Raw genomic sequence first — 88,388 nt, 5'->3', positions numbered from 1 at the left:
TGGTACACGTACGAGGGCGACCAGCTCGGCCAGGGCAAGGAGAACGCCCGCAACTTCCTCAAGGACAACCCCGATCTCGCCAACGAGATCGAGAACAAGATCCTGGAGAAGCTGGGCATCGGAGCCCACTTCGAGGAGCCGGCTGCGCCGGTCCGCCAGGGCACGGCTGCCCTGCCACCCAGCACCGGAGTCGCGGCGGAGCAGCAACCGTACAGCGCGGCGCAGCACGCCGAGGGACTCGAATAGCTCGGAATTCTCACCCATTCCTTCCCTGCTCAGACATTCCGTGCGAGGTCAAGAGTCACCCACGCTTTATTTCGCCGCTCTTCGCACCGGCCCGGATTCTCTTTGCGCATGCGGTGAACTTCTCTGTCAAGGGAGATATTTGCCACGCAGATACGGCTCTGAATGACGAGCCCGGCACGCGGTGGCACGGCGATACGGTATGGCTCGGCTGGTTGTCAACATCACCTGAGGTTCACGAAGTGAGAAATCTACTCGTCGTCAAGGGCGCCCGGCAGCACAATCTCCGTGACGTGTCCGTCGAACTACCCCGGGATGCGCTTATCGTGTTCTCGGGTGTGTCGGGATCCGGAAAGTCAAGCCTGGCATTCGACACCATATTTGCCGAGGGTCAGCGGCGCTACATTGAATCCCTTTCCTCCTATGCGCGGCAGTTCATCGGGCAGCTCGACAAGCCCGACGTCGATGCCGTTGAAGGACTGTCCCCAGCGGTCGCCATTGATCAGAGGACGTCGAGTCGCAACCCGCGTTCCACGGTGGGCACCATCACCGAGGTCTACGACCACCTGCGCCTGCTGTACGCCCGGATCGGCCGCCCCCACTGCCCCGAGTGCGGCGAACCGGTCAGCCGGCAGACACCGCAGCGCATCGTCGACCTGCTGCTGGACGAGGACGAGGGAACCCGGTTCCAGGTCCTGGCCCCCGTCGTCCGCGACCGCAAGGGCGAACATGTCGAGGTCTTCCGGCAGTTGTCCGCCGACGGATTCAGCCGGGTCCGGGTCGACGGGACGGTCCTCGCGCTGACGACGCCACCCGCACTGGACAAGCGCAAGAAGCACTCGATCGACGCGGTCGTCGACCGGCTGACCGTCAAGCCCGGTATCCGGCAGCGGCTGACGGAATCAGTGGAAACCGCGCTGGGGATCGGATGCGGCGTCCTCCGAGTCGAGTTCGTGGATCAGAGACCCGGCTCGGCCGGCCGAGAGTTGGTGCTCTCCGAGGAGATGGCCTGTCCGCGCTCGCACGACATCGACCTGGAGTCGCTGGAGCCCCGGCTGTTCTCCTTCAATGCGCCCTGGGGTGCCTGCCCCGCCTGTGCTGGACTCGGTTCGCACGGAGAGGTCGACCCAGCTCTTGTCGTGCCGGACGACACCAGGTCACTGGCGGAGGGTGCCATCGCCCCCTGGACCAACACCGGCGGCGCCGATTATTTCAACCGCCTGCTCGAAGCACTGGGCGCGGACGTCGGCTTCAGTGTCACCACCCCCTGGCGTGAACTTTCCTCCGGTATACGTCAGATGGTGTTGCACGGTACGGAGCGGCGGCTGCACCTGACGTACCGGAACCGCTTCGGACGTGATCGCTCGCACGTGGCCCGCTTCGAGGGAGTCATCCCGCATATCAAGCGCCGCCACGCCGAGGGCGCCGAGTCCGCAGCCGGCCAGAACCGGTTCGCCGGGTACATGCGCGCCAAGCCGTGTGCGGCTTGCGGGGGCGCGCGGCTCGCCCCGGGAGTTCTCGCGGTCACGGTCGGCGGGCGCAGCATCGCTCAGACTGCCGCCCTGCCACTAGGTGAACTAGCCTCATTCGTCGATGGGTTGGAGCTCAGTGCTCGTGAGCAGCGGATCTCCGAGGCGCTGCTCTCGGAGATCGGCGAACGGCTGCGGTTCCTGCTCGATGTGGGCCTGGACTACCTCTCGCTCGACCGGCCCGCCGCTTCCCTCTCGGGCGGAGAGGCGCAGCGGATCCGGCTTGCGACCCAGATCGGCGCGGGGCTGACCGGCGTGCTGTACGTGCTGGACGAGCCGTCCATCGGGCTGCACCAGCGCGACAACCAGCGGCTCATCGCGACCCTGAAGCGGCTGCGCGACCGCGGTAACACGGTGTTCGTCGTCGAGCACGACGAGGAGACGCTGCGGAACGCCGACTGGGTGGTGGACGTCGGCCCCGGCGCGGGCACACACGGCGGCCGGATCGTCTGCTCGGGCACCGTGCGGGAGCTGGCCGTCCATCCTGAGTCCGTCACCGGCGCCTACCTCTCCGGACGTCGCACGATCCCGCTGCCCACCCGGCGCAGAGAGGCTGAACCGGGCCGCGCCCTCACTGTGCACGGAGCTTTTGAGCACAACCTGCGCGACGTGACGGTGTCGTTTCCTCTCGGTCTGTTCACCGTGGTCACCGGCGTCTCGGGCTCCGGCAAGTCGACCCTGGTCAATGACATTCTGCACACCGCGCTCGCCCGGCACGTCCACCGTGCGCACAGGGTGCCGGGCCGGCACCGGACCATCACGGGCATCGAGCACATCGACAAGGTGGTCCAGGTCGACCAGTCGCCGATCGGCCGCAGCCCACGCTCCAACCCGGCGACGTACACGGGTGTCTTCGACCATCTGCGCAAGCTGTTCGCCCGGACCCCGGAGGCGAAGGTGCGCGGCTACCAGCCCGGCCGGTTCTCCTTCAACGTCAAAGGCGGCCGCTGCGAACACTGCTACGGCGACGGCACCATCAGGGTCGAGATGAACTTCCTCCCGGACGTCTACGTCCCGTGCGAGGTATGCCGGGGCGCCCAGTACAACCGGGAGACCCTCGACGTGCGTTACAGGGAGAGGTCCATCGCGGACGTGCTGGCCATGACCGTGGCGGAGAGCCTGGACTTCTTCGACGGCCACCAGATCCTCTCCCGGCATCTGCGGGCCTTGGACGACGTCGGGCTCGGCTATGTGAAGCTCGGCCAGGCAGCCACCACGCTGTCCGGCGGTGAGGCGCAGCGCGTCAAGCTCGCCGCCGAGCTCCAGCGCCGTACTCGTGGGCGCACCCTCTACGTGCTGGACGAACCCACCACCGGTCTTCACACGGCTGATGTCGCCCGTCTGCTGACGGTGCTTCAACGACTGGCCGACGGCGGCAACACGGTCGTCGTGATCGAGCACAACCTCGACGTGATCAAGTCCGCCGACCACTTGATCGACATGGGACCGGAAGGCGGACACCGGGGAGGCGAGGTCGTCGCCGAAGGCACCCCGGAACAGGTCGCGGCCAACGCCCGATCGCACACCGGGCGTTATCTGAAAGCCCTGTTGGAGCCCAGGTGAACGCCACAGAGACAGAGCGCCCGGAGAAGATCCTGCCCCCGGAGCACGACGGGACCGCCGCCCCGGGCCCTTCAGGAGACGGCACCGTCGGCCAGGTCAAGGACCTTCTCCAGCACAGGGAAGACTGGAGCAGGCGCTCCCAGATCCCGTCGGCCGACCGGTCCTTCGGTGATGCTTCGGGTGGCTGAAAGTGCTCGTCAGCGTCCCGGCTCCCCACCGGCAGCGCGGACGTCGGACAGGGACCGCTTCTGGCGGCCTTCCGCCTCGAAGTTGTCGGGTGAGAGCCACTGCCGCAGCGCCGTGCCGACGCGCGGCCACTCGGCGTCGATGACGGAGTACCAGGCGGTGTCGCGGCTGCGGCCCTTGTAGACCACGGCCTGGCGGAAGATCCCTTCGAAGGTGAAGCCCAGCCGCAGGGCCGCCTTGCGCGAGGGAGCGTTGAGGCTGTCGCATTTCCACTCGTAGCGGCGGTGGCCGAGGTCGTCGAAGACGTAGGACATGAGCAGGAACTGGGCCTCGGTGGACACCGGGGTCCGCTTCAGCAGGGGCGAGAAGGCCACGCTGCCGACCTCGACGACGCCGTTGGACGGGTCCTGGCGCATCAGGGCGAGGCTGCCCACGGCCTTGCCGGTGCGCAGGTCGACGACCGCGTACTGCAGGGTGTCGTCCGCCTGCGTCGCCGCCGTCAGGTGGGAGCGGTAGTCGGCCCGGCCGTCGAAGGGGCCGGCCGGCATGTAGGTCCAGTCGCTGCCGTCCGTCGCGAGGGCGAAGGCCGCGTACAGGTCGTCGGCGTGGCGGTCCGCGTCCAGCGGCTCCAGCCGGCAGAAGCTGCCCTTGAGGGTGTCCCTGGCGGGCGCGGGAACAGCCGTCCAGCCGGGCAGAGGGTGGCCGACGGGTTGGCCGTATTCGTTGGGACGTGCGGACATGCTGGTCTCCTCGTGTTTTCCGGCGCTTCCAGGCTAGGCATCGCATGGACCCTCGAAAAGGGCCACAGTAGGGTCATTCCATGGAGCCACGACGGAGCATGCGCACCGGGAGGACGCGGTGGGAGAAGACCGAACGGCGCAGGCCGGCAACGAAGCCCTGGGGCCGCAGCTCGACTTCCTGCTCCAGGAGCCGCTGTCCCGGGGGCGCGGCGGGGAGTCCCTCCAGAAGCAGCTCCTGCACCGCATTCGGGTCGCTGTCCTCGACGGCCGACTGCCGGCGGGCAGTCGTCTGCCGGGCTCGCGCGCCCTGGCAGAGAGCCTCGGGGTGTCGCGCAACACCGTGACGCTCGTGTACGAGGTGCTGAGCGCGGAGGGCTACATCGACCCCAGCAGGCAGGGCACTCGTGTCGCCGCACTGGCCCGCCCCGAGCCGGGGGACGGCGCGCACTCGGCCCCGGCCACCCTGGCACGGCGTGTCGAGCGGATCCGCAAGTGCGACCGGTCAGGTGCCGACTCCCTCACCTTCGCACCAGGCGTCCCCGCCCTGGCCCAGTTCCCCCTGGCGGCCTGGCGGCGCTCTCTGGACCGGGTGGTCCAGCGCGGCGGGACACAGCTGCTGGGCTACGGCCCACCGCATGGCGAACCGGCACTGAGGACCGCCATCCTGCGTCACCTCGCCGTCGCCCGCGGCCTGCACTGTCTCCCGGAACAGGTCGTCATCACCGAAGGAGCGCAGGAGGCGCTCACCCTGTGCGTCCGGCTGGTCACCGACCCGGGTGACACTGCCTGGGTCGAGGACCCGGGCTACCGCGGCGCGCAGACCGCGCTGACCGGCGGCGACCTGACCGTGGTGCCCGTCCCGGTCGATGCGGAGGGCCTGCGGACCTCCGCATCCGACTGGGAGGACCGCCCGCCCCGGCTCGTGTCCACCACTCCCGCGCACCAGTACCCGACGGGAGCGGTCCTCACCGCGTCCAGACGCCTCGACCTGATCGAGAAGTGCCGCCTGCACGGCGCCTGGATCATCGAGGACGACTACGACAGCGAGTTCCGCCACAGCGGGGAGCCCCTCACATGCATGCAGGGCCTGGCACCCGGCGCGCCAGTCCTCTACGTCGGCACCTTCAGCAAGACCCTCTTCCCCTCCCTGCGCCTGGGGTTCCTCGTCCTGCCCGAACCGCTGGTCGACCGAGCGGCACCGGTCGTGGACGAGCTGCTGCGCGGCGGGCACCGCCACGAACAACTCGCCCTCGCGCACTTCATGGAGAGCGGCCAGTACAGCAGACACCTCGCCCGCATGCGCCGCCTCTACCGCCGCAGACGCGACGCGCTCAGGGTGGCACTGGCCGAACACCTCGATGTACCCCACACCGTGACCGGCGGCGACAGCGGAATGCACCTGACCGTGCAGCTCCCGCCGGACACCCCCGACCAGCCCCTCGCCCGCGCTGCCCGCTGCCACCGGATGGCCCCCCGGCCCCTGTCCCAACACTCCCTGCTGCCCGACTCCGCCCACAACGGACTCGTCCTGGGCTACGGCAACACCCCCGAATCGGCCTTCGCCCCCGGCCTGCGCCAACTCTCGCACCTGATCGGGGACCTGGCCCGACCACCCACGCCCAGCGGCTCCCGGCCCCACCTCTACGGCGCGCCCAGATCCGACGCGCCGCACCCAATCTCGTCGGTCACTCTCCGGTGATCGCTCCACCGCCCGCCCTGACGACCGGACTTCGGTGAATGGTGAATACGGTGGAAGTCGCGTCGCCGTTCGCCTGAACGAGGGCCCGGAGGCCAGCCGGTTTCATGATCCACGGGACAGGCCATGGCCGAAGAACCGGGCCCGGACATGCATGTGCACCGGCAGTCGGCCCTCCTCGCCGAGGACGGCCGCCGCGCGAAGAGCCATTTCACCGAGGAGTCACACGACCGTGAAGCGGCCTGCTGCCAGTCTGCCGGAGCGGCGGTGGGGCCGGGCCGGATCCGGCCTTCCGGAGCGTGTGCCGCGGTGGGTGACGGTGGTCGGGTGCCGACCACCGTCACAGGGGTCCTCGCGTCGGTGAGTACGACAACCTCGGCATCGGCCTGCCGACACCGATCCCCGACCTCCCGCCCGACGGCTTCCAGGTCGTGCCGGAGTCGGAGAACGGCGTCCTGGGCACCGGTCGATTCCCGTACGAGGACGAGGTGGACTCCGATCCGATCAACTCGGGCAGGTAGCCGGTCACCGTGCTGCCCGGCGCCTTCTCCTTCGAATCCGTCCTGTCTTTGGGCATGGCCCGCGGCTGCCCCATCGACGCCGCCGTGCCCGGCGCCCGACGGGTCGTCGTCACCATGTCCCGCACCGCCAGGGGATGACACCAACTACCCGCCCGCGGGCCTCCGGTCGGTGACGGCCGGGCGGTCGGCGGCGGCGACGAGGTCGGCAAAGCTCAGGGGGGTGCACGGCGCCGGGGCTGCCACGGATCCGGTCGGTGCTGCCGTGTCGAGGCCGTCGAGGGCCAGGTCGAGGTGGCGGTGGAGGAGGTCGCCGTCGGCGTCGAGGCGGTCCAGGCCGCCGGGGAGGGGACGGGAGAGACGGATCGAGAGCAGTACGAGGTCGCCCATGCCCACGTCGCGGCGGAGCCGGCCGGACCGGTGCGCGGCGTCGATCAGGGCTTCGACGGCACTCGCGGTGCTGGTGCGGATGCCCACGAGCTCCTCGTCGACGACGAGGCCTTCGAGCAGGACGAGAACGGCCGCGCCCATCCGCAGGTCCGCCGCCGCGTGGACGAAGCGGCGCAAGGCCGCGAAGGCGTCGTCGTCCACCGCGGCGGCCGCCTCGGCCACGCCCTCCAGGCGGACGAGCAGGTCGCCGGTCAGGTCCCGGACGAGCGCCTCCCGATCGGGGTAGCGCCGGTAGAGCGTGCCGGGCCCGACTCCGGCCCGGCGCACGATCAGATCCAGCGGCGCGTCGAGGCCGTGCATCAAGAAGACATCACGGGCCGCGTCGAGAATCCGTCGCCTGCTGCGTGCCGCATCTGCCCGCACGGTGTACCGCCTTCCATTGACCACTGAACCGGAGAGTTCCTCTCCGCTATGCTACCGTCCTAGAGACGGAGAAAATCTCTCCGCTTAATGGTTTTCATACTGAAGGGACACGCCATGAACGGCGCACTGACTGTCCGGACCGTGATCGACGGCACCGATTACACGCCGGACGACATCCGCCGATGGGAACTGGACCGCGCCCGCGCCGCGCTCGCCCTGCTCAAGGACCGGATCGGGGACGAGGCGATGCGGGAACTGCTCACCGAGGACCTCCGGGCGGCGGACCGGGCGATGGCACCGCTGCCGGACGCCTCGGGCGGCGCGTGGCGGTCCGCCGTGACCGAGATGGAGATCGGCGGGATCACCGCCGAGGAGTTCCTGACCTGGTGGCAGGGCCGGCTCGCGAGCGCCGACCGGACGGCGCTGCTCTCGGCCAATCCGGAGCACTACCTCGCCGACTCCGCCGACGGGGTGGTCGAGATCATCGAGACCATCGGCTCCGGACCGCTGCGTTTCTTCCTCACCTTCCACGACGGCGTCGCAATCGAGGACGAGGGCCACGGGACCTATCCCGTGCGGATCGGCGGCACCGGCCGGCTCACGGACGGCACCGAGATCTGCCGCGTCATGCACGAGTTCGGTGACGGTCCGCACGGCCTGCGCATCCGCCTGACGATCCAGTTCCCCGCGAGCGCCCCCGAGCACGTCTTCACCGGCCACCAGTGGCACTTCGCCTGCGAGTTCCTCAACTGGCTGGAAGCCGCGCACACGGCTCGGTGAGGATGGCCGAACGGCGGTGGGGAACCCCTTGCGTCGCCGGGTTTCCCACCCCGCGGTCCTGCCGTCGCGCACCACACACCGTCGATGCCATCCCTCGCGCCGGCCGGAGAATCGCCACCCGACCCGGACACGCCCGTCCGCGCGACGCCTCTCCCGAGGCCCTCCCCGGCCTCTCCCCCACTACGGCCCGCCCTCACCGGCCGAGCACCCGCAACCGACCCGCCCCGGCACACCCCGCGTTGCACCGCACACGAATTCGACCTCACCGGATTGCCGCTCTCCCTTGCCGTCACGGCTCCCCCTTGTCGTCACGGCTCCCCCTTGTCGTCACGGCGATCTTGTCGTCACGGCGATCTTGTCGTCACGGCGATGCGATGGCTGCTCGCGCCCGACTCGCCCGCGCCCATCGGGAACCCAGACATCGGCCCCGGCGGCCGTACTCGACGTGCTCATCGGAGTGCTGCCGACCTCGCTCGCCCTGTCGCCTCCCGGGTGGTACGCCGGCGGGCACCCGAACCCCGTCGTCACCGTGGCCCTGCGGCTTCTCGCGGCCCTTGCCGGGCGGGCCGTCGTCCCGTACGTCGCCGTCCGGGCAGCCGGATCGCCGGGCCGGTACAACGCGCGGTGACCTCATCCCCGTCGCCTCGTCCTGGTGGGCAAGCCCGCCGCCCGCGAGGTATCCGCAACACCGCCGCGGCATCGGTCAGCAGTCGACAGATCACGGCGTTGGGCCTGCATCCGTAACATCTGTGCGCGGCGACAGAGGTAGCCGCGGATGCGAATCGTCGAGTACTCTCTTGATAGATGATCGATCATTGCTCAAACGATGAGTCGAGGAGAGCCGAGTTGTCACTCCCCACGAACCCCGCAATCCCCCGGTCCTCCGGAGTGACCAGGCCGGGCTTCTCGCTGGAGCGGGTCCCTCTGCGTGAACGCGTACGTACATTCGTCCTCGAAGGCCTGGTGGCCGGCCGCTGGGAGCCCGGAGACCGCATCGTCGAGCGCCGGATCGCGATCGAGCTGGGCATCAGCCAGGCGCCGGTGCGCGAGGCACTGCGTGAGCTGGAGACCATGGAACTCGTGACCTCCACGCCCAACAAGGGCGTCCGGGTCCGAGAGCTCACCCTGGATCAGCTCCGGGATGTGTACCTTGTACGCGCCTCCCTGGAGCGCCGCGCGGTCACACTGGCCGCCCCCCGGCTGGCCGGGAACGCCGCCGCACTGGAGCAACACATGCTCGCGATGCGCCGCGCGGCCGTCGAGGGGGACGTTGACGGCCAGGCCCTGCACGGCGTGGCCTTCCACCGCGCCATCGTCCACGCATGCGGAAACCCCGTACTCATCCGGCACTGGGACTGGCTGGGCGTGGAGGCCTGGACCCGCCTCTCCCTGCGATGGTTGCGCACGGAACTGCACGACAATGTGGAGGACCACGAGGAGATCGCCGAGGGCCTGCTCCGCGGCGACCCGCACCTGGGGCGTCTCATGGAACTCCACGTCATGGACTACGCACACGAATCAGGAACCGCCTGACGCCGAGGTGCCCTGGTTCCCTGGTCCCCTGGCGCGCCCGATACTGCGCATCACAGTCGAACAATTTGATCGATCATTGAACATTACTGCGTCTGACGCCGCTGCCACTACGGCCTGACAAGGACCCGCCGCTGCCAAGACGGCCTGACAGAGAAGAGATGAGCTGCCGTGTCCGTGACGGAGCCCTGCCACCCGATCCTGAACGCCGAACCGGCCGGCGACGCCCGTCGGACCGCCGGTGGTCCGGGAGCGCCGAGCGAGGAGAACCACGTGGCGCTGCTGACCAGCATTCGAGGACCGCGCGATCTCGACCGGCTCGCATCCGGACAGCTGGCCGCACTGGCCCGGGAGATCCGGTCCTTCCTCGTGACCGAGGTCTGCAGGACGGGCGGCCATCTCGGGCCCAACCTCGGGGTGGTGGAACTCACCATCGCGCTGCACCGGGTCTTCGACTCGCCACGCGACCGCATCCTCTTCGATACCGGCCACCAGAGCTACGTCCACAAGCTGCTCACCGGCCGCCAGGACTTCTCCCGGCTGCGGATGAAGGGCGGCCTGTCCGGCTACCCGTCGCGCGCCGAGTCCGAGCACGACGTGATCGAGAACTCGCACGCCTCCACCGTGCTCTCGTACGCCGACGGCCTGGCCAAGGCCAACCAGCTGCTGGGCAGGAACGACCCGGTCGTAGCGGTGATCGGCGACGGCGCCCTCACCGGTGGCATGGCCTGGGAGGCGCTCAACAACATCGCCGAGGCCAAGGACCGCCCGCTCGTCATCGTCGTGAACGACAACGAGCGCTCCTACTCGCCCACCATCGGCGGCCTGGCCAACCACCTCGCCACCCTGCGCACCACAAAGGGTTACGAGCGTTTCCTGTCCTGGGGCAAGGACGCGCTCCAGCGCACCCCGGTGGTCGGCCGGCAGCTGTTCGAGACGCTGCACGGCGCCAAGAAGGGCCTCAAGGACCTCGTCGTCCCCCAGGGCATGTTCGAGGACCTCGGCCTCAAGTACATCGGCCCGATCGACGGCCACGACCTCAGCGCCCTCGAATCCGCGCTCACCGGGGCGCGCGGCTTCGGCGGCCCGGTGATCGTGCACTGCCTGACCGAGAAGGGCCGCGGCTACCACGCCGCCGAGAACAACGACGAGGACCGCTTCCACGCGGTCGGCGTGATCAGATCGGAGACCGGCCTGCCGATCAAGAGCGGCAGCGGACAGAGCTGGACCTCGGTCTTCGCCGAGGAGATGGTGGCGCTCGGCCGCGAGCGCGACGACATCGTCGGCATCTCCGCCGCGATGCTCCATCCGGTCGGCCTGGCCCCGTTCGCCGAGGACTTCCCGAACCGCGTCTTCGATGTCGGCATCGCCGAGCAGCACGCCGTCACCAGCGCCGCCGGCCTGGCCACCGGCGGCCTGCACCCGGTGGTCGCGGTGTACGCGACCTTCCTCAACCGTGCCTTCGACCAGGTGCTGATGGATGTCGCCCTGCACAGGCTGGGCGTCACCTTCGTACTCGACCGGGCCGGCGTCACCGGCAGCGACGGCGCCTCGCACAACGGCATGTGGGACATGTCGATCCTGCAGGTCGTCCCCGGCCTGCGGCTCGCCGCGCCGCGCGACGCCGAGCAGGTCCGGGCCCAGCTGCGCGAGGCCGTCGAGGTCGAGGACGCCCCGACCGTGGTGCGCTACCCCAAGGGCACGGTCGGCCCGGCCGTCCCCGCGGTCGGCAGGGTCGGCGGCATGGACGTCCTGCGCGCGGCGGGGACCGACGGTCTCGGGGAGGTCGGGGACGGCCGCCTGACCGACGTGCTGATCGTCTCGGTCGGCGCGCTCGCCCCGATGTGCCTGGAGGTGGCCGACCTGCTGTCCGCCCAGGGGATCAGCTCGACCGTGGTGGACCCGCGCTGGGTCCGGCCGGTCGACCCGGCGCTGCCCGACCTGGCCGCCGAGCACCGGGTGGTGGTCACGATCGAGGACAACGGCCGGGTCGGCGGCGTCGGCGCGGCGCTGGCCCAGGCGCTGCGCGACGCGGACATGGACCTGCCACTGCGGAACTTCGGCATCCCGCAGGAGTTCCTGGACCACGCCTCGCGACCCGAGATCCTCGCCGAGATCGGCCTCACCGCCCCTGACCTCGCCCGAAAGGCGGCTGCCCTGGTCTCCCGCCTCGACGTCGCCACCGAGGCCGCCCCTGGCCGGGATCCCGTACGGCTCTGCGACGGTGAACCTCGTTTCCCTGTCGAGTCAGGCGCGTTGATTTCTGTTCGGGAACGGAGTGAGCCCTGTTGAGGGCCGGCGTCGGGCCAGCCCGGATCCTGTGGGGCTGCCGGCGGCCTGCGCTTCGAGGTCGGGAAGAGACGACGGAGCCGTGGGCTGCGGCGGAGCCGACCCGGGAGCGGGTACGGGAACAGGCCGACGGGACCGAATTCCTGCACCGACAGATGATCGATCATTGCTCAACAGTCGCGAGCCGAGGAGAGTTGACTTGCCGCTTCCCACGAACCCGACGGCCCCCGCGGCTTGCCTGCCTCCTGGAGCCACCGGATCGGGCGCTCCCCCGGGGCGGGTGCCCCTGCATGAGCGCGTGCGGGCCTTCGTCCTCGAAGGCCTGGCGGCCGGCCGCTGGGAACCGGGAGATCGCATCGTCGAGCGCCGGATCGCGCTCGAACTGGGCGTGAGCCAGGCGCCGGTACGCGAGGCGCTGCGCGAACTGGAAACCATGGAACTCGTGACGTCCACACCCAACAAAGGGGTGAGGGTGCGGGAGTTGACACTGGACCAGCTTCGCGACGTATACCTTGCGCGCGCGCCACTTGAGCGCCGCGCCGTCATGCTGGCGGCCCCCCGCCTGGCCGGGAACGTCTCCACGCTCGAACGGCACCTGCTCGCCATGCGTCGGGCCGCCGCCGAAGGAAACATCGACGACCAGGCCCTGCACGGCGTGGCCTTCCACCGCGCGATCGTCCACGCATGCGGAAACCCCGTACTGATCCGGCACTGGAACTGGCTCGGTGTGGAGGCCTGGACCCGTCTCTCTCTTCGGTGGCTGCGCACCGAGCCGCACGGCAACGCGGAGGATCACGAGGAGATCGTCGAAGGCCTACGCCGGGGCGGCCCGCACCTGGGACGCCTGATGGAGCTGCACATCATGGACTATGCACATGAATCGAGGAGTGCCTGATGCCTACGACCGACACCCAGAACCTCGCAGACGACGTACCGCCGCACCATGTCACGCGGCTCGCCGACCCGCGCACCACCACACCCCCCGGCACTCTGACGATCTTCTCGGACATCTGGTGCTCCTTCGCGCACGTCGCCCTGCATCGCCTGCACAGCACACGGGAACGGCTCGGCCTGACCGAGCGGATCCGGATCAACCACCGCGCTTTCCCTCTGGAACTGTTCAACGACGGGCCAAGTCCACGCCGTGGCACCGACTCCGAGGTCGGAGGGATCGCTCATATCGAACCGGACGCCGGATGGCAGATGTGGCGCTCACCCGACTGGAAGTTCCCGTCCACCTCGCTGTTCGCCCTGGAGGCAGTGCAGTTGGCCAAGGAGCAGGGGCCTGCCGCGGCCGAAGCGCTCGATCTGGCCATACGCCGGGCGTTCTGGGCCCACAGCAGGCCCATCGGTGCCCGCTCGGAGATCATCGCCCTTGCTCGCGAAACCCCGGAGGTGCGCGAGGATCTGGTCGCGGCAGGCCTGGACGACGGTCGGGCCCGTCGCCTCGTGACACTGGACTTCGAATGCGCCCGTCGCCACCAAGTCCGGTGCAGTCCGCACGTCTTCGCGTCCGACGGTCGCGAGTGGGCCAATCCCGGCGTCGAGGCGACCTGGCACGGAGCCTACGGAACCGGCTTTCCGACGATCACCAGAGACGATCCGAACGCATGGGAGACGATCCTGCGCACCGCCGACGAGCTGGCCGAATGACGGTGATGCCCGCGCACATTTGATCGATCATTGAACATTAGTAGTCAGTAGCGGTTGACCGCACGCAACCTGACGGCAGATTTTTCCGTAGTAAGAAATCGATCTTCCATAAAATGAAAGATCGATTGCAAGGGTTCGACGACCGCAGTCGGCCGGTTCCACCACACAACCGGCCGGCAAAAGGCGTATCCGGTTCCGGTCGGCCCGCGTCACAGAAGGGTGATCCCATGTCCTTGAACCACCAGCTGGACCAGCTGCCCGAACCCGATCCCCAGGAAGTGGCCGAATGGCTCGCTTCCGTGGACGGTGCGGTCGGCGCCGTCGGTCCGCAGCGCACAGGGCGGCTGCTGCAGCGAGTCGTCGACCACGCGCGCCAGGCAGGAGTACCCCTGCCGCCGCAGTCCGTGACTCCGTACGTCAACACGATCCCGACCTCCGCCGAGCCGGCCTATCCCGGCGACGAAGCGATGGAGGCACGGATCACGGCGTGGAACCGGTGGAACGCCGCTGTCATGGTCACCCGTGGCAATGAACGCGGCGGCCTGGGCGGGCACATGGCCACCTACGCGTCGGCCGCGTGGCTCTACGAGGTCGGCTTCCAGCACTTCTTCAAGGGCAAGGATGCCGACGGCAGCGGCGATCAGCTCTACATCCAGGGCCACGCCTCCCCCGGCGTCTATGCCCGCGCCTTCCTCGAAGGACGCCTGAACGAAGCCGAGTTGGACCGCTTCCGGATGGAAGCGGGTGGTGGCGGTCTGCCGTCCTACCCGCACCCGCGGCGGCTGCCCTGGCTGTGGGAGTTCCCCACCGTGTCCATGGGGCTCGGCCCGCTCTCGGCGATCTACCAGGCGCGCTTCAACCGCTACCTGCATCACCGCGGGATCAAGGACACCAGCCACAGCCACGTCTGGGCGTTCCTCGGCGACGGCGAGATGGACGAGCCCGAGTCCACTGCTGCCCTCGCGCTCGCCGCCCGCGAGGAACTCGACAACCTCACCTTCGTCATCAACTGCAACCTGCAGCGCCTCGACGGCCCGGTGCGCGGCAACTTCAAGATCATGCAGGAGCTGGAGGCCCAGTTCCGCGCGGCCGGCTGGAACGTCGTCAAGGTGCCCTGGGGCGTGGAGTGGGACGGCCTGCTCGCCACCGACTCCGAGGGGCTGCTCCTCAACGCTCTCGACACGCTGCCCGACGGCCAGTTGCAAACCTTCGCCGCCCGCGACGGAGCGTACATCCGCGAGCGTCTGTTCACCGGCGCACTCGCCGGGCTCGCCCGCCCCTACAGCGACGAGGACCTCGCCCGGATCGTCGGCACCTCGCGCGGCGGACACGAACCGCGCAAGATCCACGCCGCCTACCGGGCCGCGCTCACGCATCGTGGGGCTCCCACCGTTGTCATGGTCCAGACGGTCAAGGGCTGGACGCTGGGTCCCGGCTTCGAATCGCGCAACGCCAACCACCAGATGAAGAAGCTGTCCGGCAAGGAGTTCCGTGTCATGCGTGACCTCCTCGGCCTTCCCATCCCCGACTCCCAGCTGGGTGAGGGTCTGGTGCCCTATGCGCACCCGGGAACCGACTCCGAGGAGGTCGCCTACCTTCAGGAACGCCGCCGCACACTCGGCGGCCCCGCCCCGGCCCGCCGGGTCGTACCCCGGCCACTCCCCGCTCCCGCCGACAAGCCGTTCGCCGCGCTCGCGAAGGGGTCGGGCAACCAGGCGATCGCCACCACCATGGCCTTCGTCCGCCTGGTCAAAGACCTGATGCGGGAGAAGGAGACCGGCGCCCGCTGGGTGCCCGTCGTCCCCGACGAAGCCCGCACCTTCGGCATGGAGTCGCTGTTCCCGTCCGCCGGTATCTACTCCCCCAAGGGCCAGACGTACGAGCCCGTAGACCGGGACCAGCTCCTTTACTACAAGGAGTCCACCAGCGGTCAGATCCTCAACGAGGGCATCACGGAGGCCGGTTCACTCGCCTCCTTCACAGCCGCCGCGACGTCGTACGCGACGCACGGTGAGCCGATGATCCCCTTCTACATCTTCTACTCGATGTTCGGCTGGCAGCGCACAGCCGACCAGTTCTGGGCGCTCGCTGATCAGCTGGGCCGCGGCTTCGTCGTCGGCGCCACCGCAGGACGCACCACCATGACCGGCGAGGGCCTCCAGCACGCCGACGGCCACTCGCACCTCATCGCCTCCACCAACCCCGCATGTGTTCCGTACGACCCGGCCTTCGCCTACGAGGTCGGCGTGATCGTCCGCGAGGGACTGCGGCGCATGCACGGCGAGAGTCCCGAGGACGTCTTCTACTACCTCACCGTCTACAACGAGACCAAGATCCAGCCGCCGATGCCGCAGACCGAGGGCATCGAGGCGGGCATCCTGCGCGGCCTGTACCGCTACCGGCCCGCCGCTGCGGCCACCGCAGACGTCCCGCGGGTACAGCTGCTCGCCTCCGGCACCGCCATCCACTGGATCCTGAGAGCCCAGGAACTGCTCGCCACCGACTGGAACGTCGCCGCCGACGTGTGGTCGGCCCCCTCCTGGACGCTGCTGCGCCGCGACGCCATGGAAGCCGAGGCCCAGGGCCTCACCCCGTACGTCACCGAAGCACTCGCCGGCGCTCCGGGACCCGTCGTCGCCGTGTCCGACTGGATGCGCGCCGTCCCGGACCAGATCGCTCCCTGGGTGCCACAGCAGTGGACCTCCATGGGCACCGACGGCTTCGGCCTCTCCGACAGCCGAGCCAACGCCCGCCGCCACTTCGGTGTCGACGCCGAGTCCATCGTCGTACGCGCCCTGCGCACGCTCGCCGCCCGTGGCGACGTGAAGCCGGACGTTCCCGACGCCGCTGCCCGGCGCTACGGCCTGACCGGGAAGGAGTGAACCACCATGTCAATCTCTGTATCCCTGCCCGCGCTGGGCGAGTCGGTCACCGAAGGCACCGTCACGCGCTGGCTGAAGGCCGTCGGTGACGAGGTCGCCGAGGGCGAGCCGCTGCTCGAAGTCTCCACCGACAAGGTCGACACCGAGATCCCCTCGCCCGTCGCCGGCGTTCTCCTCAAGATCGCCGTCGCCGAGGACGAGACCGCCGAGGTCGGTGCCGAGCTCGCCGTCATCGGTGCCGCCGACACCTCTCCGGCTGCCGCGCCGGCGGCGCCCGCCGCCCCGGATCCGGCCCCGGCCCTCGCGCTGGTCACCCCGGCCGCGCCGGCCGTCGTATCCCCCGCGGACGACGGCGCCTACGTGACCCCGCTGGTACGCAAGCTCGCGTCGGAGAACGGCGTGAACCTGTCCACCGTCAAGGGCACCGGCGTCGGGGGCCGCATCCGCAAACAGGACGTCATCACCACCGCCGAGGCCGCGAAGACGGCCGCGCCCGCCGCTGCCGCCCCGGCCGCCGCGCCGGAGGCCCCCGCCCCGGAGTCACCCCCGCTGCGTGGCCGGACGGTCGGGCTGCCACGCATCCGCAAGGCCATCGCGGACAACATGCACAAGGCCCTGCACGAGCAGGCCCAGCTGTCCTCGGTCATCGAGGTCGACATCACGAAGCTGATGAAGCTCCGGGACCAGGCCAGGGACGGCTTCGCCGCCCGCGAGGGCGTCAGGCTCTCCCCGATGCCGTTCTTCGTCAAGGCCGCCGTCCAGGCGCTGAAGGCCCACCCGGTCATCAACGCCCGGCTGCACTACGACGAGGGCACGATCACCTACTTCGACTGCGAGAACGTCGGCATCGCCGTGGACTCGGAGAAGGGCCTGATGACCCCGGTCATCAAGGGCGCGGGTGACCTCACCATCGCGGGCATCACCAAGCGGACCGCCGAGCTGGCCGACAAGGTCCGTACGAACAGGATCGCGCCGGACGACCTGGCCGGCGCCACCTTCACGATCTCCAACACCGGGTCGCGCGGTGCGCTGTTCGACACGGTCATCGTCCCGCCGAACCAGGTCGCCATCCTGGGCGTCGGCGCCACGGTCAAGCGTCCGGTCGTCGTCTCCGGCCCGGAGCTCGGTGACACGATCACCGTGCGCGACATGACCTACGTGACGCTCTCCTACGACCACCGCCTGGTGGACGGCGCCGATGCGGCCCGCTACCTGACGACGGTCAAGCAGATCCTTGAGGCGGGCGAATTCACCGCCGAGCTGGGCCTGTAAACACCCCAGGAGCACCTCGGATGCCGAGGCCATGGGCGTCTCCGGCCTGAGGGACGAACGGATCGGCGCGCCGGCGGGCCATGAGCGACTGCGCCTGGTCGTCGATGCCCGGACCGCTGTCGTATACGTTCATGCCGGCACGGCAGCGGGCGGCCCATCGCCGCCCGCGGTGCCGGGCCGCCCGCCACCGTTGTTGAGGCCGGCCGATCCGGTCCGCGTGCGGCGATGGACCGACCATCGCCGCACGCTGGAGGCCATCCCATGGAAGTACCGCAGCTACTCGCCCCGCTCGCGACCTTCCGAACGAGCTGGGCTCGTTCGGAAGGTCCCGAGCGGACCGGTTGCTTCCGGTGCTTGTGATCGGCGGGGGCTTGTTCGACAGTGACGCTGTCCGCTCCGGCCGGCCCCCTGCCCGGACTCGTCATACAGCCATGGAACTTGCGGACGCCCCGGCCCGCGCCGGTGACACCGCGGTCGGATCCGTCATCGACGGCATCAGCACGTCCAGAACCCTCATTCTCTGCGACCGGTCGTGCACCAAGCGGACGAGCGCCTACTCCGCGCCGGTGACGCGTACCACGCCCGACGTCGGGGCCGAGCGCGAGCACGAGAGCGCCATGGCCGACGCAGTTTTTACGGGTGAACGCACCCGGCTGTTCACGCAGACGACTCGCCCACCGGTCGAAGGTGCGGCGCGGTCACATCCCGATCGCTGCCGCGTATTCACCCGATGGGGTGATCAACGATGCGGGCAAGGCAGCCCCCAGGTCTTCATCCGCGGCGCGTTCCGCCCCGGTACGGCGCGGCTTTTCGCCGACGCGCCGCCATACGGAAGGCCGGGGGCCGCTCAGCACTGACATGAACTTTATGAAGTCAGGAACTTACTCTTTGTGCTCATGCGGGCTGGAGTCCTTTTCGGGAACAGCCGCTCCTTGGCACGGGCCGGAGCGGTACTCCTGGTGTTGCTTGCCGCGCTCGTGCACACCCTGGACTGCGCGCACGGCCCTACCGCGCCCTTCGCGATGCGGGCCGACACGCTGCTGCTGATGTCCCCGGCGCACTGCGGCCAGACAGCGCAGCCGGGACAGGAGACAACAGCCCGGCCGACGGCTCCCGAGCCCGACAGCGGTGTCCGGTGCAGTGGGCTGGACGAGCCGACGGCTCAGCCCCCTCGCGATGTCTCGTCGGCTGTGCCGTCGTTCCACACCACTCCGGTCGCCGAAGCGTTCGGCACATCCCCCGCCCTGACACCGCCGGCCCCGCAGGAGTCGCCGGCCGCGTCGTGCGTGCCATCCACCGGGCAGACGCGGGCCCGCCTCGGCGTGTGGCGGACCTGACCGACCAGGCCGCAGCGCCGCTCGGCGCGACAGCGGATCAGCTCCCCCACTTTCCCCCTACGCGACCGTCGCCCACTGCTGTGGCGCCGGCCGTTGGAGAAGCACGCCATGAACCGGATCACCCGTACCCCTGCCCCCATGCCCGCAGCCCAGCTGTCGGCCGACGCCAAGCACCCGCCGCACACCCCGGCCGAACTGGTCGGCGACACCCCGGTGCTGTGGATCGGCGAGCCGTTCACCGCCGCCGGCCGCGGCTTCTGGGCCAAGCTCGAAGGCCACAACCCCGGAGGCATCAAGGACCGCACCGCCCTGCACATGGTGCACGCCGCCCGCGAACGCGGCCGGCTGCTGCCCGGCGCCCGCATCATCGAGTCCACCTCCGGCACCCTGGGGCTCGGTCTCACCCTGGCCGGGGTGTCCTACGGCCACCCGGTCACCGTCGTCTCCGACCCCGGCATGGAACCGCTGATGACCGGGCTGCTCACGGCGTACGGGGCAGAGGTCGACCTCGTCACCAGCCCACACCCGCAAGGCGGCTGGCAGGAGGCCCGTCGGCAGCGTGTCGAGACTCTGCTCGCAGCGCACCCGGCCGCCTGGTGCCCGGACCAGTACAACAACCCCGACAACGTGGCCGCCTATGCCCCGCTCGCCCGCGAACTGGTCACGCAGCTGGGCTGTGTCGACACTCTGGTCGTCTCGGTCGGCACCGGCGGGCACTCCGCCGGCATCGCCTCCGTGCTGCGCGGCGTCTTCCCCCGGTTGCGGGTCGTCGGCGTGGACACCACCGGCTCGACGATCTTCGGCCAGCCCGCCGGCCCCCGCCTCATGCGCGGCCTGGGCTCCAGCATCTACCCCCGCAACGTCGCCTATGGCCTCTTCGACGAGGTGCACTGGGTCGCCGCCCCCGAGGCGGTGTGGGCGGCCCGTCGCCTGGCCCGCGACCACTACGCCACCGGCGGCTGGAGCGTCGGCGCCGTTGCACTCGTCGCCCGCTGGCTGGCCCGCACCCTGCCTCCGGAGGACCGGATCGTCGCCGTCTTCCCCGACGGGCCACAACGCTACGTCGGCACCGTCTTCGACGACGCCTACTGCCGTCGGCACCAACTGCTCGGCCATCTGCCCGCCGACCACCCCGACAGGATCGCCCACTGCGGCGAGCGCACGGTGAGCCGCTGGACCCGCTGCACCCGCATCACCGACCCGCTCGCCCCCGGCGCGCACGAGCTCACCGAGGCCGCCCGATGAAGAACCTGTGGCAGCAGACCCGCTCCTTCCCGCCCGTCGTACGGCTGCTGATGGCCAACCAGTTCGCCATCAACCTCGCCTTCTACATGCTCATGCCCTACCTCGCCGCCCATCTCGCGGACGGACTGGGGCTGGCCGCCTGGGCCGTCGGCCTGGTCCTGGGCGTGCGCAACTTCTCCCAGCAGGGCATGTTCCTCATCGGCGGCACGATCGCCGACCGCCTCGGCTACAAAATCCCGATCATGACCGGGTGCCTGCTGCGCACCGTCGGCTTCGGCCTTCTCGGCTGGGTCGACAACCTGCCCGCCCTGATCGCCGCCTCGGCCGCCACCGGGTTCGCCGGGGCCCTGTTCAACCCGGCCGTCCGTGCTTACCTCGCCGTCGAAGCCGACGAGCGCCGCGTGGACGCCTTCGCCGCGTTCAACGTCTTCTACCAGGCCGGCATGCTGCTCGGCCCGTTGCTCGGGCTCACCCTGTTGACGGTGGACTTCCGCCTGGTGTGCACCATCTCGGCCGCGCTGTTCGCCGGGCTCACCCTGCTGCAGTGGCGGGCCCTGCCCGTACGGCACGCCGAGACGACTGACGACAGCCGGGAAAGCGTCCGGGCCCAGTGGCGCACGGTGGTGGCCAACCGGCCCTTCGTCCTCTTCTCCGCCGCGATGATCGGCTCGTACGTGCTGACCTTCCAGGTCTACCTCGCCGTGCCGCTCGCCGCGACGGACGCACTCGGGGCCGAGGGCACAACAGCCACCAGCGTCCTGTTCGTCGTCTCCGCTGCCGTCGCCGTCTCCGGCCAGCTGCGCCTGACCGGCTGGGCCAAGCAGCGGTGGAGCCCTCAGCAGGCGCTGGTACGCGGGCTGGCCGCGATGGGCCTGGCCTTCCTGCCCCTCGTCCTCGCCCCGCGCAGCTCCTCCAGCGCGGTGCTCGCCGGCCTGGTGGTGGCGGTCGTGCTGCTGGCGGCCGGTGCCGCGGTCGTCTACCCCTTCGAGATGGACACGGTGGTCACCCTGTCCGGCAACCGCCTCGTCGCCACCCACTACGGCCTCTACAACACCGTCTCCGGCCTGGGCATCACCGTTGGCAACCTGGTCACCGGCGCCCTGTGGGACTTCGCCCGGCGGCACGACGCGCTCTGGCTGCCCTGGACGGCCCTGACCCTCACCGGGCTGGCGTGCGCGGCGTCGGTCGCGGTCCTGGCCCGCGCCGGGCAACTCACTGCCCCCGCCTCACCACCCGTACCGGCTTAGCCTCCGGTCTACAGCACGCCGCCGGCGCGGGTGCGGGTGCGGACGCGGGCGGCCGCAGTCACCGGACGGCGGGCCGGGGCCGGCCTTCCGTTCGGTGCTGGGCCTGATCCCGACCGACGGGCCCGGGCCGACGGGCCCGGGCCGGCGTGCGCGGGGTCGGTCGCCGCGTCCTGGGGCGTCGGAGTTCACGTCAGAGGCGTGTGCGCAGGGGATCAGTCGGTCGATGCCCCGCACTTCTCGATCCTCGCAGACGGCTGATCGACGTTGCGGCCGACGGCGCCTCGTTGCGGCAGTTGGTGACGGGGCGCCGTAGGTGCTCTCCGTTCGATGGCACACGCTCAAAGCGCGATGGCGCAGGACAGCGGGAGCACGCGGCCCCTTGCGCCTCCCAGGTTTCTCATCTCAGCCGCAGGTCGGCTGCGGGGCCGCGGGCGGCGTTGTCACTGGTGATTGCGATGATGGCCGTGGCCGGCGTGAGCACGCCGGCATCACGACTCTGAGGTGGCTCGCATGGATGCGTGGCAGGAGCTGTCGGCACTGGTGGAGGAGCGGCTGAAGTCGGTGTCGTCCGGTGAGCGTCGCGTCTTCGCCGCTGGTGTCGCGGAACGACTCATGAGCCGGCACGAGGCGTTGCCCGAGGACGAGCAGGCGCCATTCACCCTGAGCCTGCGCCCCCTGCTGAACTCCGTGTGGGCGGGCGTTCTCGGCGACTCGACGGCCTTCTCGGCGGTCAACCGTGGTGTCGCCGAGTACATGCTCAGCGAGTACTGCCACAACGACGGTCAGGACGGCCCGGATGATGCAGACGAGTCCGCCGCGGCTGCGACGCTGTATGCCGCGCACGCCTACCTGTTCGGCTGCCATGACTTCGTTTCCTGGACCAGCGGCCGAGCGGTGGAGGCTGTTGACCAGCTTCTTGAGTACCTGGCCGAGACGGAAGAGGATGAAACCCCGGTCGACGCAGACGAGGCACTGGCCGCTGAGCTGCAACGCCAGCTTCGGGATCTCGATCTCATCGCGAACTTCTCGAAGGAGCTCCGCTACTCCTACATGGGGTTGCCCACCGATACGTCGATCCGACTCCGCTCGGAGCTGCGGACTCCTCTCTCCAGCCAGGAGTGAGTGTCCGAGGGAAAGCCACTGTTCTCCGGGACGCAGCCAAGCCGGTGCCGGTCTGCGTCGACCAGAACGTTTGAGATGGATTGCCTGCCTTCGCCTGACGGGATCCGGCTCTCGGCCCCGGCCGTCTTCAGGGTTCGGACAGCAGCAGTCGTCGGGAGCACCGTCAGAAGTCGTCGACGACTCCTCAGTCGTTGAACACCGAGTTCCGCCGCAAGTCATCGATAGGCGCTGTCATTTGGAGTGAGCGAGGTCTCTGGGGGCAGCGCCGAGATTCGGGCCGAAGGGGCACCGAGTCGATCCTGAGATCCTGAGCGCCCCGGCCCGTCAACCGGTCGGCGCGGTGTCGTCGGTCGTGATGCTGTTGTCGTCCGGGCCGGGCGCGGGATTGTGACCCCGGTCGAGCGGACCGCGTATCCGTGCTTCAAGCGGCCGATCACCGCACAGGAGCTGCACCTGTTCTTCGCACCGACCGCGATGAGCTTCAGTGGGCGACCGATGGGGACACCACGGCCGGCCGGCCGACGTCACCCGTGCTGTGCGCCGTCCGTACGAGTACGCAATCGCTGCCGGCCGCGTCACAGGCGCCCCCGCACGCCCCACCGGCCGCCGCGACGGGCAGGGTCACCGGATCGCGCTGTCCGCGCGGGCGCTGCGGGCCGCGACGGCGCGGACTACGGACGACACGTCCGCGCGGTTCGTGGGCCGGGTGTCGAAAGAGTTGTGGATGGAGAAGCCCTCCACCAGTACGTCGAGCGCTCGCGCCGTCAGGGGGTCGAAGTGCCGGGCCAGGGATTTCCGGCTGGCCTGCATCCAGGAGCGCACCACCTCACGCAGTTCCGGATGGCGGGTGGCGAACGCGTACAGCTCGTAGCTGAGCAGCAGGTTGCGGTCCGTGCCCCAAACCTTTCCGCAGATGATCTCGACAACCGCGGCTTCGGCTTCCTCGGGGGTGCGCGCCGCCTCAAGCAGGGCTCCGTAGCGTGTGGAGACGGACTCGGCGAGCCGGGTGAACGCGGCAGTGAGCAGGTGCTGCATGTCGTCGAAGTAGTAGGTGAGCGAGCCGAGCGGCACGCCTGCCGCTTCCGCGATCTTGCGGTAGGTCACTTTGATGGCGCCGTGCTCAGCGACCACGTCGAGGGCAGCATCGAGGATGCGCTCGCGCCGCTGGGGATCGTTGGGGCCGCGTGTGCTGCCTGTCATCGGTCTCGTCCGCCTTCTTTTCCCGACCATCAAGTGTGTACATTTGTGCATACTCGGGTGCTTGGCCTTGCTGCCTGCCCGAGCATTCTTCCGGACCCAGTGGAGTCACCTCTTGATAGACCGCGCCGTGCGCCGACGTCGCCAGGCCCTGTTCCTCTTCTTCTTCCTTCCCGGCATCGCCATGTCCTCCTGGGTCACCCGCACCCCGGACGTCCGCGACCGGCTGGGCGTGTCCACCGGCGAGATGGGAATGATCCTGTTCGGCCTGTCCGTTGGATCCATGGCCGGCATCCTGTGTTCCGGCCGCCTCGTGTCACGGTTCGGCACCCGTCCCGTGATCGCACTCGGCACCGGTCTGATCATCGCAAGCATGGCCGTCATCGGAGTCGGCAGCTCCGTGTCCTCTGCACCGATGGTCGCCGTCGGCCTGTGCCTGTTCGGGGCGGGCATGGGGGGCGGGGAGGTGGCCGTCAACGTGGACGGCGCCGACGTCGAACGCCTCACCGGCACGACCGTCCTGCCCACATTGCACGGCTGTTTCAGCCTCGGCACCGTTGTCGGCGGGCTGGCCGGCATGGCCGCCACCGCCACCGGCTTCCCCGTGACCTGGCACCTGGCCGCAGTCGCCGCGGTCTCCGCGGGGATCCTTGCCTACGCCCTGCGCGCCGTTCCCGCCGGGGTGGGGACCAGCGACGCGCCCCGTGCCTCTGGCACGGCACAGCGCACCGGTCCCTCCGTGTGGAAGGACCGCGGGCTGCTGCTGATCGGCGGCGTGGTGCTGGCGATGGCCCTGGCAGAGGGCGCCGCCAACGACTGGCTGCCCCTGCTCATGGTGGACGGCCACGGTCTGGACGCCGCTCTCGGCTCACTCGTCTTCGTCGGATTCGCCGCCGCGATGACCCTCGGGCGCTTCAGCGGCACGTTCTTCCTCAACCGCTTCGGAAGAGCAGCCGTCGTGCGCGCCAGCGCCGTCTCCGGTGCCGTCGGGCTCATGCTGGTCATCTTCTCCGACAGCACCGCCGTGGCCGCAGCAGCCGTCACACTCTGGGGACTCGGGGCGGCACTGGGATTCCCGGTCGCCCTCTCCGCGGCAGGCGACTCTGGTCCCGACCGGACCGCACGCGTGAGCCTGGTGGCCACCATTGGCTACGTCGCGTTCTTGGTGGGGCCACCCGCCCTCGGCTTCCTCGGCGACCACTACGGACTGCGCTCCGCCATGACGGTGGTCCTGGTATTCGTCGTCGCCGCCATCGGCATCGCACCCGCTGTCGGCACCCGTCCCTCCTCCACCGCTCGCAACGAGACCGGCCACAACACACATCTTCAAACCTGACACCAAGAGTTCAACCACCCACCGGAGCCCCGTGAACAGCACCGAACCGCCTGCACCTCGATAGGGACCGACGCCGAGGAACGGCTCGGCCGCCCGTACGCGGGTATCGACGTCTCCAGGACCTCCTTGTTCAGAGGCACGCGTGGAGCACGGTTCTCGGGGGGGGCCGTCCCGCTCGATGCCCATCCTTCCCGTTCCGGACCGACCAGGACGGCGAGCACACGCAAGCACGGCGAGTGCGGTGTGCCGGCACCGGCCCACGTAGCGGCGGACTTCGTAAGGGTCCGGGCCGCATTCGTGCTGATGACCTTCGAGGAAGCGGCGGAAGTAGGCGTTCTGACGGACATCGCCGGCTCCACCGCGCGAGCCCGGTCACGATGACACCGCCCGCGTCTCGGCGCGTCTGCCGCTTCATCGGGTCCGGGCGGGGTATTCGCTGACTCATGTCCACCACGAGCAGCAGAACCTCCCTCCCCTTCTCCACTCCATATTCCGTGTCCTTTGCCGTGCCTGCGCGGCTGCGCACCCTGCTCCACAGCCGTGACCTCGCTCTGTTCCGCAGCGTCGCCGGGCGGCGCTGGCCGGGCGCCGATCAGGTGCTGCCCCGGCTGAGCCGCAGCGCCGATCATGGACTTCTCTGGTTCGGCGCCGCGGCCGGCATGGCGGCACTGGGCAGCAGCGCCCGGGCACGCCGGGCGGCGTTGCGCGGGGTGGCGTCGCTGGCGGTGGCCTCGGCCGCGATCAACACCGTCGGCAAGCGGGCGGTGCGCCGGGAGCGGCCGATACTGGACCTGGTTCCGGTGGTGCGGCAGCTCAAACGGCAGCCGTTCACCACGTCGTTCCCGTCCGGGCACGCGGCGTCAGCGGCCGCCTTCGCCACAGGTGTCGCCCTTGAGTCGAAGGGCTGGGGCGCGGTCGTCGCCCCGGTCGCGGTGGCCGTGGCCGCCTCCCGCGTCTACACGGGTGTGCACTATCCGGGCGATGTGCTGGCCGGTGTGGCACTCGGAATAGGGTCGGCGTTCGCGTTGCGCGGGGTCGTACCGACGCGGGGTCAGCTGCCCGCACCGGGCCGACCGCCGGCGGCCGCCCCGCTGCTGGCGGACGGCAAGGACCTGGTCGTCGTGGTGAACCAGGAGTCCGGCACCGCCACCGCGACCGCTTCGCTGGTGCGCGAGGTTCTGCCGCTGGCCGAGGTCGTGGAGTGCGCGCCCGACGAGTTGTCCGGGGCGCTGGCCGAGGCGGCGGACCGGGGCCGGGCGCTGGGGGTGTGCGGGGGTGATGGCACGGTAAATCTGGCGGCGTCCGTCGCGGCGACGCACGGGATACCGCTCGCCGTCTTTCCTGGCGGAACGCTCAATCACTTCGCTTACGATCTGGGCATCGAGACGGTACAGGACACGGCGGCCGCTCTCACCTCGGGGAGCGCGGTCCGGGTGGATCTGGGCCGGTTCCGGCCCGGTCCCGAGGGGCCGGGCGGGGCGGACGGCTACTTCATCAATGCGTTCAGCCTGGGGGTCTATCCGGAGCTCGTGCGGACCCGGGAGCGCTGGGCGCCTCGCATCGGCGGCTGGCCGGCCGGGCTTCTCGCGGCCTTCGAAGTACTGCGTGGCCGACGACCGCTGGTGGCAGAACTGCAGGGAAAACGGAGGCCGTTGTGGCTCCTGTTCGTGGGCAACGGGCTCTTCCAGCGGGTGGGTCCCGCTCCCGGACGGCGGCACAACCTGGCGGACGGACTGCTGGACGTCAGGGCGGTCCACGGCGGCCGGACTCCGGGGCTGCGGCTGCTGGCAGCAGCGGTGGCCGGCCCGCTGACCCGCTCCCCCGTCCATGCGGCGGTACGCCGGCACCGGGTGCGGATCGCCGGCCTGGCACCTGGGACCCCGTATGCGTACGACGGTGAGGTTTCCCGCTCAGGAACAGAGCTGACGATCGACAAGCTGGCAGAGGCACTCACGGTCTACTGCCCCATGCCCCGGTGACAGAGACAGACAGGAGCCGGGGCGGCGGACCAGGGAGCCTCGTCCCGGGGTTCCCCGTAGAGGTCGCCGAACGGCCCAGTACTGCGGACGGCGGCGCGGGGAACCGGGCCGCCGTCCTGAGCGGCGACCACCGGATGACGCAGCACTCCGGCCGCGTGGCTTCCTGTCGCGACCGAACTCCGCCGGAAGGTGCCCTTTCCCCACCAGGCCGCCCGGGAATGAGCCCGCACACACCTGCGACGGCCGGACACAGCCATGAAGACAGCATCGACATCACCCGTCCGACCATGAGCGTCTCCGGGACCGCCGCACTCTCCAGGCGTGGATCGACGCCAACACCGACGCCAACACCGACGCCCAGCACACCGCCCGGGCCTGGGTACCGGTCACAACACCATTCGTACGCGCCTGCGCGTGGCCGGGTCCGTGCGGCCTCGGTCATCTCACCGTCGGCGCCGGAATCCGCGACGTCGTCCACGCACTCCACATCACCGACACCTGGAACTTCCGAGCACCGTGCATGATGTTCGCGTAGCGTCCGCGCATGCGGCCACGGGGCCTCGTAGCCACGGAGTCGCGTCAGGCAACCAGTCCCTGGCGGTACGCGTAGACGACTGCCTGGACGCGGTCGCGGAGGCCCAGCTTTGCGAGTATGCGGGACACGAAGGTCTTGATGGTCTCCGGGCTCAGCAGGAGAGCTGCGGCGATCTCGCTGTTGGACAGGCCGTCCGCGATGAGACGGAGGACCTCCAGTTCGCGAGGGGTCAGCGGGCTGTCGCGCGGGGTGCCTTCGACGGGCCGGATACGGGCGGCGTATCTGCCCACGAGCTGACGTGTCACCTCGGGGTCCAGCAGCGCCGCGCCGGCGGCCACGGTCCGGATGCCGAGCAGCAGCTGAGCCGGCGGCGCGTCCTTGAGCAGGAATCCACTCGCTCCCGCGCGCAGCGCCTCGTAGACGTACTCGTCCAGGTTGAACGTGGTGACGACGAGCACCTTGACGGGATGCCGCACCCCGGCACCGGCGAGCTGACGGGTGGCCTCGATACCGTCGAGTACCGGCATGCGTACGTCCATCACCACGACGTCCGGGCGCAGCCGTTCGACGAGGTCGATCGCGGCCTGTCCGTCCCCGCACTCGCCCGCCACCTCCAGGTCGGGCTGAGCGTCGATGATGGTCACCAGACCGGTGCGGATCAGTATCTGGTCGTCGCAGACCAGGACCCGGATGGGCTCGGTCACGACACGCCCCCGTCGGGTATCCGGGCCCGTACGACGAAACCGCCGTCCGTCTGCGGTTCCGCGTCGAAGTCGCCGCCCAGGACAGCGACCCGTTCGCGGAGCCCGGCCAGGCCGCGCCCGCTCCCTCCGAGGGACGCGGCCGGCGAGCCGGAGCCGTCCGTGCCGACCTCCACGGTGATCCCCCCTCCGCCGTGCTGCACCTGGACCGAAGTGCGGCTGCCGTGGGCGTACTTGAGTGCGTTCGTCAGGGCTTCCTGCACGATGCGGTAGGCGACGAGGTCGGCACTGCCGGTCGATTCGGCCGGTGTGCCTTCCTCGGTGAACTCCACCGGCTGCCCGGCCCGGCGGGTCTGCTCGACGAGGGCGGGGAGTCTGCCGACGGCCGGCGTCCTGGTCTCGGTGCCGCGGCCGGCCTGTGTGCCGTGGTCGGGGTTGAGCAGGTCGAGCAGGTGCCGCAGATCGGTGATGGCCCGCCGGCCGGTGTCGGCGACGGCGGTCAGGGTCTGGTCGAGACGGTCGGGCACGGCCGTCAGATAGCGTGCCGCCTCTGCCTGCACGACCATCGCCGTCACGTGATGGGTGACCATGTCGTGGAGCTCGCGTGCGATGCGGGAGCGTTCGGCAGCGAGGGTCTCCGCGGCGAGGCGGCGGCGGCGTTCGGCCTCCGCGATCCGGTTGGCGCGAAGCCATACGCCGATGCCCCACGCGAGGACCAGCGCCAGATAGAACGTCACGAACTCGATCAGCGAATCGCCCGTACCCAGCCGGTGGAGCGCGACCGACAGCAGTACGAACGCCGCGGAACAGGCGAGCACAGTGGCGCGCCGGTGGCTCTCCAGTCGGGACCCGACGGTCAGCAGCGCGATGGGCAGCGCGCTGCCCGCGAACGAGTGGTAACCACGGAGCTGGTCGGCCGCGAAACCGAGCGACACCAGGGCGAGACAGATCACCGGCCACCGCCGGCACACCAGCAACGGAAGTGATTCCAGAACGATCGCAACGACAGCCAACGCGTCGAAGGGGCGGTTCGGCACACTGCCGAGCAGTGTGCCCTGGCCGTGCAACGCCGGCACGAACGACGCGGCCAGGAACAGCAGACCGAGCGCGGGGTACCAGACCGCGGGCCCGATCCGGTGCCATTGCTCCGGGACCCACCGAGGAGTGATCACCGGGAGAGTTTAGATACGGCGTCCGCGCGGTCGGCACGTCGGCGGGGCACCAGGTGGCCGCGTCGGCGGGCCAGCCACAGGAACACCATGGTCACCAGCACACCGAACAGCACCGAGTACACGCTTCCCTCGGGACCGAACTCACCGCCGGTGATGAGGATCGGGCCCGACGTGGTGGCGTCCAGCAGTCCTTCCGAGGTGCCGTTGCCCGAGACCTCGGTACTGAAGATGCCGGCCGCGGCGAAGTTCCAGCCGAAGTGCAGACCCATGGGCACCCACAGGTTGCGAGTGGCGATGTACGCGCCGGTCAGCATTCCGCCTGCCTCGACCGCGATGGCGGCGGCGCCCAGCACGCTGGCGTTCGGGTTGAACAGGTGGGACGCGCCGAACAGGGCACTGGTCAGCGCCAAAGCTGTCCAGGTACCGGTGCGTTGCTCGATGATCCGGAACAGGACACCGCGGTACATCACTTCCTCGGTCACTGCGGCGGCGGCCATGAAGCCGATGAACCCGACCGCGCCGGCCCCCGAGCCAAGACCGTCGACGTCGTAGTACCCGGAGGCGAACAGGTTCGTCATGACGGCCGCGAACAGCGCGAGGCCGATCAGCGTCCCCCGGCCGAACGCGGGACCGGCCCCCTCCCAGGCCATCTCCGTGACCCGACGGCGCTCCGTCCGTCCCACCACCCACCGGTAGACGAACACCGACAGCACAGCCGTCAGAAGGCCGACGCCGAACGTGAGCCACGGCTTCCCGTCCACGGCCGCGATGCCCTGACCGCCGATGAACGCGATCGCTATTACGGCCAACAGTTGCCAGACCAGCCTCATGAACTCTCCTACGCCGGATCCGCGGCCGGACCGCCGCGGCTGGATCGAACCTACGGATCAAGCGGCCGGAATTCGTCACCACCCGGAGGACACTTGCGTGTAGCTCGCACGGGGGACAGACCTCACGGATCTACCCAGGACCGAGCCGGCCGCACACGACGGAAGGGAGCGCTCGGGCCGGTCGGGCCGGCCCCAGTGAAGATGGCGTCGAGGATCACGTTTCGAGGCGGCTGCGAGGGCGGCGGCCATGGTCGCGGATTTGCGGGTGGTTCTCGGCGTGGTGGACGCCGGACAAGGTGCGGTCACAGTGGTGTGGTCCAGGGCGATCCCGTCGGAGAATCAGCCCGGCCGGGGCGGGACGGCCACGGGGACGCCGACGTCGGCGACGTGGGCCCGTTGTGTTCCGCCGAGCAGGCCTGCCCAACATCAAGGAGAAGAACCGCAGTCAGCGGCCCATTCGGCGCTGCTCGTCGAACCGGCACAGCGCCCTTACCAGACGCCACATGCCGGCCGTCGCCGCGAGCAGTGCACCACCCACCAACATGCCCTTCTTCGCTGGACCAGATATGCCGAAGGCCAGTGCGAGAGCCAGAGCGACGGCGAAGACCGCCACAGCCAGCGCAATGGCGGTCACCAGGGCAAAAACGATCTCCACCGTCATTGCGTCCTTTTCCCACCGCGACTCACGCCCCATGTCCATGCTGCAAGTCTCACATCACGGTCAAGCCATGGCTCCTGGACCGGACAGTCTGACGCACTTACCCATTGAGATGACTTCTCGAACGGTTCCGGAACTGCGTCCTTGGAATGACAGGGCAGGAAGGTTGACGGCATGCATGAACCGCTGTCAGCCCGGCTGGGGCCAGGATCGCCAAAGTGGAGGTGGCAGAAGGAGTCGGGGCTGCGAGCTCGACCCGGCATGACTGCTACCCGTGCACCGCCATGAACTGGCCCATCGCTTCCAGCAACGCTCACACAACGGCGCTCGGTCGCCTCGTCGTCGCGGTGACGACCGACGGCGTCCAGCGCAATGAGTGGCCCTGCACCCTCAGCGTCTGCGGTTCGGGATCGGCGGGCGGGGGAAGTCAGGCAGGAGTGCCTGCGCGCCCGTCGTGTTCTCCGTCTCCCCGGCCCGGCATCGCATCAGCATCCTGTTCGCCGTGCTCCGCGACGGAACTTTCCATGAGTCACGCGTTCCGGAATCAGCCACGGCCCGACTGGCGCCGGTCTTGCGGTGGTTGAGCGTTCGTACGGCCGCTGAGTGTTGCACCGGCCGGCTGAGCGCACGGAGCCAAACGGCCTCACAGACAGTCGCAGCCTGTGGCGTAGAGCAACAGGAAGAGGGCCGTCATGGCGGTCACCGTGAAGCCGACAGCGGTCAGGGCGGCGAGGCCCCGACGGCGGCCCTTCGTGGGAGTACGGAAGGTCCGCCAGGCACCGTGGGCGAGGAAGAAGCTGAGCAGCCCGGCCCCCGCGATGGTCAAGCGTGGACTGAAGGACCAGCTCAGGTAGGCGATTAGGGCCAGGCAGCCGAGCAGGGCGCAGGCGAGCAGACTGAGGATCACCTCGGCGACGGCTTCTCCCACTATGTCGATCAGGAAGTCGCCGATGCTCTTCGCTGCCCTGCGAACCCCCACGGCGCTCCTCCGCTCTCGTGCCCGACGACCCCGAGCGGGGTCCGGTGGGAAGGACCCCCGCCGAGCCGGAATGGTTGCCGAGGTGCTCAGGAGCTGCCGACTACGGCGCACAGCCAAACATTGACGAAGAACGTAGAGGCACCCCCGCCCCGTCGGTCAACAGCTTCCACGCTTCGTCGGGACCGTGCGCACTCCCCGGCAGCCGGCGCGCTGCGACCGCCACCGCCGCGACCTGTCGGGGCCCACGGGACCGCGACAGGTCTGACGGCGTCGACGCGTACCGGCGGCCGTCACGCCGACGCCTTCACCTCCTCGGCAGGACGCGTGTCCTTGAGAGCCAAGGCGCTGGGCCACCAGGCCCGGGCACCGATGTCGAGCACCAGCGCCGGGACCAGGAGCGACCGGACCACGAGGGTGTCGAGCAAGACACCGAAGGCCACGATGAAGGCGATCTGCACAAGGAAGGCCAAGGGGATCACCATCAGCGCCGCGAAGGTGGCGGCGAGCACCACACCGGCCGAGGTGATCACTCCTCCGGTCGTGGTCAGACCGCGCAGCACCCCTAGCCGGTTGCCGTGCGCCAGGGCCTCCTCCCGTACCCGGGACATCAGGAAGATGTTGTAGTCCACTCCGAGTGCCACCAGGAACACGAATCCGTACAGCGGCACGGAAGCGTCCGTCCCGCTGAAGCCGAGAAGGTGTTCGAAGACGAGGGTCGACACCCCCAGCGTCGCCAGGAAGTTCAGCGCGACGGTCGCCACGAGCAGGACCGGGACGAGCAGTGAGCGCAGCAGGAGGACCAGGATGAGCAGGATGATGCCGAGTACGACGGGCACGATGAGCGTCCGGTCCCGGGCAGCCGTCTGCTGGGTGTCGTACTGCTGCGCCGTGTATCCACCGACCAAGGCGTCGGCACCGGGCACCGCGTGCAGATCCGCGCGGAGCCGCTCCACGGTTTCCTTGGCGGCATCGCTGTCCGCCGCGGCCTCAAGGGTGGCGTCGATGCGCACCCGCCCCTCGACGACCAGCGGCTCGTCGGTCCCCGGGCGTCCGGACGCGGAGACCGCGCCGGCCGATGCCACTCCCCTGGTCTTCCTCGCCGCTGCCGTCACCTGATTGGTGTGGCCGGCGTCGGCGATGATGACGGCGGGGTTGCCGGAGCCGCCGGGGAAGTGCTCCCCGAGCGTCCTCTGGGCGGAGACAGAGGGCGCCTCGTTGACGAAGATCTCGTTGAGGGGAACGCCCTTGGCCGACAGAGAGGGCGAGAAGGCCGCGAAGACGCCGAGCACGATCGCGGTCATCACCCAGATGCGGCGCGGCCGGGCGTCGACGACGGCTGCCACACGACGCCATACTCCTTGTCCCTTGCCCGACGGGTCCGAGGCCTTCGGCCGGGAGGGCCAGTACGCGGTCCTGCCCAGCAGCGCCAGCGCGGCAGGCAGGAAGGTGAGGCTGGAGAGGGCCGCGCACACGATCCCGATGGCTCCGACCGGTCCGAGCGCCCGGTTGTTCGTGAGGTCGCTCGCGAGCAGGGCCAGCAGTGCGAGGGCCACGGTGGCCGCGCTCGCGGTGATCGCGCCGGACGACCGCCGTACGGCGGCCAGCGCGGCCGATGCCCGGTCCTCCCGCAGGGCGAGTTCCTCGCGGAACCGCGCGGCCAGCAGCAGCGCGTAGTCCGTCGCGGCGCCGATGACGAGAATGGAGAGGATCCCCTGTACCTGACCGTCCACCCGGACCACGTCGTGGTCGGCGAGGACGTAGACGATCCCGCATGCGAGCCCCAGCGCGAAGACGGACCCGAGAATGATCAGGAACGGCAGCAGGATGCTCCGGTAGACCAGCAACAGGATCAGCAGCACGGCGGCCAGTGCCACACCGAGCAGCAGACCGTCGATGCCCGAGAAGGCGTCCGACAGATCGGCCTGGCTCGCCGCCGGTCCCGCGATCTGCGCCGTGACGCCCGGGACGCTTCGAGCGGCTGCACCCACCTCGTTCAGGACGTCGGGCAGTGAGTCGCCGAGTCCGGGATCCAACTGGACGACAGCCTGCAACGCCCGCCCGTCCTCGGAGGGAAGGGCCGGCGACGGAGTCCCGACCACTCCACGCTCCTTGGCGATCCCCTCGGTCGCGCGGGTGGCCGCGGACCGCTGTGCGTCGGTGATCCGGTCACCGTTCGCCGTCCACACGACGATCGCGGGAAGCGTTTCTGATTGGTCGAACGCCTCGCGGGCCCTGAGCACCTTGGTGGACTCCGCGCTCTGCGGAAGGAACGCGGCCTGGTCGTTGGTGGCCACCTCACCGAGCTTGCCCGCATACGGCCCGAGCGTGCCTCCGACTCCCAGCCAAACGACGAGCAGCGCGAGCGGAACGAGCCACCGGACCCAGTGCGGTGTGGTTCTCATGGGTAACCCTAAGCTTCGTGGGCAGATATGTCGATGACAAAGTATCTCAATGATTGAGAGACCTTATACTTGAGTCATGCACGGGAACCGCAACCCCACACCGCACCCTCTCCCCGCGAACGACCCCACGGGGCTTCAGTCCTTCGCGGTTCTCCTTCGGCGCATGAACAGCCAGTTCAACCGCATCTCCCACGAGTTCGCCCAGTCCCAGGGGCTGCACCTCACCGACATGCAGGCCCTCATCGCGCTGCTCGACGCCGACCCCGACGAGGGCCCCATGACTCCCGGGCGGCTGCGTCGGCAGCTCGATCTCACCTCCGGCGCGGTGACCGCATGCATCGACCGGCTGGAGAAGGCAGGGCACATCCGGCGCGTTCGTGCCGCGGACGACCGCCGCGTCGTGCATCTGTACTACGAGGAGGCTGCCAAGAGCATCGCCCGGGACTACTTCCAGCCTTTGGCCCGCGGCACCGAAGCCGCCCGGACCGGCTTCCGCCCCGACGAACTGATGGTGGTCGTGCGCTTCCTCACCGAGCTGAACCATGAACTGGCAATGCTGAGCAGCGGTCCCCCTCGGCCGTGATCATCCATCGGCCCGGGGACGCCGAGGGCGGGTCCGGCGTGGGCCGGCACCAGGGCAAGTGACGCCAGTGGGGCTTCCCCAACGAGGGGTGCCCCCGGGGCGGCTGTCCGGGCTTCGCCGCCTCCCTCCGCACCAACCGTTCGCAGAACGCCCGGGGTTGACCGGTGATCCCGGCCGGATCCCGCCTGACGGATCCACTGGCCACGGCCGCGCAAGGAGCTGCCCGGCGGCACCGGCGGCGTGCCTGTCGCAGAGTGCTGTGCCTTGGGCGTCCCTCGTCTCCGACCGGGTTGCATGGCCTGAACCGGCCTGTCTGCGCGGCCCGTTGGCTGTGATCCGTGATGGGGCTGGGAGAATGATCAACTGTGCTTCGCCACGGTCGTGACGACGGATTTCACGGCCTGTCCTGAGGCCGTGGGAGAAGGGGAGGTCACGGAGATGAGAGACAGGTTGCGGACCCGGTTCCGGTATTGGTTCGACGGCACCATGGACCGGGGGACGCCGGCCCTGATCAGTTGGTTGGCTCTCTCGTCGGTCGTGCTCATCGCGCTGACCTCGACCCTGGTCGTCCTGTTCACAGATACCGACGCTGAGGGCAACGGCGGCTGGCTGGGCGTCGCGTGGATGAGCCTCCTGCGGACCCTCGATGCCGGCACCATGGGTGGAGACACCGGCGGCCCGGTGTTCCTCGGCCTGATGCTGGCGGTGACGCTCGGCGGCATCTTCATCGTCAGCGCCCTCATCGGTGTCCTGACCACCGGTCTGAACCAGAAGCTCCAGGAGCTGCGCAAGGGCCGGTCACGGCTCATCGAGCGTGGGCACACCATCGTTCTCGGCTGGTCGGACCAGGTCTTCACCGTGGTCTCCGAGCTCGTCGAGGCGAATCAGAGCGAACGCCGCTCATGCGTGGTGGTCCTCGCGGATCGGGACAAGATTTCCATGGAGGACGCGATCCGGGCCCGCATCCCCGACACCGGCAGCACACGCGTCATCTGCCGCTCCGGCAACCCACTCGTGCGGGCGGACCTGGAACTGGTCGGCCCGGACACGGCCAAGTCGATCATGGTGCTGCCGCCCGAGGGCATCGACCGTGACATCGACGTCATCAAGGCCCTGCTCCTGCTGCAAAGCCGGCAGTGGACCGGGAGCCGCCCGCAGATCGTCGCCGCCGTCCACGACTCGGAGAACCTGGCAGCGGCCCAACTGGCCGCCGGCGGGAGTGCCCTGGTGATCGACGCCGAGGACATCGCGGTCCGTCTCATCGCGCAGGCGCACCGGCAGACGGGCCTTTCGGCCGTCTTCAACGAGCTGCTGAGCTTCGTCGGCAACGAGTTCTACTTCCACCAGGCGCCCGCCCTTGTGGGTTCGACGTACGGGCTCGCCCTGAACGCTTTCGATCTCGGCGTCCCGGTCGGACTGCGCGTAGGCACGGGCGACGTGCTGGTCAATCCGTCGATGGACACCGTCATCGGCCCCGGGGACGAGATACTCGTCGTCGCGGAGGACGATCTGCTCATCCGGCTCTGTGAGACCCGCCCGGCGATCGTCGAGTCGGCGATCACATCGGCTCCGGCCCAGTTGCCCACGCTCGACCGGACCATCCTGATCGGCGAGAACTCCCGTACGGCGAAGCTGGTCACGTTGCTGGACAGCTTCGTTCAACCCGGCTCGACGCTTGACATCGCCGCGCCACGACAGCCCGGGGCCGATCTGAGCGACACGCTCGTCAACCTCACGGTGGGGTTCAAGGTGTGCGAGCCGACGCGGAGGTCCTCGCTGGAGGCCCTGGACCTGGGCGACTACCAGCACATCGTGGTCCTCTCGGACGACACCATCGCCCCCGGTCCCTCGGACGACCGGACCCTGGTGACCCTGCTCCACCTGCGGGACATCGAGGAGTCGCTCGGTGACCCGTATTCGATCGTCACGGAGATGAACGACGACGCCAACCGCGAGGTCGCCCAGGTCACCAAGGCCGACGACTTCATCGTGAGCACCAAGGTGATCAGTCTGCTGCTCACCCAGCTGACCGAGAACCGTCATCTGCACGCCGTGTTCACCGATCTGTTCAACCCGGAAGGCTCCGAGATCTACCTCAAGCCGGCGTCCGACTACGTGGTCCCCGGAGCCGAGGCCAATTTCGCCACGGTGATCGAGGCCGCACGGCGACGGGGGGAGACCGCCATCGGCTATCGGCTCGCCGAGCACGACGAGGAGCCTCCCGGCTACGGCATCTTCCTCAACCCGCCCAGATCGGCCCCGCTCGTGTTCGGTCCGAGGGACACGGTCGTCGTCTTCGCCGAAGAGGAGGCTGCGGCCGTCAGCGACGACGGGCGCAGCCAGTAGCCGTGGCAGCCCAGTGACGGCGGTGGTTCCCGAGGGCGCCAGTGACGGCGGTTGTCCGCGAGTGCGCCGATGCGTCGGCGCACTCGCGGGACTCCGCCGATGCCCGCGCGACGCAGGGTGGTTGTCACACCCGCCGTCGCGCAGCGCCGCACCGACCACTGCGGACGGGTGCCTGTGTCACCGAGTCCCGAGTGGGCACCACTGAATTCCGCACGAGGAGCCAGCTGGTCACAGCATCCGCGTCTCGGTCCCGGGGAGCTTCGCCCACCAGTGGTGGTAGCGGCTGTAGACCTCTGCCTCTCGGTCGTCGAGAAACGCCCTCATGGACTGGGCCTCCGCGGCGAGTCCGCGCCAGGCAGCGGGTGACAGGGAATGGAATGCCGCGGCCTCGATCCCGCCGTCCACCGGGCGCCACACACCAGCGACGTAGCCGTCCACCAGCAGGGTGGGCAGTACGTCTCCGTTCCTGCGGATCACCAGGGGGCGATAGGCCGGGGGTATCACCCGGCTCCGGTCGGCGTAGGCCAGGAGAATGCTGTCCCACATCGCCATGAGCCGGGGCGGCGCGGGAGTGTCCGCGGGCGGCCGGGGGGCGGCCGGGAGGTCGAACAATGTGGCGCCGTCGGGGCCTTGGAGCTGCTCGACAGCTCCGTCCAGAGCGCGCAGCGCCTCGCGGACCGGTGCCCGCTGCACCATGGCGAACTGCGCCACATCCGCCACCGACGCGGGCCCGAAGCCCGCCAGATAGCGGAGAACCAGGGTCCGCAGCGCGTGTGGATCCATCGCCCGCCCCGCAGGGACGGGTCCGGTCCCGGCCGCGACGAAGGACGGCCGCAGGCCGAACGACCACGGGGTGTCTGTCGGCGCATGGTGCAAAGGCGCGTACGCCTTCAGCCCCCACCACGCCCCGTCCCTCTTCTCGGCGCCGAGCCGCTGCTCGACCCATGCCCGCATCTCCGCCGAAGTCCGCGGTCGGCGGGCGAAGGCCAGCAGTTCCGGCACCAGCTCGTCGGCGTCCGCCGGGGTCAGCCCCACGTCCGCGAAGCGGGAACCGAGCCGGGAGGCGTACAGGGTGGGCTGCATCGCCGTGCGCAGGACCGGATAGTCCTCGGCATGCACGGCGTGCAGGGTGATCCGCATCAGGGTCGCCTTGACCACCTCACGCTCATCGAAGGCGGCATCGAGCTCGGCCGGAGCGAAGGCGCCGACCCGGTTCCACAGCGCGAGGTACGGCGAGGCCGGATGCTGTGCCTGCAACGCCACCACGCGCCGCACCGCGTCGGGGACGCTCAGCTGCTCACGCTCCAGGAGTAGCTGACGGCTGAGGGCTGCCCTGTTGAGTTCGCGCGCAGTGATCATAACGGCGCAGGGTACCGCCCTGCCCCATGCCCATCAGCAGACCCCCGTTGCCCTACTTCGTCGCTCCGCAACGGGGCCTCCGGCCTTCGGGGCCGCCATGTTTCCCCCTCGCTCATGACGTTGCCGTTGTTCTGGGGCCGGCAGGGCGTGGTGCTGTTCGCGTTGGGGTCGCGTCCGGGGCGGCTGGGGTTGGGGCGGGGCTTGACCCGGTCCTGTCCGCCTGAGTGGGTGGACCGGGTCATTGCCGAGGCGGGGAGTGCGGAGAAGCGTCGTCGCCTGCCGCCTGGCTTCAGTCCCCGTCGGGGCCGAGGACGTGGGCCCTCAGCTCGGTCGGGCCGGCGTCAGCCGAGGATGGTTCGCATTTTGTCGTGGAGGTAGTCGCCGGCTCGTACAGGGTTGTAGGGCCTGCGGCCGAGGGGTGCCGGCAGTGAGGTGATGTCGGTGTGGGGTGCGCAGGCGTGAAAGTACACCAGTGAGGTGAGTTCCTCCTGTGGGGCCTCTGCGGGCGGCGGCAGCACGCGGTGGCGGCCGGAGCGCCAGCGGTCTCCGCTCCAGCGGGCCATGAGGTCACCGATGTTGAGCGTGTAGGTGCCGGGCTCGTAAGGGGCGTCCTGCCAGCCGGCCGCGTCGTCGTAGATCTGAAGGCCGCCCTTGCCGGGCTGCCGTTCCAGGAGGGTGATGAGGCCGAAGTCGGTGTGTGGTCCGACGCGGAACTGGCCGGGGGCGGCGGTGCCGGTCTCGTCGGCTGCCGGGTACCAGTTGATCGTGAAGTCCCAGTGCGGGCGTGTGGTGTGGCGGGTGAGGAAGTCGGCCGGCTGGCGCAGCGCGGCCGCCATGACTTCGAGGAGCGTATCGGCCAGGGTACGCATCCGGTCGGTGTACGCCGTCACGAGCGGGCGCAGGGCGGGGATGTCTTCGGGCCAGTCGCGGGGCATCTGCTGTGTGTTGCCGGGACGTGCGGAGGAATCGACGCCGCACGACCAGACCTCCAGCAGGTCCGGCGGGGTGTGGGTGCCTTCGGACCGGGCGGTGGTCACCCGTTCCCTGCCGATCCAGCCGCGTCGGTTCTGGTCGTAATGCTGCTTGGCCGCCCGGGGCAGGTGGAAGAAGTCGTTGGCCGCGGACCGTACTTGGCCGGGCAGATCCGGTTCGATGCCGTGTCCGGTCACCAGCAGGAAGCCGGTGGACTGCAGGGACCGGTCGACCTGAGCGGCGAGCAGTTCCTGGTCTGCGTGGTGATTCGATGTCCAGCGGCTCAGGTCGATGACGGGAATCGGTGCGGTGGCCATGGTGGTCCTCCTGTGACGTCGGTGGTCAGGGCCGGGGTGTGAGTGAGGCCGCCTGGGTGTGAGTGAGGCGGAATACGGTCGGTGGGGAATGCGGCGATCCCTGCGTGAGTCGTGGCATGCACGCTCCGTGTCTTGTGGCGCAGGTCGCCTGCGGGGGGGGTGAAGGTTGTCGCCGGGCTCATTCGATGTCGGCGGTGGCCGACCGGGTGCCGGTGGTGGTTTCACCTGGGGCCGTCGGGCGTTCTCCCCGGGACTGTCGGGACAGCCACAGCACGAGGGTGGATCCGGCCAGGGCCACGGAGCCGGCCGTGAGCGCGAGGGTGTTGTGCCCGGTGGCGAACACGGCATGGAACGTGTGCTCCAGACCTGCGCGCCGTGTGGCCGGGGTGTGGGACAGGAGAGTGTCGGCGCCACCGCCGGTGAGGGTCCGCGCGGTGAGGGCGGGATCGGTGACCTCGCCGCGGAGGGACGCGGTCATGGTGGAGACGGTGAGGGCGCCGAAGACGGCTACTCCGAAGGCGTAGCCGAGCTGTTCGAAGGTGCTGTAGGTGCCGCTGGCGGTACCCGCCTGCTCCGCCGGGACGGAGGCCAGCGCCAGCGCTGCGGCGACCTGGAAGATCAGGCCCATGCCGACCCCGCTCAGGGCCAGGCCCCCCACCAGGACGGGCCAGCCCGACTCGGGCCCCAGGAAGCCCTCGGCGCCGACCCCGAGGCCCGCGAGAGCAAGCCCGAGGGCGGCGCCGCGGCGGGGAGAGGGTTTGAGTCTCCGGCGACCGCCCAGCACCGCCACCGAAGCGGCAGCCGCCGCGTGCGGGAGCACGACGAGACCGGCGGCGAGCGGCGAGAGGTGCTGCACGGACTGCAGCCACAGGGAGGTGTACGGCATGATGCCGTACACGGCGCCCTCACCGATCGCGATCGTGAGCATCGCGGCGGTGAACGCGGGCCGGCGGAAGAGCGACAGGTCCAGCAGCGGGTGCCGGCGGCGCTGTTGCACGCGCAGGAAGGCGACGAACGCGCCCAGTGCCGCTCCCAGTGGCACCAGTGTCCCTGCCGACGCCCATCCTTGGACGTGTGCCTCGGTCAGTGCGTAGACGGACCCACCGGCACCGACCGCGAACAGCACCAGGCCGGAAACGTCCAGGCGCCGTGTGTCCCCTACCGGTGGTGCGGTGCGGGGGATGTAACGGAAGGTCATGGCCAGGGCGATCAGGGTGACGGGGACATTGACGTAGAAGATCCACCGCCAGTCCAGGGCCTGGGTGAGCAGGCCGCCCAGGATCGGCCCCAGTGCGGAAGCACTGGCCGCGACGGCCGCCCAGGTGCCGAAGGCCAGGGCCAGGCGGCGACCCGAGTACATGGTGCTGATCAGGGACAACGTGGTCGTGAACATCGCCGCAGCCCCCAGTCCCTGCACGATGCGGGCGGCAATCAGTACGGCCATGCCCGGCGACAGCGCACAGGCGACCGATGCCAGGGCGAAGACGACCAGTCCGCCCGCGTACATCCGGCGTCGGCCGTGAAGGTCGGCCAGCATCCCGGCGCCCAGCAGGGCGGCCGCCACCGCGAGCGCGTAGCCGTCGGCGACCCATTGCAGTTGGGACAGTGACGAGCCCAACGACTCCGACATCGCGGGCAGCGCCACCAGCACGATCGTCACGTCGACGAGCAACATGAACGTGCCCAGGCAGATCGCGGTCAACGGCCCCCAGATGCGCATGAACTCTCAACTCCCACTCCGTGCGGACAACGACGTGGTCACCATCCGGCTTCGTCCCGCTGCGGCCCAAGCCGTACTCTTGAAAGCGGGATCATCCGGCGAGGAAGTGAGGTGTACCGGTGGATCACGACATCCCCGACGACCTCGACCAGCACCTGCTCCGGACCCTCCAGCTCGACGGCCGCGCCCCCTTCAGCCGCATCGCACGAGACCGCAGTGTCTCCGAACGCACCGTTGCCCGCCGCTACCAACGACTGCGCGCCCTCGGCCTGCGCGTCATCGGCCAGCCCGTCTCCTCACGTCTGGGCCTGACCCGGTGGCTGTTGCGCCTGCACTGCACCCCGGACGCCGCCGGGGCCATCGCCGAAGCCCTCGCCCGCCGTCCCGACACCAGCTGGGTCACCGTCGCCTCCGGCGGCACCGAGCTCTACTGCGCGCTCAACGCCCGTACGGCCGAGGAGCGCAACGCACTGCTGCTGGAGAAACTGCCCCGTACCCCGCGGGTGCTCTCCGTCAGCGCCCACTGCATGATGCGCATCTTCGTCGGTGCGACCAGCACCTGGCACGCCACTCGGTTCGAGCCGCAGGGCACAGCGGCCACGGTGGATTCCGGCGCGGCCGCCGCCCCGCTCAGCCTGGACGCGACCGACCGCGTTCTCTTCACCGAGCTGGCCCGGGACGGCCGAGCGCCCCTGCCCGAACTCGCGGCCGCCGCCAACCGCTCCCCCTCCAGCGTCCAACGCCACCTCGACCGCCTCCGCCGCGAGGGTGCCCTGAACCTCTCCGTGGACTTCGATCCGCAGCTCCTCGGCTACCACATGGCCACCCGGATCTGGCTGAACGTCACCCCCGCGCACCTGCGTATCGTGGGGGAGGCTCTCGCCACCCACTCGCAGATCGCCTTCGCCGCAGCCATCACCGGCACGTCCAACCTGGTCGCCAGCGGCATCTTCCGCGACCCGGCCGACCTGTACGACTACATCGATCAGCGCATCGGCCGGCTCCCCGGCATCCAGGGCATCGAGACCGCCCCCACACTGCGTGAGGTCAAACGCCTTGCTCCCGCCATGACTTGAGCGTGGCTTCCCGGGCGGGTTCACGGACTCCACCGCGACGGGCGACCGGACTTCCGGACTTCCGGACTTCCGACGGGACGGTTCCCGAACCAACGGCGACGCGGGGGTGGCCGGTGGCCGACACCAGGCTTCCGCTACGGCAGACGACGGGTGAAGAAGGTCCCCACCTCGCGCCGAACCCGGGCGAGTGTCGCGGCCGGGTCGCCGGTTCCGACGAGCGCGGCACGCGCCGCTGATGTCACTTGACCGGCGGTCTGGAGTTGCGGGACGAGCGAGCCGTAGTCGGTGAACGTCCAGTGGTTCGCGCCGCCGAGCAGCGCGCGGCGGCCGGGCAGGCCTTCCCAGGAGGACTCGATCCGGTCGGCGCCCTCGAATCCGTCGGTGCGGAACAGCAGCAGCCCTCGCGCGAGGCCGGCCGGCGTGTCGTACGGATCGAGGTAGCCCTCAAGGTTCGCCACCGCGCCGACCCGGGGGTCGCCGCAGGCCGCGTACACGGCCGCGGTGCCGCCTGCGGAGTGTCCGTACAGCCCGATCCGGCGGGTGTCCATGACCGGGGCGAGTTGCAGACCGCTGAGCCGGTCGAGTACCAGCCGGAGGTCCGCGATACGGGTGTGGATCATCGTTCGGAGGGTGGCCGGGTCCGGCGGTCCCATCAGGACGGTCGTGCGCATCCCTGTCGGCAGTTCCACCTGGGAAGCGTCGCCGGGATGGTCGACGAGAACGACCACCCGGCCGTGGCTCGCCAGGTCCTCGGCAAGGCCGGTGCCGAGTGTGCGGGAGTCGCCGCCGCCCGGTGAGTACACCAGGACCGGGTGCCGCCCCGGCAGCGGCGGAGCCGCCACGTACCCGTGGGTGAGGACCGCGCCCCAGTCCACCTGTCCCGGCTGCGGCAGCCCGGGGTGTAGGCGCGGTGCGTACTCGGCGAACACCGTGGCCTCGTCCGGGGTGAGTTGGGGCGCGCGGGAGCGGCCGCGCACCGTCCGGGCCGGGTACAGGACGGTGAGCATCAACTCCCGTACACCGCCCACCCACGGGTCCGTGCGATCAGGGTCGAGCAGATGCACTGTCCGCATGCCTACGGGATGCGGGCCCGTCGGCGCGGGCAGCCGGAGAAGAGGGCCGGCACCGGCGGCGGACGCGGCCGTGGGCAGCAGGGCGGCGGCGCCTCCGAATAGAGTGCCTTTCAGAAGAGTGCGTCGAGAAGTCATACGAAGCATCCTTGAGGCGGGGCCCGTCACGGCGCGAGGACTCAGGCCCTGGCCGAAAGGCTTGACCAGGACGAGGAGTTGTGGGGGTGCTGCGCATCCGCTTCACCGCACAGGACATCGCACGGATCTGCTTCGCGCCCCGCCCGGCGCCGCTCCAAGAGCTGCACGCCGCCCTGACGACAGTTGTGACCCGGCAGGGCGGGCCGCTGTCCGCACCGTGGCGCGGCCGTGTCCTGCGCTCCCTCCCGGCCGCCGCCGAGCCGCTCGCCGACCTGGTTCCGGCAGGCCGCCCGCCGTCCTTCCTCGATGTCCTCGGCGACAGCCTGGCCGACAGTTTCGAACAGATCCGCGCCACCAGCCCCGGCGTCGTCCGCTCGGAGCTGGAGCGGATCTACCAGGACGTGCCCGCCCCTGCCTGGATCCGCCGCCTGCGCACGCACGACGACACGGCCTGGCGCACGCTGTACCGCGCGCAGCGGGCCGCGTACGAGGCGGTTCTCGCCCCGGTCTGGTCCGTCGTACAGGAACTGCATCGCGAGGAGTTCACCCGTTACGCCCTCACCGTCGCCGAGCACGGTGTGGCCGCCGCACTGACCGGCCTGGCTCCTGGCAGCCGCCTCGACGGGGAAGTTTGGGAATGGCCCGACGCGGCGGCCCGGGACGTCCGCCTCGACGGGCGGGGCCTGGTGCTGCTGCCCACGTTCCATCACCCGGCGGGTCCCCTTCTTCAGGACTCCCCGGGGCGTCCCGCGGTCCTGACGTACCCGACCGGGCCGCCCGGGTTTCCGCTCACCACGGGGCGCCCGGCCGTTCCCGCCGAGGCCCTGGTCGCAGTCCTGGGCCGCACCCGGCTCGACGCCCTGCGCCTCCTCGCCGAGCCCCACACCACGACGTCCCTGGCCCGTGCTCTCGACGTCAGCAACGCGACGGCCTCGTCGCACGCGGCGGCACTCAGATCGGCAGGCATGACGACGACGACCCGCACCGGCCGCTCGGTCACCCACCGCCGCACGGCCCTCGGCACGCTCGTCGCGGGCGCCTGACCGCCGCGGTCCGAGCGTTCTGCCCTGTCGGGAGTGTCTGACAATTCGAAGAACGCCTCCTGGCCGCGGGACGCGCACACACTTCTGTGCACTTCGGAGTGATCGCTTCCGGTCGCTGCCACAGCCGAGGGAAATACGATTGCCGACCATCGGACACGTTGACATGATTGCGAGCGTGATCACTGCTGAGACGCCGGACTGTCTGATCGTGACGGGGATGCCGGGGGCCGGGAAGTCGACGGTGACCAGACTCGTCGCCGAGCACCTGCCACGCTCCGCCCGGCTCGACGGCGACTTCATCAGCAGGCTGGTCGTCAGCGGTCGTGTCTGGGCCCTTGGCGAGCCTGCCGACGAGGCGGCGCGTCAAGTGGAGCTGTGCAACCGCAATCTGTGCACGCTGGCGAACAACTTCTCCGACGCCGGCTTCACGCCCGTGATCGACTGGGTCATCCCTGACCGCGCGCAGCTGGACTTCTTCGTCTCCCTCCTCCCGGCCCGGCAGGTCTTGTTCGTCGTTCTGGCACCGGGCATCGAGGCGTGCCAGTACCGCAACACCATCCGTGATCCACGGGAGCGGTTCGACTTCGACGGATACGAAGATCTCGATGCCGACATGAAGCGCGAGCTCGGCGATGCCGGGTGGTGGTTCGACACCGCGGCCCTCACTCCCGAGGAGACCGCCGATCGCATCGTCCGGGAAGCTCGGCGTCGCGCCCTGGTGAACTGACTGAAGTCGGCTCTCGCCGTGGACAGCCCGCCGCCGAAGCGGTCGGCTTGCTTCTCCTCCTCGGCAATGTGCCGCAGGCTCTCCTTCAGAACGGCGCCTCGCCCAGCTGCTGCATCCGGTGATGCCTCCCCCGACCGCCCGTGGGCGTTGGCCTCGATCTCCAGGAGCGGACCTGGGCGAGGTCGAGGCGGAGCATCGGGCAACGGATGCCTCCAGCGGCGTCGACCCGACCAGGGGCTCGGGCACGGCTGCGTGGCGCAGCGGGCCGCGCAGTGGCCTGCTGATGCTCAGGACGCAGCGGGTGCGTCGACCGGCACGGCGGTCTTGAAGTCGGTGAACGTGATCGTCGCTTCGATGTCGGGGTCGGACGCGAAGTGGATCTTCTGGCGTACGCGCACGACTCGGCCCTCGTTGTCGATCCATGCATCGGCGTCGATTGTTGTGGCGGGGCGCAGGTTGCGCCCGACGGTCCTGTCTACCGATTCGACGTCCTTCGGAGTGAGGCGGGCCGATACGCGCATGGGTTCGCTGTCCTGGTGCACGGAGGCGCTGTGACCGAGCATGAGCCGCACGTACCGCGGGAGCCTGTCCGTGGGTATACCCCCTTTTGCCGCCGCCGCGGGGAACTCCTGCCATGGCCCATGGGTTCCGGTGGCCCGCCGGTACAGCTTCTGCCGGGTGATCACGACGTCTTCGGTGTACTGCTCGGTTGTGTCTGTCGTGCGCCCTGTGAATGGCGCGTTGAGGTTGACCCGCCCCTCCATGAGCTGGAGCCGTCGGGGCCCCGACTGCGTGATGGCTCTGAGCTCGGCCGAGTACGGGGCATCGTCGGCTGCGCCCAGCCGATCACGGACTGCCTGCGGGCCGCTCTTCGGCGGTGCGGGCTGAATCGGGGAGCATGCGGAGAGCATCAGCCCCCAGAGCACCAGAGTCAGGGGCGCTGTCCGGCGATGAAACACAGGTGGGTCCTCCGAGTACCGGGCCCGAGGAGGAAACACCCCGGGCCGCAGGTGGATGGTGGGCTCATCCTTTCCGACCCCGGAGATCGGGCGGTCTCAGGGGGAAGCGGCGTGATCAAGAGGGCGTCGGACAGTTACGGAATTGCCTTCTCCGCCCGCACAACCTTCCGGCCGGCACCCACCGTCCTCGAAGCGCTCGTCCAGCGGTTGGCCTGCAATGGCGGTGCACCCAGCCGTCGTTGGCCATGGTGACGGGGTTCCGGTGGCGGCCACGGGCTGGGACGGTCACCCTCTCCATTCGGAAAACCGCCGATCGAGCAGCTGTGACAAACGGTCAGCTCTTCCTCGACCCATCCTTGCGCGGCGGGCACCGGGACGGTCTCCTCCGTGCCGCCCCGCGCCCCGGTACGGTCCGCTCGGCGCAGCGGGTGGGCGACCGGGATCTGCCGTACCGGCCGACGCTCCATTCACGGCCGCCTCGTTCCGAGGTTGCGCTGTCCGGTGGCGCTGCTCACCCGGCGGCGCAGCGAAGGCGCTCGATCATTGCGGGCACGTGGTCGTCCACGAAGTCCAGGACATCTCCTTGGGAGGTCGAGGGCGTCTGCCCCTCGTTCTCCAACAGCTTGATGTTGAAGTGCACGTACATTGCCGGTGTGCCGTTCTTGCAGTTGATCTCGACGACGGCGCCGTCGTCTCCGACGACAGCGGCGCCAGGGACGACGAGGCCTCGCCTCTGCCCGTTCTTGAACTGCCGTGGCGCGGAAATCCAGCTCTCGGCGGGCAGGGGGTCGACCTCGAAGACGATGTCATCGGTGAGGACCACCGACTCGTCCACCTTCACCTGGCAGAACAGGTGGCTCCCCGAAGCGGACTGTTCGGCCTCGGCCACCTCCCCCTGCGGGAGCAGCGGCTCAAGCGCGTCCTTCGCGATCGGCCGCCCACAGAACTCCTCGGGCACAGCGGGCGTTTGAGCACCGCAGCCGGTCGCCGTCACCGACAGAATCACCGCTGCGGCCATGGCCGCAGCACCCCGCTTGAACAACTCGATCCCCCGCGATCCTCGTCCACCGCACCTTTGTGCCCGCCACAGAGTACGGCCCGGAACACCCCGGCCACGCACTGCTCCCGGACAAGGAGGGCAGCGCGGCCCCGCGGGTCACGAGCCGGCGACGAGGGCCGGCTCTCCTCCTCTTCACCCTTCCCGTGCTCGTCACCGGCCCATGTTCGTCACCGGCGCCGGGATGGGTCTCTCGGCGGGTCTCGTCGGCGGTCCGCAGGTCCCGCGGGTCCGACCCTTGACGTGCGGTCGACGACAGCAGCCCGCCCTCCCGTACGGTCCGCTCCGGTCCTACTTGCTGTGCACGATCTGGATCAGGTTGCCGCAGGTGTCGTCCAGCACCGCGGTGGTGACCGGGCCCATCTCCAGCGGGTCCTGGGTGAAGTGCACCCCGAGGCCGCGCAGCCGGTCGAACTCCGCGTTCACGTCGTCCACGGCGAACGACGCGGCCGGGATGCCGTCCTGGACGAGCGCCGTCTTGTACGGCTTCACCGCGGGATGGCCGTCGGGCTCCAGCAGCAGTTCGGTGCCGTCGGGGTCCTCCGGCGAGACCACGGTCAGCCACCGGTCCTCGCCCACCGGGACCTCGTGCTTCTTCACGAAGCCCAGCACGTCCGTGTAGAAGCGCAGGGCCTTGTCCTGGTCGTCGACGAAGACGCTGGACAGATGGATCCTCATGGGCTGCTCTCCGGGGTGTCGGTCCTGAGCCACCGGGTCACGATGTGCTCAAGGGGTTCGGTGTTCAGGTCGTGGAACTTGTAACGGCCCTGGCGCCGGGTACGGACCAGACCCGCGGACTCCAGTACGGCCAGATGCTGGCTGATCGCCTGGCGGGACAGCCCCAGACCGTGCTTGGTCACCAGCCGTGTGCATATCTCGAACAGGGTCTGGCCGTCCCGTTCCACCAGCTCGTCAAGGATGCGCCGACGTGTCGGGTCGGCCAGCGCCTTGAAAACATCATCCGCCACACCCCACACCATAGGCAAGCATCGACTTGCTTATCAATCGGGGGCCTTTCACACCTGCCGGCCTCCGACCGGCAGCAGGACGATCAGCCGGGTGCCCGGCCGGTTGTCCTCGATGTGAGTGGTGCCGTGGTGGGCCTCGACGATGTCACGGACGATGGCGAGGCCGAGGCCGCTGCCGCCGGTGTCCCGGCCCCGGGCGTCGTCCAGACGGGTGAACCGGTCGAAGACGCGCTCCCGATCCGCCCCTGGAATACCGGGCCCGTCGTCGGCGACGACCAGTCGAGCGGTGTCGTGCAGCGTACGGAGGCTGATGTCGATCCGGGTCACGGCATGGCGCAGCGCGTTGTCCAGGAGGTTGCGCACGACACGGGCGAGGGCGTCCTCGTCGCCGCTCACGCGTGCCGCGCCGACGTCGTGCTGATCGATCACGAGTCCGGTGCGGTCGCGGGCCTCGCGCACCTCGGCGAAGACGATCTCGTCCAGGTCCACCGGCATGGTCCGCAGCCGGGGCCGGGCGTCGAGCCGCGCGAGCCGGAGGAGGTCGTCGACCAGACGGTTCAGCCGTTCGGTCTCCCGGAGCAGGGTGGGTACGAGCGTCTGCCAGTGGGCGGATTCCGGGTGCCGGTCGGCGACTTCGAGACGGGTGTGCAGGGTGCTGAGCGGGCTGCGCAGTTCGTGGGCGGCGTCCGCGATGAACCGGCGCTGTCGCCGGGTCGCGGCGTCCAGACGGCCCAGCAGGTCGTTGAAGGTGGTGGCCAGCCGGCCGAGCGCGTCATCGGCCGGCGGTACGTCGAGGCGCCGGCTCAGGTCGGACTCGGTGATCTCGGCCGTCTGGGCGCGCATGGCGTCCACGGGCCGCAGCGCGCGCCCGGTGAACAGCCATACGACTCCGGTGAGCAGCGCGACGACCGCCGGCACGCCGGTGGCCAGGCCCGCGGTGAGTTGCGCCAGTCCGCGGTCGACGCTTTCGGTGGGCAGGGCGACGTACACCGTGACGGGGTTGCCCGGCGTGCCCGCGGGGACGCCGACGGCGCGCCAGTCCCCGCTGTCGTGCTCGGGGATGTCGTGGACGGTGTGGGCCCGCGGGGTGCCGGAGCGGCTCGCCGGGAAGGTGAACACCCGTGGCAGGCCGCGCAGGTTGGCCGAGCTGGCGAGCACGTTCCCCTTGCCGTCGACGACCTGCACGACGGCCTCGGCGTGGGAGGTGGCCGGTACCTCGGCGCTGATCTGGTTGGTGTCGGCGTCCGCCGCCACGACCTGCGCGCGCTGGAGGGCGGTCTGGTCGAGACCGGCGATCAGGCTGCCGTGCAGCCAGACGACGAGCAGGACGGCGGCTCCGGCCAGCCCGGCCGCCATGACCAGGGCCGCGGCGGCGGTCAGTCGCAGTCTCAGCGACCGGCGGGACCACCAGGAGCGGACGGCGGCGGTCATCGGTCAGCCCGCGGTGCTGTGGAGCCGGTAGCCGGCACCGCGGACGGTTTCGATGGTCCGGCGGTCGAACGGGGCATCGATCTTGCGTCTGAGATAGCCGATGTACACCTCGACGATGTTGGTGTCACCGTCGAAGTGTTCGTCCCAGACGTGTGTGAGGATGTCCGTCTTGCTGATCACCTCGCCGGCATGCCTGAGCAGGTACTCCAGCAGCGCGAACTCCCTTGCCGTCAGGCCGATGTCGCGCCCACCGCGACGGCAGTGGTGACCGGCGGGGTCCATGGTGAGATCGCCTGCGCGGAGCACGGCGGGCCGGGCGGGTGCGCCGCGGCGCAGCAGGGCCCGCAGGTGGGCGACGAGTACCACGTAGGAGAACGGTTTACTGAGATAGTCGTCGGCGCCGAGGTCGAGGGCGTCCGCCTCGTCGTACTCGCCGTCCTTCGCCGTGAGTACCAGCACCGGTGTCCAGACCCTGGCCGCGCGCAGCCGTTTGAGGACTTCGTATCCGGACAGCGCGGGCAGCATGATGTCCAGCACGATGATGTCGTAGGGCTCGTGCAGGGCACGCCACAGACCGTCCGCCCCGTCGTGCGCGATGTCGGCGACGAACCCCTCTGCGGCCAGCCCGTCGGCGATCGCATCGGCGAGCGCGGGCTCGTCCTCGGTGATAAGCATCCGCATGGTGACCTCTTTGTCCACCTTAGCGCCGCCGGAATGGCTGTTCCTTAAAGGATGCTGAGAAACGGGCCGCCTCTCAGCATCCTCTCAGTGCCCCGGACACAGGCTGGAGTCGTCAGCCGGACACGGACGGACGAGACGAGGAGAGGAACGATGAGCGACCTCAGAGACGGACGCCGGGGCAGGGACGAGGAAGCCTCGGAGCGCACTCGGCGCGACCGCGACCGCGGTCCGCGGGAGCCCGACGAGCGGCCGGACGACAGGCGGCCCGGAGGACGACGGCGTACGGACGCCGGACAACGGGAGCGTCTGGCCCGTAGTTCGCGCGTCACCGACCGGCCCCTCGGCTGAGTGGCGGAAGCAGGAACAACCCATCACGAACAGTGCGTGCCGGCCGGTCCGTGTCCCCGTGACGCGGACCGGCCACACGTCTGCGCCTCACTCCCCCATCACCGCTTCCACCAGCTCCTCGGCCAGGTCCAGGGTGTGCTGGACCGGCAGACCGTGGTCGGTGTACCAGTCGGGCGTCGCCTCGGGGTGCGGTCCGGTGACCGCCACGCGTCCTTTGCCGTACCGGGCCACGAGAGCGGCCGTGGTGCCGTTGTCGTAGGTGGCGAGGATCCTCGCACCGGCGGCGGCAGCGGAACTCCTGTCGAGGACGAAGAACGGGCCGTCCTGGAAGAACACCGTACGCGGACGGCCCCGCCACAACACCTCGATCACCGTGTCGCGCCCGTCGTGGACCGTGGCACCCGGGGAGGCGATGTACTGGTCGGCGTCACCGGGCAGGAGACCGAACCCCGGAGTGGATCCGGCGAGGTATCCGCCCAGGCAGAAGCCGACGTAGCGCCCGCCGTCGTGGACGAAGTCGCGTAGCGCCCCGCGCCGCCCTCGCAGTCTCCGGTACGCGGACGAGAGCGTGCCGCCGCCGGGCTGGGCGTACAGCGCGGCGTGGGACAGGGTCCGGGCCGTCAGCGGAAGTGCCTCATGGGGTCCGGTGTAGCGGACGTCCAGGTTCCATGGGGCCGAGGCGAGGAGGGCCGCCACCGCCTCGGGGCAGCCGGACCGCGAGGCCGGCCCCCGGTAGACGAGGGCTGTCGGGCGGTGCCCGGAACGAGTCATGGCGTGCTCTCCCGGTGGGCGGGCGTGGTCGCGGTGCCGGTGGACGCCGCGGGGGCCCCTTCGGCCGGAAGTCCCTGCCAGCGCGTTCCCGGTGTCAGCCGCTCGCCCTTCATGACCAGCGACAGGGCCCCGAGCCGGGCACCGGCGCCGACCACCGTGTCGTAGAGCACGACACTGCGCGGGCCTATGCTCGCCCCGGCACCGATGGTCACCGTCGACATCTTCATCACGCGGTCCTCGAACAGGTGGCTCTGCAACGAGACGTTCATGCCGATCGCCGCGTCGTCACCGACCTCCACCAGGTCGAACTCCGTGAGGTACGTGGTGCCGATCCAGGTGCGCCGCCCGATCCGGGCACCGAGCCCGCGCAGCACCGGGGGCAGGAACGGTGTCCCCACCAGGGCGCCCACGCCCACCGGGACGGCGGCCGCCTCGAAGAGGCCGGTGACGAACTCCGCGCGGCGCACGAACAGGCTCCACAGCGGCTCGACCCGTGGCCGGTACCGTCCGGCGACCGCCCATTTGGCCAGCACGCAGTACACGACGACGGCCAGCGCGGCGCCCATGGCGAGCAGCGGCGACACCAGCAGCGGGACGACCGGTCCCGACCGGTGCGCGACGGCGGCCAGGGCCAGCAGGTACAGGCAGGCACTGGTGGTCAGGACCGAGGCGGGCATGGTGGCCCGGAAGAACTCGATGGCGAGACGGACCAGCACGGCCCGGCGGGAGGGCCGGAAGGTCAGCTCCTCGGGGTACGTCCCGCTGTCCTGGCGTACGGGCAGTCGCAGCGCGGGCGAACCCAGCCACGTACTGCCCGCGGGCACCTGATCCGCGCGGGGAACCGTGCCCACACCGATCAGGCTGCCGGGACCGATGCGTGTTCCGGCGGGGACGAGTGCCGCGTTGCCGATGAAGGAGCGTTCACCGACGCCGGTCGGCGCGAAGGTCATGCGGTCGGCCGCGAAGGCCGCGACGCCGATTCCGGCCAGGTCGGCGACGAAGCTGCCGTCGCCGAGGGCGAGGAGGTCCGGGTCGATGTGCGACACGGTGGACACCTCGGCGTTCCGGCCGACCCGGGCGCCGAGCAACCGCAGCCACGGGGCCGTGTAGAGCGTGGCATAGAGCGAGTTGGTGAACATGAGGCTGTGTTCCAGCAGCTTGTCCGCGATCCACTTGCGCACGCCGAGCGCCGAGCGCGCCGGGTGGGTTCCCGGAGGTGTCCTCGGCAGGACCGTTCGCCTGCCGACGGCGACGATCAGGCACACCGTGGCCACGAAGACCGGGCCGGTCAGTGCGGCGGCGGCCAGTCCGACGGCCGTGCCGCCGCTCGACCAGGCCCACCAGAACAGGGCGACGCTCGGCAGGGCGGTGGCGACCACGGAGGCCTCCAGCAGGACCAGTCCGAGCAGGACGGCGAGCAGTTGCGGCGGTCGCCAGCGGTCCGTCCGGTCCCGGGTCCGCAGCATCGCCTCGACGGGTGGCGACAGTGCGGTCACGGGGCGTGCGGGCGATCCGGCACGGCGGGCGCCCGCGGGGAGCGTCTCGTCCGGGCCCGCCACGGACTGCTCGCCCAGGGCGGCGCCGGGTTCCAGGCGGGCACCGGGCTCACAGACCGCGTTGGCACCGACGAACGCCCGCTCGCCGATGGTGATCGGGGCTACCGTGACCTGTCCGTCGGCGACCTGCCAGGGGCGCAGCGTGGCTCCGTAGCCGATCGCGGCGTCCCGGTCGATGCGCAGCAGCGGGGGCAGGCCGACCAGTGCGGTGGCGATGGTGGTGCCGGGCCCGATGCGCGCGCCCAGGAGCCGCAGATAGGGGCCCATCATGGGCGAACCGCTGAGGGTCCGCAGCGGGCCGATGCCGTGCAGCAGCACGTCCAGCATCCAGATCCGCAGGTACGTCGCTCCCCACAGCGGGTAGCAGCCGGGCCTGATGCGCGCCGCCAGTGGCCGGGCCAGGGCGACGGGAAGGAGCCAGCGGACGGCGGTGTAGCCGGCCACCACGGCGATGGCGGGCCCCACCACTCCCCAGCCCGACACCGTGTCGTGGTGCATCGAGTACGAGAGGGCCACGGGGCCCGTGAGAAGCAGAAGCACTCCGTACAGCGCCGCTGCCTGGGCCAGTCCGGCACGGGCGATCCGTCCTCGGCCGTGCCGAATCGGGGCGGGACGGGGCTGCCCCGCAGCCGGGGCGGAAGGGGGGCCCGCTACCGGACGCAGGTGTGCCGCGAGCGCCCGCACGGTGGGATGCTCGTACATGTCCCGCAGCGTGGCACCGGCCGTGCCGTTCCGGCCGCGCAGCACCGACACGGCACGGGCGGCGAGCAGCGAATGGCCGCCGAGCCCGGTGAAGAAGTCGGCCCGGGCCGACAGCTCCCCGGGGCCGATGCCGAGTACCTCCGCCCAGGCGTCGCGCACGGTCGTCTCCAGCTCCCCGCGGACCGGCACCACGCGGCCGCTCCCGGCGAACCGGCGGCCGGCCGGTGGGGGAAGGCATGTGCGGTCCGTCTTGCCGCTGGGCAGGACGGGCAGCCGGCCGAGGAAGTCCAGGGTCGACGGCATCATGTAGGCGGGCAGCGACCGGTGCAGGCGCTCGTGCAGCCGGGCGGTGAGATCGTCGTCGCAGACGTCGTGGTCCGCGGTGCGCACCGCGTAGGCGGCGAGGAATCCCTCGCCGTCGCGTGCGTTCACAAGGGCGGTGCCCGCCTGGGCGATGGCTGGGTCCTCCATCAGTACGCTGTCGATCTCCTCCAGCGACACGCGGTATCCGCGGATCTTCACCTCCGCGTCGGACCGGCCGAGGTACTCGATCTCCCCTTCGGCGGTCACGCGGCCGAGGTCGCCGGTGCGGTAGAGACGGCCGCTTCCGGGTCCGGGGGCCAGGGGGTGTTCGACGAACCGGTCGGCGGTCAGGTCCGGCCGTCCCACGTAGCCCCTGGCCAGCCCGGGGCCGCCCAGGCAGATCTCGCCGGTGTCGCCCGGGGGCACCGGGCGGAGCCGGTCGTCGAGGAGGACTACGGAGTACGTCGGCAGGGGCCGGCCGATGGTGACCGGCCGGCCCGGCAGGAGTTCCTTCCAGGTGGCGGTCACGGTGGCTTCGGTCGGCCCGTACGTGTTGAGCATGCGCCGCCCCGGTCTGCTCCACCGCTCGACGAGTGCGGCGGGGCATGCCTCACCGCCCACGACGACGCCACGGAGCCGCGGGAGGTTACGCGGAATGGTCGCCAGCAGCGTCGGTACGCAGTACAGGACGGTCACCTCGCGCTCCTGGAGGAAGTCGGCGAGCTCCGGACCGAGCCGTCCGGGGCCGGCCGGCCCGGCGACGAGCGTCGCGCCGGCCGCCCAGGTCGGCCAGATCTCCTCGATGGAGAAGTCGAACGAGATCGCCATCCCCTGGTAGACCCGGTCCTGCGGCCCGACACCGTAGACCGGGGACACGACGCGCAGGAAGTTGCAGATGCTCGACCGGGCGATCTCCACGCCCTTGGGCCTGCCGCTGGAACCGGACGTATACATGACGTACGCCAGTGGGTCCTGCGCGCCCGGGTCCTCGACGGGCGGGCGCGACGTCGGCAGCAGGGCGAGGTCCCCGGCACACGCGTCGACCTCGATCACCGGGCACACCCGGCACGGCCCCGCCCGGTCGGCGCCGGACGCGAGTGCGGACGTGGTCAGCATCAAGGCGGCGCGGACGTCCCGCAGGATGAAGGCGACCCGGTCTGGCGGCGTGGCGGGGTCGATCGGCACGAACGCCGCCCCGGCCTTGCAGATACCCAGCAGACACACGTACGTCTCCACGGACCGCGGCAGCATCAGTGCCACGGGCCTGCCCGGTCCGATCCCGAGCCGACGCAGGTGGTGTGCCATCCGGTTGGCCCGGGTGTCGAGCTCCGAGTAGCTCAGCCGGTGCGCACCGCATTCGAGCGCGACGGCCGACGGTGTGCGGTCGCAGGCGGCCTCGAAGAACTGGTTCAGCCTGTCCGCGCCGTCCGTTGTCCTCGGTCCGGCGCGGTCACCTGCCGGGGCGACGGGCAGTACGGCGGTTCGGGAGGCCATGGGTTCCCCCTCGTCCGGTGCGTGAAGGGTGTTCGGTCACCTCAAGGCTGCGCGGCACCGGCTGAGAGGAGGCTGAGAGGCCGGCGCGATCGAACCGTACAGCCGCGTGCCCTGCTGCTCTTCCCGTTCGTCGGGGACCGGGAAGTGGAGTGCCTCGCTGCGGATGGAGGTGAAGTGGTGTTGCCAATCGGCCCGGAGGGACGCGAGCCACACGCCGTCCTCCCCGACGATCGCCGCCTCGGCGCGGCCCACCGCCCGGGGGTGTCGTGCGGGACCGGGTACCGCACCACCTCCTCGGGATCCTCGTCGCCGCGCGACACCATCTCGCCCGTCTCCGGCACGAAGCACGTGTCCCGCCGCTTGTCCGGATGGGCCCGTGATCCCGGCGACGCACTCGGCCAAGTCAGGGCCGTCCGCGAGCCGTTGACCGGCCGAGCGCAGGAGGTCGCGCAGCAGGACGACGCCGCCCGCGAAGTCCGGCGCGATACCGGCACGCATGTTCCAGAGCGTGGACAGGACCATGTCCGACCCACGCTCGACGAGCAGCTTGTGCGCCGGCGGAATGCCCCCGTTGTGCTCCGGGACGCACCGGATCTTCCGCGGATTCACCGCCGCGGTCGGCAAGGTGCGTGCTGAACGAAGACCAAGAACGGTTGCCGGAGGAGACCTAGCGGCCGAGGGCCCGTCGCACGGTCAGGTTGTGGTACTTCCGCAGCCGGTACAGTTCCCAGCACGACAACACCGTCACCGACACCGGAGCGCCGAGCAGGAACACGATCCGGGCCAGGACGGGAACCTCGGCGTTCTCGTTGTTGATCACGTCCAGGGCGGCCATCACCCACACCAGCAAGGTGGCGAGGATCGGCGGCAGCACCTCGTGGATGTCGGCGGTGCGGAACACGTGCATGAGGCAGAGCGCGATCCCGTACAGGACGAAGCCCAGCGACCACGCACAGAGGGTGATGAGGACGACCATGCCAGGGGTCCCGATGGCGTCACGGAAGCCGGCGGTCTCCCGATCGGGGGCGACGGCGAGGGGGAACGTGGCCATGGAGCCCATCAGAGCCGCCACCGACCCGAAGGACTTCAGGGACCGGCGCAGGTAGAGCCCGCGCAGCGCACCGTGTGCGGCGAACGCGAACACGGCGATCACGAACGGGAAGGCGCACACAAGGACGAGTGTGCTGATCCAGCTCTGATCGAACTTGTCGCCCGCGACGGTCTCGACACCCTTGGCTGTGTCGACCGGCTTGTACGACATGACCAGCACGAGCCAGGCTGCGACGCCGATCCCGGTCCGCCACATCTGGATCTTGCGCACCGTCAGGTCCTCGACAGCGCCCGGGCGCGAAGGGCGGAAGGCCCGCTGAGCCGCGTAGAACGGGTTGTAGACGCACTTGAGTATCCGCTGACTGCGCGTCAGCGGCGGCCGGGGCGGGCGCGGGAACGGCGGCTGCGGGCCACCGCCGTGCGGCTGCGGCGGGTATGGGCCCCAGCCCTGCGGATGCCCCGGGTACCCCTGCGGCGGCACCGGCACGGGCTGCGGCGGGTAGGGTCCCCCGGCAGGACCGCCGGGGTACGGGTGGTTTCCGGCCCCGGGGTAGGGCTGATGGCCGGGACCTGGGATCGGCTGTCCGCCGGGACCGGGTCCGCCCGCCGGGCCCCGGTAGCCATTGCCGTACGTACTCATGCCGTGCTCCCCCGATGTTTCGGTCCGTGCCGCGCGCGGCACGGCTCGACCCGTCCGCTCAGCGTGCGGCGTGATCCTACCCATCGCGGAGGCCGAGAAGTACACGTTCCGGGACCGGGCCGGGTACCTGGGGCGCGACAGGGAGCGGCAGCGTTCCTCCGGCATACCTGATCGCGCTGCCGCCCCGCCCCTGGACGTGGGCTCCCGAACCGAAGAACGCGGCGACCGTGCGGAGCATCAGGAGCCGGCTTCGTACACGACAGTGAGCAGCGCGTTCTGTGCGCTTTCAGCAGCTCGCCGACGCGTGCTTTCAGGAGAGCGGGGTCGGTCTGCGGGGCGGCGGGACGGCCCGGAGCAGTTCCCACAAGGGGCGTGTGCCGGCTGCCCACGCACCGAGGGTGTCGCGGTCGACGACGTGGAGGCGCTGCTGTTCGGCGAAGGTGACGGCCGGGGCTGTGACACGGCCATTGGTGACGATCACCGCGATGTCGGCGCCGTGGACCTGGCGGGCGGTGCCGTTGAGGACCTGGAGGTCCGGGGAGCCGACGGGGGAGCCTGCGAGGCCGTTGCGGCGGTGTTTGCACTGGATGACCCAGAGCCGTCCGTAGGGGTCGGTGGCCTTCACGTCGGCGCCCAGGTCGCCGGCGCCTCCGACACGGACCGCGTCCCGGCAGCCGTCGCGGCGCATCAGCTCCCGCACCGCGTCCTCGAACCGGGCATGGTGCAGGCTGTCCAGTTGTGCCAGCCCGTAGCGCAGGCCCTGCGTACGGACCGCATCCCACCGGGCCCGCTGCTGCTTCCGGTGGAGCCAGACACCGCCGGCCGGCACGACCAGGACACCGATGGCGACCAGGATCCACCAGTGGACCAGCAGCCAGTTGACCACGGCCACCATCACGGCGGCGGCCAGAGCCGCGACCACGAGGAACCCCACCAGCCGGTCGTCCGCACGCTGCCGTCTGCCGCGCCCACGGGTTCGCCGCCGTACCGGGGAGCGCCTGGCCGTCGTGGGCCGGCGTCTGCGGGGGCTCACCGGCTGGCCTGTGTCACGCCGCTCGCGACCTGTCCCAGGAAGCTCAGGATGCCCTGGCCCACCGGGGTGGGAGCCAAAAGGACCCCGAGCGCCAGGACGATGACGACGGTCATCTTCTCGTCGAAGCGGCTGCGAGCCTCAGTACGCCGGCGCAGCCGGAGGAAGACGACGACTACGAGCAGCACAGCTGCATTGATGGTCAGCAACCGCCCAGACCTCCCGCACGATTGGCAGATACCCAGATGAGGCCGCTGCGCCGCCCCTCCTTCCTGTGTAGCGGGGCCACGGTGATGTTGGAGGCGGGATGCACATAAATGGCACAAAGCCATTAGGCCCTGGCCGAATACCGCATGGAAGATCGGTCGTCGACGCGCACGGCACGTGCGAATACCCGGGGGCGCCGTCATCGTTCCCGGCCAGGGGCAGCGGGTGAACCGGATCGTTCCGGTGCGGCAGAACGAACCGCTGCCGCCTGCTGTACGCGCGCCACCCGGTGCGGGCCGCGAGAGCGCCCGGACGGGGGCGGCGCGTGAAGCATGTTCAGAACCCGAGGACGGGGCCGCAGCCAGTGAAACGCCGACGGGTCGCGAAACGGTTCCAGAGGGGCGGGGCCCGCCCAGGCCTCATGCAGACCTGGCGGCTGGTCGGCTTCCGAGCGGCTCCTTGGTGGTGAGTCCCGTTGGGAAGTCGGGGCTCCCCCCAACGGGACTCCATCACTCCCGACCGGCCCTCACTTCGTCGCGCACTGCGCGAACCGACCGAATCGCAGCGATCACTTTCTGGGAGAGCGCGGGCACCTGGTCGAAGAGGTGTCCCACAACAGTGAAACCCCCAACCACCGCAGCGGTTCCCACGGTCACCCAACCCGCCAGTTCCATGTAGCTCCCTTCAGAGAGGGTTCGGCGAAGGCACCGAGACACCCGCCCCGGCCCCCTTACCAGGGCGCGCTCGCCTCGGAATCACCTTTTCGACGCCGGTCCCTCTTGACGAACTACACGATCTGTCAGGCGACTTGAGTGTACCTGCCCTTGCGCCCCGGCCGATTGGCCATGGCTCCCGCGCGGTGATGCCGGAGGCGGGTTGCTGACGCATGGCACAACGCCACTGGGCCCTGGCCGGGCACCGCGCCGCAGGTCGGTCGTCGGCGTGCACGGTCACGTACAGGTCCCCGGGGCGCGCACCACATGCTCCGCCGGGGCCACCGGGTCGGCCACGGCAACAGGCGCGAACTCACAGACCGCAGACCGCACGGCTGGTCGCATCTCAGAAATCGGCGTCAACGCCGAAGGTACGTACGGCGAGCACACGGTCGAGCGGCCTCACAAGCTCCCGGTGAGCGATGGCCAGGAGCCGATTCGGCACTTCACCCCCGAGCAGCCCGGTCACGTAGGCGAGGGCATGCGCCGGGGAGAGCCCGGTCACCCTCCGGCGAAGGGCACGGACAGCGGCGATGCGGCCGCCCGTTGCTTCAGCTGCCGTCCGTAGGTCGTCGTGGAGATCATCCACCGGAGTGCGGACCGGCAGCCCTCGGATTCGACTGCGGTAGTCGTCCTCCCAAGCCCCCGTGACCCCGGAGACCACTCCGATCGAGTGGAGCCCGGCATCGACCCGGTCCACCAGATACGGGCCGCGTCCCACCAGCATCGCGGATGCATTGCGCGTTCTCGCACAGTCCTCGGACTGGACACAGACCTTCCGGACGAGCTCGTGCTCGACCACGCCCACCCACCCTGCGCGGGAACTGCTCGACCCCGGCGGCAACCCACGCCTGGTGGCTACGCCGCAGCTCTTCCTCAACGATGCGTACCGCGTCGTCCCGTTCGATCACGACCGCATCATCACGCGGAACCTCACCGCGCCGCCACGGGATTCCCTCACCGGGCTCTCTCCTATGCAGGACCGCGAACCTGTCGGTGCCGACCGTCGCCGACCGTCACGAAGCATCCGCCGCAGCCGACTTCGAAGAACGAAGGCCGGGCCCGCGAAAGCGCCCGCGCCCGGCCTCTGCAGGAGCGGGCACTCACCCGGATCAGCACCTCACCGGAAACCACCCTCGGGTCCGGGAGGGGTCGGCAAGCCGCAGCGCATCGGGTTCGCCGCATCCGTTGAGGGTGAACGCTCTCACGTGGCGATCGCTGACGGCGCCCGCGCGGTTTCGACGGTGCGCACCAGGGCTTCCAGCCGGGGGTCCTCGGCGGCTTCCCGCAGTGCCGCACGCAGGGCCGCCTCATTCGTCGGGCGGGCTTCGCCGAGCAGCTTGAGGCCGGCCTCGGTGACGTTGGTGTAGATCCCGCGCCGGTCGGTGGGGCACAGGTAGCGCTCCAGGAGTCCGCGGTCCTCAAGGCGGGTGACCAGGCGGGTCGTCGCGCTCTGGCTCAGTACGACGGAGTCGGCTACCTGCTTCATCTGCAGGTGCCCGCCCTCCCCGTCGTGCTGGCGGCTGAGGACATCGAGGAGCGAGTACTCGCGCACGCTCAGGCCATGACCCGCCTGCAGGGCGCGTTCGAGGCGGGACTCGATTTTTCCGTGCAGTAGAGACAGTGCGCACCAGCCCTGAGCCAGAGCGGTGAGCGCGGGGGCAGTAGCAGTCAACGGGGGCCTCCTTCTTCGGCCGTCCCCTCAATTATTGCACCCGACGATACATGCATACCGCTTCATTGCGCGTTTGCCTTATCCAGCGTGTGCAATTATTGTCAGGTGAAGTAAGCGTCCAACGCAATTATCTGGAAGGTAGCCCCCATGCCTCTCGCGCTCCTGGCTCTCGCCATCGGGGCCTTCGGGATCGGCACCACCGAATTCGTGATCATGGGCGTGCTGCCCCAGGTCGCAGGCGACTTCGGCGTGACCATCCCGGCCGCCGGCTGGCTGGTGTCCGGCTACGCCCTGGGCGTTGTGTTCGGCGCGCCGCTCCTGACCGTCCTCGGCACCAAGGTGTCCCGCAAGAAGATGCTGATGTTCCTGATGACGCTGTTCGTCATCGGTAACACGCTGTCCGCCTTCGCACCGAGTTTCGGCGTCATGCTCACCGGCCGGATCGTGGCCTCCCTGGCGCACGGAGCGTTCTTCGGCATCGGTTCCGTGGTCGCAGCCGACCTTGTCGCTCCGGAGAAGAAGGCCTCGGCCATCTCCCTGATGTTCATGGGCCTGACCGTGGCCAACATCATCGGTGTTCCCGGCGGCACGTACATCGGCCAGGCAGCCGGCTGGCGCGTCACGTTCGTCATCGTCGCCGCGCTCGGCGTCATCGGCTTCCTCGGCGTCGCCAAGCTGGTGCCCGAGGTGGGTCGGCCCGATTCGGTGACCGTACGTTCCGAGTTCACGGCATTCCGCAACGTGCAGGTGTGGCTGGCCATGGCCATGACCGTCCTCGGCTACGGCGGTGTCTTCGCTGCGATCACCTACATCACCCCGATGATGACCGAGGTGGCCGGCTACACCGAGGGCGCGGTGACCTGGCTGCTCGTTCTCTTCGGTATCGGCATGTTCCTGGGCAACCTCCTCGGCGGCAGGTTCGCCGACCGCAGGCTGATGCCGATGCTTCTCACCACCCTCGCGGCCCTCACCGCCGCACTGCTGCTGTTCACCGCGACCGCCCACAACAAGGTGCTGGCCGCGATCACTCTCTCCCTGATCGGCGCCCTCGGCTTCGCGACCGTCCCGCCGCTGCAGAAGTGGGTGCTCGACCAGGCCTCGTCCGCTCCGACCCTGGCCTCCGCTGCCAACATCGGCGCCTTCAACCTCGGGAACGCTCTCGCGGCCTGGCTCGGCGGCGTCGTGATCGCCGCGGGTCTCGGTTACACGTCCCCCAACTGGGTCGGGGCGATCCTGTCCGGCACAGCCCTGCTGCTCGCGCTTCTCGCCGCCCACCTCCATCGCCGTACCCGCGCCGCCGAACGTGTCGCCGCGGGGTCCGTCGGCCACCGGAGCACGGCGGAGACCGTCCTGCACTGACCTGGACGCGCCACCGCGGCCGAGCTCTCGCCCCGGCGCCCGATCCCATCCGATCCCCGCCCGATCCCCCACCCTCGAAGGAATCCCGTCATGAGCACCACCGTCCCCGTCACCCCGCTGACCACGCGGGACGCCGCGGTCCTCGTCAATGCCGCGCGCCGCGCCGCCGACGCCGCGGGAGTCACCGTGAGCGTCACCGTCCTGGACGCCGGCGGGCACCTGCTGGCCTTCCGCCGGGACGACCGGGCGGTGCTGATCTCCGGCGAGACCAGCACCCGCAAGGCCTACACCGCCCTGCAGCTCGACGCGCCGACCGCGGAGCTCGTCGACCTCGTCAAGCCCGAGGGGCCCTTCCACACCCTGCCCACCGCGCTCGACAAGCCGCTGCTGTTCATCGCCGGAGGCGTCCCCGTCCACCGCGACGGTCGCCTCATCGGCGCCGTCGGTGTCGGCGGCGGCGCCCCCGAGCAGGACCACGGCTTCGCCGTCGCGGCCGTCGAGGAGCTGTCCTGATGCCCCGCGCCCCGCAGGAGGTCTTCGCCGATCACGGGAGGCGGCTCGGCACCGGGGACCTCGACCTGATCGCCGCGAGCTACACCGAGGACGCCGTCTTCGTCACCCCCGAGGGAATCCTGACGGGCCATCAGGGCGTACGGGAGGGAATCGGCCGTCTCCTGGCCGATCTCCCCGACGCCGACTGGCAGTTGGTTCCGCAGTTCGCCGGAGACGTGCTGTTCCTGACGTGGACCGCCACCACCGCCACCCACGAGGTCACCGACGGCGTCGACACGTTCGTCTTCCGTGACGGTCTCATCAGCGCCCAGACCGTCCGCTACTCCCTCTCCATCCGTACGACCCGTACCGTCTGAAAGGCAACACACCCCATGGCACCGTCCGTCATCCCCACCGTCACCCTCAACAACGGCGTCGAGGTTCCTCAGCTCGGCTTCGGCGTCTTCCAGGTCCCCGACGACCAGACCACCGCCGTGGTGAGTTCCGCCCTGGAGGCCGGGTACCGCAGCATCGACACCGCCGCGATCTACGGCAACGAGACCGGTGTCGGCCGCGCCCTCGCGTCCTCCGGGATCGCCCGCGAGGAGCTGTTCGTCACCACCAAGCTGTGGAACGCCGACCAGGGCTACGACGCCACCCTGCGGGCTTTCGACTCCAGCCTCGCCAAGTTGGGCCTGGACCACCTCGACCTCTACCTGATCCACTGGCCGACCCCGGCCCGCGACCTGTACCGCGAGTCCTGGAAGGCCATCGAGAAGCTCGTCGCCGAGGGGCGGGTCCGCGCCGCGGGCGTATCCAACTTCCAGCCCGCGCACCTCGACCGGCTCATCGCCGGTTCCGAGCTGGTCCCGGTGGTCAACCAGATCGAGCTGCACCCCGGCCTCCAGCAGAGCGAGCTGCGCGCCGTCCACGCCCGGCACGGCATCGCCACCGAGGCGTGGAGCCCGCTGGCGCAGGGCGCCGTACTCAAGGACGAGGCGATCACCACGATCGCCACCCGCCACGGCAAGTCGCCCGCCCAGGTCGTCCTGCGCTGGCATCTCCAGCTCGGCAACGTCGTCATCCCCAAGTCGGTGACGCCCGCCCGTATCCGCGAGAACCTCGACGTCTTCGCATTCACCCTCACCGACGACGAGATGGCCACCATCGCCACCCTCGACCGCGACCTGCGCACCGGCCCCCACCCGGACGAGCTCAACTGACCCTTCCGACCGGCCCCGGCGGGGCGGCGTTCCGCGCCGTCCCGCCGGGTTGCCACGGCTCGCGGGGGCGTGGACGGCAGGTCCCGCCCGCGCGAGCCCGCACTCGAACTCCGTACCTGCGCGTCGCCCCACGTCGCCGCTCTTCCGAAAGTTGTGTCTGGCATGTCCGCCGCCCCCACCACCCTGGACCGGCTCGTGAACGCCGCGAGCCTGCCGACTCTGGGCCTTGAACTGCCCCTCGACAACGACCGGCCGTGACCGAGCGGGCCGTGCTCGGGACCGCGGCCGTCGTCCTGCCACTGCGGCAGCCGCTGCTGGTCGCCAAGTCCGCTGCCACGGTCGATGTGCTCTCCGGCGGCCGGTTCGTCCTCGGCCTCGCGAGCGGGGACCGGCCCGTCGAGCACCCCCTGTTCGGGGAGGACTTCCAAGGCCGCGGTGCCACGTTCCGCAGGGGGGTGGAAATCCTGCGTGCCGCGTGGGCCCGGCACACCGACGGTGCGGGCATGGAGCTGCCCGAGCTCGGTCTCGACGCCGGCCGCCGTCTGGACGTCCTTCCCAAGCCGACGGGCACGTCCGTACCTCTCGCCATCGCCGGACACGCCCAGCAGTCGGCCGAGTGGATCTCGCGGAACGCGGGCGCCTCCCTCAACTACCCGCGTCCGCGATGGGTTCGGAAGGGTTCCAAGAGGAACGGATCGTTCTGACCCACCCTCGATCAGGTGACGTTTCGTGGGTGTCCTGGGACGGGGGCGGTCAGGTACAGATGGGGGTCCACGGCGGCCGGTAGCGTGTGCTCCACGGAGCCCGCTCGGCTGCTTCCCCCGACAGGAATGCGGACGGGCGGGCGCCTTGTTGGCGCCCGCCCGTGGGCAAGGGGCTGGCAGGATTGCCAGCGGAGGGCGCTGCCTGCCCGTTTTGGGGGACCAATCGCGCAGCGGATGGCGTTAAGCCCTACCTCCGCAGGTCACGGGCTTCTGGCGGCGGTCCTCAGAACTACCTTGCAAAACGTAACGGTTGCGAGAGGGGTTCTGCGAGAGCTGACCTGGGCGAACTACTCGGGGGCCGACCTCCCAGTACGCCTCTCACATCTCCTCACCCACGAGAACGGCCGCGCGCAACGTCCGCGGCCCGAAGCTGCCCGGTGCGACTGAGCTCATGCCGAGGTGGCGGCGCGGCGCAGCGTGAACCAGAAAGTCGGGACCGGGTTCGTGCCGGGCGTCACGTCGACCAGCTGCCACCCTGCGAACCTGGCGCTGAGTTCGTCCGCAGTGACGCCGGACCACGAGTCGTCAAACGCCCCGGGCCCGTACCCGAACATCAGCAATCGTGCACCGGGGGCGGCGCGCTTGGTGAGGCCGGCGGCGTAGGCGTCGCGGCGGTGCGGTGGAATCCCGCAGTAGCAGCTCAGGTCGAAGAACAGGTCGTACGGGCCGGGCACGTCCACCTCGTCGAGTCGGGTGGCGTCCCCGCACAGCACCGTGACGTTCGCTCCGGCCGCGTCGGCCTTCTCCCTCGCTTGCCGGACCGCGCGGTCGACCAGATCGAGGGCCGTCACCCGCCATCCGCGCCGGGCCAGGTACACCGCGTTGGTCCCGGTGCCGCAGCCGAGTTCGAGCACCCGGCCCGCCATAAGCGCGTCGGGCCCCTCTATCAGGGCCACCAGCTCGGGCGGCGTGATGCCGCTGTCCCACGGCGGTTTGCCGTCCCGGTAGAAGTCCTCCAACACGCTGCGCACAGACGCTTCTTGGTCAAGCTCCGCAGCCGTCCGAATCTCACTCATCACTACCCTTCCCAGTAATTAGAGTTCATCTCTAGTGTCTGACTCTAGAGATAGACTCCTGGCATGGATGCAGTCAAGGGATCCGACGGACAGAACGTCAAGCGCCCCGACAAGCGGGCCGAGCGCTCGCGGCGTACCCGCGAGAAGATCGTTGCGGCGGCGCGGGAGCTGTTCGTCGCACAGGGGTACGGCGCGACAAGCCTTCAGGAGATTGCGGATCGCGCGGATGTGGCCGTCCAAACCGTGTACTTCGTGTTCCGCAACAAGCGCGCGCTGTTCAAGGACGTCGTCGACACGTCCATCGCGGGCGACATCGAACCGGTCGCCACGATGGACCGCGACTGGTTCCGCGCCGCGTGCGCCGAGCCCACCGCGGCCGGGCAACTGCGCGCCCACGTACGGGGTGTACGAGACATCCTCGGCCGTGTCGCCCCGATCATGCCGTTGATCGCGGCTGCCGGAGCCACGGACCCGGAGATCGCCGCCCAGTGGCCCGCCGGCCCCGACCCGCGCTATACCGTTCAGCACGCCGCAGCGAAGGCACTGACCTCCAAGCCTGACGCCCGCCCCGACATCGACACCGCCCGCGCCGCCGACCTGCTGTACGGGCTTCTCAGCCCGGAGCTGTACCTGATCTATGTCCGCAACCGGGGCTGGTCCCCCGACGCCTGGGAGGAGTGGGCCTGCGCGGCCCTGATCGCCCACCTCTGCACTGACCACGAGTAGGCCGCCGGCCCGGGGGAAGAAACCGTAGCGGCCCAGCACCCCGCAGCAGGCCGATCACCTGTGCTAGAAGACCTTGATCGAATGCCTAGCGCCAACGGCTGTACCGCTGGTCCCCAACGCCGCTGCCGGTCGAGTCGTATCTGCGTCCCGGGTTTGGGGTCCATCGCCGGTCTCTTCGGGTGGGATCGACCGAGCGGTAGCGACCCGTGCTCCAGGAGATCAGAACGACTCCAAGGGGGCCATGCCATAGAGCACGGGGAGGTCCTTGCCGAACCTGGTGATGAGGAAGGCCGGTCCCGCAAGGACGAGGATCAGGAGCGGGCGCCTGATGACGTGGCTGCATACGATCGCCAGTCGGCGCCGCATTCCTTGCGGTTTGATGAGCCTTATGCAGCCCGAGGGTGGCATGACATCAGCGTAATTCGTGCTGCAGGTGAGCAAGGTGCCTTCGATTCCCTGCAATGGCCGAGGCCCGGGGCTGGGACGTGTGAGCCATTGCCCCGGGCCGCCGGAATCAGGCTGCTGCCGCCTTGCGCTTGGCGGTGGTGCCGGCGAGGCGGAAGGACTGGGTGCCGGTCTCGATGATGTGGGCCTCGAAGGTGAGGCGGTCGACGATGGCCTGACAGAGCCGCTTGTCGGTGAAGGTCTGGTCCCATTCGGTGAACGGCCGGTTCGACGCGACGGCGATCGCATGTCGTTCCTCGCGCTCGGTGAAGATTTGGAACAGCAGTTCCGCCCCGTGGCGGTCGAGTTTGACGTAGCCGAGTTCGTCCAGGCAGAGCAGGTCGACCCGCCCGTATTTCTTGATCGTGCGGCCCAGCTGCTTGTCGCTGGCGGCCTCGGCCAGTTCGTTCACCAGGTTCGCCGCAGTGGTGTAGCGGACACGGCCGCCAGCCTCGGGGCGATCGCGGTGCCCAGGCCGATCAGCAGGTGGGACTTGCCGGTGCCGGAGTCACCGATCAGGCAGAGCGGGTTCCCGGCCTGGACCCAGGCGGGCTGCAGGAGGGTGTTGATCACCTCCTGCGGGATGTTCGGGTTCTTCGAGAAGTCGAAGTCCTCGATCCGCTTCGGCCGGGGAAAGTTGGCTTCCTTGACGCGTCGGACCTTGCGGCGGGCGTCACCGTCCTCGCATTCACTCTCCAGCAGGTCGGCCAGGAAGTCCGCGTAGGACGCCTGCTCGCGCAGGGCCTGGGCGGCGAACTCGTCCCAACGCGCGCGGATCCCGGACAGGCCAAGACTCCGGCAGGCCGCATCGATCGCCTCCGACGGGTTCGGCCCGCGCTGGCCGGGCAGGCTGAAGGAGCCCCACCGCCCCGTGGTCGCAGGGGTGGGGGTGGTGCTCTGCGTCATGCTGAGCCTTTCGGTTGGATAGAGAGCAACCGGCCGTAGGCGGCCGGCGATGGTTCGGGCCAGGAGTCCGGCGGCAGGACAGGACGCCGCTGCGGCAGCGTGATGACCTGCGCCGATTCAGGTTCCGACTCCGCCGGCTCCGCCGTGTCGGGCTCGGCTGCGACCGTGGCGGCGGGGACTTGCGGGGCGATCACGACGGGTGGTGGACCACCCGCCGCGGCGACCGCCTTGCGGGCCTCGATGGCCACCAGGTCCGGCGAGACGGAACCGGCCTCCAGGACCGCTTTCATGCCCGCGACGACCGCCTCGTCGGGCAGCCGCCGGTGCAGCAGCAGGACCTCTATCAGGGCCCTGGTGCCTTCCGAGCGTCCCCGCGACTCACGGGCCGCCGCCCAGAACGCGTCGTGGGTGTCGGTGAACTTCCCGCTCTCGCGGGCCGCGGCCAGCCCGGTGGAGTGTTCCAGGGCGCCGGGCTTGTGCCGCAGGATCTCCAGGTAGTGGTCCAGCAGGTCGCGGAAGCCGTAGCGGCCCGCGAGCCGCGGGTGGCGGACCACCAACTCGTTGCGCTCGAAGACCCAGAGCTCGTCTGCCCGCAGCGAGACACGAATGTTGGTGCCGATGAAGCGGGCCGGGACGGAGTACTTGTTCTGCCGGACGGTGATCCGGGAGGTCTTGTCGACCGTCGGTGTCAGTGTCAGCCCTATGTCGAAGTCCTCGAACGGCAGCAGGGCCAGCAGCGGGGCCTCGTATTCGAAGTCGAAGCCGACCGAGGTGGGACGGTTGTCGATGTGCCGGACGTCCTCGGCGATCTCGATCTGCTCGGTCTTCTCGTTCAGTTCCGCGAGCGTGTCGACCTCGGGGACCGGGACCAGGTGCGAACGGCGGAACCGCCCCCCCTCGTGCTCGACACCGCCCTTCTCGTGGGCCCCCTCGACGCCGGGCCGGCAGTAGAAGGCGTCGAACCCGTGGTGCGACCGGAAGGCCACCCACCTCTGCGACTCCACCCGCGAGCGGCCGAAGCAGACCTGCGAGACCGCGGGCTTGAGGTTGTCGTAACGGATGTGCCGGGTCGGGATGCCGCCCAGGATCCGGAAGGCGTCCACGTGCCCCTGCATGAAGGCTTCCTGACCGGACGTGGAGAACACCCGGTGGACGACCTTGCCCGAATACGACAGCCGCAGCGTGAACAGCTGGCAGGCCATCGGCTTGCCGTCGCCCCGCACCCAGACCTCGGCGAAGTCGACCTCGGCTTCCTCACCGGGCCGGTGGAACTGCGGAACCATGCCCTCGGTCAGCATCCGGGACCGCTCGGCCTCCTCGCGGATCTGCGGCCGGCGCACTCGCAGGTAGTCGTTGAGCGTGGTGTAGGCGACGGGGAATCCGTACTCGTCCCGCAGCCGTTCCATGATCCGCTTGTTGGTGTGCCGCTGCTTCGGCGGTGCGGTCAGATCCGCCCGCAGCATCTCGTCGATCCAGCCCTTGGCCTGCTCCAGAACCGACCGGCGCACTTCGATAGCTTTCCGCGAGGGGCAACGCGCTGTCGAACGCCTGGCGCACGACCCGGCGGTGCACTCCGTAGCGCTTGGCCAGACCCCGGACCGAAGTGCCTTCCAGCCTCCGGTCACGACGAATCAGCTCGAACAACTCAACACGCTGCAAAATCCGGCCTCCTGACACGGCCGGCCGACAACCCGCACAGCGTGATCCCGGCCACCAACCCCAATCCGTCATTACTCCAAACGAGTGCATCTCACCCCAACGGCTCCCAGGTGGGGCCAGAACAATCCGTTCCTCACCCCGGTCCAGCCGAACCCGTTCCCCTGGGGCCAAAAGAGGCCGTCCTAGACAACCCAGGGCCTCAGGGGCCGTTGGCCGCATTGCGCTGCGGTACCGATTCCGGTTCGGGGAGCTCTGGGGCAGACTCCTGATTCCGTTGCTTTCAGCGATGCGTGGGGTAGATGGTTGATCTCGTGTGAATGGTTGAACGCGCCTTGTGAATGAAGCCGGGTGAAGGGCCGAGTGCGCCCGCACGGGAACCGCTGAAGTTCAGCGCACCCCGGAATCCGGCACTGCTGGCGCGGTTCGTGCCACCGAGACGGTCTCGGAGCTGCTCCAGATCGAGATCGTGACAGCCTGGGTTCACCGTCCTCCGTCGGCCCCCACATGGAACCTCGTCAGCGCAAAAAGGATCACGAGGTCGAGTGCCATGACCGGGATGGCCCACGCCGGGTAGTACGGAACGAACATGAACTGCGTGATCAGACTGATCCCCGCCACCGCCACACCGGCCCCGCGACCCCAGCTCTTGTTCATCAGGATCGCCAGCCCGGCGACGACGAGCCCAACACCGACCACGAGGTGAATCACACCCCAGGCAGTGAGATCGAACCGGTAGACGTACCGGGTCGAGACGGCGAACAGGTTGTCCTCCGCGATACCGGACGCGCCCACGAGGATGCTGAGCGGCCCGCTGAGCATCATCAGGGCCCCGGCTACCTGGGACGCACCGTCGATTCCCGCGCCGGACCCCGTGGGCCCGGGTGCTGTCTTGTTCGGCGTCGCTGTCATGGCCGCAGCCTTCCTGTTCGGTGCGGCCACCGACGCACACGGCCCGTGCGAAGACAGCCACGATCCCCTACCAGGATCCCCACGATTCTCCGGTACCGCCACCGCGCCCCACTGTGAAGAGGCCGACGGACACCGACGCGTCCTCGTACAGCAACGGCGTCTCGACAGGACCCAGCCACCGACCACCGCGCGCAGTGATCAGCTGCCTGGAGTTGGTCCACACCCCGTGCCGGGCGACGGGACTCAGTGGGCGGGAACGGGCTCGGAAGACGGCTGCCACTCCCGCCTGATCAGCCCGTAGACCCACGTGTCGGAGACCTCTCCGTTGACGACGCACTCTTCCCGCAACGTCCCTTCACGCACGAAGCCGAGCTTCTCCAGCACGCGGGCAGAAGCCACGTTGCGTGTATCGGCCTCAGCCTGGACACGATTCAGATCCAGCGTGTCGAATGCCCACTGCAGCAGAGCGCGCGCGGCCTCGGTCGCGTAGCCGTGACCCCACGCCGCATCGTCGAAGCAGTAGCCGAGCGACGCGCTGCGGTAGTCCGGATTCCACCCGTTCAGGGTGCACCAGCCGATGAATGCGCCGTCGGAGGCACGGTCTACGGCCAGCCGCGCCCCGGTGCCCTCTTGTGCCATCTGCCGGCAAGTCGTGATGAACTTCTCGGCGCGCACGCGATCGCTCCACGGCGGGGAGTCCCAGTAACGCAGCACGTAGGCGCTGCTGTGCAGCGCGAAGAGGTCGTTCGCATCCGCGTCTTCGAAGGCACGCAGTCGAAGGCGAGCGGTGTGCAACGAGGGGGTGGGCAGCGACGTCCTCATGTTCCCTCACTTGATCGGCGACCGACCAATCAGACATCCGATGCGGGTCACTCGCAACGGGATTTCTCGGCGGGCCGGCGCCTGTCGCGACCGTGTCGAGCAGACCGGCGCCGAAGGCGTTGTCGTGGACAGAGGAGACGAGCACCACCACCGCAACCACCAGACCACAGGACGTCAACGGCCAGTCCCCGCTTGCGACCCGGCTCTCGCCGGACAAGCCGCTCTTGCAGGACTGGCCGCCGTTCACAGGTGACACTCCAGCGCCCCGTGCCTCCCGGGCGGCGAGAACGCAGTGATCCCACGCGTTCCGGTGACGACAGCCTCGACATCACCAGCCTTCCCGCGCCCGGCAACAGCGGACGGTGAACCCGACACCGCCGGCCGGCGGGCACGGTGGTCGGACGTCCCGGGATGGAGGACAGATCGAGCCGCACCGGCTGCGCCCCGCCCGGTCGGCTCACTCGTCCCGCAGGCCATCGGCTCCGCTCCCGACTCCCGTGCCCCCTTGGTCCTCACTGCGGATTGCGGGTGGAGAACTCACGGGCGGAGCGCTTGTCGGGGGCCGGTCGGAGCGGAGTGCGACTGCCGCCGCGTCGTCCCGTGCGCTTAGGTTGCCCCAGGACGACTCCGGCCAGGACGAGTGCCAGCCCGCACAGTTGCTGGACTGTCAGCACCTCTCCGGCCACCACTGTGCCGAGCAGTACCCCCGTGACCGGGTTGAGCAGCCCGACCAGGCCCACGGTCCCTGCGGGCAGGTGCCGCAGCCCGATGAACCAGGCGGCGAAGGCCAGCGCGGTGGCGACGAAGGTAACGTAGCCGAACGCGAGAAGCGCAGGTGTGGAGAGTGAGGGCGGAGGGCCCTCCACGGCTGCGGCGACCGGCAGCAGGAACAGTCCTCCGGCGGTGAGCTGCCAGGCGGTCGAGGCAAGCACGTCCGCACCGGCGTTCCACCGCTTGGTCAGGATGTGGCCGAAGGACGACACGAGCATGGCCGCGACCGAGGCGAGGATCCCCGGCATGCTCACTCCGCCCGTTCCCGTGAGCAGCATGAGGCAGACCCCGCCGAGCCCGATCGTGGCGCCGGCCAGGTGTGCGATGCCGGGCCGCTCGGCGACGAGGACCCGGGCGATGAGCATCATCGCCAGTGGGGACACCGCCATGACGGTCGAGGCGATGCTCGTCGGCAGCAGCTGGGAGGCTGCGTAGACGAGCACGAAGAACACGCTCACATTCAGCAGCCCGAGCACCGCGGACCGCCACCACCACACTCCGCGCGGTCGCTGCCTGCGCAGACCCAGCAGGACGAGACCGGCGGGCAGCGCTCGCAGGGCCGCCCCGTAGAGGGGGCTGTCGGGCGGCAGGAATTCATGGGTGACGTAATAGTTGGCGCCCCAGGCCACCGGTGCGACAGCGGTCAGGGCCACCCACCGCATATTAGCTTCCATGGAAGGCAATATAACTTCCCGGGAAGCTATCATGGTGCGCATGGACGACCCGCAGCAGCTGGACCGCGTGGCCCGCATCCAGGCCGACTGGCGCCGTGAGCGGCCCGACCTCGACACCTCCCCGCTGGGCGTGATCGGCCGGCTGCACCGCCTGGCCGACCATCTCACCGAGGAACTCTGCCTCGTCTACGGGCGCTATGGACTCAGCGAGGGCGAGTTCGACGTCCTGTGCGCACTGCGTCGCTCCGGTGAGCCCTATGAGCGTGCGCCCGGTGAACTCGCCGCACACACCATGGTCACCACCGGCGCGATGACGAAGCGAATCGACCGCCTGGAGCGGGCCGGACTCGTCACCCGTCGCCGTTCCGACGACGATCAGCGCGGCCGGATCGTCGCCCTCACCCAGCCCGGTCGTGAACTGATCGACCAGGCATTCACCGACCACATGCGCAACGAACGCCGCCTGCTGAGCCTGCTGACGCCCTCCGAGAGCAAGGCGCTCGAAGGACTGCTCACCAGCTGGATCTCACAGGTGGAGCATCCGCGCCCGTCCGACAGCAAGTGAGCCGGCCGGCGCCGGGAGGCCGAGTAGCTGCGGGAGCCGCCCCGCCTCCAGCCGGTGTGGCCGCTCCTGTGCCTCCCGCGGAGCTCTGCCGGCGCGGATGCCTTGGCCACGGCGGTGGCGACCACGACGAGCCGTCGACGCTGCGGGATCCATGCCGCCTGGAAGGTCCGGTACACCGCCACGGATCACCTTCTGGCCATCGTCCGGGGGTGCCGTCTCATGACGTCGATGCCACAGTCATGATCACTGCGCGGCGGGGTTGTTCCATTCGTCGGGAAGGGGGCTGTGGCGTTCGGTGAGTGGGCCGACGCCGAGATCTTCACGCATGAGCTTGCGCATCTTTGCGGCTGCCTTGCCGCGTACCTCCCAGCGGGCGCGATCCTCTGGACTGCTGATGGCAGTGCCGTCGACGTAGCCGTCGCAGATGCGTCGCAGACAGTGGAACACACTGTTGGATGCCTGGACGACGGGTTGGGGCGCTATGAGCCACATCCGTTCCGACGCGGTGCCTATGCCCGAGTCCCGAAAGGCATGGCGCAGCGCGAGCGCCCGCTCACCGTCGGAGGAGTGTTCTCGCTCGGCCAGGGCCCGCAGGGTCTCACCGAGGACCTTCACGGTGGTGGTGTACTGCGTGTAGATGTCGAGCCGCAGCCGAAGGGCGTCTTTGGCGTCCTCGCGCTTCCATCGATTCCGATCGGCGACGAGCGTGGCGACGATGCCGATCGCGGCCCCGGCCAGGGTGGAGAGCAGTGGCAACCAGTCCATGCGGGCCAGCTTGGTCCATCCCGTGGCGGCGGCACCAGAGGAGCTTCGAGAACGAAGCTGCACAGCCTGCGCCGAGTATCGACCACGTACAGGCCCCTCCAGCACGCATTCCTCCACGAGCCTTCTTCCGCCTCCGGCTGATGCACCCGCAGGCCACCACCGCGTGGGCGGACTGCGCCTATGCCGGACAGCTCGTGACCTGGGCGAAAAGGCACATGGACCACGACTGAGGACCGTCAGCCAACCGAGGAACGTACTTGGGTTCGTCATCCTGCCCCACCGCTGGGGCGTCGAGCGTTCGTTCGCCGGGATCAAGCAGGCCAACGCCTGCCGACACGCGCGTGACGACGAGCGGCTCGCCCAGAACTCGGAAGCACTGATCATCTGGGCCGCGATCACGCTCATGACCAGGCGGATCACCGGGCGAGACCGTCAGCTCCACGGAACCGCACCGATGTTCCCGCCGCCATCACGAGCCCGTCGGCCCCACCAGCGAAGCGGCTACGTCCACCGCCCTACCAGAACATCTCGAACCGATCCCGATCGAATTCCGAGCCGGGCAAACCCCCGACAGGGCCGCGGGGACCGGCCGCCGCCCCGCGAGGCCAGAAGTTTTGTACGCTGCCGGAGTCCTCGGGCAGAAGAGTGCTCAGGCATCCCGGAACCGGCCTCGGTCTCCCTGTCCCACAACTCCGACCCCGCCGTCAGCGGTTCCCCCGCGCCGGGGCCGGCGGCTGGTGCGCGCTGCTCAGGGCTCTCAGGAACCTTCCCGTCGAAGTGCGGAAACGGCCCGCGCTGTGGCGGTCCCGATGGCGGCGCTGATCGCTGCGTCGTCCGATCCCGGCCGGGATCGAGTGAAGACGGCGGCGGCATATCGACGGCCGTCGGGGTAGGAGATCACGCCGATCTCATTGCGGACCACGCCGACCAGGCTGCCGCTCTTGGCCGCGACCTGCACCGGGCGCCGGAAGCCGCTCGCGATCCGGTGCCGGGTCAACTGCCTGGCCATCACGGCGCGCACCCGTCTGCAGGCGACCGCCGGGCCCGCCTGGTCGGACCAGATCAGCCGCAGCAGGTCGACCATGTCGCGCGGGGTGGTACGGCTCCCCCGCAGCGGGTCCAGAGCACGTGAGGCAAGAAGTTGCTCGTCGGCCCGCGCCAGCTCGTCCGCAGACGCGTCGGCGGCCCAGGCGACCGAGTCCTTCCAACCGGCGCGGCCAACGTCCTGGCCGACAGAGTCGAGCATGGTCTGCAGGTCGGACTCGATCACCGTGTCACTCAGCCCGAGCCGTGCAGCCGTCACGTTGACCGCCTCGACACCGACTCGCCGCAGAAGCACATCGGTCGTGTGGTTGTCGCTGACAGTAAGCATCAGGATGACCATGTCCCGCCACGAGAGCACCGCATCGTCGTCGAACAGCGAGATTCCGACCGGGCCGGGAGTCCTGTCGGCAGCGCGCAGCGTCACCCGCTCACTCGGGTCGAGCCGACCATCGGCGAACCAGGTCTCCACCTCCAGGGCAACCTGCACCTTGACCACCGAGGCTGGGACCACCGGCTCGTCGGCCCGCAGACCGAACTCGATCTCGTCGTCGAGCGATTGAACACACAACGCCCCCTTGCAACCAGCCTGTTCGAAAACTGTTCCGATGCCGTCCGTCATGGCATCGACTCTGTCAGCATCGCCCCTTTTTCTCGAAGTCTGATCACGCGACTCGATGCGTCCGCCCGCCTCGCCGACTCCGCAGCCATCCTCAATCAGGGGCGACAGCGAACGGGCCGAGCGCGAAGAGGAGTCGGTGCGACCGCGGAAGCGGTTCGCGCACGTCCTGGAAGCCCCTTGCAGGACTCCGTCTTCCCCCGGGTGCCCTCCCTCGTCCCGGCGGTCAGTGGAATGCGCGTGACACGTACTCGGCACTCGGAGCCGACGGACATCCCGGCCGGACTCAACCGGTCGATAGACTTGAGTCTCCAGTGACTGGAGACAGCAGAGTTGAGGACATGGACGTCACAACCCTCCACTCGATCGGGGATCTTTCCCGGCGGACCGGCCTGCCCGTGAGGACCATCCGGTTCTACTCCGATTCGGGGGTGGTGACTCCGACCACCCGAAGCCCCGCCGGCTATCGGCTCTACGACCGCGACGCACTGCTTCGTCTGGAACTCCTCCGTACTCTGCGCGAGCTGGGCATCGACCTCGCCACGATTCGACGGGTACTGGACCGTGAGCTCTCGGTGGCGGAAGTCGCCGCAGCGCACGCCGACGCCATCGACGTCCAGATCCGGACGCTGCAACTGCGCCGGAGCGTTCTGCGGGTCGCAGCCGGACGCGGGTCCGACCCCGAGGAGACCAAGCTCATGCACAGGCTCACGCAGTTGTCCGGCGCGGAACGCCGACGCTTGATGGACGAGTTCATGGAGGGCACCTTCGGCACAGCGGATGCCGACCCGGCAGCGGTGGCCATGGTTCGCGCTGCTGCTCCCGGCCTCCCCCGCGATCCGTCCAGCGAGCAGGTCGCGGCATGGGTGGAACTCGTCGAACTGATGAGCGACGAGGATTTCCGGGCCCGGATGCGCCGGACGGCCACGTGCCAGGCCGGAGGGCGCATGCTCGGCATCGAGAGCGGGGCCGGCGAAGAGCTGATGCGGTTCACCCGGCAGAAGGTGGCCGAGGCCATGAAATCGGGCATCGACCCACTCGGCAACCGGGCCGTGCCCCTCATCGACGACCTTGTGCATCGCTTCGCCACGGCGTTCCGGCGCACGCCTGACACGGAGTTCCGGGAGTGGATGGCCCAGCAGTTCGAAGCAGCGCACGATCCCGGGGTGGATCGGTACTGGCGGCTGGTGTGGATCGTCAACGCCTGGCAGGTGGTGCCGAACCTGATCCCGGTCTACCCGTGGCTCGTCCAGGCCCTGCGAAACGATGGGGACGCGTAGCCGTCTCGGTGGACACCGCCCCGTGACGCCCGGTCGGGTCACCGGCCGGGCTGGACACTTCAGCCCGGGCCCTGCGGAGGGGGCCTGCGCAGTCCGCTCCGCCCGGAGCAGGACGGAGCTGGGCGGGGCGGAGCAGGGCGGGGCGGGGATTCCGCGTTCTCACCGTGCTGTTGCTCGGCGCCCCGCCGTCCGCGCAACCGCCGGCGGGGCGGGCGACCCAGGTGGTCGGCAGAGGCCGGAGATCGGTCACGGACGAAAATAGACGCCGCACGACGTCACCGGTTTGCCGTTCGCATCGTCGAGGCAGACCCCGACGTACGAGCCGCCGCCGACAACATCCGCGGGAAGTGTGGCGGGCACCGAAGTCACCGTGTTGCAGTGCGTACTGCTGCTCCTGGCGCCGAGCGGGTTGGCATAGCCGTCGAACACGCTGTACCACGCTCTGCGGCAGCCGACCGACCTCAACGTCCCGGTGAAGTCCACCGACCGGTTGTACCAGGTCAGGGTGCCCGAGATGTAACTTCCGGCGCCGTCGGAGACTTTGACCGGGGTGGTGGGGTAGGCGGCTGCCGCGGCCGGGGCCGACGCAACGGCCGGCACGGTGAGTGCCGTGGACATGACCAGGCCCGCTGCGGTGAAAAGGGTGAGAGCAGATCGGCGCAACACGACGTATGTCTCCTTTGACGCGAGTTGCTGGATGACGCCACAAGGTTGCCCGCGGCCCTCGCCCGTCAACCCTGACGAAGGCCGGTGTTCCGCCGCCGGAGGAGGTATCCCGATGACGGCTTCCGCAGTCGGCCCCCGCCCTGATCCATCGGAAATCCCTGCCTAGGGCTGGGGCCGCAGGCGTACAGGAAGGGCTTTCAGGTGCCAGTTGACGGGGTTGGTGCCGCGTCGCAGGTGTTTCGGGTCGGTGGTGAGCTGCAGGTCGGGGAAACGGCTGAGCAGCGCGGCCAGAGCCACGGCGGTCTCCTCCTGGGCGAGGTGCGCGCCAAGGCAGCGGTGCGCGCCGTACCCGAATCCGAGGTGGGATTCCTTGCTGCTGCGGGTACGGCCGAGATCGAGGCGGTCCGGGTGGGTGAAGGCGCCCGGGTCGCGGTTGGCCGCGGACACGATCGGGAGGACGGCCTCCCCGGTACGTACGGGAGTGCTCCCGACCGTGGTGTCGCAGGTGGCGTAGCGGGGCAGCGCGCGCACGACGGGGCCGCAGTAGCGCAGGAGTTCGTTGACGGCGTGCGGCATGAGGGTGGCGTCTTCACGCAGCAGGGCGAGCTGGTCCGGGTGGGTGAGGAGTGCTTCGGTGCTGTTGGCGATGAGGTTGACGGTCGTGATGTGTCCGGCGACGACGAGGTTGGTGATGAGGGCGACCAACTCGTCGGTGCTCAGCCGGTCATGGTGATGGGGCGCGAGCAGTTCGGAGATGAGGTCGCCGCCGGGGTGATCGGCATGGTGGTCGACGAGGGCGTGCGCGTCCTCGATCATGCCGGCGAGCGCGGCGCCCAGTTCGTCACCGCAGATACCGGCGGTCAGTGTGGCGCTCCGTGTGCGCCAGCGGTTCCGGTCGGCTTCAGGGACGGCGACGAGCTCACAGATGACGGTGATGGGCAACGGCCGGGCGAAGTGCTCGATGAGGTCGACGACTCCGTTCTCCGCGTGGCCCGGCAGGCGGTCGAGCAGCTGGCCGGCGATCTCCTCGATCCTGGGGCGCAAAGCGGCCACACGGCCCGGGGAGAACGCGGCGGTGACCAGACCGCGGAGGCGTCGGTGGTCGACGCCGTCCGCGTCGAAGATTCCGGCACGCAGGTATTTCTCGTGCCCCGGGTACATCCCACGGGCCTGCCAGGTCTGTTCGGTGCGGTGGGCCACCGGTGCGCCGGGGACGGTCGCGGCGTCCATGGTGAAGCGGGGGTCGCTCATGACCGTGCGGATGTCGTCGTGGCGGGTGGCCACCCACATCGGGTCGACTCCTTGCACGCGTCCGCGCACCATCTTTTCCCGTTCGCGGACGGGTGCGTAGGCGGTGTACGGATCGCGAACCAGCGCTTGATCGGCCAGGTCCAGCAGTCCTACGTCCGGCTCGATGGTGCCGTGTTCCTCCGCAGTCACTTCGGATCCTCCAGAGCAGGTGATCGTCCGGTGTCGGCATCATGCGCGGGGACGGCCCTCCCCATCCCTCCGGGGGCGCCAATCCCTCCGAACGGATGCAATTTCCGCAGGCGCACCGTCATCAGCGCTGCGAACGGAAACCTGGGCGAGCGGGCAGGTGGGCCGGCGACCGCGGCGGACTTCCCGGATCCGACAGCGTGTGGCCGCGTGGATCTGTGGCACAAGGTCCCTGGAAGCGTGGCGGAACAGTGACATCGGGGCTCCAGGATTGAGCCTGTGGACACGACGAACCGATTCCGAACCGTGCGGCTGGGCTTCCTGTGGCGTTTCTCGGGTGTAGGGCCCGGATGCCTTCTGGGCCTTCTGACGGCTGTCACCCTCGGCACGAGCGGCGCGGTGAATCGGTTGGGTGTCGGCCCCAGCCTGCTGATCGTCGCCGCGGCCGTCCCCGTCCTGGCGCTGCCCGCGCCCATCAGCTTCTGGCTGCGCGCCGACAGCGAGGGCCTCATCCTCTCCAGGGCGCTGCTGCGCCGTCGCTACCGCTGGCACGACATCACGGGCCTGGACATGGCCTTCGGTGAGGACCCCGATTCGGACGCAGCCCGCCTCACGATGCGTCTGCGCTTGACAACGACCCCCGCCACCGGTCGCGGACCGGTCGTCGGCGTCCTCGGTCTCGCCCCCGGCCATCAGCTCCGGGGCACCGAACCACGCCACCTCGCGGACCTGTTCACCCTCCTCGCCACCCACGGTGTCCCCCTCGCCGAGCCGGACTTCGCCGACCGCGTCCTCGCCGCCCACGGGCTCCCCCCGCTCGCTCCTGGTCCGGACCCGGTCGACTGACCCGACCTCCCGACCTCCGGCGACCGGTAGCCATCCGGCCGAGGCCGCGTAGTGGTGGTGGCCGGGGCCCGAGCGGTTCAGCCGGTGGGCGGAGCGGCCGGACTCTCCCGGCGCGTAGCCGTCGTACCGGTGACGACAGTCAGGAGGGGTACGCCGGTCCGGGCGCGGGAACGGGGCCGCCGGGGCGGAACCGCTCCACCCCGACGATGTGCCGCACCTTGACGGGACGCACGATCACGGCGACCCGCTGTTCCTCCGGCATGATCCACTCGAAGCGATCGACGCCCAGGTACTTGCGGGCCAGCCGGTCCATCCGGTCGTGTGCCTCCTCGCCCTCGATGAAGCGCGCCACCACACCGCTGATCTGCACTCGGTCGAAGGGGTCGGCGGCGTCCGCGTGCGAGAGATAGACGCGGGGGTCACGGCGCAGGTTTTCCTCCTTCACCCGCCCCACCGAGGTGTTGAACGTCAGCTCCCCTTCCCCCTCCAGATCCACCCACATCGGGCTTACCTGCGGTGCTCCGTCGGCGAACACGGTGCCGACGTACCAGATGTTGGGGGCTTGCAGTCGGGCGCGGACGGCTTCATCGAAAGGCGCAGTCATCCCGGGAGGCTATCAACCATGATCGACTGGCGAGTTCGGCTGCCGTATCCACGCGGCCAGTAGCCGTAGCGCCTCCTCGGAGCTGGAGCCTGCCTCGGCGGTGTAGACACTCAGCCGCTGGTCCGGGTCGGCGGGGAGGGTGAGGGACTCGTAGTTGAGGGTGAGCGGGCCGACGATCGGGTGGTGGAAGTGTTTGCTTCCATGCGTGTGCCGATGCACGTTCTGGTCGGCCCACCAGCGGCGGAAGTCCTCATCGGTGATGGAGAGTTCGCAGACGAGTTCGGCCAGCAGCGGATCGTGGGGATGGCGCCCGGCGTCGAGCCGGAGCGAGGCGACAATGTCCTGGGCGTGGGTGTCCCAGTGGGTGTACAGCGAGCGGGCGGTCTCGTCGCAGAACATGAACCGCACCAGGTTCCGCCCGCGGTGCGGCAGCGCGTCGAAGTCGGTGAGCAGCGCACGTGCCATCCGGTTGGACGCAAGTACGTCCAGTCGCCGTCCCAGCACAAGGGCGGGGGTGTGCTCAAGGATCCGGAGCAGGTCGCGCAGCCCCGGGCGGACCGGCTGGGGACGTGTCGCCGTGCGGCGGGGCCTGCCTGCGGCGGGCTTGGCCAGCTGGAACAGATGGGTGCGTTCGACGGGGTCGAGGCGTAGCGCGCGGGAGATGGCGTCCAGCACGGTCTCGGAGACGTTGAGCCGGCGTCCGCGTTCCAGGCGTACGTAGTAGTCGACGCTCACGCCCGCCAGTTGCGCGATCTCCTCGCGGCGCAGTCCTGGCACACGCCGGGAGCCGCCGTCCTCGGACAGTCCTGCCTGGCGCGGGGTGATCCGTGCCCGTCGAGAGCGGAGGAACTCGCCGAGAGCTGTGTTGCGGTCCATGCCGTTCACGATAGGGCCCAGGGTCACGCCGACGGCCCGCGAGAGGGGGACTGGCAGTACCCCGGTCCGGCTTCCCCCGGGGCGAAGCGGACCCCCGGAAGGCGATCGGCAGCCGATTCCGGTGCTGAAGTGGAACGTGTCGAGGCCGACCTGACCTGACCGCCCCGGTCGGCCTCTGTTCGCATCGTACGAAGGGAACTCCTGTGTCGGACAACAAGACATTCCTGATCACCGGCGTCAGCACCGGCCTGGGCCGTGCACTCGCCCGCGCGGCGCTGGCTGCGGACCACCGGGTGGTGGGCACGGTGCGCACGCCCGCCGACGCACGGGCCTTTGAGGCGTTCGCCGGCGACGCGCACGCCCGCATCCTGGACGTGACCGACCATGCCGCGGTGGACACGGTCGTGGACGGGACCGAGCGCGACCTGGGCCCGGTCGACGTACTCGTCGCCAACGCCGGGTACGGCCATGACGGCCTCTTCGAGGAGTCGTCGATGGATGACCTTCGCCGTCAGTTCGAGGTGAACGTCTACGGAACCGTGGCGGTGATCAAGGCCGTGCTGCCGCACATGCGGGAGCGCCGTTCGGGCCACATCATCGCCGTCACCTCGATGGGCGGGCTGATCACCATGCCGGGCCTCAGCTTCTACCACGGCAGCAAGTTCGCGGTGGAGGGCATCCTCGAAACGCTCGGCAAGGAGATCGCCGACTTCGGCATCCACGTCACCGCCGTCGAGCCGGGCAGTTTCCGGACCGACTGGTCCGGCCGCTCGATGATCCGCGCACCCCGGGTGATCGCCGACTACGACGAGCTGTTCGAACCGCTGCGTGCCCGGCGCATCCACGGCAGCGGGCACCAGCCGGGCGACCCGGACAAGGCCGCGGCCGCGGTGCTGCGCATCGTGGCGGCCGACCAGCCGCCGACGCGCCTGTTGCTGGGCACCGACGCGCTTCGGCTCGTCCGGGCCGGACGCGAGGCCTTCGAGCGCGACATGACGGCGTGGACCGAACTGTCGGCGTCCACCGACTTCGACGACGTCAGCCGGTCCGCCTGACCCCACTCGCTGTCGGGCCCGACGCGGGGCCCCGACGGCGGGCCGTCATCCCCGGGCCGGTCCGCTCCTGGTCCACCACAGCCGGCCCTGCTCGTGGCCGTCCACTGCGCCCGGCGCCTCCTGGTGTGCGGGCGAAGGTGGGAGCTCAGGCGAAGAGGCAGGCGTCAAACGCCCTTCAGAACACGATCAAGTGCCGCCCGGCCGGCAGGCCCCCAGTGCGGCTTGCCGCCGGGAAGGCCCCGGTCCCCGTTCTGCCCCATGAGCATCAGGAAGAGGCTCTTCAAGGCGGCCAGCCCGCGAGCGCGCCGGATCGCCGCCTCGTCTGCACGGGCATACGTGTCGAAGAACCGTGAGGCGGTGCCTGCGGGGAGCAGCACCCATGCGGCGGCGAGGTCCCACGCCGGATCACCGGCGAACAGGCAGCCGAAGTCGACGATGCCCGAGAGCGTTCCGTCCGAGACGACGACGTTCGCGGGATGGAGGTCGCCGTGCACCCACACCGGCGGGCCCTCCCACGCATGGGCCGCGACGGCGTCGTCCCAGACGGCCCGGACGTCGGCAGCGAGGTCGTCGGGGGCAACGGCCTGGAAGAAGCTCTCGAAGCCGTCCGTGCAGTTCCTGGGATGGGCACCGCGGTCCATGGCGACCGGCGCCTCGGCGGGCGCCTCCACGTGGAGCGCCTGGAGGAAGCCCGCCAGCGTGTCGGCCGCGTGGGCGCCACGGCTGATCGAGCCGTGGTCCAGCGGCTCGCCGGGAACCCACGTCATGACGGTCCAGTGCTTGGGGAAGCGGTCGGACGGTTCACCGAACCGCACCGGGTTCGGCACCGGGAGTGGCAGGCGCGGGGCCAGCACGGGTAGCCACCGCCGCTCGTTGAGCTGGAGTTCCGGGGTGGGGTCCATGCGCTGCATGCGCACGGCCAACTCGTCCCCGAGGCGCCACATCTGGTTGCCCCAGCCTCCCGCGACCTCGCGGATGGCCAGCCCCGCGAGGTCCGGGTGTTGCTCCCGCAGCAGGTCGCGGACCAGGTCTGGGGTGATCTCGATCTCGGTGTCGGTCATGCTAAGTCACACTACCGACGCGGCAGGCGGGGCGGCTCTCACCCCTGGATCACCTCGCGGTGATTCCTTCGGCGCCATTGATTCGGCTTCAGAAATCTGCAGGTCGGAGGCTTTGGGACGGTCGCCCCAGGAGGCCCGGCAGCTCGGCAAGAGCCAGAACACCGCCTTGTGGTTCTCCCAGGACGACGAACCCGAAGACCTTTTCAGCGAGCGGGCAGTGTTGGATTCCCTGAACGAGACATCTCACTCCGGCCCAGACCTCATGACCGCCGAAATGCGCTACAGATACGCAGCGCTGTTCATTTCACCCGGGACCCGGTCTGCGGATCGCAGGAAGACTGAGAGGCAGGCTGAGAGGCGGTTCGGGCCGGGTAGAAGGACGGCCGGAGGCGGCCGGTCGACATCAGGAAGGCGACGAATGCGCCTGTGACAATCCAGCCGGGCCAGCCCGCCATGCTCATGTGCAGGGGATCCAGCGCTGCCTTGGAATCGGCGAACCTCGCGACCATATCGACACTCACCGAACTCACGAACGCATGGCCGATGATGGCGGGTACGACCGAACCGGAACGCAGCCGCAGCCATGTGAAGACCGGCAGGACGAGAAGGCAGCTCACCAGCATGGCGGGCACCGAGACATACCAGGGGCGACCTGGGTACTGTCCGCCCATCAGCAGCGTGGGCAGGTGCCACAGGGCGAACGCCGCGCCGGTGATCACATACGCCCGTATCAGCTTGCGACCCGTGCCGTCCTGCGCGAGGCGTGGAAAGAGGTAGCCCTGCCAGCCCGCTTCCTCGCCGAAGAACAGCGGAAGCGATAGCAGCATGTTCAACACCGCTGCGGCCGCCCACGAGCCGAGCCCTTGCCAGTGCATTCCGTCAAAAGGGTAGCGGCCGGCGAAGGTGCCGATGGCAAGAGCGCCCGCGGTGAGACCGGCGGGAACGGCGAAAGCCATCAGGCACGCCCGTACCGCACGCCCCCAGGGCTTCGGCCACCGCAAGGCGAGCGTGTCCCGGACCCCGCCGCTGCGCTCGACACAGCGGACGACGAGGATGGCCGCGAGGGCAGGTGCCAGCATCGCGGCCCCGATGCACACCTGCTCAAGGACGCCGGTGCCCTCACGTGCGTCACCGCGCCGGTATCCGCTGACCAGAAGCGGTGCCATGGCGGCCCACATCCCGATGTAGGCGACGCCGAGGAAGATGAACAGACCACGTCGTCGGTCGGCGGACGGCAAGTGGCTGGTTGAGAATGTCATGACGTGGAACCTACGGATCGGCGCGGCGGCGAGGAATCCAGCCAGATCCCGTATCGGGGGTAGAGCCGACTACACCTTCTGCGTGTGGATCGGTCCACCCCATCGGAAAGCGAAAACGGTCAGCGGTTGACTTCGAGGTTCGTCGGGACCGGCAGAGTGTGCGGGGAGCGGGTGCACGAATGGGTCCGGTGCGGGGTCTGGTGGAGGGCTGTCAGTCCCTGACCGCTTCCTCATCATGCACGCGTACCGGACGATACGGTCGACGTCTCGTCCCACGCGGTGCCACGTGCGGACGGCAGTCTCGGCCTCCTGCCGCTGAACCGCGGCGCCATCGCCTCGCACACGGCACAACCGGCGCTACGCAGTACGCGGGCCCGACCGCCGTCGGCAGCCGGACCCTGGACTTCGACCGGCGCCCCGGGCGGCCCGTCAGCTCCTGGTTGGAACTCCGCCGTCGGCACCGACACCGAGCCGCTCCCGGTCGCGCTCCGCCCGAACGGGGCGCGCTGCCCGGCGACCGGCCGACGCCCCGCCGGCGGGTCAGGCCATACGGCCGGCCCGCCCGCGGACGGTGGCACCGACGGCGGTGGCGGGCGAGAGTACGGCCGCGATCAGCATCAGCAGCAGGACGGGCAGCATCGCGGCGCGCAGACCGTGGTGCTCGCCGAGGAAGCCCAGCAGCGGCGGGCCGGTCAGCAGCGCCACGTAACCGATCCGGGAGGTGAGGGCGATCCGGGAGGTGGTGTCCGGGCCGGACTCGCCGGCCGCGGAGAGCGCCAGCGGGAACCCGAGCGAGGTGCCGAGACCCCAGAGCAGCACGGCGCAGGCTGCGGCTGCCGGGGCATCGACGAAGGACACCAGGGCGATACCGACGGCGGTCAGCAGCGCGCCGCCGCCGAGCACCGCGGGCCGCCCGAACAGGGTGACCACGGGCCCGCCGGCGAAGCGGCCGACCGCCATGGTGGCGGCGAACCCCGCGTAGACCGCCGACCCGAGGCCGGCCGGCATGCCGTGACCGTCGACCATCAGCAGCGGCAGCCAGTCGGTCGCGGCGCCCTCGGCGAGGGTCATGGCGAACACCACGCCGCCGATCATCAGCAGCCGCGGGTCCAGCAGCAGTCGGCGTTCCCGGGAACCGCCGACCGGTGCCTGCCCCGACCCGGGGGACGCCGGGGACCCCGGGGAGGACAACTCCGGGCGGCCCAGGCCGGGGCGGAGGCCCGGCACCGCGCGGGCGAACAGGACGGCCGCCAACAGCAGTACCGCGGCCAGGTGCCAGGACACAGGGAGGCCCGCGGTGGCACCGGCCACTCCGAGACAGGCGCCGATGACTGTGCCGAGGCTGTAGCAGCCGTGCAGGGCCGGGAGCACCGGTCGGCCGAACTCCCCTTCCACCACAGCCCCGTCGACGTTGCTGGCGACCTCGGAAAGGCCGATGCCTGCGCCGATGAACAGCAGACCGGCAGCCACCGTCGGGGCCGAGGCGGCCGCCGCGCCCAGCGCGGCCGTCCCCACGCCGGCCAGCACCAGGCCCATGCCGGCCAGGATCACCGGCCGGGTGGTGAACCGCGTCACCAGGGCGCCGGCCACCAGGATGCCGAGCATCGAGCCGATCGACATACCGAACAGCACCAGGCCCATCTCCGCGGTGGAGGCCCCGAGCCGGTCCCGGACGTCGGGAGTCCGGGTCACCCACGTGGCGAGCGACAGCCCGGGGATCGCGAAGCAGAGTTGCAGGGACCGGCGATGACGGCGGATCACCGGGTTCGGGAGGATCGGCTCCATGGTGCGGGGCCTCCAGGACGGGGTGATTGGCGTACCCGCGCACCCTAACCGCGGCGCCGCTCCTTCTCCCGACCGGGGTGGGGCGGGCCGGCAGGGTAACGACCGGGGCCGCGGGCGGCCGCGCGCTATCCGTTCTTCGCACCCCGTGCAGCACGTGTTCGCGGCCCGATTGTCACTGCGCCTCACGGCGCAGACACCGAGTCGAGCCAGCACCCGGCGACGTCGGCTGCCCCGGTCCCCTTGTGCCGCTCAGATGGCCAGAATGCCGCCGTCCACCGCCACATGGCTGCCGGTGGCAAATGAGGAGCGGTCGCTCAGCAGCCACAGGGCCGCTTCCGCCACCTCTTGCGGCTCGGCCATCCGCTTCTGTATCTGGCGTGCGACGAACGCCTCCTCCAAGGCCGGGTTGGCCGTCACCGCCGCGTTGATCATTTCGGTCCGGGTGGTGCCCACGATCAGGGAGTTGACGCGAATGCCGTACGCCCCGTATTCGGCGGCCGTGGCCTTCGTCAGGCCCAGGACGGCGTGCTTCGCCGCGACGTAGGGGGATGGTGCGCCGGTGGCGATGAGGCCTGCCGAACTGGCGGTGTTGACGATCGTCCCGTGGCCGGCGTCCAGCATGACAGGGATCTGACGGCGCAGGCAGTTCCATGTCCCGCGTACGTTGACATCCATGATGCGGTCGAAATCCTCTTCCGGCAGTTCGTGCGATCGGCCGAAGGTGGATCCGGCGTAGCCGGCGTTGTTGAAGGCACCGTCGAGGCTGCCGAAGCGTTCGACGGCCGTCGCGACGGCGCGCTCGACGTCGTCGGCTCGCGTCACGTCGCCGACACTGCAGGCTGCTTGTCCGCCGGATGCCTCGATCTCGTGGGCGAGGTCCTTGAGCCGGTCTTCGCGTCGGGCCATGAGGACGACGGCCGCGCCTTCGGAGGCGAAGAGCCGCGCTGCGGCCTCGCCTATGCCGCTCGACGCTCCGGTGATCATCACGGTCCTGTCGGTCAACAGGCCGGTGTTGTGCGCTGCGGGTGTCCGATTGTTCATGACGCGAGTAAACCTGAAGCGGCGGTCCGCCACACGGCTTTCGCCAGACGGGCGTTCGATTCAGTGATCCGGTGCGGGCTCAATGACACACTGTGCCCGCAGAGTTGCCGGAACAGCAGAGCCACCATGAAGGCGCAACAGACACGTTGAAGAGGCCCAACCCGAGTGGGCAGGCCCCCTCCGACGACCACGCACATGGCCGCAGCCGTCGCGGTCGCGGTCGCGACCGCGACCGCGCCATCCTGGTTCGGGTGGAGCTTGCCGGAATTCGTGTTCAGCCGCGTCTCATAGGTGTTGGGGGGACGACGAGCTCGTGGGCGGAGTGTTCCCCCGAGCGCTTGATCCGCCAGGCG

General features: G+C 69.8%; 78 protein-coding genes and 4 pseudogenes. 36 read left to right on the top strand and 46 right to left on the bottom strand.

The window, feature by feature from the left end:
• The 3 genes and pseudogenes from ACGF8B_RS31285 to ACGF8B_RS31275 all read left to right on the top strand — a co-directional run.
• Positions 1-246: pseudogene (locus ACGF8B_RS31285) on the top strand (DNA recombination/repair protein RecA); the annotation flags it as partial.
• A 113-nt stretch (positions 247-359) separates the two neighbouring features.
• Positions 360-3,335, top strand: coding sequence for an excinuclease ABC subunit UvrA (gene uvrA, locus ACGF8B_RS31280; protein WP_392745290.1), 2,976 nt, complete (start codon positions 360-362; stop codon positions 3,333-3,335).
• A complete protein-coding gene (locus tag ACGF8B_RS31275) occupies positions 3,332-3,523 on the top strand; it encodes a hypothetical protein (protein WP_392745289.1) in 192 nt (63 codons plus the stop codon). Before uvrA ends, ACGF8B_RS31275 begins: the two co-directional genes overlap by 4 nt.
• A 9-nt stretch (positions 3,524-3,532) precedes the next feature.
• Here ACGF8B_RS31275 and ACGF8B_RS31270 read toward each other — a convergent pair whose 3' ends face one another.
• Positions 3,533-4,261, bottom strand: coding sequence for a GNAT family N-acetyltransferase (locus ACGF8B_RS31270; RefSeq protein ID WP_392745287.1), 729 nt, complete (start codon positions 4,259-4,261; stop codon positions 3,533-3,535).
• A gap of 118 nt (positions 4,262-4,379) precedes the next feature.
• Between ACGF8B_RS31270 and ACGF8B_RS31265 the strand changes: the two genes are divergently transcribed.
• On the top strand, positions 4,380-5,960 hold the full coding sequence (locus tag ACGF8B_RS31265; protein WP_392745286.1) for a PLP-dependent aminotransferase family protein: 1,581 nt from the start codon (positions 4,380-4,382) through the stop codon (positions 5,958-5,960).
• A 377-nt stretch (positions 5,961-6,337) separates the two neighbouring features.
• Positions 6,338-6,583 (top strand): annotated as a pseudogene (locus ACGF8B_RS31260) (succinyl-CoA--3-ketoacid-CoA transferase); the annotation flags it as partial.
• A 39-nt stretch (positions 6,584-6,622) separates the two neighbouring features.
• On the opposite strand, the gene ACGF8B_RS31255 reads toward ACGF8B_RS31260, so the two are convergent.
• A complete protein-coding gene (locus ACGF8B_RS31255; protein WP_392745285.1) occupies positions 6,623-7,288 on the bottom strand; it encodes a helix-turn-helix domain-containing protein in 666 nt (221 codons plus the stop codon).
• A gap of 114 nt (positions 7,289-7,402) precedes the next feature.
• Here ACGF8B_RS31255 and ACGF8B_RS31250 point away from each other — a divergent pair, with 114 nt between their 5' ends.
• The 13 genes from ACGF8B_RS31250 to ACGF8B_RS31190 all read left to right on the top strand — a co-directional run bounded on the left by ACGF8B_RS31250 (position 7,403) and on the right by ACGF8B_RS31190 (position 22,645).
• The gene (locus ACGF8B_RS31250; protein ID WP_392745284.1) at positions 7,403-8,068 is read left to right on the top strand and encodes a hypothetical protein; all 666 of its coding nucleotides are present in this window, start codon (positions 7,403-7,405) and stop codon (positions 8,066-8,068) included.
• A gap of 445 nt (positions 8,069-8,513) precedes the next feature.
• Positions 8,514-8,696: a hypothetical protein gene (locus ACGF8B_RS31245; protein WP_392745283.1), complete on the top strand. Its 183-nt coding sequence runs from the start codon at positions 8,514-8,516 to the stop codon at positions 8,694-8,696.
• A gap of 281 nt (positions 8,697-8,977) precedes the next feature.
• On the top strand, positions 8,978-9,601 hold the full coding sequence (locus ACGF8B_RS31240; protein WP_392745313.1) for a GntR family transcriptional regulator: 624 nt from the start codon (positions 8,978-8,980) through the stop codon (positions 9,599-9,601).
• Positions 9,602-9,871: 270 nt separating this feature from the next.
• A complete protein-coding gene (gene dxs, locus ACGF8B_RS31235; RefSeq protein ID WP_392745311.1) occupies positions 9,872-11,890 on the top strand; it encodes a 1-deoxy-D-xylulose-5-phosphate synthase in 2,019 nt (672 codons plus the stop codon).
• 295 nt (positions 11,891-12,185) lie between these two features.
• On the top strand, positions 12,186-12,782 hold the full coding sequence (locus tag ACGF8B_RS31230; protein ID WP_392745282.1) for a GntR family transcriptional regulator: 597 nt from the start codon (positions 12,186-12,188) through the stop codon (positions 12,780-12,782).
• Entirely contained in the window at positions 12,782-13,540 is a 759-nt protein-coding gene (locus ACGF8B_RS31225; RefSeq protein ID WP_392745281.1) for a DsbA family protein, read from the top strand. Before ACGF8B_RS31230 ends, ACGF8B_RS31225 begins: the two co-directional genes overlap by 1 nt.
• A 227-nt stretch (positions 13,541-13,767) precedes the next feature.
• Positions 13,768-16,422: a pyruvate dehydrogenase (acetyl-transferring), homodimeric type gene (aceE, locus tag ACGF8B_RS31220; RefSeq protein ID WP_392745280.1), complete on the top strand. Its 2,655-nt coding sequence runs from the start codon at positions 13,768-13,770 to the stop codon at positions 16,420-16,422.
• 6 nt (positions 16,423-16,428) lie between these two features.
• Positions 16,429-17,694, top strand: a complete 1,266-nt coding sequence (locus tag ACGF8B_RS31215) for a 2-oxo acid dehydrogenase subunit E2 (protein ID WP_392745279.1) — start codon at positions 16,429-16,431, stop codon at positions 17,692-17,694.
• A 431-nt stretch (positions 17,695-18,125) separates the two neighbouring features.
• Complete coding sequence (locus tag ACGF8B_RS31210) at positions 18,126-18,551, top strand: hypothetical protein (RefSeq protein ID WP_392745277.1); 426 nt, start codon at positions 18,126-18,128, stop codon at positions 18,549-18,551.
• 39 nt (positions 18,552-18,590) lie between these two features.
• Positions 18,591-19,031, top strand: coding sequence for a hypothetical protein (locus ACGF8B_RS31205; protein ID WP_392745275.1), 441 nt, complete (start codon positions 18,591-18,593; stop codon positions 19,029-19,031).
• 108 nt (positions 19,032-19,139) lie between these two features.
• Entirely contained in the window at positions 19,140-20,276 is a 1,137-nt protein-coding gene (locus ACGF8B_RS31200; protein WP_392745274.1) for a PLP-dependent cysteine synthase family protein, read from the top strand.
• Complete coding sequence (locus tag ACGF8B_RS31195; RefSeq protein ID WP_392745273.1) at positions 20,273-21,523, top strand: MFS transporter; 1,251 nt, start codon at positions 20,273-20,275, stop codon at positions 21,521-21,523. The genes ACGF8B_RS31200 and ACGF8B_RS31195 overlap by 4 nt, the downstream gene beginning before the upstream one ends.
• A 510-nt stretch (positions 21,524-22,033) precedes the next feature.
• Positions 22,034-22,645 (top strand): hypothetical protein, encoded by a 612-nt coding sequence (locus ACGF8B_RS31190; RefSeq protein WP_392745272.1) that lies wholly within the window; start codon positions 22,034-22,036, stop codon positions 22,643-22,645.
• A 621-nt stretch (positions 22,646-23,266) separates the two neighbouring features.
• Here the strand turns inward: ACGF8B_RS31190 and ACGF8B_RS31185 are convergent.
• Positions 23,267-23,845, bottom strand: a complete 579-nt coding sequence (locus tag ACGF8B_RS31185) for a TetR/AcrR family transcriptional regulator (protein WP_392745270.1) — start codon at positions 23,843-23,845, stop codon at positions 23,267-23,269.
• A gap of 70 nt (positions 23,846-23,915) precedes the next feature.
• Between ACGF8B_RS31185 and ACGF8B_RS31180 the strand changes: the two genes are divergently transcribed.
• Entirely contained in the window at positions 23,916-25,178 is a 1,263-nt protein-coding gene (locus ACGF8B_RS31180; RefSeq protein ID WP_392745309.1) for an MFS transporter, read from the top strand.
• A gap of 443 nt (positions 25,179-25,621) precedes the next feature.
• Positions 25,622-27,157, top strand: coding sequence for a bifunctional phosphatase PAP2/diacylglycerol kinase family protein (locus ACGF8B_RS31175; RefSeq protein WP_392745268.1), 1,536 nt, complete (start codon positions 25,622-25,624; stop codon positions 27,155-27,157).
• 579 nt (positions 27,158-27,736) lie between these two features.
• Here the strand turns inward: ACGF8B_RS31175 and ACGF8B_RS31170 are convergent.
• From ACGF8B_RS31170 to ACGF8B_RS31145, 6 genes are all read right to left on the bottom strand, one after another.
• Entirely contained in the window at positions 27,737-28,396 is a 660-nt protein-coding gene (locus ACGF8B_RS31170) for a response regulator (protein ID WP_392745267.1), read from the bottom strand.
• Positions 28,393-29,565 (bottom strand): sensor histidine kinase, encoded by a 1,173-nt coding sequence (locus tag ACGF8B_RS31165; RefSeq protein WP_392745266.1) that lies wholly within the window; start codon positions 29,563-29,565, stop codon positions 28,393-28,395. The genes ACGF8B_RS31170 and ACGF8B_RS31165 overlap by 4 nt, the downstream gene beginning before the upstream one ends.
• Positions 29,562-30,395 carry a CPBP family intramembrane glutamic endopeptidase gene (locus ACGF8B_RS31160; protein ID WP_392745265.1) on the bottom strand — a complete coding sequence of 278 codons (834 nt, stop codon included), beginning with the start codon at positions 30,393-30,395 and terminating at the stop codon, positions 29,562-29,564. The genes ACGF8B_RS31165 and ACGF8B_RS31160 overlap by 4 nt, the downstream gene beginning before the upstream one ends.
• A 445-nt stretch (positions 30,396-30,840) precedes the next feature.
• The gene (locus ACGF8B_RS31155; RefSeq protein WP_392745263.1) at positions 30,841-31,095 is read right to left on the bottom strand and encodes a DUF6332 family protein; all 255 of its coding nucleotides are present in this window, start codon (positions 31,093-31,095) and stop codon (positions 30,841-30,843) included.
• A 601-nt stretch (positions 31,096-31,696) separates the two neighbouring features.
• The gene (locus tag ACGF8B_RS31150; RefSeq protein WP_392745262.1) at positions 31,697-32,032 is read right to left on the bottom strand and encodes a lysine transporter LysE; all 336 of its coding nucleotides are present in this window, start codon (positions 32,030-32,032) and stop codon (positions 31,697-31,699) included.
• Between the two features lie 290 nt (positions 32,033-32,322).
• Entirely contained in the window at positions 32,323-34,434 is a 2,112-nt protein-coding gene (locus ACGF8B_RS31145; protein WP_392745260.1) for an MMPL family transporter, read from the bottom strand.
• A 76-nt stretch (positions 34,435-34,510) separates the two neighbouring features.
• Between ACGF8B_RS31145 and ACGF8B_RS31140 the strand changes: the two genes are divergently transcribed.
• Both ACGF8B_RS31140 and ACGF8B_RS31135 read left to right on the top strand, forming a co-directional pair.
• A complete protein-coding gene (locus ACGF8B_RS31140; protein WP_392745258.1) occupies positions 34,511-35,017 on the top strand; it encodes a MarR family winged helix-turn-helix transcriptional regulator in 507 nt (168 codons plus the stop codon).
• Positions 35,018-35,455: 438 nt separating this feature from the next.
• A complete protein-coding gene (locus ACGF8B_RS31135) occupies positions 35,456-37,363 on the top strand; it encodes a potassium transporter TrkA (RefSeq protein ID WP_392745256.1) in 1,908 nt (635 codons plus the stop codon).
• A 228-nt stretch (positions 37,364-37,591) separates the two neighbouring features.
• On the opposite strand, the gene ACGF8B_RS31130 is transcribed toward ACGF8B_RS31135, so the two are convergent.
• From ACGF8B_RS31130 to ACGF8B_RS31120, 3 genes are all read right to left on the bottom strand, one after another.
• Positions 37,592-38,722 (bottom strand): winged helix DNA-binding domain-containing protein, encoded by a 1,131-nt coding sequence (locus ACGF8B_RS31130; protein WP_392745254.1) that lies wholly within the window; start codon positions 38,720-38,722, stop codon positions 37,592-37,594.
• Between the two features lie 341 nt (positions 38,723-39,063).
• Positions 39,064-40,011 carry an isopenicillin N synthase family dioxygenase gene (locus tag ACGF8B_RS31125; RefSeq protein ID WP_392745252.1) on the bottom strand — a complete coding sequence of 316 codons (948 nt, stop codon included), beginning with the start codon at positions 40,009-40,011 and terminating at the stop codon, positions 39,064-39,066.
• Positions 40,012-40,189: 178 nt separating this feature from the next.
• Positions 40,190-41,731 (bottom strand): MFS transporter, encoded by a 1,542-nt coding sequence (locus tag ACGF8B_RS31120; protein ID WP_392745251.1) that lies wholly within the window; start codon positions 41,729-41,731, stop codon positions 40,190-40,192.
• Between the two features lie 119 nt (positions 41,732-41,850).
• Here ACGF8B_RS31120 and ACGF8B_RS31115 point away from each other — a divergent pair, with 119 nt between their 5' ends.
• On the top strand, positions 41,851-42,807 hold the full coding sequence (locus ACGF8B_RS31115; RefSeq protein ID WP_392745249.1) for an Lrp/AsnC family transcriptional regulator: 957 nt from the start codon (positions 41,851-41,853) through the stop codon (positions 42,805-42,807).
• A gap of 134 nt (positions 42,808-42,941) precedes the next feature.
• Here the strand turns inward: ACGF8B_RS31115 and ACGF8B_RS31110 are convergent, their stop codons facing one another.
• Complete coding sequence (locus ACGF8B_RS31110; RefSeq protein WP_392745248.1) at positions 42,942-44,015, bottom strand: alpha/beta hydrolase family protein; 1,074 nt, start codon at positions 44,013-44,015, stop codon at positions 42,942-42,944.
• 86 nt (positions 44,016-44,101) lie between these two features.
• Here ACGF8B_RS31110 and ACGF8B_RS31105 point away from each other — a divergent pair, with 86 nt between their 5' ends.
• Together ACGF8B_RS31105 and ACGF8B_RS31100 are read left to right on the top strand one after the other, a co-directional pair.
• On the top strand, positions 44,102-45,058 hold the full coding sequence (locus ACGF8B_RS31105; RefSeq protein WP_392745246.1) for an ArsR/SmtB family transcription factor: 957 nt from the start codon (positions 44,102-44,104) through the stop codon (positions 45,056-45,058).
• 175 nt (positions 45,059-45,233) lie between these two features.
• Positions 45,234-45,785 (top strand): AAA family ATPase, encoded by a 552-nt coding sequence (locus tag ACGF8B_RS31100; RefSeq protein ID WP_392745244.1) that lies wholly within the window; start codon positions 45,234-45,236, stop codon positions 45,783-45,785.
• A gap of 287 nt (positions 45,786-46,072) precedes the next feature.
• Here the strand turns inward: ACGF8B_RS31100 and ACGF8B_RS31095 are convergent, their stop codons facing one another.
• From ACGF8B_RS31095 to ACGF8B_RS31070, 6 genes are all read right to left on the bottom strand, one after another.
• Positions 46,073-46,348 (bottom strand): hypothetical protein, encoded by a 276-nt coding sequence (locus tag ACGF8B_RS31095; RefSeq protein ID WP_392745242.1) that lies wholly within the window; start codon positions 46,346-46,348, stop codon positions 46,073-46,075.
• A gap of 907 nt (positions 46,349-47,255) precedes the next feature.
• Positions 47,256-47,762 (bottom strand): hypothetical protein, encoded by a 507-nt coding sequence (locus ACGF8B_RS31090; protein ID WP_392745241.1) that lies wholly within the window; start codon positions 47,760-47,762, stop codon positions 47,256-47,258.
• Positions 47,763-48,092: 330 nt separating this feature from the next.
• On the bottom strand, positions 48,093-48,479 hold the full coding sequence (locus tag ACGF8B_RS31085; RefSeq protein ID WP_392745240.1) for a VOC family protein: 387 nt from the start codon (positions 48,477-48,479) through the stop codon (positions 48,093-48,095).
• Positions 48,476-48,769, bottom strand: coding sequence for an ArsR/SmtB family transcription factor (locus tag ACGF8B_RS31080; RefSeq protein WP_392745239.1), 294 nt, complete (start codon positions 48,767-48,769; stop codon positions 48,476-48,478). Before ACGF8B_RS31080 ends, ACGF8B_RS31085 begins: the two co-directional genes overlap by 4 nt.
• 48 nt (positions 48,770-48,817) lie before the next feature.
• Positions 48,818-50,200 (bottom strand): ATP-binding protein, encoded by a 1,383-nt coding sequence (locus ACGF8B_RS31075; protein ID WP_392745238.1) that lies wholly within the window; start codon positions 50,198-50,200, stop codon positions 48,818-48,820.
• Between the two features lie 3 nt (positions 50,201-50,203).
• Positions 50,204-50,881, bottom strand: coding sequence for a winged helix-turn-helix domain-containing protein (locus ACGF8B_RS31070; RefSeq protein WP_392745236.1), 678 nt, complete (start codon positions 50,879-50,881; stop codon positions 50,204-50,206).
• Positions 50,882-51,031: 150 nt separating this feature from the next.
• On the opposite strand from ACGF8B_RS31070, the gene ACGF8B_RS31065 reads away from it, so the two are divergent.
• On the top strand, positions 51,032-51,229 hold the full coding sequence (locus tag ACGF8B_RS31065) for a hypothetical protein (RefSeq protein ID WP_392745235.1): 198 nt from the start codon (positions 51,032-51,034) through the stop codon (positions 51,227-51,229).
• A gap of 87 nt (positions 51,230-51,316) precedes the next feature.
• Here the strand turns inward: ACGF8B_RS31065 and ACGF8B_RS31060 are convergent, their stop codons facing one another.
• The 8 genes from ACGF8B_RS31060 to ACGF8B_RS31025 form a co-directional block, all read right to left on the bottom strand.
• Positions 51,317-52,000 carry a BPL-N domain-containing protein gene (locus ACGF8B_RS31060; RefSeq protein WP_392745234.1) on the bottom strand — a complete coding sequence of 228 codons (684 nt, stop codon included), beginning with the start codon at positions 51,998-52,000 and terminating at the stop codon, positions 51,317-51,319.
• Entirely contained in the window at positions 51,997-56,055 is a 4,059-nt protein-coding gene (locus ACGF8B_RS31055; protein WP_392745232.1) for a Pls/PosA family non-ribosomal peptide synthetase, read from the bottom strand. The genes ACGF8B_RS31060 and ACGF8B_RS31055 overlap by 4 nt, the downstream gene beginning before the upstream one ends.
• 36 nt (positions 56,056-56,091) lie before the next feature.
• Positions 56,092-56,679, bottom strand: a complete 588-nt coding sequence (locus ACGF8B_RS31050) for a hypothetical protein (RefSeq protein ID WP_392745230.1) — start codon at positions 56,677-56,679, stop codon at positions 56,092-56,094.
• A 43-nt stretch (positions 56,680-56,722) separates the two neighbouring features.
• Entirely contained in the window at positions 56,723-57,745 is a 1,023-nt protein-coding gene (locus tag ACGF8B_RS31045) for a hypothetical protein (protein WP_392745229.1), read from the bottom strand.
• Between the two features lie 310 nt (positions 57,746-58,055).
• On the bottom strand, positions 58,056-58,679 hold the full coding sequence (locus tag ACGF8B_RS31040) for a restriction endonuclease (protein ID WP_392745227.1): 624 nt from the start codon (positions 58,677-58,679) through the stop codon (positions 58,056-58,058).
• 95 nt (positions 58,680-58,774) lie between these two features.
• On the bottom strand, positions 58,775-58,984 hold the full coding sequence (locus tag ACGF8B_RS31035) for a hypothetical protein (RefSeq protein ID WP_392745226.1): 210 nt from the start codon (positions 58,982-58,984) through the stop codon (positions 58,775-58,777).
• Positions 58,985-60,041: 1,057 nt separating this feature from the next.
• Positions 60,042-60,497, bottom strand: a complete 456-nt coding sequence (locus tag ACGF8B_RS31030) for a hypothetical protein (protein WP_392745225.1) — start codon at positions 60,495-60,497, stop codon at positions 60,042-60,044.
• A 402-nt stretch (positions 60,498-60,899) separates the two neighbouring features.
• A complete protein-coding gene (locus tag ACGF8B_RS31025) occupies positions 60,900-61,370 on the bottom strand; it encodes a MarR family winged helix-turn-helix transcriptional regulator (protein WP_392745224.1) in 471 nt (156 codons plus the stop codon).
• A gap of 147 nt (positions 61,371-61,517) precedes the next feature.
• On the opposite strand from ACGF8B_RS31025, the gene ACGF8B_RS31020 reads away from it, so the two are divergent.
• From ACGF8B_RS31020 to ACGF8B_RS31000, 5 genes are all read left to right on the top strand, one after another.
• A complete protein-coding gene (locus ACGF8B_RS31020; protein WP_392745222.1) occupies positions 61,518-62,729 on the top strand; it encodes an MFS transporter in 1,212 nt (403 codons plus the stop codon).
• Positions 62,730-62,819: 90 nt separating this feature from the next.
• Positions 62,820-63,242 (top strand): heme-binding protein, encoded by a 423-nt coding sequence (locus tag ACGF8B_RS31015; RefSeq protein WP_392745221.1) that lies wholly within the window; start codon positions 62,820-62,822, stop codon positions 63,240-63,242.
• Complete coding sequence (locus ACGF8B_RS31010) at positions 63,242-63,598, top strand: nuclear transport factor 2 family protein (RefSeq protein WP_392745220.1); 357 nt, start codon at positions 63,242-63,244, stop codon at positions 63,596-63,598. The genes ACGF8B_RS31015 and ACGF8B_RS31010 overlap by 1 nt, the downstream gene beginning before the upstream one ends.
• 15 nt (positions 63,599-63,613) lie before the next feature.
• Positions 63,614-64,444 (top strand): aldo/keto reductase, encoded by an 831-nt coding sequence (locus ACGF8B_RS31005; RefSeq protein WP_392745218.1) that lies wholly within the window; start codon positions 63,614-63,616, stop codon positions 64,442-64,444.
• A gap of 254 nt (positions 64,445-64,698) precedes the next feature.
• Positions 64,699-65,148, top strand: coding sequence for an LLM class flavin-dependent oxidoreductase (locus ACGF8B_RS31000; RefSeq protein WP_392745217.1), 450 nt, complete (start codon positions 64,699-64,701; stop codon positions 65,146-65,148).
• Between the two features lie 449 nt (positions 65,149-65,597).
• Here the strand turns inward: ACGF8B_RS31000 and ACGF8B_RS30995 are convergent, their stop codons facing one another.
• On the bottom strand, positions 65,598-66,179 hold the full coding sequence (locus tag ACGF8B_RS30995; RefSeq protein ID WP_392745216.1) for a class I SAM-dependent methyltransferase: 582 nt from the start codon (positions 66,177-66,179) through the stop codon (positions 65,598-65,600).
• 108 nt (positions 66,180-66,287) lie between these two features.
• Here ACGF8B_RS30995 and ACGF8B_RS30990 point away from each other — a divergent pair, with 108 nt between their 5' ends.
• Positions 66,288-66,950, top strand: a complete 663-nt coding sequence (locus ACGF8B_RS30990; protein WP_392745215.1) for a TetR/AcrR family transcriptional regulator — start codon at positions 66,288-66,290, stop codon at positions 66,948-66,950.
• A 219-nt stretch (positions 66,951-67,169) separates the two neighbouring features.
• Here the strand turns inward: ACGF8B_RS30990 and ACGF8B_RS30985 are convergent, their stop codons facing one another.
• The 8 genes and pseudogenes from ACGF8B_RS30985 to ACGF8B_RS30950 form a co-directional block, all read right to left on the bottom strand.
• Entirely contained in the window at positions 67,170-67,358 is a 189-nt protein-coding gene (locus ACGF8B_RS30985) for a hypothetical protein (protein WP_392745213.1), read from the bottom strand.
• 106 nt (positions 67,359-67,464) lie between these two features.
• Complete coding sequence (locus ACGF8B_RS30980) at positions 67,465-67,806, bottom strand: ATP-binding protein (RefSeq protein WP_392745211.1); 342 nt, start codon at positions 67,804-67,806, stop codon at positions 67,465-67,467.
• A complete protein-coding gene (locus tag ACGF8B_RS30975) occupies positions 67,803-68,300 on the bottom strand; it encodes an ATP-binding protein (RefSeq protein ID WP_392745209.1) in 498 nt (165 codons plus the stop codon). Before ACGF8B_RS30975 ends, ACGF8B_RS30980 begins: the two co-directional genes overlap by 4 nt.
• Positions 68,297-69,962, bottom strand: a pseudogene (gene istA, locus ACGF8B_RS30970) (IS21 family transposase). The gene ACGF8B_RS30975 and the pseudogene istA overlap by 4 nt, the downstream one beginning before the upstream one ends.
• A gap of 477 nt (positions 69,963-70,439) precedes the next feature.
• On the bottom strand, positions 70,440-70,868 hold the full coding sequence (locus ACGF8B_RS30965) for a hypothetical protein (RefSeq protein WP_392745207.1): 429 nt from the start codon (positions 70,866-70,868) through the stop codon (positions 70,440-70,442).
• 243 nt (positions 70,869-71,111) lie between these two features.
• Complete coding sequence (locus ACGF8B_RS30960; RefSeq protein WP_392745205.1) at positions 71,112-71,690, bottom strand: GNAT family N-acetyltransferase; 579 nt, start codon at positions 71,688-71,690, stop codon at positions 71,112-71,114.
• A gap of 73 nt (positions 71,691-71,763) precedes the next feature.
• A pseudogene (locus ACGF8B_RS30955) lies at positions 71,764-71,902 on the bottom strand (IS5/IS1182 family transposase); the annotation flags it as partial.
• Positions 71,903-72,202: 300 nt separating this feature from the next.
• Positions 72,203-73,123 carry a DMT family transporter gene (locus ACGF8B_RS30950; RefSeq protein ID WP_392745307.1) on the bottom strand — a complete coding sequence of 307 codons (921 nt, stop codon included), beginning with the start codon at positions 73,121-73,123 and terminating at the stop codon, positions 72,203-72,205.
• Positions 73,124-73,166: 43 nt separating this feature from the next.
• On the opposite strand from ACGF8B_RS30950, the gene ACGF8B_RS30945 reads away from it, so the two are divergent.
• Complete coding sequence (locus ACGF8B_RS30945; RefSeq protein ID WP_392745204.1) at positions 73,167-73,700, top strand: MarR family winged helix-turn-helix transcriptional regulator; 534 nt, start codon at positions 73,167-73,169, stop codon at positions 73,698-73,700.
• A 243-nt stretch (positions 73,701-73,943) separates the two neighbouring features.
• Here ACGF8B_RS30945 and ACGF8B_RS30940 read toward each other — a convergent pair whose 3' ends face one another.
• Together ACGF8B_RS30940 and ACGF8B_RS30935 are read right to left on the bottom strand one after the other, a co-directional pair.
• Positions 73,944-74,465, bottom strand: a complete 522-nt coding sequence (locus tag ACGF8B_RS30940) for a hypothetical protein (protein WP_392745203.1) — start codon at positions 74,463-74,465, stop codon at positions 73,944-73,946.
• A 757-nt stretch (positions 74,466-75,222) separates the two neighbouring features.
• Complete coding sequence (locus ACGF8B_RS30935) at positions 75,223-76,128, bottom strand: serine hydrolase (protein WP_392745201.1); 906 nt, start codon at positions 76,126-76,128, stop codon at positions 75,223-75,225.
• Positions 76,129-76,466: 338 nt separating this feature from the next.
• Here ACGF8B_RS30935 and ACGF8B_RS30930 point away from each other — a divergent pair, with 338 nt between their 5' ends.
• The gene (locus tag ACGF8B_RS30930) at positions 76,467-77,405 is read left to right on the top strand and encodes a MerR family transcriptional regulator (RefSeq protein ID WP_392745200.1); all 939 of its coding nucleotides are present in this window, start codon (positions 76,467-76,469) and stop codon (positions 77,403-77,405) included.
• A gap of 246 nt (positions 77,406-77,651) precedes the next feature.
• On the opposite strand, the gene ACGF8B_RS30925 is transcribed toward ACGF8B_RS30930, so the two are convergent.
• Together ACGF8B_RS30925 and ACGF8B_RS30920 are read right to left on the bottom strand one after the other, a co-directional pair.
• Positions 77,652-78,071, bottom strand: a complete 420-nt coding sequence (locus ACGF8B_RS30925; RefSeq protein ID WP_392745199.1) for a hypothetical protein — start codon at positions 78,069-78,071, stop codon at positions 77,652-77,654.
• Between the two features lie 162 nt (positions 78,072-78,233).
• Complete coding sequence (locus ACGF8B_RS30920) at positions 78,234-79,511, bottom strand: cytochrome P450 (protein WP_392745197.1); 1,278 nt, start codon at positions 79,509-79,511, stop codon at positions 78,234-78,236.
• Positions 79,512-79,907: 396 nt separating this feature from the next.
• On the opposite strand from ACGF8B_RS30920, the gene ACGF8B_RS30915 reads away from it, so the two are divergent.
• Complete coding sequence (locus tag ACGF8B_RS30915; RefSeq protein ID WP_392745195.1) at positions 79,908-80,354, top strand: hypothetical protein; 447 nt, start codon at positions 79,908-79,910, stop codon at positions 80,352-80,354.
• Positions 80,355-80,493: 139 nt separating this feature from the next.
• Here the strand turns inward: ACGF8B_RS30915 and ACGF8B_RS30910 are convergent, their stop codons facing one another.
• Together ACGF8B_RS30910 and ACGF8B_RS30905 are read right to left on the bottom strand one after the other, a co-directional pair.
• Positions 80,494-80,958 carry a TIGR03618 family F420-dependent PPOX class oxidoreductase gene (locus ACGF8B_RS30910; protein WP_384757806.1) on the bottom strand — a complete coding sequence of 155 codons (465 nt, stop codon included), beginning with the start codon at positions 80,956-80,958 and terminating at the stop codon, positions 80,494-80,496.
• 12 nt (positions 80,959-80,970) lie between these two features.
• Complete coding sequence (locus tag ACGF8B_RS30905; protein ID WP_392745194.1) at positions 80,971-81,834, bottom strand: helix-turn-helix transcriptional regulator; 864 nt, start codon at positions 81,832-81,834, stop codon at positions 80,971-80,973.
• Positions 81,835-82,037: 203 nt separating this feature from the next.
• Between ACGF8B_RS30905 and ACGF8B_RS30900 the strand changes: the two genes are divergently transcribed.
• Positions 82,038-82,889 (top strand): oxidoreductase, encoded by an 852-nt coding sequence (locus ACGF8B_RS30900; RefSeq protein ID WP_392745193.1) that lies wholly within the window; start codon positions 82,038-82,040, stop codon positions 82,887-82,889.
• A 164-nt stretch (positions 82,890-83,053) separates the two neighbouring features.
• Here ACGF8B_RS30900 and ACGF8B_RS30895 read toward each other — a convergent pair whose 3' ends face one another.
• From ACGF8B_RS30895 to ACGF8B_RS30880, 4 genes are all read right to left on the bottom strand, one after another.
• Complete coding sequence (locus tag ACGF8B_RS30895) at positions 83,054-83,950, bottom strand: aminoglycoside phosphotransferase family protein (RefSeq protein WP_392745191.1); 897 nt, start codon at positions 83,948-83,950, stop codon at positions 83,054-83,056.
• Between the two features lie 299 nt (positions 83,951-84,249).
• Positions 84,250-85,209 (bottom strand): CPBP family intramembrane glutamic endopeptidase, encoded by a 960-nt coding sequence (locus ACGF8B_RS30890; RefSeq protein ID WP_392745190.1) that lies wholly within the window; start codon positions 85,207-85,209, stop codon positions 84,250-84,252.
• A 540-nt stretch (positions 85,210-85,749) separates the two neighbouring features.
• Positions 85,750-86,994 carry an MFS transporter gene (locus ACGF8B_RS30885; RefSeq protein WP_392745188.1) on the bottom strand — a complete coding sequence of 415 codons (1,245 nt, stop codon included), beginning with the start codon at positions 86,992-86,994 and terminating at the stop codon, positions 85,750-85,752.
• A gap of 249 nt (positions 86,995-87,243) precedes the next feature.
• The gene (locus ACGF8B_RS30880) at positions 87,244-88,035 is read right to left on the bottom strand and encodes an SDR family NAD(P)-dependent oxidoreductase (RefSeq protein ID WP_392745306.1); all 792 of its coding nucleotides are present in this window, start codon (positions 88,033-88,035) and stop codon (positions 87,244-87,246) included.
• Positions 88,036-88,388 lie beyond the last annotated feature (353 nt).

It is taken from the genome of Streptomyces sp. NPDC047917 (genome assembly GCF_043204345.1).
GTDB classification, from domain to species: Bacteria; Actinomycetota; Actinomycetes; order Streptomycetales; family Streptomycetaceae; genus Streptomyces; species Streptomyces sanglieri.
This window is presented reverse-complemented; position numbering and strand designations above follow the sequence as displayed.

Bases quoted from the DNA above. Each gene is read 5' to 3' on its own strand.
- ACGF8B_RS31110 (WP_392745248.1), bottom strand. From the start codon at position 44,015: ATGACTTCTCGACGCACTCTTCTGAAAGGCACTCTATTCGGAGGCGCC.
- ACGF8B_RS30940 (WP_392745203.1), bottom strand. From the start codon at position 74,465: ATGGACTGGTTGCCACTGCTCTCCACCCTGGCCGGGGCCGCGATCGGC.
- ACGF8B_RS31055 (WP_392745232.1), bottom strand. From the start codon at position 56,055: ATGGCCTCCCGAACCGCCGTACTGCCCGTCGCCCCGGCAGGTGACCGC.
- ACGF8B_RS31225 (WP_392745281.1), top strand. From the start codon at position 12,782: ATGCCTACGACCGACACCCAGAACCTCGCAGACGACGTACCGCCGCAC.
- ACGF8B_RS31065 (WP_392745235.1), top strand. From the start codon at position 51,032: ATGAGCGACCTCAGAGACGGACGCCGGGGCAGGGACGAGGAAGCCTCG.
- ACGF8B_RS31005 (WP_392745218.1), top strand. From the start codon at position 63,614: ATGGCACCGTCCGTCATCCCCACCGTCACCCTCAACAACGGCGTCGAG.
- ACGF8B_RS30890 (WP_392745190.1), bottom strand. From the start codon at position 85,209: ATGACATTCTCAACCAGCCACTTGCCGTCCGCCGACCGACGACGTGGT.
- ACGF8B_RS31215 (WP_392745279.1), top strand. From the start codon at position 16,429: ATGTCAATCTCTGTATCCCTGCCCGCGCTGGGCGAGTCGGTCACCGAA.
- ACGF8B_RS30960 (WP_392745205.1), bottom strand. From the start codon at position 71,690: ATGAGGACGTCGCTGCCCACCCCCTCGTTGCACACCGCTCGCCTTCGA.
- ACGF8B_RS31190 (WP_392745272.1), top strand. From the start codon at position 22,034: ATGGATGCGTGGCAGGAGCTGTCGGCACTGGTGGAGGAGCGGCTGAAG.
- ACGF8B_RS31140 (WP_392745258.1), top strand. From the start codon at position 34,511: ATGCACGGGAACCGCAACCCCACACCGCACCCTCTCCCCGCGAACGAC.
- ACGF8B_RS30905 (WP_392745194.1), bottom strand. From the start codon at position 81,834: ATGGACCGCAACACAGCTCTCGGCGAGTTCCTCCGCTCTCGACGGGCA.
- aceE (WP_392745280.1), top strand. From the start codon at position 13,768: ATGTCCTTGAACCACCAGCTGGACCAGCTGCCCGAACCCGATCCCCAG.
- ACGF8B_RS31120 (WP_392745251.1), bottom strand. From the start codon at position 41,731: ATGCGCATCTGGGGGCCGTTGACCGCGATCTGCCTGGGCACGTTCATG.
- ACGF8B_RS30990 (WP_392745215.1), top strand. From the start codon at position 66,288: ATGGATGCAGTCAAGGGATCCGACGGACAGAACGTCAAGCGCCCCGAC.
- ACGF8B_RS31075 (WP_392745238.1), bottom strand. From the start codon at position 50,200: ATGACCGCCGCCGTCCGCTCCTGGTGGTCCCGCCGGTCGCTGAGACTG.
- ACGF8B_RS31060 (WP_392745234.1), bottom strand. From the start codon at position 52,000: ATGACTCGTTCCGGGCACCGCCCGACAGCCCTCGTCTACCGGGGGCCG.
- ACGF8B_RS31270 (WP_392745287.1), bottom strand. From the start codon at position 4,261: ATGTCCGCACGTCCCAACGAATACGGCCAACCCGTCGGCCACCCTCTG.
- ACGF8B_RS30985 (WP_392745213.1), bottom strand. From the start codon at position 67,358: ATGCCACCCTCGGGCTGCATAAGGCTCATCAAACCGCAAGGAATGCGG.
- ACGF8B_RS31070 (WP_392745236.1), bottom strand. From the start codon at position 50,881: ATGCGGATGCTTATCACCGAGGACGAGCCCGCGCTCGCCGATGCGATC.
- ACGF8B_RS31205 (WP_392745275.1), top strand. From the start codon at position 18,591: ATGCGGGCTGGAGTCCTTTTCGGGAACAGCCGCTCCTTGGCACGGGCC.
- ACGF8B_RS30945 (WP_392745204.1), top strand. From the start codon at position 73,167: ATGGTGCGCATGGACGACCCGCAGCAGCTGGACCGCGTGGCCCGCATC.
- ACGF8B_RS31175 (WP_392745268.1), top strand. From the start codon at position 25,622: ATGTCCACCACGAGCAGCAGAACCTCCCTCCCCTTCTCCACTCCATAT.
- ACGF8B_RS31200 (WP_392745274.1), top strand. From the start codon at position 19,140: ATGAACCGGATCACCCGTACCCCTGCCCCCATGCCCGCAGCCCAGCTG.
- ACGF8B_RS30895 (WP_392745191.1), bottom strand. From the start codon at position 83,950: ATGACCGACACCGAGATCGAGATCACCCCAGACCTGGTCCGCGACCTG.
- ACGF8B_RS31085 (WP_392745240.1), bottom strand. From the start codon at position 48,479: ATGAGGATCCATCTGTCCAGCGTCTTCGTCGACGACCAGGACAAGGCC.
- ACGF8B_RS31015 (WP_392745221.1), top strand. From the start codon at position 62,820: ATGAGCACCACCGTCCCCGTCACCCCGCTGACCACGCGGGACGCCGCG.
- ACGF8B_RS30975 (WP_392745209.1), bottom strand. From the start codon at position 68,300: ATGACGCAGAGCACCACCCCCACCCCTGCGACCACGGGGCGGTGGGGC.
- ACGF8B_RS31045 (WP_392745229.1), bottom strand. From the start codon at position 57,745: ATGAGTACGTACGGCAATGGCTACCGGGGCCCGGCGGGCGGACCCGGT.
- ACGF8B_RS31125 (WP_392745252.1), bottom strand. From the start codon at position 40,011: ATGGCCACCGCACCGATTCCCGTCATCGACCTGAGCCGCTGGACATCG.
- ACGF8B_RS31195 (WP_392745273.1), top strand. From the start codon at position 20,273: ATGAAGAACCTGTGGCAGCAGACCCGCTCCTTCCCGCCCGTCGTACGG.
- ACGF8B_RS30880 (WP_392745306.1), bottom strand. From the start codon at position 88,035: ATGAACAATCGGACACCCGCAGCGCACAACACCGGCCTGTTGACCGAC.
- ACGF8B_RS31210 (WP_392745277.1), top strand. From the start codon at position 18,126: ATGGAACTTGCGGACGCCCCGGCCCGCGCCGGTGACACCGCGGTCGGA.
- ACGF8B_RS31145 (WP_392745260.1), bottom strand. From the start codon at position 34,434: ATGAGAACCACACCGCACTGGGTCCGGTGGCTCGTTCCGCTCGCGCTG.
- ACGF8B_RS31135 (WP_392745256.1), top strand. From the start codon at position 35,456: ATGAGAGACAGGTTGCGGACCCGGTTCCGGTATTGGTTCGACGGCACC.
- ACGF8B_RS30935 (WP_392745201.1), bottom strand. From the start codon at position 76,128: ATGACGGACGGCATCGGAACAGTTTTCGAACAGGCTGGTTGCAAGGGG.
- ACGF8B_RS31020 (WP_392745222.1), top strand. From the start codon at position 61,518: ATGCCTCTCGCGCTCCTGGCTCTCGCCATCGGGGCCTTCGGGATCGGC.
- ACGF8B_RS31095 (WP_392745242.1), bottom strand. From the start codon at position 46,348: ATGCTCGGTCACAGCGCCTCCGTGCACCAGGACAGCGAACCCATGCGC.
- ACGF8B_RS31185 (WP_392745270.1), bottom strand. From the start codon at position 23,845: ATGACAGGCAGCACACGCGGCCCCAACGATCCCCAGCGGCGCGAGCGC.
- ACGF8B_RS31155 (WP_392745263.1), bottom strand. From the start codon at position 31,095: ATGGACATGGGGCGTGAGTCGCGGTGGGAAAAGGACGCAATGACGGTG.
- ACGF8B_RS31010 (WP_392745220.1), top strand. From the start codon at position 63,242: ATGCCCCGCGCCCCGCAGGAGGTCTTCGCCGATCACGGGAGGCGGCTC.
- ACGF8B_RS31090 (WP_392745241.1), bottom strand. From the start codon at position 47,762: ATGGCCGCAGCGGTGATTCTGTCGGTGACGGCGACCGGCTGCGGTGCT.
- ACGF8B_RS31130 (WP_392745254.1), bottom strand. From the start codon at position 38,722: ATGATCACTGCGCGCGAACTCAACAGGGCAGCCCTCAGCCGTCAGCTA.
- ACGF8B_RS30885 (WP_392745188.1), bottom strand. From the start codon at position 86,994: ATGGAGCCGATCCTCCCGAACCCGGTGATCCGCCGTCATCGCCGGTCC.
- ACGF8B_RS30930 (WP_392745200.1), top strand. From the start codon at position 76,467: ATGGACGTCACAACCCTCCACTCGATCGGGGATCTTTCCCGGCGGACC.
- ACGF8B_RS30965 (WP_392745207.1), bottom strand. From the start codon at position 70,868: ATGACAGCGACGCCGAACAAGACAGCACCCGGGCCCACGGGGTCCGGC.
- ACGF8B_RS30950 (WP_392745307.1), bottom strand. From the start codon at position 73,123: ATGCGGTGGGTGGCCCTGACCGCTGTCGCACCGGTGGCCTGGGGCGCC.
- ACGF8B_RS30910 (WP_384757806.1), bottom strand. From the start codon at position 80,958: ATGACTGCGCCTTTCGATGAAGCCGTCCGCGCCCGACTGCAAGCCCCC.
- ACGF8B_RS31160 (WP_392745265.1), bottom strand. From the start codon at position 30,395: ATGAGGCTGGTCTGGCAACTGTTGGCCGTAATAGCGATCGCGTTCATC.
- ACGF8B_RS31250 (WP_392745284.1), top strand. From the start codon at position 7,403: ATGAACGGCGCACTGACTGTCCGGACCGTGATCGACGGCACCGATTAC.